Origin of the sequence: Onishia taeanensis (genome assembly GCF_013349955.1) — a bacterium.
Lineage (GTDB): Bacteria > Pseudomonadota > Gammaproteobacteria > Pseudomonadales > Halomonadaceae > Onishia > Onishia taeanensis_B.
The window spans coordinates 171,763-286,244 of record NZ_JABVXC010000001.1; the positions used below are offsets into that span (position 1 = coordinate 171,763).

General features: G+C 63.3%; 103 protein-coding genes, 9 tRNA genes and 1 pseudogene (2 of these 113 only partly in view). 42 read left to right on the top strand and 71 right to left on the bottom strand.

The window, feature by feature from the left end; translation table 11 throughout:
• The 4 genes from HUS66_RS00765 to HUS66_RS00780 all read right to left on the bottom strand — a co-directional run.
• Nucleotides 1-664 carry the 5' portion of a sarcosine oxidase subunit beta family protein gene (locus HUS66_RS00765; RefSeq protein ID WP_175069088.1) on the bottom strand. It extends 587 nt beyond the left edge of the window, so 664 of the gene's 1,251 nt are visible here — the first part of the coding sequence; the start codon lies at nt 662-664; its stop codon lies off the left edge, out of view.
• 56 nt (nt 665-720) lie between these two features.
• Nucleotides 721-2,010, bottom strand: coding sequence for a serine hydroxymethyltransferase (glyA, locus tag HUS66_RS00770; protein WP_175069089.1), 1,290 nt, complete (start codon nt 2,008-2,010; stop codon nt 721-723).
• Nucleotides 2,011-2,342: 332 nt separating this feature from the next.
• The gene (locus tag HUS66_RS00775) at nt 2,343-3,383 is read right to left on the bottom strand and encodes a GlxA family transcriptional regulator (protein ID WP_175069090.1); all 1,041 of its coding nucleotides are present in this window, start codon (nt 3,381-3,383) and stop codon (nt 2,343-2,345) included.
• Between the two features lie 144 nt (nt 3,384-3,527).
• Complete coding sequence (locus HUS66_RS00780; RefSeq protein ID WP_175069091.1) at nt 3,528-4,634, bottom strand: hybrid-cluster NAD(P)-dependent oxidoreductase; 1,107 nt, start codon at nt 4,632-4,634, stop codon at nt 3,528-3,530.
• Between the two features lie 305 nt (nt 4,635-4,939).
• Here HUS66_RS00780 and HUS66_RS00785 point away from each other — a divergent pair, with 305 nt between their 5' ends.
• Entirely contained in the window at nt 4,940-6,226 is a 1,287-nt protein-coding gene (locus tag HUS66_RS00785) for an aromatic ring-hydroxylating oxygenase subunit alpha (RefSeq protein WP_175069092.1), read from the top strand.
• Nucleotides 6,227-6,479: 253 nt separating this feature from the next.
• Here HUS66_RS00785 and fdhA read toward each other — a convergent pair whose 3' ends face one another.
• Nucleotides 6,480-7,673, bottom strand: a complete 1,194-nt coding sequence (gene fdhA, locus HUS66_RS00790; protein ID WP_175069093.1) for a formaldehyde dehydrogenase, glutathione-independent — start codon at nt 7,671-7,673, stop codon at nt 6,480-6,482.
• 244 nt (nt 7,674-7,917) lie between these two features.
• On the opposite strand from fdhA, the gene HUS66_RS00795 reads away from it, so the two are divergent.
• Together HUS66_RS00795 and HUS66_RS00800 are read left to right on the top strand one after the other, a co-directional pair.
• A complete protein-coding gene (locus tag HUS66_RS00795; RefSeq protein ID WP_175069094.1) occupies nt 7,918-9,492 on the top strand; it encodes a BCCT family transporter in 1,575 nt (524 codons plus the stop codon).
• A 248-nt stretch (nt 9,493-9,740) separates the two neighbouring features.
• On the top strand, nt 9,741-10,274 hold the full coding sequence (locus tag HUS66_RS00800; protein WP_175069095.1) for an invasion associated locus B family protein: 534 nt from the start codon (nt 9,741-9,743) through the stop codon (nt 10,272-10,274).
• Nucleotides 10,275-10,470: 196 nt separating this feature from the next.
• On the opposite strand, the gene HUS66_RS00805 is transcribed toward HUS66_RS00800, so the two are convergent.
• From HUS66_RS00805 to HUS66_RS00850, 10 genes are all read right to left on the bottom strand, one after another.
• Nucleotides 10,471-11,274, bottom strand: coding sequence for an electron transfer flavoprotein subunit beta (locus tag HUS66_RS00805; protein ID WP_175069096.1), 804 nt, complete (start codon nt 11,272-11,274; stop codon nt 10,471-10,473).
• Nucleotides 11,264-12,544: an electron transfer flavoprotein subunit alpha/FixB family protein gene (locus HUS66_RS00810; protein WP_175069097.1), complete on the bottom strand. Its 1,281-nt coding sequence runs from the start codon at nt 12,542-12,544 to the stop codon at nt 11,264-11,266. Before HUS66_RS00810 ends, HUS66_RS00805 begins: the two co-directional genes overlap by 11 nt.
• Complete coding sequence (locus HUS66_RS00815; RefSeq protein WP_175069098.1) at nt 12,544-14,550, bottom strand: (Fe-S)-binding protein; 2,007 nt, start codon at nt 14,548-14,550, stop codon at nt 12,544-12,546. The genes HUS66_RS00810 and HUS66_RS00815 overlap by 1 nt, the downstream gene beginning before the upstream one ends.
• A gap of 108 nt (nt 14,551-14,658) precedes the next feature.
• The gene (gene dgcA, locus HUS66_RS00820; RefSeq protein WP_175069099.1) at nt 14,659-16,743 is read right to left on the bottom strand and encodes a dimethylglycine demethylation protein DgcA; all 2,085 of its coding nucleotides are present in this window, start codon (nt 16,741-16,743) and stop codon (nt 14,659-14,661) included.
• A 12-nt stretch (nt 16,744-16,755) separates the two neighbouring features.
• Nucleotides 16,756-17,313, bottom strand: coding sequence for a DUF5943 domain-containing protein (locus HUS66_RS00825; RefSeq protein ID WP_175069100.1), 558 nt, complete (start codon nt 17,311-17,313; stop codon nt 16,756-16,758).
• Between the two features lie 236 nt (nt 17,314-17,549).
• A complete protein-coding gene (locus tag HUS66_RS00830; RefSeq protein ID WP_175069101.1) occupies nt 17,550-18,527 on the bottom strand; it encodes a dipeptidase in 978 nt (325 codons plus the stop codon).
• Nucleotides 18,528-18,667: 140 nt separating this feature from the next.
• The gene (gene mtgA / locus HUS66_RS00835; protein WP_175069102.1) at nt 18,668-19,369 is read right to left on the bottom strand and encodes a monofunctional biosynthetic peptidoglycan transglycosylase; all 702 of its coding nucleotides are present in this window, start codon (nt 19,367-19,369) and stop codon (nt 18,668-18,670) included.
• Nucleotides 19,370-19,379: 10 nt separating this feature from the next.
• Complete coding sequence (locus tag HUS66_RS00840; protein WP_175069103.1) at nt 19,380-20,519, bottom strand: GlxA family transcriptional regulator; 1,140 nt, start codon at nt 20,517-20,519, stop codon at nt 19,380-19,382.
• Between the two features lie 284 nt (nt 20,520-20,803).
• Entirely contained in the window at nt 20,804-21,661 is an 858-nt protein-coding gene (fghA, locus tag HUS66_RS00845) for an S-formylglutathione hydrolase (protein ID WP_175069104.1), read from the bottom strand.
• Between the two features lie 17 nt (nt 21,662-21,678).
• Complete coding sequence (locus HUS66_RS00850; RefSeq protein WP_175069105.1) at nt 21,679-22,788, bottom strand: S-(hydroxymethyl)glutathione dehydrogenase/class III alcohol dehydrogenase; 1,110 nt, start codon at nt 22,786-22,788, stop codon at nt 21,679-21,681.
• A 164-nt stretch (nt 22,789-22,952) separates the two neighbouring features.
• Here HUS66_RS00850 and HUS66_RS00855 point away from each other — a divergent pair, with 164 nt between their 5' ends.
• Entirely contained in the window at nt 22,953-23,843 is an 891-nt protein-coding gene (locus tag HUS66_RS00855; RefSeq protein WP_175069106.1) for a LysR family transcriptional regulator, read from the top strand.
• Nucleotides 23,844-23,954: 111 nt separating this feature from the next.
• Here HUS66_RS00855 and HUS66_RS00860 read toward each other — a convergent pair whose 3' ends face one another.
• Nucleotides 23,955-25,334 (bottom strand): L-serine ammonia-lyase, encoded by a 1,380-nt coding sequence (locus tag HUS66_RS00860; RefSeq protein ID WP_175069107.1) that lies wholly within the window; start codon nt 25,332-25,334, stop codon nt 23,955-23,957.
• A gap of 161 nt (nt 25,335-25,495) precedes the next feature.
• On the opposite strand from HUS66_RS00860, the gene HUS66_RS00865 reads away from it, so the two are divergent.
• Nucleotides 25,496-26,419: a LysR substrate-binding domain-containing protein gene (locus HUS66_RS00865; protein ID WP_175069108.1), complete on the top strand. Its 924-nt coding sequence runs from the start codon at nt 25,496-25,498 to the stop codon at nt 26,417-26,419.
• Between the two features lie 100 nt (nt 26,420-26,519).
• The gene (locus HUS66_RS00870) at nt 26,520-27,164 is read left to right on the top strand and encodes a hypothetical protein (protein WP_175069109.1); all 645 of its coding nucleotides are present in this window, start codon (nt 26,520-26,522) and stop codon (nt 27,162-27,164) included.
• A gap of 121 nt (nt 27,165-27,285) precedes the next feature.
• Here the strand turns inward: HUS66_RS00870 and rpoD are convergent, their stop codons facing one another.
• The 3 genes from rpoD to rpsU all read right to left on the bottom strand — a co-directional run bounded on the left by rpoD (nt 27,286) and on the right by rpsU (nt 31,559).
• Nucleotides 27,286-29,130 (bottom strand): RNA polymerase sigma factor RpoD, encoded by a 1,845-nt coding sequence (gene rpoD / locus HUS66_RS00875; RefSeq protein ID WP_175069110.1) that lies wholly within the window; start codon nt 29,128-29,130, stop codon nt 27,286-27,288.
• A 234-nt stretch (nt 29,131-29,364) separates the two neighbouring features.
• A complete protein-coding gene (dnaG, locus tag HUS66_RS00880) occupies nt 29,365-31,209 on the bottom strand; it encodes a DNA primase (protein WP_254628638.1) in 1,845 nt (614 codons plus the stop codon).
• 134 nt (nt 31,210-31,343) lie between these two features.
• Nucleotides 31,344-31,559 carry a 30S ribosomal protein S21 gene (rpsU, locus tag HUS66_RS00885; protein WP_016416934.1) on the bottom strand — a complete coding sequence of 72 codons (216 nt, stop codon included), beginning with the start codon at nt 31,557-31,559 and terminating at the stop codon, nt 31,344-31,346.
• Between the two features lie 295 nt (nt 31,560-31,854).
• Here rpsU and tsaD point away from each other — a divergent pair, with 295 nt between their 5' ends.
• Nucleotides 31,855-32,886 carry a tRNA (adenosine(37)-N6)-threonylcarbamoyltransferase complex transferase subunit TsaD gene (gene tsaD, locus HUS66_RS00890; protein WP_175069111.1) on the top strand — a complete coding sequence of 344 codons (1,032 nt, stop codon included), beginning with the start codon at nt 31,855-31,857 and terminating at the stop codon, nt 32,884-32,886.
• A 417-nt stretch (nt 32,887-33,303) separates the two neighbouring features.
• On the opposite strand, the gene plsY is transcribed toward tsaD, so the two are convergent.
• Nucleotides 33,304-33,924: a glycerol-3-phosphate 1-O-acyltransferase PlsY gene (gene plsY / locus HUS66_RS00895; protein ID WP_175069112.1), complete on the bottom strand. Its 621-nt coding sequence runs from the start codon at nt 33,922-33,924 to the stop codon at nt 33,304-33,306.
• A 103-nt stretch (nt 33,925-34,027) separates the two neighbouring features.
• On the opposite strand from plsY, the gene folB reads away from it, so the two are divergent.
• Together folB and folK are read left to right on the top strand one after the other, a co-directional pair.
• Nucleotides 34,028-34,384, top strand: coding sequence for a dihydroneopterin aldolase (gene folB, locus HUS66_RS00900; RefSeq protein ID WP_175069113.1), 357 nt, complete (start codon nt 34,028-34,030; stop codon nt 34,382-34,384).
• Nucleotides 34,381-34,902 carry a 2-amino-4-hydroxy-6-hydroxymethyldihydropteridine diphosphokinase gene (folK, locus tag HUS66_RS00905; RefSeq protein ID WP_175069114.1) on the top strand — a complete coding sequence of 174 codons (522 nt, stop codon included), beginning with the start codon at nt 34,381-34,383 and terminating at the stop codon, nt 34,900-34,902. The genes folB and folK overlap by 4 nt, the downstream gene beginning before the upstream one ends.
• A gap of 89 nt (nt 34,903-34,991) precedes the next feature.
• On the opposite strand, the gene HUS66_RS00910 is transcribed toward folK, so the two are convergent.
• From HUS66_RS00910 to HUS66_RS00945, 8 genes are all read right to left on the bottom strand, one after another.
• Nucleotides 34,992-36,176 carry a polynucleotide adenylyltransferase gene (locus HUS66_RS00910; protein ID WP_175069115.1) on the bottom strand — a complete coding sequence of 395 codons (1,185 nt, stop codon included), beginning with the start codon at nt 36,174-36,176 and terminating at the stop codon, nt 34,992-34,994.
• A complete protein-coding gene (glpE, locus tag HUS66_RS00915; protein WP_175069116.1) occupies nt 36,173-36,511 on the bottom strand; it encodes a thiosulfate sulfurtransferase GlpE in 339 nt (112 codons plus the stop codon). The genes HUS66_RS00910 and glpE overlap by 4 nt, the downstream gene beginning before the upstream one ends.
• A 55-nt stretch (nt 36,512-36,566) precedes the next feature.
• Nucleotides 36,567-37,388, bottom strand: a complete 822-nt coding sequence (locus HUS66_RS00920) for a symmetrical bis(5'-nucleosyl)-tetraphosphatase (protein ID WP_175069117.1) — start codon at nt 37,386-37,388, stop codon at nt 36,567-36,569.
• A 47-nt stretch (nt 37,389-37,435) separates the two neighbouring features.
• On the bottom strand, nt 37,436-37,834 hold the full coding sequence (gene apaG, locus HUS66_RS00925; RefSeq protein ID WP_425340061.1) for a Co2+/Mg2+ efflux protein ApaG: 399 nt from the start codon (nt 37,832-37,834) through the stop codon (nt 37,436-37,438).
• A complete protein-coding gene (gene rsmA / locus HUS66_RS00930) occupies nt 37,831-38,637 on the bottom strand; it encodes a 16S rRNA (adenine(1518)-N(6)/adenine(1519)-N(6))-dimethyltransferase RsmA (protein WP_175069118.1) in 807 nt (268 codons plus the stop codon). Before rsmA ends, apaG begins: the two co-directional genes overlap by 4 nt.
• A 116-nt stretch (nt 38,638-38,753) precedes the next feature.
• A complete protein-coding gene (gene pdxA / locus HUS66_RS00935; protein ID WP_175069119.1) occupies nt 38,754-39,821 on the bottom strand; it encodes a 4-hydroxythreonine-4-phosphate dehydrogenase PdxA in 1,068 nt (355 codons plus the stop codon).
• Nucleotides 39,818-40,810 carry a peptidylprolyl isomerase gene (locus HUS66_RS00940; RefSeq protein ID WP_175069120.1) on the bottom strand — a complete coding sequence of 331 codons (993 nt, stop codon included), beginning with the start codon at nt 40,808-40,810 and terminating at the stop codon, nt 39,818-39,820. Before HUS66_RS00940 ends, pdxA begins: the two co-directional genes overlap by 4 nt.
• A 50-nt stretch (nt 40,811-40,860) precedes the next feature.
• Nucleotides 40,861-43,308 carry an LPS-assembly protein LptD gene (locus HUS66_RS00945; protein ID WP_175069121.1) on the bottom strand — a complete coding sequence of 816 codons (2,448 nt, stop codon included), beginning with the start codon at nt 43,306-43,308 and terminating at the stop codon, nt 40,861-40,863.
• A gap of 124 nt (nt 43,309-43,432) precedes the next feature.
• Here HUS66_RS00945 and HUS66_RS00950 point away from each other — a divergent pair, with 124 nt between their 5' ends.
• The 4 genes from HUS66_RS00950 to speD all read left to right on the top strand — a co-directional run bounded on the left by HUS66_RS00950 (nt 43,433) and on the right by speD (nt 46,748).
• Complete coding sequence (locus HUS66_RS00950; protein ID WP_340162721.1) at nt 43,433-44,557, top strand: aminoglycoside phosphotransferase family protein; 1,125 nt, start codon at nt 43,433-43,435, stop codon at nt 44,555-44,557.
• A complete protein-coding gene (gene murU, locus HUS66_RS00955; RefSeq protein WP_175069123.1) occupies nt 44,554-45,225 on the top strand; it encodes an N-acetylmuramate alpha-1-phosphate uridylyltransferase MurU in 672 nt (223 codons plus the stop codon). The genes HUS66_RS00950 and murU overlap by 4 nt, the downstream gene beginning before the upstream one ends.
• A 130-nt stretch (nt 45,226-45,355) precedes the next feature.
• Complete coding sequence (locus HUS66_RS00960) at nt 45,356-45,775, top strand: OsmC family protein (RefSeq protein WP_175069124.1); 420 nt, start codon at nt 45,356-45,358, stop codon at nt 45,773-45,775.
• A gap of 178 nt (nt 45,776-45,953) precedes the next feature.
• Nucleotides 45,954-46,748, top strand: a complete 795-nt coding sequence (speD, locus tag HUS66_RS00965) for an adenosylmethionine decarboxylase (RefSeq protein WP_175069125.1) — start codon at nt 45,954-45,956, stop codon at nt 46,746-46,748.
• A 123-nt stretch (nt 46,749-46,871) separates the two neighbouring features.
• Here the strand turns inward: speD and coq7 are convergent, their stop codons facing one another.
• The 6 genes from coq7 to phaR all read right to left on the bottom strand — a co-directional run bounded on the left by coq7 (nt 46,872) and on the right by phaR (nt 51,432).
• Nucleotides 46,872-47,513, bottom strand: a complete 642-nt coding sequence (coq7, locus tag HUS66_RS00970; protein WP_175069126.1) for a 2-polyprenyl-3-methyl-6-methoxy-1,4-benzoquinone monooxygenase — start codon at nt 47,511-47,513, stop codon at nt 46,872-46,874.
• 193 nt (nt 47,514-47,706) lie between these two features.
• Nucleotides 47,707-48,048 (bottom strand): histidine triad nucleotide-binding protein, encoded by a 342-nt coding sequence (locus HUS66_RS00975; RefSeq protein WP_175069127.1) that lies wholly within the window; start codon nt 48,046-48,048, stop codon nt 47,707-47,709.
• Nucleotides 48,049-48,113: 65 nt separating this feature from the next.
• Nucleotides 48,114-48,986, bottom strand: coding sequence for a phosphoribulokinase (locus HUS66_RS00980; protein WP_175069128.1), 873 nt, complete (start codon nt 48,984-48,986; stop codon nt 48,114-48,116).
• Nucleotides 48,986-49,444 (bottom strand): acyl-CoA thioesterase, encoded by a 459-nt coding sequence (locus HUS66_RS00985; RefSeq protein WP_175069129.1) that lies wholly within the window; start codon nt 49,442-49,444, stop codon nt 48,986-48,988. The genes HUS66_RS00980 and HUS66_RS00985 overlap by 1 nt, the downstream gene beginning before the upstream one ends.
• A 134-nt stretch (nt 49,445-49,578) precedes the next feature.
• A complete protein-coding gene (gene purD / locus HUS66_RS00990) occupies nt 49,579-50,865 on the bottom strand; it encodes a phosphoribosylamine--glycine ligase (protein WP_175069130.1) in 1,287 nt (428 codons plus the stop codon).
• A gap of 87 nt (nt 50,866-50,952) precedes the next feature.
• Nucleotides 50,953-51,432: a polyhydroxyalkanoate synthesis repressor PhaR gene (gene phaR / locus HUS66_RS00995; RefSeq protein WP_175069131.1), complete on the bottom strand. Its 480-nt coding sequence runs from the start codon at nt 51,430-51,432 to the stop codon at nt 50,953-50,955.
• 103 nt (nt 51,433-51,535) lie between these two features.
• Between phaR and HUS66_RS01000 the strand changes: the two genes are divergently transcribed.
• Nucleotides 51,536-52,249, top strand: coding sequence for a 16S rRNA (uracil(1498)-N(3))-methyltransferase (locus tag HUS66_RS01000; protein WP_175069132.1), 714 nt, complete (start codon nt 51,536-51,538; stop codon nt 52,247-52,249).
• A 6-nt stretch (nt 52,250-52,255) separates the two neighbouring features.
• On the opposite strand, the gene HUS66_RS01005 is transcribed toward HUS66_RS01000, so the two are convergent.
• The 11 genes from HUS66_RS01005 to HUS66_RS01055 form a co-directional block, all read right to left on the bottom strand.
• Complete coding sequence (locus HUS66_RS01005) at nt 52,256-53,548, bottom strand: lytic murein transglycosylase (protein ID WP_175069133.1); 1,293 nt, start codon at nt 53,546-53,548, stop codon at nt 52,256-52,258.
• Nucleotides 53,549-53,653: 105 nt separating this feature from the next.
• Complete coding sequence (locus HUS66_RS01010; RefSeq protein WP_175069134.1) at nt 53,654-54,112, bottom strand: DUF3429 domain-containing protein; 459 nt, start codon at nt 54,110-54,112, stop codon at nt 53,654-53,656.
• Nucleotides 54,112-55,581: a DASH family cryptochrome gene (locus HUS66_RS01015; RefSeq protein WP_175069135.1), complete on the bottom strand. Its 1,470-nt coding sequence runs from the start codon at nt 55,579-55,581 to the stop codon at nt 54,112-54,114. The genes HUS66_RS01010 and HUS66_RS01015 overlap by 1 nt, the downstream gene beginning before the upstream one ends.
• Complete coding sequence (locus HUS66_RS01020) at nt 55,578-55,730, bottom strand: DUF2256 domain-containing protein (RefSeq protein WP_175069136.1); 153 nt, start codon at nt 55,728-55,730, stop codon at nt 55,578-55,580. Before HUS66_RS01020 ends, HUS66_RS01015 begins: the two co-directional genes overlap by 4 nt.
• Before the next feature lie 159 nt (nt 55,731-55,889).
• Entirely contained in the window at nt 55,890-56,297 is a 408-nt protein-coding gene (gene mnhG / locus HUS66_RS01025) for a monovalent cation/H(+) antiporter subunit G (RefSeq protein ID WP_175069137.1), read from the bottom strand.
• On the bottom strand, nt 56,290-56,559 hold the full coding sequence (locus tag HUS66_RS01030; RefSeq protein WP_136253585.1) for a monovalent cation/H+ antiporter complex subunit F: 270 nt from the start codon (nt 56,557-56,559) through the stop codon (nt 56,290-56,292). Before HUS66_RS01030 ends, mnhG begins: the two co-directional genes overlap by 8 nt.
• A gap of 18 nt (nt 56,560-56,577) precedes the next feature.
• A complete protein-coding gene (locus tag HUS66_RS01035) occupies nt 56,578-57,051 on the bottom strand; it encodes a Na+/H+ antiporter subunit E (protein ID WP_175069138.1) in 474 nt (157 codons plus the stop codon).
• A complete protein-coding gene (locus HUS66_RS01040; protein ID WP_175069139.1) occupies nt 57,048-58,565 on the bottom strand; it encodes a Na+/H+ antiporter subunit D in 1,518 nt (505 codons plus the stop codon). Before HUS66_RS01040 ends, HUS66_RS01035 begins: the two co-directional genes overlap by 4 nt.
• Complete coding sequence (locus HUS66_RS01045; RefSeq protein ID WP_168016279.1) at nt 58,562-58,909, bottom strand: Na+/H+ antiporter subunit C; 348 nt, start codon at nt 58,907-58,909, stop codon at nt 58,562-58,564. Before HUS66_RS01045 ends, HUS66_RS01040 begins: the two co-directional genes overlap by 4 nt.
• Nucleotides 58,910-58,918: 9 nt before the next feature.
• Entirely contained in the window at nt 58,919-59,398 is a 480-nt protein-coding gene (locus tag HUS66_RS01050; protein ID WP_175069140.1) for a Na+/H+ antiporter subunit B, read from the bottom strand.
• Entirely contained in the window at nt 59,391-61,736 is a 2,346-nt protein-coding gene (locus HUS66_RS01055; RefSeq protein WP_175069141.1) for a putative monovalent cation/H+ antiporter subunit A, read from the bottom strand. The genes HUS66_RS01050 and HUS66_RS01055 overlap by 8 nt, the downstream gene beginning before the upstream one ends.
• 243 nt (nt 61,737-61,979) lie before the next feature.
• Here HUS66_RS01055 and HUS66_RS01060 point away from each other — a divergent pair, with 243 nt between their 5' ends.
• The 6 genes from HUS66_RS01060 to HUS66_RS01085 are packed head-to-tail and all read left to right on the top strand — an operon-like array spanning nt 61,980 to nt 67,830.
• Nucleotides 61,980-64,793 carry a monovalent cation/H+ antiporter subunit A gene (locus HUS66_RS01060; protein ID WP_175069142.1) on the top strand — a complete coding sequence of 938 codons (2,814 nt, stop codon included), beginning with the start codon at nt 61,980-61,982 and terminating at the stop codon, nt 64,791-64,793.
• Nucleotides 64,793-65,140, top strand: a complete 348-nt coding sequence (locus HUS66_RS01065) for a Na+/H+ antiporter subunit C (protein WP_175069143.1) — start codon at nt 64,793-64,795, stop codon at nt 65,138-65,140. Before HUS66_RS01060 ends, HUS66_RS01065 begins: the two co-directional genes overlap by 1 nt.
• Nucleotides 65,140-66,666 carry a monovalent cation/H+ antiporter subunit D gene (locus tag HUS66_RS01070; RefSeq protein ID WP_175069144.1) on the top strand — a complete coding sequence of 509 codons (1,527 nt, stop codon included), beginning with the start codon at nt 65,140-65,142 and terminating at the stop codon, nt 66,664-66,666. Before HUS66_RS01065 ends, HUS66_RS01070 begins: the two co-directional genes overlap by 1 nt.
• Entirely contained in the window at nt 66,663-67,160 is a 498-nt protein-coding gene (locus HUS66_RS01075; RefSeq protein WP_175069145.1) for a Na+/H+ antiporter subunit E, read from the top strand. Before HUS66_RS01070 ends, HUS66_RS01075 begins: the two co-directional genes overlap by 4 nt.
• The gene (locus HUS66_RS01080) at nt 67,154-67,423 is read left to right on the top strand and encodes a K+/H+ antiporter subunit F (protein ID WP_175069146.1); all 270 of its coding nucleotides are present in this window, start codon (nt 67,154-67,156) and stop codon (nt 67,421-67,423) included. The genes HUS66_RS01075 and HUS66_RS01080 overlap by 7 nt, the downstream gene beginning before the upstream one ends.
• A gap of 14 nt (nt 67,424-67,437) precedes the next feature.
• Nucleotides 67,438-67,830: a Na+/H+ antiporter subunit G gene (locus HUS66_RS01085; protein ID WP_175069147.1), complete on the top strand. Its 393-nt coding sequence runs from the start codon at nt 67,438-67,440 to the stop codon at nt 67,828-67,830.
• 98 nt (nt 67,831-67,928) lie between these two features.
• On the opposite strand, the gene hemH is transcribed toward HUS66_RS01085, so the two are convergent.
• Nucleotides 67,929-69,026 carry a ferrochelatase gene (hemH, locus tag HUS66_RS01090; RefSeq protein WP_175069148.1) on the bottom strand — a complete coding sequence of 366 codons (1,098 nt, stop codon included), beginning with the start codon at nt 69,024-69,026 and terminating at the stop codon, nt 67,929-67,931.
• Between the two features lie 113 nt (nt 69,027-69,139).
• Here hemH and HUS66_RS01095 point away from each other — a divergent pair, with 113 nt between their 5' ends.
• On the top strand, nt 69,140-70,759 hold the full coding sequence (locus HUS66_RS01095) for a cryptochrome/photolyase family protein (protein WP_175069149.1): 1,620 nt from the start codon (nt 69,140-69,142) through the stop codon (nt 70,757-70,759).
• Nucleotides 70,759-71,172 carry a thiol-disulfide oxidoreductase DCC family protein gene (locus tag HUS66_RS01100; protein WP_175069150.1) on the top strand — a complete coding sequence of 138 codons (414 nt, stop codon included), beginning with the start codon at nt 70,759-70,761 and terminating at the stop codon, nt 71,170-71,172. The genes HUS66_RS01095 and HUS66_RS01100 overlap by 1 nt, the downstream gene beginning before the upstream one ends.
• Nucleotides 71,173-71,515: 343 nt before the next feature.
• Here the strand turns inward: HUS66_RS01100 and HUS66_RS01105 are convergent, their stop codons facing one another.
• The 10 genes from HUS66_RS01105 to rnr all read right to left on the bottom strand — a co-directional run bounded on the left by HUS66_RS01105 (nt 71,516) and on the right by rnr (nt 81,344).
• Complete coding sequence (locus tag HUS66_RS01105) at nt 71,516-71,818, bottom strand: DUF6482 family protein (protein ID WP_175069151.1); 303 nt, start codon at nt 71,816-71,818, stop codon at nt 71,516-71,518.
• Between the two features lie 229 nt (nt 71,819-72,047).
• On the bottom strand, nt 72,048-72,341 hold the full coding sequence (locus HUS66_RS01110; protein WP_175069152.1) for a hypothetical protein: 294 nt from the start codon (nt 72,339-72,341) through the stop codon (nt 72,048-72,050).
• A 114-nt stretch (nt 72,342-72,455) separates the two neighbouring features.
• On the bottom strand, nt 72,456-73,844 hold the full coding sequence (gene dnaB, locus HUS66_RS01115; protein WP_112053718.1) for a replicative DNA helicase: 1,389 nt from the start codon (nt 73,842-73,844) through the stop codon (nt 72,456-72,458).
• Between the two features lie 209 nt (nt 73,845-74,053).
• The gene (locus tag HUS66_RS01120) at nt 74,054-75,532 is read right to left on the bottom strand and encodes a carbohydrate porin (protein ID WP_175069153.1); all 1,479 of its coding nucleotides are present in this window, start codon (nt 75,530-75,532) and stop codon (nt 74,054-74,056) included.
• Nucleotides 75,533-75,946: 414 nt separating this feature from the next.
• Nucleotides 75,947-76,393, bottom strand: coding sequence for a 50S ribosomal protein L9 (rplI, locus tag HUS66_RS01125; RefSeq protein ID WP_112053720.1), 447 nt, complete (start codon nt 76,391-76,393; stop codon nt 75,947-75,949).
• Nucleotides 76,394-76,408: 15 nt separating this feature from the next.
• Nucleotides 76,409-77,260, bottom strand: a complete 852-nt coding sequence (locus tag HUS66_RS01130; protein ID WP_175069428.1) for a hypothetical protein — start codon at nt 77,258-77,260, stop codon at nt 76,409-76,411.
• A gap of 12 nt (nt 77,261-77,272) precedes the next feature.
• Complete coding sequence (gene rpsR, locus HUS66_RS01135; protein ID WP_092523331.1) at nt 77,273-77,500, bottom strand: 30S ribosomal protein S18; 228 nt, start codon at nt 77,498-77,500, stop codon at nt 77,273-77,275.
• A gap of 25 nt (nt 77,501-77,525) precedes the next feature.
• Nucleotides 77,526-77,909, bottom strand: coding sequence for a 30S ribosomal protein S6 (gene rpsF, locus HUS66_RS01140; RefSeq protein WP_092523329.1), 384 nt, complete (start codon nt 77,907-77,909; stop codon nt 77,526-77,528).
• A gap of 142 nt (nt 77,910-78,051) precedes the next feature.
• Nucleotides 78,052-78,840, bottom strand: a complete 789-nt coding sequence (gene rlmB / locus HUS66_RS01145; protein WP_175069154.1) for a 23S rRNA (guanosine(2251)-2'-O)-methyltransferase RlmB — start codon at nt 78,838-78,840, stop codon at nt 78,052-78,054.
• 107 nt (nt 78,841-78,947) lie between these two features.
• Nucleotides 78,948-81,344 (bottom strand): ribonuclease R, encoded by a 2,397-nt coding sequence (gene rnr, locus HUS66_RS01150; RefSeq protein WP_175069155.1) that lies wholly within the window; start codon nt 81,342-81,344, stop codon nt 78,948-78,950.
• A gap of 237 nt (nt 81,345-81,581) precedes the next feature.
• On the opposite strand from rnr, the gene HUS66_RS01155 reads away from it, so the two are divergent.
• The 4 genes from HUS66_RS01155 (at nt 81,582) to HUS66_RS01170 (ending at nt 82,164) form a co-directional block, all read left to right on the top strand.
• A tRNA-Leu gene (locus tag HUS66_RS01155) sits at nt 81,582-81,668 on the top strand.
• A gap of 120 nt (nt 81,669-81,788) precedes the next feature.
• A tRNA-Leu gene (locus HUS66_RS01160) sits at nt 81,789-81,875 on the top strand.
• A gap of 62 nt (nt 81,876-81,937) precedes the next feature.
• Nucleotides 81,938-82,024: transfer RNA gene (locus HUS66_RS01165), tRNA-Leu, on the top strand.
• Nucleotides 82,025-82,077: 53 nt separating this feature from the next.
• Nucleotides 82,078-82,164 (top strand) — tRNA-Leu (locus HUS66_RS01170).
• A gap of 198 nt (nt 82,165-82,362) precedes the next feature.
• Here HUS66_RS01170 and HUS66_RS01175 read toward each other — a convergent pair.
• Complete coding sequence (locus tag HUS66_RS01175) at nt 82,363-83,220, bottom strand: DNA/RNA non-specific endonuclease (RefSeq protein WP_175069156.1); 858 nt, start codon at nt 83,218-83,220, stop codon at nt 82,363-82,365.
• 449 nt (nt 83,221-83,669) lie between these two features.
• Between HUS66_RS01175 and HUS66_RS01180 the strand changes: the two genes are divergently transcribed.
• Nucleotides 83,670-83,981, top strand: coding sequence for a high-potential iron-sulfur protein (locus HUS66_RS01180; RefSeq protein ID WP_175069157.1), 312 nt, complete (start codon nt 83,670-83,672; stop codon nt 83,979-83,981).
• Nucleotides 83,982-84,246: 265 nt separating this feature from the next.
• Here HUS66_RS01180 and HUS66_RS01185 read toward each other — a convergent pair whose 3' ends face one another.
• The 11 genes from HUS66_RS01185 to HUS66_RS01235 form a co-directional block, all read right to left on the bottom strand.
• Nucleotides 84,247-85,797, bottom strand: a complete 1,551-nt coding sequence (locus HUS66_RS01185) for a SpoVR family protein (RefSeq protein WP_175069158.1) — start codon at nt 85,795-85,797, stop codon at nt 84,247-84,249.
• Between the two features lie 18 nt (nt 85,798-85,815).
• Nucleotides 85,816-87,096: a YeaH/YhbH family protein gene (locus HUS66_RS01190; protein ID WP_175069159.1), complete on the bottom strand. Its 1,281-nt coding sequence runs from the start codon at nt 87,094-87,096 to the stop codon at nt 85,816-85,818.
• A 129-nt stretch (nt 87,097-87,225) separates the two neighbouring features.
• Nucleotides 87,226-89,148, bottom strand: coding sequence for a PrkA family serine protein kinase (locus HUS66_RS01195; protein ID WP_175069160.1), 1,923 nt, complete (start codon nt 89,146-89,148; stop codon nt 87,226-87,228).
• A gap of 268 nt (nt 89,149-89,416) precedes the next feature.
• Nucleotides 89,417-90,466 (bottom strand): threonine aldolase family protein, encoded by a 1,050-nt coding sequence (locus tag HUS66_RS01200; RefSeq protein WP_175069161.1) that lies wholly within the window; start codon nt 90,464-90,466, stop codon nt 89,417-89,419.
• Between the two features lie 161 nt (nt 90,467-90,627).
• Nucleotides 90,628-92,664 (bottom strand): NADPH-dependent 2,4-dienoyl-CoA reductase, encoded by a 2,037-nt coding sequence (locus HUS66_RS01205; protein ID WP_282847769.1) that lies wholly within the window; start codon nt 92,662-92,664, stop codon nt 90,628-90,630.
• A gap of 236 nt (nt 92,665-92,900) precedes the next feature.
• A tRNA-Asp gene (locus HUS66_RS01210) sits at nt 92,901-92,977 on the bottom strand.
• A gap of 3 nt (nt 92,978-92,980) precedes the next feature.
• A tRNA-Val gene (locus HUS66_RS01215) sits at nt 92,981-93,057 on the bottom strand.
• 36 nt (nt 93,058-93,093) lie between these two features.
• Nucleotides 93,094-93,170: transfer RNA gene (locus HUS66_RS01220), tRNA-Asp, on the bottom strand.
• A gap of 70 nt (nt 93,171-93,240) precedes the next feature.
• A tRNA-Asp gene (locus tag HUS66_RS01225) sits at nt 93,241-93,317 on the bottom strand.
• A gap of 38 nt (nt 93,318-93,355) precedes the next feature.
• A tRNA-Val gene (locus HUS66_RS01230) sits at nt 93,356-93,431 on the bottom strand.
• Between the two features lie 284 nt (nt 93,432-93,715).
• Nucleotides 93,716-94,495: an alpha/beta family hydrolase gene (locus HUS66_RS01235; RefSeq protein WP_282847771.1), complete on the bottom strand. Its 780-nt coding sequence runs from the start codon at nt 94,493-94,495 to the stop codon at nt 93,716-93,718.
• A 185-nt stretch (nt 94,496-94,680) separates the two neighbouring features.
• Between HUS66_RS01235 and ccoN the strand changes: the two genes are divergently transcribed.
• The 11 genes and pseudogenes from ccoN (at nt 94,681) to fnr (ending at nt 105,941) form a co-directional block, all read left to right on the top strand.
• Entirely contained in the window at nt 94,681-96,105 is a 1,425-nt protein-coding gene (ccoN, locus tag HUS66_RS01240; RefSeq protein WP_175069162.1) for a cytochrome-c oxidase, cbb3-type subunit I, read from the top strand.
• 13 nt (nt 96,106-96,118) lie between these two features.
• Nucleotides 96,119-96,727 (top strand): cytochrome-c oxidase, cbb3-type subunit II, encoded by a 609-nt coding sequence (gene ccoO, locus HUS66_RS01245; protein WP_175069163.1) that lies wholly within the window; start codon nt 96,119-96,121, stop codon nt 96,725-96,727.
• Nucleotides 96,728-96,729: 2 nt separating this feature from the next.
• Complete coding sequence (locus HUS66_RS01250; RefSeq protein WP_175069164.1) at nt 96,730-96,942, top strand: cbb3-type cytochrome oxidase subunit 3; 213 nt, start codon at nt 96,730-96,732, stop codon at nt 96,940-96,942.
• The gene (gene ccoP, locus HUS66_RS01255) at nt 96,939-97,862 is read left to right on the top strand and encodes a cytochrome-c oxidase, cbb3-type subunit III (protein WP_175069165.1); all 924 of its coding nucleotides are present in this window, start codon (nt 96,939-96,941) and stop codon (nt 97,860-97,862) included. Before HUS66_RS01250 ends, ccoP begins: the two co-directional genes overlap by 4 nt.
• A gap of 120 nt (nt 97,863-97,982) precedes the next feature.
• Nucleotides 97,983-99,416: a cytochrome c oxidase accessory protein CcoG gene (ccoG, locus tag HUS66_RS01260; protein ID WP_254628640.1), complete on the top strand. Its 1,434-nt coding sequence runs from the start codon at nt 97,983-97,985 to the stop codon at nt 99,414-99,416.
• Between the two features lie 2 nt (nt 99,417-99,418).
• On the top strand, nt 99,419-99,937 hold the full coding sequence (locus HUS66_RS01265; protein WP_175069166.1) for a FixH family protein: 519 nt from the start codon (nt 99,419-99,421) through the stop codon (nt 99,935-99,937).
• Nucleotides 99,938-99,995: 58 nt separating this feature from the next.
• The gene (locus tag HUS66_RS01270; protein ID WP_175069167.1) at nt 99,996-102,479 is read left to right on the top strand and encodes a heavy metal translocating P-type ATPase; all 2,484 of its coding nucleotides are present in this window, start codon (nt 99,996-99,998) and stop codon (nt 102,477-102,479) included.
• A pseudogene (gene ccoS / locus HUS66_RS01275) lies at nt 102,476-102,673 on the top strand (cbb3-type cytochrome oxidase assembly protein CcoS); the annotation flags it as partial. The gene HUS66_RS01270 and the pseudogene ccoS, both read left to right, overlap by 4 nt.
• Before the next feature lie 161 nt (nt 102,674-102,834).
• Entirely contained in the window at nt 102,835-103,527 is a 693-nt protein-coding gene (locus HUS66_RS01280; RefSeq protein WP_175069168.1) for a sulfite exporter TauE/SafE family protein, read from the top strand.
• A gap of 102 nt (nt 103,528-103,629) precedes the next feature.
• The gene (gene hemN / locus HUS66_RS01285) at nt 103,630-105,033 is read left to right on the top strand and encodes an oxygen-independent coproporphyrinogen III oxidase (RefSeq protein ID WP_175069432.1); all 1,404 of its coding nucleotides are present in this window, start codon (nt 103,630-103,632) and stop codon (nt 105,031-105,033) included.
• 131 nt (nt 105,034-105,164) lie between these two features.
• Nucleotides 105,165-105,941: a fumarate/nitrate reduction transcriptional regulator Fnr gene (gene fnr, locus HUS66_RS01290; protein ID WP_425340062.1), complete on the top strand. Its 777-nt coding sequence runs from the start codon at nt 105,165-105,167 to the stop codon at nt 105,939-105,941.
• Between the two features lie 130 nt (nt 105,942-106,071).
• Here fnr and ttcA read toward each other — a convergent pair whose 3' ends face one another.
• The 3 genes from ttcA to HUS66_RS01305 form a co-directional block, all read right to left on the bottom strand.
• Nucleotides 106,072-106,968, bottom strand: a complete 897-nt coding sequence (gene ttcA / locus HUS66_RS01295; protein ID WP_340162726.1) for a tRNA 2-thiocytidine(32) synthetase TtcA — start codon at nt 106,966-106,968, stop codon at nt 106,072-106,074.
• Nucleotides 106,969-107,128: 160 nt separating this feature from the next.
• On the bottom strand, nt 107,129-107,746 hold the full coding sequence (locus HUS66_RS01300; RefSeq protein ID WP_175069169.1) for a 3'-5' exonuclease: 618 nt from the start codon (nt 107,744-107,746) through the stop codon (nt 107,129-107,131).
• Between the two features lie 14 nt (nt 107,747-107,760).
• The gene (locus HUS66_RS01305) at nt 107,761-109,578 is read right to left on the bottom strand and encodes a putative nucleotidyltransferase substrate binding domain-containing protein (RefSeq protein WP_175069170.1); all 1,818 of its coding nucleotides are present in this window, start codon (nt 109,576-109,578) and stop codon (nt 107,761-107,763) included.
• A 669-nt stretch (nt 109,579-110,247) separates the two neighbouring features.
• Here HUS66_RS01305 and HUS66_RS01310 point away from each other — a divergent pair.
• The 4 genes from HUS66_RS01310 to HUS66_RS01325 all read left to right on the top strand — a co-directional run.
• Entirely contained in the window at nt 110,248-110,508 is a 261-nt protein-coding gene (locus tag HUS66_RS01310) for a DUF4212 domain-containing protein (protein WP_092523282.1), read from the top strand.
• 4 nt (nt 110,509-110,512) lie between these two features.
• Nucleotides 110,513-112,309, top strand: coding sequence for a sodium:solute symporter family protein (locus tag HUS66_RS01315; protein ID WP_175069171.1), 1,797 nt, complete (start codon nt 110,513-110,515; stop codon nt 112,307-112,309).
• Between the two features lie 94 nt (nt 112,310-112,403).
• Entirely contained in the window at nt 112,404-112,919 is a 516-nt protein-coding gene (locus HUS66_RS01320) for a hypothetical protein (protein WP_175069172.1), read from the top strand.
• Nucleotides 112,920-113,164: 245 nt separating this feature from the next.
• A protein-coding gene (locus HUS66_RS01325) for a hybrid sensor histidine kinase/response regulator (protein WP_175069173.1) crosses the window boundary here: on the top strand, nt 113,165-114,482 show its beginning. The gene runs 2,627 nt beyond the window's last position; the window shows 1,318 of its 3,945 coding nt (coding positions 1-1,318); the start codon lies at nt 113,165-113,167; the stop codon falls past the right edge of the window.

Consider the following 114,482-nt stretch of genomic DNA (forward strand, 5'->3'; position numbering starts at 1 on the left):
GCACCCCATAGACTTGGCCATCGCGAATCTTGAAGCCGGTGACCTCGGTGTTCTGTAAAAGATCGACCCCCAGGGCATCGGCGGCACGCGCATAGCCCCAGGCCACGGCGTCATGGCGGGCCACGCCAGCCCGCGGCTGCCAGGAGGCACCCATGACCGGATAGCGCGCATTCTTGGAGCAGTCCATGATCGGCACCAGCTCCTGCACGCCCTTGGCGTCGAGCACCTCGCCGTCGATGCCGTTGAGTCGGTTGGCGTTGACCCGACGCTGGATGTCACGCATGTCTTGCAGGGTGTGGCCCACGTTCAACACGCCACGCTGGGAGAACATCACGTTGTAGTTGATGTCCTGGGAGAGCCCTTCCCAGAGCTTCATGGCGTGCTCATAGAGCGCCGCCGACTCGTCCCACAGGTAGTTGGAGCGCACGATGGTGGTGTTACGGGCCGTATTGCCGCCACCCAGCCAGCCTTTCTCGATCACCGCGACGTTGGTAACGCCGAATTCCTTGGCCAGGTAGTAGGCAGTGGCCAGCCCGTGACCACCGCCACCGACGATGATGACGTCATACGCCTTCTTGGGCGTGGGGTTTCGCCACTGGCGTTCCCAGTTCTCGTGGTGGCTCAGCGCGTGCTTGACCAGCCCGAAGCCTGAATATCGTTGCATGCAATCTTCTCCTCAAAGGGGCCCCGCCGCTAAAGCGGCGGGAATCGGGCTCACGCTTAAGCGGTTTCGGCTGCGTCGACGGCTTGACCATAGACCGGGTGGCGAGCGCAAAGCTCGGCCACCTTGCCACGAACCTCGGACTCGGCCTCGGTGGTATCGTCTCCTTCGGCCAGGGCGTCGAGCAGATCGCAAATCCAGCCGGCCAGGGCTTCGCAGTCGGTCTGGTCGAAGCCGCGGGTGGTCACCGCCGGGGTGCCGATGCGCAGGCCCGAGGTCACGAAGGGACTCTGGGGGTCATTGGGTACGACGTTCTTGTTGACCGTGATGTGGGCGCGGCCCAGCGCGGCATCCGCGTCCTTGCCCGTCACCCCCTGCTTGATCAGCGACACCAGGAAGAGGTGATCGTCGGTGCCGCCGGAGACCACGTCGAAGCCGCGCTCGACGAAGACCTTGGCCATGGCCCGGGCGTTGTCGATCACCTGTGCCTGGTAGCGCACGAAGTCCTGGCTCATGGCCTCGCGGAAGGCCACCGCCTTGGCGGCGATGACATGCATCAGCGGACCGCCCTGCTGGCCCGGGAAGACTGCCCCGTTGAGCTTCTTGTAGAGCGTCTCGTCGCCGCTGGCGGAGAGAATCAGGCCACCGCGCGGACCGCGCAGGGTCTTGTGGGTGGTGGTGGTCACCACATGGGCATGCGGCAGCGGGCTCGGGTAGTGGCCGGCGGCCACCAGGCCGGCGACATGGGCCATGTCGACCATCAACCAGGCACCCACGGCGTCGGCGATGCTGCGGAAACGACGCCAGTTGATCACCCGGGAGTACGCCGAAAAGCCGGCGATGATCAGTTTGGGCCGATACTCGTGGGCGAGACGCTCTACCTCGTCGTAGTCGATCTCGCCGGTGTCCGGGTTCAGGCCGTACTGGACGGCGTTATAGTACTTACCGGAGAAGTTCGGCGCCGCACCGTGGGTCAGGTGCCCACCGTGGGCCAGGCTCATGCCCAGCACGGTGTCGCCAGGCGATACCAGGGCCATGAAGGCCGCCGCATTGGCCTGAGCGCCGGAGTGGGGCTGGACGTTGGCATAGTTGGCGCTGAACAGCGCGCAGGCACGCTCGATGGCCAGACGCTCGACCACGTCGACGTGCTCGCAGCCGCCATAGTAGCGCTTGCCAGGGTAGCCCTCGGCATATTTGTTGGTCAGCTGGCTCCCCTGGGCCTCCATGACCTGTGGACTCGCGTAGTTCTCCGAGGCGATCAGCTCGATATGGGCTTCCTGGCGAACCACTTCATCGGCAATGGCGGCGGCGATTTGGGGATCGGTCGTTGTAAGGTTATTGGCGTTCATCTCGTCACCCTGGGGATTGGCTTCACAACGTTAAAAAAAAGTAGAACGCGCGGCATTCTGGAAACGACACTGACATCGTCGCGACAGACAAGCCCTCGAAGCGCTGACTCGTCCTAGACGCCGTGTTCTCACTCTGGCTGTCATTGATAGCCAATCACGTGCTCGAAAGATTGAACGTTTGCGACATCTTTCCCATGATGTTCGCGACAAATAATCATAAATAATTGTTTATAAACATGTTTAGTTTAACGGGCCATTTGTATATTCCTCGGCATGTGCGCATAAAAAAGCCGACGCTCCGGCGTCGGCCCATGCTCCTTCGGCTTCGTTGCCTAAGGGGGCGTCGTCCGCGACTCGATATGCAGGAAGAAGGGATCGACCACGGCACCATTGCCCTCTCCTGCGGCCTTGCGCGCCGCCGACGGCGTAACACCAAAAGCCTCACGGAAGTGCCGCGAGAAGTGGGCGCTATCGGAGAACCCGCAGCGTTCGCCGATGTCGGTGACACTTTTCGCCGTATAGTGCAGCAGCCACAGGCCGTAGCGCAGGCGCAGGTCCCGGGCGAACTTGCGGGGGCCTACGCCCAGCGCCTCGCGGAAGCGCCGTTCCAGGTTGCGGCGCGAGGTGCCCAGCCGCTCGGCCAGCGCATCCACACCTAGCGGCTCGCCGAGGTGCTGCTCGAGAATGGCAATGGCGCGACGTACCAGCCGATCCTCGACCTTATCGAAGACCACCGGCTGGGGCTGGGGATGCTCGCCGCGGCGGGCCTCGTCAATGAGCATGATATGCAGGCTCTTCATGGCCCAGGCCTTGCCCAAGTGACGTTCCACCAGGTAGGCGGCAAGATCGGCGGAGGCGATGCCCCCGGCACAGGTGAGTAGGCAGCCGTCATCGATGAACAGGCGGTCGGCGACCGGCTCGATGTCGGGGAATCGCCGCGTCAGATCGCCATGGTGATACCAGCTGACGCAACAGCGCCGGCCGTTCATCAGCCCGGCCTGGATCAGCGCAAAGACGCCCGTGCAGACACCCACCAGCGGCACACCCGCCTTGGCCGTGCGCTGCAGGTAGGCAATCGCCGTCTCATCGATGACGTCATGCTCATCCTGGACCCCGCCGATGACCACGATATAGTCGAACTCCGCCGGATCGCGAAAGGCCGTGCAGGGCGTGACGGCCGCCCCGCAGCTGGAGATGGCATCTTGCCCGGCGCTGGTCATGAAGACCCAGTGACAGCGCAGTTGACGACTGCGATCGCCCTCATCGGCGGCCAGACGCAGGCAATCGACGAAGGCCGCGAAGGGCAGCATGGTAAAGCGGCGCAGCAGGACGAAGCCGACGGACAGCGGCTCGCCAGCGTGGGAAAGGCTCATGGAAGCGGTGCTCTTCACTAGCGGTGACGTGGGGATTAGGGTTTGTACGCAAAGCCTTGGTCGTGAGGATACACTTGATCGCCATGCCATACCGATCACCGAGAAAGTGATGCGCACCGCGGGCTAGGGCGGTAGCCGCCCGTATCAGTATTCGACCACCACATCGCCCACCGGCTTGCTGCAGCAGGAGAGAATATATCCCTCGGCGACGTCTTCGTCGGTGATGCCGCCGTTATGGTCCATTTCGACCTCACCAGAACTGAGCGGCACCCGGCAGGTGCCGCAGATGCCCATACCGCACGCCTTGGGAATGTGCAGCCCCAGCTTGGCGGCGGCCGAATGGACCGTCTCACCGGGCTGAATACGCACGCTCTTGCCGGTGGTGCTGAACTCGACGCTGAGCATGTCGGCGGCATCGAGCTCCTCGGCCTCGGCTTCGGCCATCTCGACGTTCTCGATCACATCTTCCTGGACGTCCAGCGGCGTGGCACCGAATGACTCCTCATGATAGTGATTCATGTCGAAGCCGTTTTCCTGCAGCAGACGCTTCACCGCATTCATGTAGGGGGTCGGGCCGCAGCAGAAGATCTCGCGATCCATGAAGTCCGGGGCCATCAGCTCGAGCATCGGCTGACTCAGGTAGCCACGGAAGCCTGCCCAGGCGTCGCCCAGCTCATCACTGCGCTCGCAGACGATATGCAGTTTGAACTCGGGGATCCGCGAGAAGATATGCTCAAGCTCACGATGATAGATGACATCACGTGGTGTGCGGGAACTATGCACGAATTGCAGGTCCACGGAGGCATTGGTGTCAAACAGCCAGCGCACCATGGACATCAGAGGGGTGATACCCACGCCACCGGAGAGCATCAGCACCTTGTCGGCCGGGTAGTCGATGATATTGAAGTTGCCAACCGGACCGTGCACCGCCAGCTCGTCATTGACCTTGAGGTTGTCATGCAGCCAGTTGGAGACGACGCCACCCGGCATGCGCTTGACGGTGATGGAGAAACTGTAGGGAACCGACGGTGAACTCGAGATGGTGTAAGAGCGCATGACGGGCTGATCATCGATCTCAAGCTCCAGGGTCACGAACTGTCCCGGCTTGAAGAAGAACATCACCGGCTGCTCGGCCATAAAGCAGAATGTTCGCGTGTCCCAGGTTTCCTGAATCACCTTGACGCAGCGCACCGCATGGCGGCCATTGGTCCAGGTCTGGGTAGTGACTGGGTTGAGAAAGGACATAGTCATTGTTGTGTCGCCTAGGCTGCAGCATGAAGGTCTCCGACCGCGGTGCCACCGCCTGCCGTTGCACGAATTCTGCGCAGCGCCGACCGGCTCGACTTGCCTGTCTACGACATGGGCATGCTCATGGCATCCAGCACTACCCATTTTCGTTTCACCCCGCGTCGCCGTCGCATCACATCACGTCGCCGGCAGACAACTGCCCCCCGCAGCACTGATCCACACTCGCTTCAGCCCACAACAGCCCGCCCGGCCCCTATTCCTAACAATCTCAAAGCCGCCCTAGCGGCCCTGCAAGAGGATGTATATTCATGGATCCTAGGTTTCACGCTCGTCTGGATGACCCCCTGGCCCCGGCCCGCGAGGCTACCGTAGAGATGCTGCAGCAGCGACGTGCCCAGTACTCGCTGCCGCAACCGTTCTACAACGACGCGCGACTGTTCCAACTGGACATGCAGGAAATCTTCGAGAAGGAATGGCTATTTGCGGGCATGACCTGCGAAATTCCCAGCAAGGGTAACTACATGACCCTTGAAGTCGGCGACAACCCGGTCGTGATCGTGCGTGGCAACAACGGGGAAGTGCACGCCTTCCACAACGTCTGCCGTCACCGTGGTTCGCGCCTGTGCGTCACCAGCAAGGGCAAGGTAGCAAAGCTGGTCTGTCCCTATCATCAGTGGACCTACGAGCTCGATGGCCGTCTGCTGTTCGCCGGCAGCGACATGGGCAAGGACTTTGACCTCACCGCCCACGGCCTGAAGCCGGTTCACGTGCGCACCGGTGGTGGTTACATCTTCATCAGCCTGGCCGACGACGCACCGGAGATCGATGGCTTCCTCGAGAGTCTCGATCACTACCTGGCTCCCTACGACATGGAGAACCTCAAGGTCGCCGTGGAGTCCAGCATCATTGAAGCGTGCAACTGGAAGCTGGTGATCGAGAACAACCGCGAGTGCTACCACTGCAATGGCGCGCACCCGGAACTGCTCAATTCCTTGCAGGAGTTCGACGACACCGACGACCCCCGCGCCACACAGGCTTACAAGGACCTGGTCGCACGCAAGCAGGCCGACTGGGAAGCCCAGGGCGTGCCTTACAAGCTCACCCGACTCGGTCGTCGTAACCGCTTGACCCGTACACCGCTGCTCAATGGTGTCGAATCAATGACCATGAACGGCAAGCGGGCCAGCAAGAAGCTGATGGGTAATCTGCAGAGCGCCGATCTGGGATCGCTGCGCATCCTGCACCTGCCCAACTCCTGGAATCACTTCATGGGTGATCACGCCGTCGTTTTCCGCGTCCTGCCACTGGGCCCGCAGCAAACCCTCGTCACCACCAAATGGCTGGTACACAAGGATGCCGCAGAAGGCATCGACTACGATCCGGCCGAGATGCGTCGCGTATGGGATGCCACCAACGATCAGGACCGCAGGCTCGCCGAGGAAAACCAGCGAGGCATCAACTCCAAGAGCTATGAGCCGGGCCCCTACTCCGAGACATTCGAGTTTGGCGTGATCGACTTCGTCGATTGGTACAGCGAGCGCATGCTCGACAACCTGGACCATAGCGCCTCTCATCTGCGTCTGGCCCAGAGCTAAGCTTTCGCCCTTGCCACGAACGTCCTGGCGAAGGCCCCGCTACCGGCCGGGCCTTCGCATTGGGACGTCAATTGGTGGACCAGGCGATTGTCGCGAACGTCCTGCCTCCCTTCCTGCACCAACGGCACCCTAGCCGCTTCGCCAACAACCTTGTCAGCGAAGCACCAGCTTGTCATCGAAGAACCAGGGCACAAAAAACGACGGCGCCCCGCGGAGCGCCGTCGTCGTTGGGCTGGCTAACCGGCTAGCGTGCTCAGGCAGCAACGCTGCCATGGGGGTCGATAACGAATTTCTTCGCCGCGCCGCCATCGAAGTCGGCGTAGCCCTTGGGCGCCTCGTCCAGCGTGATCACCTGAACATTGATCGCATCCGCGATGTTGACCTTGCCGAACAGGATCGCCTGCATCAGCGGACGGTGATACTTCATCACCGGACACTGGCCGGTGTGGAAACTGTGCGACTTGGCCCAACCAAGGCCAAAGCGCATGCTCAGGGAGCCCTGCTTGGCGGCCTCGTCTTCGGCACCCGGATCCTCGGTGACGTACAGACCCGGAATGCCGATTTCACCGCCGGCACGGGTCAGCGACATGGCCGAGTTAAGCACGGTCGCCGGGGCTTCCTTGCCGTGGTTGCAGCCACAGGCATGGGCCTCGAAACCGACACAGTCGACGAAGGCATCGACTTCACGCTCGCCCAGAATGACTTCGACCTTGTCGGCCATATCGCCGTCCTGGGTCAGATCGATGGTCTCGCAGCCAAAGCTGCGTGCCTGGGCCAGGCGATCCTCGATCATGTCGCCGACGATGACGCATGCCGCACCCAGCAGCTGGGCAGACACGGCCGCCGCCAGACCCACCGGACCTGCGCCGGCGATATAGACGGTAGAGCCAGGACCAACACCCGCGGTCACACAGCCGTGGAAGCCCGTCGGGAAGATGTCGGACAACAGGGTCAGGTCCCTGATCTTCTCCATCGCCTGATCGGCGTCCGGGAACTTCAGCAGGTTGAAGTCGGCATAGGGCACCATGACGTATTCCGTCTGGCCACCGACCCAACCGCCCATGTCGACGTAGCCATAGGCCGCGCCCGGACGTGCCGGATTGACGTTCAGGCAGATGCCGGTCTTGCCGGACTTGCAGTTACGGCAACGGCCACAGGCGATATTGAACGGTACCGAGACCAGGTCGCCCTGATTGATGAATTCGACGTCCCGGCCGCACTCGACCACGATGCCGGTGATCTCGTGACCCAACACCAGGCCCGGCGCGGCGGTGGTGCGGCCCCGCACCATATGCTGGTCGCTGCCGCAGATATTGGTGGTGACGACCTTGAGGATAACGCCGTGCTCGCACTTGCGATTGCCAAGAGCAAGCTCCGGGTAGGCGATGGATTCGACGGCGACTTCACCCGGGCCCTTATAGACGACTCCGCGGTTGGCTGCACTCATGGCTGGCTTCCTTCAACGTTATTTTTAATTGAAGCGGCGATACCGCCGCTACTCGACGATAGCCCCTTCACTCGGCCGGAATGTTCCCAGCGAGTCACTGCCATGCCTATTCGAGACATCTCGGCCAACGAAGTGGCCATGCCATATCTCGAGGTCGTTTTCGCGACAATCCCCCGTGCCAGTCATGCCAAGAATGTTCGCCGTCGCCGCTGGGCGATGTGACAACAACAATAGAGGACCTCGCATGACGCATGACGACGACCCCATCCTGACCCCCGGGCAGGACAACAAGCAGCTACTTGGGCTGGATTTCCACAACCCCGTCTTTCCCGTTTCCGCTCTGGCCATCCTGGCCTTTATTCTCTATGCCTTGATCTACCCCGATCAGTCCAACAGCCAAATGACAGCGGCCCGCGGCTTTGCCATCGAGCACTTCGACTGGCTATTCATGATCGCCGGCAATGTCTTCGTGATCCTGTGCCTGGCACTGATCGTCATGCCCCTCGGGCGTATCCGCCTGGGTGGCCCATCCGCCCGTCCCGAGCATTCCACGATCTCCTGGTTCAGCATGCTGTTCGCCGCGGGTATGGGCATCGGCCTGATGTTCTGGAGCGTGGCCGAACCGGTGGCCTACTACACCGACTGGTACGGCACACCGCTGAATGCCGCCCCAGGCACCCCGCAAGGGGCCAGTGCCGCCATGGGCGCCACCATGTTCCACTGGGGCCTGCATCCCTGGGCGATCTATGCGGTGGTCGGCCTGTCGCTGGCTTTCTTCGCCTACAACCGGGGACTGCCGCTGACCCTGCGCTCGGCCTTCACCCCCTTGTTGGGCCAGCATGTGCGTGGATGGCTCGGCCACGTGATCGACATTGTCGCGGTGCTGTCGACCATCTTCGGCCTGGCCACCTCGCTGGGCTTCGGCGCTACCCAAGCCGCTGGCGGCCTCAACTACCTGTTCGACATCCCCAACACGCTAGGCACGCAGCTCGCCATCATCGTCGGTGTCACCGCCGTGGCGCTGTACTCGGTATGGCGCGGGATCGACGGCGGAGTGAAGCTGTTCTCCAACATCAACATGGTGATCGCGCTAGTGCTGTTGCTATTCGTGATCTTCACCGGTTCCACGCTGCTGTTCGTCAACGGCCTGTGGGACACCAGCGTGGCCTACCTGACGCATATCCTTCCGCTGTCCAACTGGGTGGGCCGCGATGACCAGACCTGGTTCCACGGCTGGACGGTGTTCTACTGGGCCTGGTGGATCTCCTGGTCACCCTTCGTCGGCATGTTCATTGCCCGGGTCTCTCGGGGACGCACCGTGCGCGAGTTCCTGATGGCGGTGCTGCTGGTGCCGACACTGGTCACCGGCGTCTGGATGACCGCCTTCGGCGGCAACGCCCTCGCCCAGTCCGCGAATGGCGTCGGAGAGTTGGCCAACGGCATCGGCGAGGTCTCACTGGCGATGTTCCAGATGCTCGAGCAGCTGCCGCTGACGACCCTTACCTCGACCATGGCCATCATTCTGGTACTGGTGTTCTTCATCACCTCGTCCGACTCCGGATCGCTGGTGATCGACAGCATCACCGCCGGGGGCAAGATCGACGCGCCGCGCAGCCAGCGAGTCTTCTGGGCCACCCTGGAAGGGGTCATTGCCGGCATCCTGCTCTACGGCGGTGGTGACAAGGCCCTGGGCGCCCTTCAGGCCGGCGCCGTGACCACCGGCCTTCCCTTTACCTTCATCCTGCTGGTGATGTGTGTGGGCCTGGTCAAGAGCCTGAGAGAAGAGCATCGCAGCCTGTCGCGCGCAGCCACCGCCTGACCCTCGTCTCGCCCAGTGACATGCTGCCCCCGGCCGGTGCCGGGGGCAGCGTCGCTTTCTCCATTTCCCCGCGGTGTGGCGGCTGAATGTCAGGGAAAATACGTCAGGGACTCGACCTCAAAGGACCAACTGGGCATGGTGGTAAGCACAGCGCCGAGCGCAAACTCGGTTAGCCGCCGAACACGTCGGACGCCGCTAGCTGCTAAATACTCATCCTCATGATCACCGACACCAAGGAGGTACCCCCCATGTCGTCCTTTTTCACCCGCCGCCTGTGCATGACAGGCCTGCTGTCGCTTCTGGCCCTGGCGCCCAACGCTTTCGCCCAGCAAACGTCATCGAACCAAGCCCGCACCGATATCACCACCGAGCAATTCAATGACTGGGAGGTGGTATGTCCTAGCGACAGCAGCCAGGGCAATTGCACCATGAACCAGGTGATCAGTAATGCGGATAGCAGCCAGCCCTTGATGCGCGTCGTGGTCGCTTACCCGCCGCAGCTCGAGGGCAGCCCAGCGATGACCTTTCTGACGCCGCTAGGCGTGCGCCTGGCTCCCGGCCTACAGTTGAGTGCGGGAAGCAGCCAACCCGCCAAGTTCCCCTACCAGGTGTGCCTGGAGCAGGGCTGCCGCGCCGACCTACCGCTCGAACCGGCGATGTTCCAGGCGCTGCGCTCCGGCAGCAGCGCGACCCTGAGCCTGGTCGGCCCCCGCGGTAACCGCATGGACCTGGATATTTCCCTGATGGGCTTCACCGATGCCAGCCAACGCATCGCCCCCTGACGGCCGGTCGCCTCCAGCAGCAAGCAAAAACCCCGGCACACAAGGCCGGGGCTTAGACACAGTGACGCCTTGAGAAAACGTCGCTACAGGATGGAACCTTCGCCCGCTCATGTGGCGAAGGCGGCACCGGCGGTCGTGTGACGTCTGCCAGCGCCTGCCCGCTGCGCATAGGGTGCGGCTAGACAGAGGCGCCTACCTAGCGCAGCACGCCTTCTTCCTTCAGCAGCTTATAGACCGCCTCGGCGCCCTGCTCCGCGGTGACGTCGGTGAGTACCTGGCCACCACCTCCTTCGGCCTTGGCGGCGGCGGCCTTGAAGCGGTCGCGGGCCGAGGCGGCCTTGACGATCTTCAACCGCTTGGGCCGCTTGCGAGCGGGATTGAACTGCCACTCGGCCAACTCGACGTCGGCCGCTACCGGCGCCTCGTTAACCTCCAGTCGGCCCCGTTGCGCGGGACCAAAGGCGCTCTGGCGCGGCGCCGGTGCGGCGGCATCGACGGTCAGGATAGCCGGCAGGCGCACCTTGAGACGCCGGCGCTGGCCTCTCGGCAGCGCCTGCAACACCGTGGCGACGCCAGCTGAGACGTCTTCGACGGCCGCCAGGCCACTGACCAACGGCCAGCCCAGGCGCTCGGCCAGCAAGTAAGGCAAGAGACCCGAACCCTCGCCCTGCTCGGCCCGCTCACCAGTGATCACCAACTGCGGCGGTGCTGCCTTCAGGGCCTCGGCCAAGGCAGGCAGTGCATCGCTGTTCTCGGGCTGCTCGATCAGGGTCAGGGCATCGAAGCCCATGCCGAGATAGCCGCGCAGCGCTGCCTCGTTGCCTGCATCCAGCCTGCCGGCGTGGAGCAATCCGATATCGGCACCGGGCAAGCTACGCGCCAACTCTACCCCACGGGCATCCTGGTCGGCGCGCCGGCTTCGGCCGGTCACCGGATGGCGCCCCACGGAGACCAGTACGGTTACCGCGAGCCCCTCTATTGCGTGAGTATCAGGCTGCATTGCGCTTCTCCTCCCTTGCCTGCTCCACCAGCGCCACCAGGGCTTCGAGCACCTTCGCCGAGTCGCCGATGACCGCCAGATCGGCGCGCTTGATCATATCGCAGCCGGGATCCATGTTGATGGCCACCACCTTGTCGCAGCTCTGAATGCCCTGGAGATGCTGAATGGCCCCGCTGATGCCCACCGCCACGTAGACCCGCGCGGTGACCCAGGTGCCGGTGGCGCCGACCTGGCGGTTGCGGGCCATGAAGCCGTCGTCCACCGCCACCCGGGAAGCCCCTTCGGTGGCGCCCAGCACCTCGGCGGCATGATGGAAACCGTCCCAGTCACGCACGCCGTTGCCGGCCGAGAGAATAAACTCGGCCTCGGACAGCGCCACACCCGCCGGATCCACCGCCACCTGGCCAAGATCCTCGATGCGCGAAAGCCGGGCAGGCAGCGCCTGGGGCAGTGTCAGCTCGCTGGCCGCATGGCGCGTGTCGCTGACCGGCTCGGCACACTCGGCCAGTGCCAGCGCGAAGCGCGGCAGCGGTCGCTGAATGTCCAGACTGCCGGCTGCGCCCCGGGCGGTACAGCTCCAGCCGAGATCGGCCTCGTCGCTGGCCTCTAACTGCCACACGCCTGTGGCCGGACGCTCGCCAAGGCGTGCCGCCAGACGGCGCCCCAGATCGGCACCACCCAGTTTGGAATCCGGTATCAGCCAGTGGCGCGGGGTCCAGGCGTTCTCCACGGCGACCAGGGCGCCGAGCCGAGCCTCCGGGGCAAAGCCTTCGACCTCGGGACCGTCCAGATGCAGCAGGCGGTCGATGCCCGCCTCGGCGAAGCCGTCTTCCTTGTGATCACCAAAGATCACCGCCAGCACCGCACCGGGGGCGGCCGGATCGGCATCGGCCAGCTGACGAGCCAGGCCCAACAAGTCTCGGTCATGCCCGGTCAGGCGTCCGCCGGCCATATCCGGCACCACCGTCACCAGGAAGGCCGGCGACTCGATCTCGACCAGCGGCTTGCTCTGGGCGGCCGCCTTGGCGGCCCGGCCGCCACCGGCGCCCTGCTGGACGCCGCTGCGGTCGATGCGCTTGAGGCCATTGGGGCCCATGAAACCCACGACATGAGGATTCCTGCGCACCAGGCCATGGGGGCCGACCCACTCGCTGGCCGCTCCTTGGCCGGCACTTCTGCCCAGTTCAGCCAGCACTTCGAGGTGCTGCGGATGCAGCCGGTTACGGGCAATCCATTCCTTGCGGGGGTCTCGACGCAATATCTCGCTCATCACAACACCTCCGCGGCCTGAGCCTCTTGTGTCTGGGAGCGCTCGCCGGTGCTCGCCGGCGCCGCGATCAGCGCATCGGCCACGAGCTCAGCGATATCGCGGACCTCGGCGCTGGCGTCAACCACGCCTTCGAGCATGGCGGTACATTGCGGGCAACCCACCGCCACCAGCTCGGCCCCCGTCTCGCGGACGTCGCCCATGCGCATATCGGGAATCCGCTGCTTGCCGGGAATGTCGGTGATCGGCGCCCCGCCGCCACCGCCGCAGCAGCGCGAGCGGAATCCGGAGCGCTCCATCTCGGCGACCTCGATGCCCAAGGCGCGCAGCACGTTGCGCGGCGCTTCGAACTCGCCGTTGTAGCGGCCGAGATAGCAGGGATCATGATAGGTCACGCTACCGCCCTTCCAGGGCTTGAAGTGCAGACGACCGGCATCGTACAGCTCGGCGATATAGGTGCTGTGGTGACATACCGCATAGTGCCCGCCCAACTCACCGTACTCGTTGCCGAGCACGTGGAAGCTGTGCGGGTCGCAGGTCAGGATGCGCTGGAAGCGGTACTGCGACAGGGTAGCGATGTTGCGCTTGGCCAGGCTCTGGAAGGTGGCTTCGTCGCCCAGGCGACGGGCCACATCGCCGCTATCGCGCTCCTCGTTGCCGAGCACCGCGAAGTCGACGTCGGCGGCGCGCAGCACCTTGACCAAGGCGCGCAGGGTGCGCTGGTTGCGCATGTCATAGGCACCGTCGCCCAGCCAAAGCAGCACGTCTGCCTGCTGGCGGTCCCGCATCAACGGCAATTCCAGATCGGCGGCCCAATGCATCCGTGCGCCAGGGTCGAAGCCGCCGGGATTGTCGGTGGCGATCAGGTTATCGAGCACCTCGGCCCCCTTGTTGGGGGTATTGCCATGCTCCAGCGTCAAGAAGCGGCGCATATCGACGATGGCATCGACATGCTCGATCATCATCGGGCACTCCTCGACACAGGCGCGACAGGTGGTGCAGGACCACAGGGTGTCGGCATCCACCAGGGCCTTGCCCTCGCGAGCCACGATGGGCCCATCGGGACTGCCGCGATGCTCGCCCACCGGCTTGCCCCCAAGCGCTTGTGAGGGGTGGGGGCTGCCGGCATAGTGGGCGTCGCTGCCGCCGGCCATGCCGACGACCATGTCCTGAATCAGCTTCTTGGGATTGAGCGGCTGGCCAGCGGCGAAGGCAGGACACACGGCTTCGCAGCGACCGCACTGCACGCAGGCATCGAAGCCGAGCAGCTGATTCCAGGTGAAATCGCTAGGCGTTTCCACCCCGAGCGGGGCCTGCCGATCATCGAGGTTCAAGGCCTTGAGCCCGGTGGACCGATTGCCTTCGCCGCCTTTCGTGGAAAACCGTTCGGGGCGGCGGTGGAAGGCCAGATGCAGAGCCCCGGCGAAGGCATGCTTCATCGGCCCGCCCCAGGTCATGCCGAACACCATCTCACCCAGGCCCCAGACCAGCACGGCGCAGAGCGCCAGCGCCAGGACCCAGCTACCGCTCCCTTCGACAAAGCCGTCAGGCAGCAGCCCCACGGCGGGCAGGGTAATGGCGAAGATGCTCAGCGAGAAGGCCATCAGGCTCTTGGGCAGGCGCATCCACGGACCCTTGGAGAGCCGGGCCGGCGGATTGCGACGGCGGCGAGCCACGAAGCAGCTGCCAACGAACATGGTGGCACTGGCGGCGAGCAGCACCCAGCCGAGCACGCCTTCGGCCAGGCCAAGCCCGTGTACCAGCACCATCAGCACGGCGGCGGCGACGAAGCCGCCGGCGGTGGCCACGTGAGTGTTAGACATCACCTTGTCGCGGGCGACCACATGGTGAAGATCCACCAGATAGCGCCGCGGCATGGCGGCGAGTCCCTTGAGCAGGTCGACCGGGGCGGAGCGCCCCTGGCGCCACAGACGCACACGCCGCCAGGCGCCAATCACCGCCAGCGCCAGGGAGGCGAAGATCAGGATCGGAAGTAAGGTATCGAGCATCTCGCTCACCTCATCGGCGAGCTGGAAGCTGAAAGCCGGAAGCTGGAAGAAAGGGCGAAAAGCGCGGGTTTTCCTTCCAGCTTCAAGCTTCAGGCTTCCAGCTAGGGGTTAAAAGTCCTTGCAGAGACGTAGCGCGTCGTAGATCGCCGCATGGGTGTTACGCGGTGCGGTGCAGTCACCGAGCCGGAACAGCAGCGGCCCCTCACCTTGCTGAGCGTTATCTTCAATCAGGCAAGGCTGCGGCTTGATGGCGTAGAGGGCCTCGAGATCCACCTGCCCCTTGTTGCGGGACCGATCCTTGAGCGCGTAGTAGAGCGCCTCGTCGGGGCGTACGCCGTTCTCGACCACCACCTGGTCGACCACGCGCTCCTCCTGGGTGCCGGTGTACTCGTTCTCGAGCACCGCAACCAGCGAATCGCCCTCCCGGTAGACCTTGTGGAGCATCATGTCGGAGGTCATGATCACCTCCTTCTGATAGAGGCTGCGGTAATAGGTCGGGAAGGTGGTACCGCCCACCGCCGCTCCGGGTTTGATGTCGTCGGTGACGATCTCGACCTTGGCCCCTTTATCGGCCAGGTAGTCCGCCGCCGACATGCCCGAAAACTCGCACAGCGCATCGTAAATCAACACGTTCTTGCCCGGCTCGACCTTGCCGTTGAGGATGTCCCAGGTGCTGACCACCAGGCTCTCCTCGGCGTTTTCCGCATAGCCCCACTCCTCGTGCTGTTCGAGGTAGGGCCGCCCTCCCGTGGCCAGCACCACGATGTCGGGACGCAAATCGAGGATAGTCGCCTCGTCGGCACGGGTGCCCAGGCGCTGATCGACCTTGAGACGGTCCAACTCGAGCTGGAACCAGCGAGTGATGCCGGCAATCTGGTCGCGCTGGGGCGCCTTGGAAGCGATGGTGATCTGCCCGCCAAGCTGATCTGCCGCCTCGAACAGGATCACCTCATGGCCCCGCTCGGCGGCTACACGGGCCGCTTCCATGCCGCCGGGGCCACCGCCGACCACCACGACCTTGCGCTGCTTGCCTTCGGTCTGCTCGATGATATGCGGCAGCCCCAGGTACTCGCGCGAGGTGGCAGCGTTCTGGATGCACAGCACGTCGAGCCCCTGATACTGACGATCGATGCAGTAGTTGGCGCCGACGCACTGCTTGATCTGATCGACCTGGTCCATCTTGATCTTGGCGATCAGGTGCGGATCGGCGATATGGGCTCGGGTCATGCCGACCAGGTCCACATAGCCGCCCTCGAGGATACGCTCGGCCTGGTTGGGATCCTTGATGTTCTGGGCGTGGATGACCGGCGCCTTGACCACTTCCTTGATGCCCGCTGCCAGGTGCAGGAAGGGCTCCGGCGGATAGGCCATGTTGGGGATGACGTTGGCCAGGGTGTCGTGGGTATCGCAGCCCGACCCCACCACGCCGAAGAAGTCCACCTTGCCGGTGGCATCGTAGTAGGCGGCGATCTGCTTCATGTCGTCATGCGACAGGCCGTCCGGGTGAAACTCGTCGCCGCAGATACGCATGCCGACCACGAAGTCGTCGCCGACTTCGGCGCGCACGGCCTTGAGCACTTCCATACCGAAGCGCATACGGTTCTCGAAGCTGCCACCCCACTGGTCGGTCCGCTTGTTGACGCGCGGGCTCCAGAACTGGTCGATCAGGTGCTGGTGCACGGCAGACAGCTCGACGCCATCCAGGCCGCCTGCCTTCGCCCGGCGCGCGGCCTGGGCGAAGTCGCCGATGATGCGCCAGATTTCCTCTTCCTCGATGGTCTTGCAGGTCGAGCGGTGGACGGGCTCGCGAATGCCGGAGGGTGAGACCAGGGTCGGCCAGTCGAAGCCGTCCCAGCGCGAGCGGCGGCCCATATGGGTAATCTGGATCATGATCTTGCCGCCGTGCTTGTGCACCGCGTCGGCGAGATTCTGGAAGTGCGGGATGATCCGGTCGGTGGACAGGTTCACCGAACTCCACCAGCCCTGGGGGCTGTCGATGGAAACCACCGAGGAGCCGCCACAGATACACAGGCCGCAACCACCCTTGGCCTTTTCCTCGTAGTACTTGACGTAGCGGTCGGTGGTCATGCCGCCATCGGTGGCATGCACCTCGGCGTGGGCGGTGCTGACCACGCGGTTGCGGATGGTCAGGTTGCCGATCTGGATCGGTTGGAAGATCGCGTCGAATGCCATGGGAGAACCTCCTCAGCCCTGCGGATTGTCGTCGAGAGAGTCGAGCGGACGGGTCACGAAGATCCCGACGTCGCATCCTTCCTCGGCGCCGCTCTGGGTTTGTTCGGCGACGGTGCGCAAGTCGCTGCCACGCGCGGCAAGAATCTGATCCATGGCACCGGCGAACCAGCCGGTGAACATGTATTCGATCTTCCGGCCGACCTTGCCCATCTGGTAAACGAAGGCGCTGTGCTCCAGGCGAACGCGGCAGGTACCGGCGTCGAGGTCGATGGCATCCACGATGAAGAGTCCCCAGCCACGCTGAGAGAGGCGCTTCATGTAGTGTTCGAAGACGTCCACACCCTCGAGACCGTGGCACTCGGCCTCTTTCTCGCACCAGTGCCAGGCGCTCTTGTAGCCGGCAGCGTAAAGAATCTCGGCGTACTTCTCCGCGCCCAGCGCCTCTTCCACGGCGATGTGGTTGTTGATAAAGAAGTGACGCGGCACATACAGCATGGGCAAAGCGTCGGTGGTCCAGACACCGGTGTCGGCATCCACTTCAATGGGCAGTGCGGGGGCCATCTTGGTCACGATCGTATTCCTAGAATCTTGTTGATTGTTATGGGGCTTCGGGCTTCGGGCTTCGGGCTTCGGGCTTCGGGCTTCGGGCTTCGGGCTTCGGGCTTCGGGCTTCGGGCTGCGGGCTGCGGGCTGCGGGCTGCGGGCTGCGGGCTGCGGGCTGCGGGCTGCGGGCTGCGGGCTGCGGGCTGCGGGCTGCGGGCGGCATAATGGCTCGCAGCGCTTAGCCCACGGCTCGTAGCTGGCCGTCAGGCGCCCCAGACGTCCTTGAGGGTGCGCACCCAGTTCTCGCCCATGATCTTGCGCACCTGATGCTCGCTCATGCCGCGCCGCAAAAGCGCCTCAGTGAGGTTCGGGAACTCGCCGATGGTGCGGATACCCTCGGGATTGATGATCTTGCCGAAGCGAGTCAGGCGACGGGCATAGCCCTTGTCGTGGGTCAGCCACTCGAAGAAGTCGTGACCCTGGCCCTGGGTGAAGTCGGTGCCGATGCCGATGGCATCTTCGCCGACGATGTTCATCACGTACTCGATGGCCTCGACATAGTCGTCGACGGTGGCGTCGACGCCGGCACGCAGGAAGGGAGTAAACATGGTCACGCCGACGAAACCGCCGTGCTCGGCGATGAAGCGCAGTTCGGCGTCAGACTTGTTGCGCGGGTGCTCCTTGAGCCCCGACGGCAGGCAATGCGAGTAGCAGACCGGCTTTTCAGAGGCCTCGATGACTTCGCGGGAGGTGTTCTCGCCGACGTGAGAAAGGTCGCACATGATGCCGACCCGATTCATCTCGGCGACCACCTCGCGGCCGAAGCCGGACAGGCCACCATCGCGCTCGTAGCAGCCGGTACCCACCAGGTTCTGGGTGTTGTAGCACATCTGCACGATGCCGACGCCGAGCTGCTTGAAGATCTCGACATAGCCAAGCTGGTCCTCGAAGGCATGGGCGTTCTGGAAGCCATAGATGACGCCGGTCTTGCCTTCCTCCTTGGCCCGTGCGATGTCGGCGGTAGTGCGTACCGGAAGCACCAGATCCGAGCACTCGGCCATCAGGGCATTGGACTTGACGATGTTATCGACGGTGGCCTGGAAGCCTTCCCAAACGGACACGGTGCAGTTGGCCGCGGTGAGTCCGCCCTTGCGCATGTCCTCGAACAGCTCACGGTTCCATTTGGCGATAACGAGACCATCGATGACGATGGCGTCCTGATGCAGCTCTTGGGGGGTCATGACGAGGCTCCGGAATAATGCGTGAACTTGCCGGCAGCATATCCCCCGGCACACCGGGTTCGGCGCCTGGAAGCGACCGAGAAAATTCCAAAAGCGTCATGACCGTCGCGATCGCGACATGGCAGGAAATTGGCGTCGACTCAAAGCCGATCGAGGTAGGCGGAACCGCCAAGGTTGCGCATCTGACCACGAATCCAGGCGCTGCGGCGCTGGGTGTGGGGGCCAGGGCGCGAGGCGCTCCACTCGCGGGGATTGGGGAGGATCGCCGCCAGGCGGCTGGCCTGATCGACATTCAGTCGAGCGGCGCTGACGCCGAAGTAGTGCTGGGCGGCGGCCTCCAGACCGAAGACCCCCCGATCCCACTCGACGATGTTGAGATAGACCTCGAGAATGCGCTGTTTGGGCCACAGCGTCTCGATGAGCAAGGTAAACCAAGCCTCTAGCCCCTTGCGAAGCCAGTTGCGGCCGGTCCACAGAAAGAGGTTCTTGGCGGTCTGCTGGCTGATGGTGCTGGCACCACGCAGCCCGCCCCCGTTGAGGCTGGACTCGATGGCTTGGCGGATCTGATGGAAATCGAAACCGTGATGCTCAGGAAAACGTTGGTCCTCGGCGGCTATCACCGCGACCTTGGCGTTGTCGGAGAGTTCCGCCCAGGGACGCCATTGCTGGTCGATATCGATCGGCTCACCGCTGACCCAGGACTCCAGCTTGCGCTCGACCATCACCATGGAGCCGAACACCGGCACCACCCGGAACAACAGCACCAGCAGGATCGACAAGCCGACCCAGCCCAGCAGCGCAAACCCCAGAACCCGCGCTGTGCGACGCACCCACTCAGGCATCAGGCCTCACTCATGATTTTAAGCGCACGCTGGCATAAGTGGGCTCGCCCTGAGCCTGGGCCAAGGCGCCCATGGCCGCCGACGGCGGCTCGAGAGACCGCTCCTCATAGGTAGCCGACTGCAGCAGGGCCGCCGGCTCCTTACCCAGGGTCACCGGCAACATCTCTACGCTATTCTTCTCCAGGCGCTCGTCCCGAGGCGGAATGCCGAAGTATTCCCGATAGCATTTGGAGAAGTGCGGAGTGGAGACAAAGCCACAGGCCGACGCCACCTCGATGATCGACATCGGTGTCTGCTTGAGCAGCTGACGGGCCCGCGTCAGGCGCAGCTTGAGATAGTAGCGCGAGGGTGAGCAGTGAAGGTTCTTCTGGAAAAGACGCTCGAGCTGGCGGCGTGACACATCCACGTAGTTGGCCAGCTCATCAAGGGTGATCGGCTCCTCGAGGTTGGACTCCATCAGCGCCACGATCTCCAAGAGCTTCGGCTGGGTGGTGCCCAACACATGCTTGAGCGGCACCCGCTGCAGATCCTGCTCATTACGGACCCGGTCGTAAATGAACATCTCGGAAATACCCGCCGCCAGTTCGCGACCGTGGTCGCGGCCGATCAGGGTCAGCATCATGTCCATGGGCGCGGTGCCACCGGAGGAGGTGGCACGGTCGCGGTCGATAGAGAACAAGCGCGTGGAGAGCGCGACCTTGGGAAAGGCTTCTTGCATGGCCGCCAAGCACTCCCAGTGGGTGCTGGTTTCGTAGCCGTCGAGCAGGCCCGCCTTGGCCAGCGCCCAGCTACCGGTGCAGACCGCCGCCAGGCGCCGCGACAGCCGTGCCTGGGCTTGCAGCCAGCTCAGGTGCTCGCGTTTGACCGCCCGTTGAGGACCTACCCCGCCGCATACGATCACCGTATCCAGCGTCAGCGCCGTTTGGGTGCCCACATCAGGCGTCACACATAGACCGTCGCTAGCCTTGACCACTGCCCCATCCAGACTAATGGTGTACCAACGGTAAAGCTCACGTCCGGCCAGTTGGTTAGCCATGCGTAAGGGCTCGATGGCAGATGCCAGCGAGATCAGGGTGAAATTGTCCAGCAACAAAAAGCCGATAGCTTGAGAAGTAGCGGCAGTGCGTGAGGCCTCGGGAGCGGTTGTCATTGGGTACTCCGGCGCTTGTGTCTTGAACCCTGACTGTCTTGTCTTTGCTTGTGTGATTCAGGGCGTCGAGCATGCCGGGAGAACAGACAAAGCGTCGTTATCCGGCATGCACATTACAAATGTACCCCGCGTGTCGTTTTCTGGCATGTCAAATTTAGCTATCGCGCGACATCTACCGGTGCAGTGCAATAATCGGGTCGTTCATGAGTATATGCATGCCACTCCGCCCTTACTTGCAAAGAACCCACGCCGCCTAGGTGACGGCGTGGTCGGTCGCCTCAGGCTCAGCGTTTCTTGTAAAGCCGCTCGGCGTGATAGCGCAGGTGATCCTCGATAAAGCTGGCGATGAAGTAGTAGCTGTGATCATAGCCAGCATGCCGACGCAGGGTCAGCGGGTGGTCGCGCTTTTCGCACGCCGCCTCCAACCGCTCGGGCATCAGCTGTTCCTCGAGGAAGTTGTCGGCCTCGCCCTGGTCGATGAACAACGGCTGCCGAGAAGCCCCCTTGGCGACCAGTTCGCAGGCGTCATACTGGGTCCAGGCGCGCTTGTCCTCGCCCAGATAGTGGCTAAAGGCCTTTTGCCCCCAGGAACATTCGATAGGATTGACCACCGGCGCGAATGCCGACACGGCCGCGTACTGACCGGGGCGACGCAGCGCCAACACCAGGGCCCCGTGGCCGCCCATGGAGTGCCCGCTGATCGACTCGCGGCCGTTGACCGGGAAGTGCTGACGCACCACCGACGGCAGTTCCTCGGCCACGTAGTCGTACATGCGATAGTGCTTGGCCCAGGGCTCCTGGGTAGCGTTCACGTAGAAGCCGGCGCCGCTGCCGAAGTCGTAGCTGTCATGCTCGCCGGGCAGATCCAGCCCCCTCGGGCTGGTATCCGGGCAGACGATGGCGATGCCGAGCTCAGCGGCGAAACGCTGAGCGCCGGCCTTCTGCATGAAGTTCTCGTCGGTACAGGTCAGCCCCGACAGCCACCACATCAAGGGCACCCGCTCGCTCTCGGCCTGAGGCGGCAGGTAGATGGAAAACACCATCTCGCAGTCCAAGGCCCGCGCGTGATGCTTGTAGCGCTTTAGCCAGCCGCCGAAGCTCTTGGTGGCCGATACCAGTTCCAGGGATTCGGACATGCTCATGAGTGCGTCTCCTTCGCTCAATAGTGCAGAACGCTGCGAATGCTCTTGCCGGCATGCAGCAGCTCGAAGGCCTCATTGATCTTCTCGAACGGCATGTCCTGGGTGATGAACTCGTCGATCTTGAGCTCCCCCTTCATGTAACGGTCGACATAGCCCGGCAGCTCGCTGCGGCCCTTGACGCCGCCGAACGCGGAACCTTTCCAGACCCGCCCAGTGACCAACTGGAACGGCCGAGTGGAGATCTCTTCCCCAGCCCCGGCGACACCGATGATGATCGACTCGCCCCACCCCTTGTGGCAGCACTCCAGCGCCGAGCGCATGACGTTGACGTTACCGATACACTCGAAGGAGTAGTCGACGCCGCCATCGGTCAGCTCGACGATGACCTGCTGGATGGAATCGCTGTAGTCCTTCGGGTTGATGAACTCGGTCGCGCCGAACTGGCGTGCCAGCTCGAACTTGTCCGGGTTGATGTCGATGGCGATGATCCGGCTGGCCTTGGCCATCTGAGCGCCCTGGATAACCGCGAGGCCGATGGCGCCGAGGCCAAACACGGCGATGGTGGACCCCGGTTCGACCTTGGCGGTGTTTATGACCGCACCGATGCCGGTGGTCACGCCACAGCCCAGCAGACAAATCTTGTCCAGCGGGGCTTCCTTGGACACCTTCGCCAGCGAGACCTCGGGCACCACGGTGTACTCGGAAAAGGTCGAGCAGCCCATGTAATGATGCAGGGACTTGCCGTCCACGGAGAAGCGCGAGGTACCGTCCGGCATCAGGCCCTTGCCCTGGGTGGCACGCACCGAACTGCACAGGTTGGTCTTGCCGGAGAGGCAGAACTTGCACTTGCCGCACTCGGCGGTATAGAGCGGAATGACGTGGTCGCCCGGCGCAAGGCCCGTCACGCCCTCACCGACTTCCTCGACGATACCCGCCCCTTCATGACCGAGCACCGAAGGAAAGAGCCCTTCCGGGTCGGCGCCGGACAGCGTATAGGCATCGGTGTGGCAGACGCTGGTAGCGACCATGCGCACCAGCACCTCGCCGGCCTTCGGACCTTCGACGTCGATTTCGGTGAGTTCCAGCGGCTTGCCGGCTTCCAGTGCGATAGCGGCACGAGATTTCATGGCGACTCCTGACGGTAGGATGTAGGAAGATTCGACGGCCGGGCAGAAAACGCCTGCCCGAGGAGATTGGCACCAGTCTAGGCGACAGCACCGCTGGCGATAAACGGGGTAAGCCGCATAAGATTGTTGTCACACAGCAATGATCAGGGAGCGCCGTTTACCACATGCAACGCTGGGATCGCATCGAAGCCTTCGTCGAGGTAGTTCGCCTGGGCAGTTTTTCCGCCGCGGCGCGAGCGCTCAAGGTGTCGACCTCGCACGTCAGTCGGTTGGTCGGCCAGCTCGAGAATCAGCTCGGCACCACCCTGCTCTATCGCACCACACGACAACTGCACCTGACCGATGCGGGAACCCTCTACTTCGAGCACTGCCGCCACCTGTTCGACGGCTTTCAGGAAGCCGAAGCGGCGGTGCATGACTTTCACGCCCGCCCCAAGGGCGTGCTCAAGCTGACCTCATCGACCACCTTTGGCGAGCGTTTCATCGCCCCGTTGGTCAACGACTTTCAGCGTCAGCACCCGCAGCTCGAAGTGAACCTCCACTTCACCAATCGCCGGGTCGAGCTGATCGATGAGGGCTTTGACGTAGCGATTCGCATGGGCGTGCTCAAGGACTCGACGCTGATCGCGAGACGCCTGTGCGAGCGCCGCGAGTATGTGGTCGGCTCGCGGGATTACTTCGCCCAGGTCTCCCGGCCGCACTCATTGGCCGAGCTTGCCAATCATGCCTGCCTGCTCGGCTCCCGGGACCAATGGCTGTTCGAGGTCGACGGCGTCCGCCGCGAGGTCCGCGTCGGCGGCCGCTGGCAGGCCAATTCAGGACCTGCCCTGCTCGATGCCAGCCTCAAGGGCTTGGGGCTTGCTCAACTGCCGGACTACTACGTCGACAAGCACCTCGCCAGCGGTACGCTGGTCTCGGTACTCGACCACTTTCGTCATAGCGACACCGCCGTGTGGGCGGTCTATCCGCGCCATCGTCACCTTTCACCCAAGGTACGCCAGTTCGTCGACTACCTGGTCGCGCATATCCATGAGGTGATGCCGGTGCGCCGCTGAGCGGAGCACTGGTGGCAAGCTGGCCGAGAAAACGCGCGGGCAGCAACACAAAAAAAGGCGCCCCACCGGGCGCCCAAAGGGTTGATCGTCAGCGGGCAAAGCCCGCCGGCTTCAGCATTCGATGGCGTTGACGGCCAAGCCGCCGCGTGAGGTTTCCTTGTACTTGTCCTGCATGTCGCGGCCGGTGTCGCGCATGGTGCGGATCGCCTTGTCCAGCGAGATGAAGTGCTCGCCGTCGCCGCGCAAGGCCATCTGGGCGGCGTTGATGGCCTTCACCGAGGCGATGGCGTTGCGCTCGATGCAGGGTACCTGCACCAAGCCGCCGACCGGGTCGCAGGTCAGTCCCAGGTTGTGCTCGAGGCCGATCTCGGCGGCGTTTTCCACCTGGCCGATGCTGCCGCCCATGACCTCGGCGAGCCCCGCAGCGGCCATCGCACAGGCCGAGCCGACCTCGCCCTGACAGCCCACCTCGGCGCCGGAAATCGAGGCATTCTTCTTGCACAGAATGCCCACGGCACCGGCGACCAGCAGGAAATCGACCACGTCGCGTTCGCAGGCGTCGGGCTGAAACTTCATGTAGTAGTGCAGTACCGCCGGAATGATGCCCGCAGCCCCGTTGGTGGGTGCGGTCACCATGCGCCCGCCGGCGGCGTTCTCCTCGTTGACCGCCAGGGCGAAAACGTTGACCCAGTCCATCGCCGAGAAGGTCGAGGTGATCAGGCTGTGACTGCCCTCCATGGCCACCAGACGACGATGCAACGAGGCGGCCCGCCGCTTGACGTTGAGCCCACCGGGCAATACGCCTTCGTTGGCGAAGCCGGTCTCCACGCACTCGCACATCGCCTGCCAGATCGTCCATAGGCCATCGCGGATATCCTGCTCACTGCGCCAGGCCTTCTCGTTCTCGAGCATCAACTCCGAGATGCGCATGTCATGCATGCGACACAGCGCCAGCAGTTCACCGGCACTATTAAAATCGTAGGGCAGCGGCGTGATATCGGTGTCCAGCGAACCACCCTGAGCCTGGGCCTCGTCGATCACGAAGCCGCCGCCCACCGAGTAGTAAGTATTGCAGTACAGCTCGTCGCTGTGGCCGTAAGCGATCAGGCGCATGGCGTTGGGGTGATGCGGCAGGCATTCATCCAATAGCTGCATGTCGCGGCCCCACAGGAAGGGGATGGCCAAGCGGTTGTCGAGCAGCAGGGTATGAGATTCCAGCAGCTCTTCGATGCAGGGGCCGATAATCGTCGTGTCAATCTTACTCGGCAGCTCCCCCATCAGCCCCATGATCACCGCCCGATCGGTGCCGTGACCGATGCCGGTGGCCGACAGCGAGCCGTACAAGCGTACTTCGATACGCGCCACCCGCTCCAGCAGGTCATGGGCCCGCAGTTCCTCGACGAAATCATGAGCGGCCTGCATCGGACCCACGGTGTGGGAGCTCGACGGCCCGATGCCGATCTTGAACAGGTCGAAGACGCTGATGGACATGGTTTACCTCATCGCAGTGGAACATGGCGCGGGGCCGGAGCCCTGTTAGGATCAATATGGCTAAAGCCGATTCCCGGCCTGACCAGATGAACCTATAGTGGGCCGGCGCAGACCCCGATACAATCCAGAAATACTCGCCACGACTTTAGAATAACTAAACCATGAGCCGCTCACTCAACTCGCAGACCCATGCCTGGCTGAAGGTCTTTTCGGTCAGCGCCCGTCACCTGTCTTTCACCCGTGCCGCCGAGGAACTGCACGTCACCACCGGCGCGGTCAGCCAGCAGATCAAGCAGCTCGAAGAACGGCTCGGCTTCAAGCTGTTCCGGCGCCTGCCGCGACGCCTGGAACTCACCGACGAGGGCCTGCGACTGTCACTGGTGGTCGACGACGCCTATCAGGCCGTGGGGCTCGAGGTCCGCCGACTGCGCAGCGGCGTGATGAGCGGCATTCTCAGGCTGCGTTCGGTGCCATCTTTCCTCGCCAAGTGGTTGATGCCACGACTGCCGCGACTGCAGGCCCGCTTTCCGGACATCGAACTTCAGGTGGTCGCCGAGGACAGCAACATCTCGCTGCGCGAGGGCGACTTCGACCTGGCGCTGGACCTCAACGACGGCCAGTATCCCGGCCTCGCCATCACGCCGCTGATGGACGAGGTGATCTTCCCCGTCTGCGCACCGAGCCTGTTGCGCGGCAAGCCCCCGCTACGCAAGCCGGACGACCTGGCCTGGTACCCGCTGCTGCATGACGTCACCGCCTGGCGCGGCAGCAGCGACTATGCGGAATGGGAGCATTTCCTGCGTGAGATCGACGCCCCCCACGTCAGCGTGCGGCGGGGCTACACTTTCAACCGCAACCAGTTGACCATGGATGCGGCCATCGCCGGCATGGGGGTCGCCATCGCCCGCCAGACCCTGATCACCAACGAATTGAAGACCGGCGCACTGATCGCCCCCTTCGCCCAACGGGTGGCCACCGGCAAGCGCTACGGCATCGTCCATGTTCCCGGAGCCCTGGATGACCGGCGGGTAAAAGCGGTACACGACTGGCTGGTCGAGGAGGCGCAGCGGCCGACAGCCCACTAGGACGCAGATCGAGTGGTCACGACAGTATTGTGTGAGATAAAATAGCGAACTAACTAAATCGCTGTATTTCCGTACCGCCTACAAAGGATCGGCTGCTCGCATGACCCCTGATACCATCGGCTTCGGCGCCACCTGCCTTCGCGCATTGCTCTATATCCTACTGACCGCCGCCCTTGTGCAGGGGGTCTATCTGGAAGTCCTTTATCTGCCGGATATCCGGCTCTCCGAGCAAGGCTTCACCGAATATGCCCAATCGGCCCTCCTCGCCACCAGCGTCGCCTTGCTGGCCTACGTCCGTCTCGGGCGGCGCCAGCTGCCGACCGTCAGCCTGCTGATGATGGCCTTTCTCGGCGCCTCACTGGTCCGCGAGCAGGATGCCCTGCTCGATACCCACGTCTTCGATGGCGCCTGGCAGGTGATCGTCAGCCTGATCGTAGTGCCCAGCCTGTTCGTGGTGATCCGCCGCCGAGCAGCCTTCCTCGTCGAGTTCGAAGGCTATGCCAATAGCTTCTCGTTCGGCCTGTTTGCCGCCGGTTTCCTGGTCACCTATGTGTTCTCGCGCCTCTATGGCCGCAGCGAGATGTGGATGGCGATCCTTGGCGACGCCTATACGCGGCATTTCAAGGATGCCGCGGAGGAAATCACCGAACTGCTCGGCTATGCACTGCTGCTGTTTGCGGTGATCGAACTCGTCCTACTGGTACGGCGTCGAGTGCTGGCCGCACAGGACTGCAACGCCGACTGACCGGGCGCGGACAAGGACGGGATCACGTCCAGCTAGACACGCAAAAGCGCCCGCAAGCGAGGCTTGCGGGCGCTTTCATGTCCAGCAGCGAGATGGCCGCCTGCGGCGTCCAGCCCGGGTCTTACTCGTCGAGGAAGGAGCGCAGCGACTCGGAGCGCGAGGGGTGGCGCAGCTTGCGCAGCGCCTTGGCCTCGATCTGACGGATACGCTCACGGGTCACATCGAACTGCTTGCCGACCTCCTCGAGGGTGTGGTCGGTGTTCATGTCGATGCCGAAGCGCATACGCAGTACCTTGGCCTCGCGAGCGGTCAAACCACCCAGCACGTTGCGGGTTGCCTCGATCAGCCCCTCGCCGGTGGCCAAGTCGATGGGCAGCAGCATGGTGCCGTCCTCGATGAAGTCACCCAGGTGCGAATCGTCATCGTCACCGATCGGCGTCTCCATGGAGATCGGTTCCTTGGCGATCTTGAGCACCTTGCGGACCTTGTCCTCGGGCATCTCCAGGCGTTCGCCAAGCTCTTCCGGCGTCGGTTCGCGGCCCATCTCCTGCAGCATCTGCCGCGATACGCGGTTGAGCTTGTTGATGGTCTCGATCATGTGCACCGGAATACGGATGGTTCGCGCCTGATCAGCGATCGAACGAGTGATCGCCTGACGAATCCACCAGGTGGCGTAGGTCGAGAACTTGTAACCGCGACGATATTCGAACTTGTCGACCGCCTTCATCAGGCCGATGTTGCCTTCCTGAATCAAGTCGAGGAACTGCAGGCCACGATTGGTATACTTCTTGGCAATCGAGATCACCAGACGCAGGTTGGCCTCGACCATTTCCTTCTTGGCCCGGCGTGCCTTGGCCTCACCGATCGACAGGCGACGATTGACCTCTTTCAGTTCCGGCACCTGCAGCTGGACCATGTCCTCTTCGAAGGCGATCTTGCGCTGCGCGCGGGCGACGTCGCCCCGGAACGGTTCAAGACGATCCTTGAAGCGCGCATTGGCCTCGAAGAACTCATCTAGCCATTCGCTGCGCGACTCATTGCCGGGGAATGACTTGATGAAGGTCTTGCGCGGCACCTTACCCTTCTTGACGAAGAGCTGCAGGATTGCCTTCTCCTGATTACGGACCTGCTCGACGCTGATCCGCACCTGACCGACCAGGCGCTCGAAATGCTTGGGCACCAGCTTGATCGGCGAGAACAGCTCGGCGAGACGCGCCTGTTCGGCATTGGCCTGCTTGGAGCCACGGCCGTGTTTCTCGAGGGCTGCCTGAACGGCCGCGTTCTGCTCACGAATCTGCTCGAAGCGTGCCTTGGCTTCCTCGGGATCGGGACCGCTGGTGGTCTCCTCTTCCTCGGCGTCCTCATCATCTTCGTCGCCGTCGCCGTCGGCGGAATCGCTCACCGGCTCCTCGACGACTTCCGCTTCGGCAACGCCCGGGATGCCCTCATCGGGATCGATGAAGCCGGAGAACAGGTCTGATAGGCGACCGGGCGCCTCTTCGTCCTGCGTGCCGTCATAGACCTCGAGGACGGACTCGACCGCACCCGGCAAGTAGGCCAGGGCCGACATCACCTCACGAGTGCCTTCCTCGATGCGCTTGGCGATCTTGATCTCGCCTTCGCGGGTCAGCAGTTCGACAGTGCCCATCTCGCGCATGTACATGCGCACGGGGTCGGTGGTGCGGCCGACATCGCTTTCCACTGCCGCCAATGCCGCCACTGCCTCTTCGGCCGCGTGCTCATCGGTGGAGTGGTCCGCCATCATCAAAGTGTCTTCATCGGGGGCTTCTTCAACGACATTGATACCCATGTCGTTGATCATGCCGATGATGTCTTCCACTTGATCCGGGTCGGCGATATCCTCAGGAAGGTGGTCGTTGACCTCGGCATAGGTCAGGTAACCCTGTTCCTTGCCGCGCGCGATCAACTCCTTCAGACGTGACTGCTGCTGCGCATTTCCAGCCATAGAAACCCTATCTCGACGAAGAAGAATGAAGCACCCGAACGATCAGGCATGAAAAAATCCATAAAGCCGATCAGTATAGCGGTAAGATGGGCTATTCCGCCAGTATTGCGTTTGCGGTGCCGTTCAGGTGTGTTAGGTTGTTGGGTTGTGCTCGGGATTGAGCATTGCGATACAGCCTTAGATGGTGTTGGTACGCAACAATTCAACCCCGCCCCACATTTGTGTCGACGCTCGTCAGCGGTTGAGTGACATAAGCAACTCCATCAGGCGCTGCTTCTCTTCCCGCGACAGCCGCTGCCCGCCCTTTTCCTTGGCCAACAAGGCCGCGTACTCGCTTTCCGGCGTCTGACGCGACTGGGCCCGACAAAAGTGCTGCACCAGTCCATCCAGCTCGGTCGCCCGCGCCGCCGGCGGCATCAAGAGCTCGCGCCGCGCCAGTTGCGCCAGGCGCTCGCCCTCCTGAGTGCCATGAAAGTGCGCCAGTAGCACTTGCACGCTGCGATAGCGCCCGGCTCGCAGCAGCTTGACCAACGCCTTGAGCAACGCCCCATCGCCGTCTTCCTCGGGACACCAATCCAGTGACTCAGGCAGTCTGTCGACCAGGGTCGGTTCATGCACCAAGAGCTGCAGCGCCCGGGCTATCAGGCTCATGGCGCCGCTGCGCTTTGCAGCGACGGGCGCGCGCCCTCGGGCTACCTGCCCATCGGAGCTGTTCCAGGCGTCGGCGGGCATATCGTCCTGCGCCTCCAGGCCATTGGGCTCTGCCGGCGCCTTGGCGGCCAGCAGCGCCGTAAAGCGCGCCTGGTCGACGCCGGTGCGCGAGGACAGTTCGCTTAACATCAGCGACTTCAGCACACCCTCCGGCAGCTGTTCGATGGCCCTGAGCACCTGACTGGCATAACGCTCACGATCCTCGACGCTTGCCAGGTCGCGTCCGCGGCCGGCCTGTTCGAACAGGAACTCCGACAGCGGGCTGGCGCAGGTCACTCTATCCTGAAAAGCGTCGGGGCCTTCCCGGCGCACCAGACTATCCGGATCCTCGCCCTCGGGCAGGAACAGGAATCGAGCCTGACGCCCATCGATCATCAACGGCAGCACAGTGGCCAGCGCTCGGCTGGCGGCCTGGCGACCGGCCTGGTCACCATCGAAGCAGAACACCACTTCGCCGACCATGCGAAACAGCCGTGTCAGGTGCTCCTCACTGGTCGAGGTGCCAAGCGTGGCCACGGCGTTGCGAATGCCGAACTGGGCAAGCGCCACCACGTCCATATAGCCTTCGACGATCAGCACCCGCTCAAGGTTGCGATTCGCCTGGCGGGCTTCATAAAGCCCGTAGAGCTCGCGGCCCTTGTGAAACACCGGGCTTTCCGGCGAGTTCAGATACTTGGGCTTGGCGTCGCCGAGCACCCGGCCGCCAAAGGCAATGGTACGCCCCTTGAAATCGCGAATCGGGAACACGACCCGATCACGAAAGCGATCATAAGTGCGGCCGCTATCCTCGCGATGAACGAGCAGACCATACTCGACCTGCACCGCCTCCGAGACACCCTGGCTGGAGAGGTGCCGCTTGAGCGCCTCCCAGTCATCGGGGGCATAGCCGATGGCGAACTCCGCCTGCACTTCGGGCGATAAGTCGCGCCTTTCCAGATATCCCCTGGCCTGCTCGGCCTCGGGCATCTTCAGCCGCTCACGGAAGAAACTCGCCGCCAGCTCCAGAAGATTGACGCCTTCCTTGCGCTTCTGTTCCCGAGCCTGAGCACGAGGGTCGTCGGCACCTTCCCGAGGCACCTCCAACCCCTGGCGCGCGGCCAACTGCTCGACGGCCTCGGGAAAGCGCAGGTTGTCGTACTCCATCAGGAAGCGCAGCGCGTTGCCGTGCGCCCCGCAGCCGAAGCAGTGATAGAACTGCTTATCCTGGCTGACGGTGAAAGAGGGTGACTTTTCCTGATGGAAGGGACATAACCCCGCGTGGTTGCGCCCATTCTTCTTGAGCGTTACCCGCTCACCAACGACCTCGACCACGTCCACACGGGCGAGCAGGTCATCGATGAAGCGTTGCGGGATCTGGCCCATGGCCATCGCGAGTCATCCTGAAAAACGACGATAAGTGCCCGCGACGGGGCGTCCCGAAGCGACCACTAGAAAAACAAACGGCCACCGTATGGCGGCCGCTTGGCATCCCTCTAGGACGGCATGGCCGCCCTTAGTACGGATTAATACAGCCGTTCGAAACGCTTGCGCTCGCGCTGGAGCTTCTTGGCGTGACGCTTGACGGCGGCAGCAGCCTTGCGCTTGCGCTCGGCGGTCGGCTTCTCGTAGTGCTCGCGACGACGCACTTCGGACAGAACACCGGCTTTTTCGCAGGAACGCTTGAAGCGACGCAGCGCGACGTCGAACGGCTCGTTATCACGTACTTTGACAGAAGGCATTAAGCACTCACCTACCTTGGAATCATGAGTTCGGTTTGAACGCACGCCTCGAGCCTCATCGCATCGCTTGAAACATAACGTCCGAGCCGCCTTGGGGCGACGCAGGGAATCATGAGGAAGAAGCAAGATGCGGGGTGGAACCCGGGCGCACGACCCAGTCATACAGCGCACAGTATTCTAGTCGTGGCCAGACGACATTGCAAACCTTGATGCCCAGCCAGTGCCCGATGCCGCCCAAAGCACGTATAATGCGTGGTTTACTGTTAGCCAGATACCATGAGCCTGGGGCCTTACCATGCGCGTATTAGGGATCGAGACATCCTGCGACGAGACCGGCGTTGCCCTCTTTGACACCGAGCGCGGCCTGGTCGCCGACGCTCTCTACAGCCAGATCGCCATGCACGCCGATTACGGCGGCGTGGTGCCGGAACTCGCCTCCCGCGACCACACCCGCAAGCTGCTGCCGCTGATCGAGGACGTCCTGAACGACGCCGGCATGACGCGTGCCGAGCTCGACGGCATCGCCTATACCGCGGGCCCGGGACTGGTTGGCGCCCTGATGGTCGGTGCCTCCACGGCCCATGGCCTGGCCCGGGCACTGAATATCCCGGTGCTCGGCGTACATCATATGGAAGGCCACCTGCTGGCCCCCATGCTCGAAGATGAGCCGCCGGCGTTTCCCTTCGTTGCTCTGCTGGTGTCGGGCGGCCACACCCAACTGGTCGAGGTGCGCGGACTCGGCGACTATAAACTACTGGGCGAATCGGTGGACGATGCCGCCGGCGAAGCCTTCGACAAGGCCGCCAAGATGCTGGACCTCGAGTACCCCGGCGGACCCAACGTGGCGCGCCTGGCCGAACTGGGTGACCCGACGCGCTTTCGCTTTCCGCGCCCGATGACCGATCGGCCGGGACTCGACTTCAGCTTCTCCGGGCTCAAGACCCATACCCTGACCGCGATTCGCTCGCTCAGGGAAGCCGACCAGCTCGATGATCAGGCCCGCGCCGATGTCGCCCGAGCCTTCGAGGAGGCCGTGGTCGATACACTGGTGATCAAGTGCCGACGCGCTCTGGATGCCACCGGCTTGAAGCGCCTGGTGGTCGCGGGGGGCGTCAGCGCCAACACTCGGCTTCGCGAGCGCCTGGCCGTGGAGACCGACAAGCGCGGCGCCAAGGCCTTCTATCCCCGCGGGCGCTTCTGCACCGATAACGGCGCGATGATTGCTTATGTGGGCGCCCAACGGCTGCTGGCCGGTGAACGGGACGACCGTGCCATGCGTGCCGTGCCGCGCTGGCCGCTGGATCAGTTGATGCCGGCCGGGCACTGACCACGATTCAGCTCCATGATTGCGCTCTTAACGGTTCCGGCGCCCAACGGCTGCTGGCCGGTGAACGGGACGACCGTGCCATGCGCGCCGTGCCGCGCTGGCCGCTGGATCAGTTGATGCCGGCCGGGCACTGACCACGATTCAGCTCCATGATTGCGCTCTTAACGGTTCCGGCGCGCAACGGCTGCTGGCCGGCGAGCGAGACGACAGCGCCATGCGGGCGGTGCCACGCTGGCCGCTGGATCAGTTGACGCCAGCCGGGCACTGATCACGGCTCACAGCCATGATCGCGCTCTCTAAGGTTCCAGCGCTCAACGGCTGTTGGCCGGTGAACGGGACGACAGCGCCATGCGCGCCGTGCCGCGCTGGCCGCTGGATCAGTTGATGCCGGCCGGGCACACCCCAGCCTGACCGGCTCTAATCCTCGTCACGGGCGCTATCCGCCGATAGCGCCTGTTCACCGCCACGACCAAGGCGCTGAATATTCCACACGTGACGCACCAGCACCAGCAGCGCGAAGACGACGATCACACCGCCATACTCCGGCGCCAGCCACAGGCTGACCAGCGGTGCGAGGGTCGCACTGGCCAGCGACGCCACCGAGGCGGTACGCCCCCGCCAGGCAAGCAGTACCCAGCAGACGGCACTGACCAATGCCACTCCGGGCGCCAGCACCAGCAACACCCCAAAGGCGCTGGCCACCGCCTTGCCGCCGCGAAAGTGGTGCCAGGGCGGATAGCTGTGGCCCAGCAGCACGGCAAGCCCCACCATGCCCTGGGCCCAGGGCGTTAGTCCCAGCGCCTGGGCGGCGAACAGCACCGGCATGCCCTTGGCGGCATCCAGCATCAATGTCGCCAGCGCCAGCCGGGGTCCATAGAGACGCAAGACATTGGAAAACCCCGGGTTGCGCGAGCCGGCCAGGCGCGGGTCGCGCAACCCGGCCAGCCGGCATACGGCCAGCGCGCCCAAGGCGCTGCCGCTAAGATAGCCCAGCGCCAGCAGCGGTCCCAGCACAAGGGCCAGATGACTTGGCGACATGTGGGTCCTCCTGAAGGTCGCGGTCAGTCATGATTCTGCCCGCGGACTCACGTACAATCGAGCGCCGGCAATTCTTACAGACCGACAGGTGGGGGATGCATTGATGGATTGCGTGCTGATCGAGGCGCTCGAAGTAGACACCGTGATCGGAGTCTACGACTGGGAGCGCGACATACTCCAGCGCCTGGTCCTCGACCTGGAGCTGGCTACCGACATTCGCCCTGCCGCGGCCGATGACGATATCGCCAAGACACTCGACTATGCGGCCATCAGCGAGCGCATCGCGACCTTCGCCGGCGAGCATGACTTCGCCCTGGTGGAGACCTTTGCCGAGCGCCTGGCCGCCACCCTGCGGGAAGAATTCGACATCGCCTGGCTGACCCTCACGGTGCGCAAGCCCGGCGCCGTGGCCAATGCCAGCGCCGTTGGCGTGCGCATCACCCGGGGCGAGGCGTCATGAACCGCGTTACGGTCAGTATCGGCAGCAATATCGAGCGCGAGCAGCATGTCCGGGTCTGCCTCGACGCCCTTCACGCCTCCTTCGGTGAGCTTGCCGTGTCGCGGGTCTTCGAAAGCGAGCCGGTGGGTTTCGAAGACGGGCGCAACTTCTACAACCTGGTGGCGGCCTTTGACAGCAACGCCTCGGTGGGCGAGCTGCAGGCCTGGTGCAAGCGCCTGGAATTCGCCAATGGCCGAGTGAAGAACAGCGCCAAGTTCAGCCCACGCACCCTCGATATCGACCTGCTGACGGTGGGCACACTCACCGGCGAGCATGACGGCATCGAACTGCCTCGCGACGAAATCACCGAGCATGCCTTCGTTCTCAAGCCGCTGGCCGAACTGCTGCCCGAGGCCACCCACCCGCTCAACGGCGAGCGCTATGACCGCCTGTGGCAAGCCTTCGATGCCGGCGACCAGCGCCTGTGGCCGGTGGATTTCCACTGGCGACAGCAGTGGATCTCCCGCGCCGACGACTGACCCCTTATCTCGGCCTGCCACGAGCGCGGCCTCACCCGCCGCCCTCTCACTTCCCTTGCCTTTATCCAGGGGCTGCCCCCAGCCCCCGGTCAGGTACCGGCGGCCAGCACCTCGGCGATCGCCGCCTGGCGCCGCCGATCGAGCTCCTCGCCCAACGCCTTGCCCTTGAAGCCTTCCTCGAGCAACACCTTGGGTGCAATCGCCTGGGCTGCCCGATAGGCCGCGCCCAGCGTGCGGGCGAGCCTGGGCGCGTCCAGCGCCAACAAGGCCAACTGGGGAGCCAGACGCTCGCCGCGCCGCCAGGCATCGATACTGTCATACCAGCCCAGCACCCGGCGCGCAGTGAGCGGGGCGGCCTCACTGTCCAGGCGCAGCGCTCGGGTGCGGGCAGCCTGGCGTGCCAGGTCAGCGTAGGCCTTGGGCAACTTGAGCCGCTCGGCGAGCGCGGCCCTGGCGTCGTCGTCGAGGTGCTCGAGGAGCCGCGCCCAGCGCCAGCGGCGCCGGCCGACCGTCATGCTGTCAGCATCACCTTCGGCCTCGGTCGTCCCATCAGCCTGTGGCGACGGCAGGCAATGCAGCCGCTCCAGGGCGGCGGCCATTGCCTCACGGTCTTCGACCAGCTCCGGCATCAGCACCGCCAGTGCCCCGCAGTCATCGAGGGACGTGAAGTAGGCCTCGGGGGATGGCTCGCCCAGCGCCTTTTCGGTTTCGGTCCAGACCCGCTCGGCAACCAAGTGGCCAAGCTCACCGCTATGGGCGAGTTCGCGCATCAGCGCCAGTGTATCCTCGGCGATCTCGAAGCCTAGACCCCGATAGCGGGCCAGAAAACGTGCAGTGCGCAGCACCCTCAGCGGGTCCTCGACGAAGGCCGGCGAGACGTGACGCAGCCGCCTGGCGGCGAGGTCCCGCTGGCCGTGATAAGGATCAACCAGGGTGCCGTCGACCGACTCGGCCATGGCGTTGATGGTCAGATCACGCCGCGCCAGATCCTCCTCGAGACTGACATCGGGGCTCGCGTGCACCACGAAGCCGGTATAGCCGTGGCCGCGCTTGCGCTCGGTGCGCGCCAGCGCGTATTCCTCGTGGGTGACGGGGTGCAGGAAGACCGGAAAGTCGCGCCCCACTGGCGTGAAACCGCGCCGGGTCATGTCCTCGACACTTGCGCCCACTACCACCCAATCATGGTCATAGACCGGCCACCCCAGGCGCTCATCGCGCACCGCTCCCCCCACGCAATAGACCTCTAGACCGTCAAGGAAACGATCGTCGCTCATGCCGGCGCCGTGGCCACGCGGGTGGGATGCTGGCCGGCCCAGGCGGTAAAGCCGCCGTCCAGGCTGTAGACCTGGGAATAGCCCTGACCGGCGAGCCAGGTAGCCGCCTGCTGGCTGGAATGCCCGTGGTAGCAGACCACCACCAGGGCGGCGTCCTTGGGCGTCTCGTCAAGCAGAGCCCCAACGCTGGTGTTGTCCAGGTGTCGGCTCGCCGGGATATGGCCGCGGGCAAAGCTCATCGGATCACGAATATCGACCAGCGTCAGCGGCTCACCCTCGTCCAGCCAGGCTTTCAGGGTGGCAATGTCCAGGTGCTCGAAGGGCGTCGCGCTCATGGTAACTCCAGGGGAATAGAGGATAAAAACGGCAAGAAGGAAGAACGCGGGGCAGTCAGCCCCGGGCCAGGCTCATTTGACGGATACGCTTGCCAGTGGTTAGGTCCAGCGCGGTCAGGCTGCCCCCCCACACGCATCCGGTATCCAGTGCCTCGGCGCGCACTCGACTGCCCGGGGTCGCCCCTTCCAGGGCCGCCCAATGGCCGAACAGGATATGGGGGTCGTCCTCGCGGGCATAGCTGAACCAGGGGGCGAAGCCATCAGGCGCCGAGTCGAGCCCCTCCTTGGCCGAGAAGTCGAGATGCCCGCCGGGGTCGACAAAGCGCATGCGGGTGAAGGCGTTGACGATGAAGCGCGCACGCTCGATACCGTCGAGATCATCCTGCCAGCGGTTGGGGCGATTGCCATACATCTGGGCAAGGAAGTCGCCAGCGTCGGCGGCGAGCCGGGCCTCGACCTCGGCGGCGAGCGCCTGGGCCTTGGCGGCCGACCATTCGGGGAGCAGCCCGGCATGGCACATCACCCTGTCGCCATCCTGGCGCGGCTCACGCACCATCAGCGGCTGCTGCTGCAACCAGTCGAGCAGCACCTCCCGGTCCGGCGCCTCGAGAATCGGTGCCAGGGTGTCTGAGCGCTTGGTAGAGGCTCCCCCCCGGGCAACCGCCAGCAAATGCAGGTCATGATTGCCGAGTACCACCTGTACCGAATCCCCAAGCGCCATCACCTCGCGCAGGCATTCCAACGAACCTGGTCCACGGTTGACCAGATCGCCGGCCAGCCACAGCCGATCGCGGCCCGGCGCGAAGTCGAGCCGCTCGAGCAGCGCCACGAACTCCCGGTGGCAGCCCTGCAGATCGCCGATCGCATAGGTGGTCATGGCATCTCCTGGTTAGGTAGCGAATAAAACGAGTAATAACGCCGCGTTCAATGCACCTGATGGGGGCCGGCGAGGCGAAAGGGGGCGATGGGCACCTCGATATGCTGCTGAGTCGCGGCATCGACGCAGGTATAGTCACCTTCCATAACGCCCACAGGCCCATCCAGCACCGCGCGGCTGGTATAGGAAAAGGTCTGGCCGGGGCCGATCATGGGCTGCCTGCCCACCACCCCCTTGCCACGCACTTCCTGCACCTTGCCGCTGCTCTGGGTGATTTTCCAATGCCGTGCCAGCAGCTGAACGCTGTGGGACGAGTGGTTATGCACGGTAACGGTGTAACTGAACACGTAGCGGGACTCGGCTTCGTCGGATTCCTCGGCGCGAAAGGCCGGCTCGACATCGACGGAGAGCGCCGCCATCGTCGCCTTGAGGGAACTGTCAGTCATGCGACTTCCTCGGCCAGGTGGTCGGCGATGCGAACGAACTCCTCGACGGAGAGGGTCTGCGGGCGCCGGGTCGGATCGATGCCCAGGGCTTCCAGGGCCTCGGCGGAGACGCGTCCCTTGAGGTTGTTGCGCAGGGTCTTGCGGCGCTGACCAAAGGCCTCGCGGACCAAATCGAACAGCAGGGCCGAATCCTTGGCCGGATGCGGCAAGGTCCCGTGAGGTGTCAGCCGCACGATGGCCGACTCGACCTTGGGCTGCGGCACGAAGGCCTCCGGCGGCACCACGAACAGCGATTCGACCTGACAATGGTATTGCGCCAGCACCGACAGCCGTCCCCAGTGAGTGCTGCCAGGCTCGGCGGCCAGTCGCTCGACCACTTCCTTCTGCAGCATGAAGTGCATGTCGGCAACCGCCCCAGTGGCCTCGAGCAGGTGCACGATCAGCGGCGTGGATATGTTGTAGGGCAGATTGCCCACCACTCGCAACGCCGGGCCGTCGCCGCGCAGGTCGGCGAAGTCGAAGGCCAGGGCATCGCCCTCATGAATCACGAAATCAGGATACTGGAAGAACTGCACACGCAGGCCGGGAATCAAGTCGCGATCGAGCTCGATGACCTCCAGGACGCCGCCGGCAGCCTCGATCAGCGGCTCGGTCAGCGCCCCCTGGCCGGGGCCGATTTCGACCAGGCGCTCGCCGGCACGCGGGTCGATGGCCCGCACGATGCGCGAGATGATGCCCGTATCGCGCAGGAAGTTCTGGCCGAAGCGCTTGCGGGCCCGGTGCATGGGTGGGCGTGAAGACATGCGATGGATGATCCTTTGGTTCTGACAGGAGTTGGCGCTTACCGACAGCGAGTCCAACACCGATTTTCGATGGCAGCCCAGCACGCTTGCGGGAATAAACGCTCGGTTAAGGCCGGCTAGGACAGGGTACCGCAGGCGGCCATCTCGGCCGCCAGATTCAAGGCGACGCGCAGGCTGCCGGCATCCGCGATGCCACGCCCGGCAAGATCCAGGGCGGTGCCGTGGTCCACCGAGGTGCGTACCAGAGGCAGCCCCAGCGTAATGTTAGCGGCACGCCCGAAGCCTGCGTACTTGAGCACGGCGAGTCCCTGGTCATGATACATCGCCAGCACCGCATCGGCGTCATCGAGATGGCGCGGAGTGAAGAGGGTATCGGCGGGATAGGGACCACGCACGTCGAGCCCTTCGGCTGCCAGGCGCTCAAGCGTCGGGGTGATGGTCTCGAGTTCCTCGCGGCCGAGATGACCATCCTCGCCGGCATGGGGATTCAACCCACAGACCTTGAGCCGCGGCGCGGCGAGGCCGAAATAGCGTTTCAGGTCGGCATCGAGAATGCGCAGCACCCGGCTCAGCCCCTCGGCGGTAATGGCATCGGCGACCTCGCGCAGTGGCAGGTGCGTCGTAGCCAGTGCTACCCGCAGGGGGCAACGCACCGGACCACCGAGCTGCCCGTGGAGCGCCTGGTCGGTGGCGAGCATCATCACCACCTCCTCGACCCCGCAGGCATCGCGCAGGTACTCGGTATGGCCGGTAAAGCCGGTCTGGCCACCCTCGATGATCACGCCCTTGTGCAGAGGCGCGGTCACCATGCCCTGGGCCTTTCCCTCGCGACAGGCGGCGACGGCCAGGTCCAGCGTTTCGAGTACATAGGCGCCGTTGGCAGGATCGAGCTCGCCGACACGGCACGGCGCCTTGAGGGCCACCGGCCACACCGGTAGCACGCCGGTGTGCGGCGCCGGCAGCGACTCGCCAGGCTCCAGCACCTTGACGGTTACGCCAAGCCCCAGCTTGCGCGCTCGCTCCTGGAGCAGCGAGGGATCCCCCACCGCCACGACGCTGAAACCTGAGGCATCGCCGGCGCCTGGTGCGCCCATCGCGACGCCCTCGGCGGCCAGCATCAGCGCCAGTTCGGGGCCGACCCCGGCGGGCTCGCCGGTGGTCAGCGCCAGTACCGGCGGATTCATGATGCGCCGGACTCATTCAAGCGATTATCGATGTAGGCACCGGCGCGAATCTCCTGCAGCCAGACCTCCATCTCATCATTGGCCTTGCGCTGGAAGAGGGTCTGGCGGACCTGGTCGCGCTGGGTCAGATTGCGGCCCTGGCCGCCTTCGCGGTCGGCAAGTTTGACCAGGTGGAAGCCGCTGGGGCTTCTGATCGGCGCTGAGACCTCGCCCACATCCAGAGACGGCACCGCATCGGTGAAGATGCTGGGTATCTCGGCAGCCGCACGCCAACCCAGATCGCCGCCGTCGAGCGCCTGGCCGCCGTCGGACTCGGCGGCCGCCAGACTGGCGAAATCGGCGCCATTCTCGAGCTGGCGATGCAAGTCCTCAATCTTGGCGCGAGCGTCGTCGATCTGCGCCTGGCTGGGCGACTGGGGCAGCGCGACCATGATGTGCGACAGGCGATAGCGCACGTCGTCGTTGCCGCCCTGCTGCTCCAGATAGCGGTCCACCTCGCGCTCGCTGACGGTGACCCGACTGGCCACCCGGCGCTGCTGAAGCTGGCGCATCAGGAGCTCACGGCGCACGTCCTCGCGCACCGCAGCCAACGTCAAGCCATCGGCCTCGAGGGTATCGGCGAACTGCTCGAGGCTCATGCCGTTATTCTCGGCGATACCGCGAACCGTGCGATTGAGTTCGGTGTCGTCGACGCTCAGGTTGGCATCACGGGCCATCTGCAGCTGGATTTCCTCGACGATCATGCGATCCAGCACCTGCTGCTCGAGCGCCGCATCGCTTGGCGGTGTAACACCGCGCTGGGAGAGCTGATCACGTGCCCGGGCGACTCGGCTCTCGAGCTCGCTATACATGATCGCGCCCTCGTTGACGACCGCCACGATATGATCGAGCGGTTTTAACTGCTGGGCCGTTGCCGTCAGCGGGGCCACGCCCAAGGGCAGGGCCATCATCAGGGCCATGGCCAGCGGGGCGATCAGTCGACTACGCATATATACCTCATTGACTCGTCTCATGTGTCGATGCCTTCGCGCCGAGGCGCTCAAAAGGCGGTGGAGCGATAGCCTGGAATGGCCTGCTCGAAGTAACTGTCGGCTTCCTGGCCCACTCCGCCGAGGCCCTTGAAGATGAAGCGCAGGAAGATGCCGCGATCGGTGTAGTCGTCGGCGATGGTGTTGGCGGTGTCGTTGTCCTCGACCCAGTCGCGCCATACCAGCTGCAGACCATAGCAGCAGTCGTTCCATTGCACACCCGCCAGGCGCTCCAGTGAGCGGCCATTGGTGTTGTCATACAGATAGCGGCCGATCAGGTCGACTTGATTGCTGGCTCGCAGCGCAAAGGACACATCGAACTCTTCGCGGTTGTAACCGAGCCTATCCTCGGGGTCGTCGGCAGAGGGGTCAAAGCCCTGCAGCTCCCAGCGATACCCGAGGTTCAGCACATGGCCGCGGGGATCCCGGTAGGCCAGGTCGATCCCGTTGCGTTCGGTCACTTCCCGCTCGGTGTCATAGAGCCAGGCGTAGCGAGTGCTCCAGTGATCGCTGATCTGCCAGTCGATCTTCGTCACCAGCGGGGTGCGATCGCGGGTCGCGCGATACCAGGCCGCGTAGTTGGTGTCGCGATTCGGCAGCGTATCCGGATCGCCGTTCATGTCGATGTAGCGATCTTCGAAGTAAAAGCCCTGGCCGACACCGATATCGAGGCGTTGGCGGCCGCTGTCATCCTCGAGGAACCGGGAGCTGAGACCGGCCGACAGGCGGTTGAGATCGCCCACCCGGTCCACCCCGGAGAAGCGATAGGGCGACCACAGCTGCCCCCAGGAGAAGGCCTGCTCGTTGGTATCGAAGTCCGGGAAGTCCTGCTGATCCTCCGCTGGTACATAGGCGTAGTTGAGGCGCGGCTCCAGGGTCTGTCGGTAGTCATCACCGAAGGCCGAGAGATCACGCTCGAAGACCAGGCCGCCATCCAGCGAACTGACCGGCACGGTACGCGATAGGGTAGTGTCGCGATCGGTGTTCAGGTTGCCGTAGTCGAGCTCGTAGGCGGTATGCAGCAGCTCCACCTTGGGCTCCAGGAAGCCCCAGCTGGGATCGGCTCGCCACCCCAGCGCCGGCGCCAGATGCACACGGCTACCGGTCGCGGCCTCGCGCAACGGCACTTGCTGCTCGATGACATCACGCCAGAAGTAGGTCGCGTTGGAGCGCCACTGCTGATAGAAGCCGCTGTCCTGATCCCAGCGAGCATTGGCGGTCAGGCTCGGCAACCGGTAGAACGGCTTGTCACGCTCGGCCAGCGGGTAGTCGAGCCGCTGATACCCCTGGGCACGGGCCTCGAGCTGCCAGGTCTCGCCGCTGTAGTCGAACAGTGCCAGTCGCGGCAAATAGGCGGTATCGGATTCGCCAAAATCGCGACCGAAATCATCGAAGTAACGCCCGTCGCTGGCGGCACCATAGGCGAGCCGGTAATCCATGCGCTGGTTCAACCGGCCTTGATGGCGATAGTCCACATACCAGCGATCCTCGCCCTCGAAGGCATCGGGCGGATCATTGGGGTTGGATGAACTCTTACCCTGATCATTGGCCAGATAGGCGCCCTCGATCGTGCCGGCATAGCCCTGTTGCGAAGGGCCCTGCTGCAAATAGCGGAACTCGCCGCCCAGCAGCAAGCCACGATCACTGATAAAGCGCGGCGTCAGGGTCGCGTCGTAATTCGGCGCCAGGTTGAAGTAATAGGGCTGGGCATAGTCGAGGCCATCGCCGGAGGCACTGAGCACCGGCCACAGGAAGCCACTCTGGCGTCGGTCATCGATCGGGAAGCGTACCCAGGGCCAGTAGAAGACCGGTACATCTTGGACCTCGAGGCGAGCATGGGTGGCGGTCCCGAACCCTGCCTCGCGATCCAGCAGGATATCGCTGCCCACCAGCCGCCACGCCTGACTGCCCGGCTCACAGGTCGTGAAACTGGCATCGGTCAGCTGATAGCGGCCATCCTCGAGACGGGCCAACCGCTGGGCGTCGCCACGCAGGCGCGCCTCGTGGGCCACATAGTGAGCGACATCCACCGAGGCCGCATCGCTTTGCAGTGCCACCTCGGCGGAATCGCCGCGCACCAGCAGCCCCTGATCACGCAGGGCCAGCGGCCCCGTTACCTGGGCTCGCTCCCGCGCGGGTCCAACCCGCACCTCGGGCGCCTCGACCTGGCTGTTATCGCGGCGCAGCAGCACCTCGCCGGCCAGACTCACCGAGCCGTCTTCGCCATAGCGGGCTCGGTCCGAGGAAGAACGGACGTCACCGGGAGTATCGGCGGCGGGCAGCCGGTAGGCCGGCATCACGTAGCGGCCGCGGCACAGCGCATCTGACGGCGCATCATCGCCCCAGGGTTGCCAGTCGAGCTGTTCCGCTGGCAGGGGCGCCGGCGGCGCTGCCAGGGCATTACCGCCGGCAACGGCGGTAATGCCGGCCAGGGCAGTCCAGTAGAGTCGCTTGCCCATCTTCCTCGCTGTCCTTGACGGGTGAAATCGGTATTATACAGGCCGAGTCCCGGCTGTCTGCCACCGCTCGGCCGGCGCCGCTTGTCTATCGATGATCCGGCCATTGACGAGCACGGATTTCAGCATGCGTTGCGCCCCGATGAGCGTCAACAACAACGCCGCGACACGCATCACCACAGGAGAGCCCATGACCTCGGCAGACCCCGCGCGCCTTGGCCGCCTCACCGACTGGGCGGCCGAACAATACGGCCTTGCCCCCGACGCGCTCAAGCTGACCCTGGCCGCCGGCGACGCCAGCTTTCGCCGCTATTATCGTCTGACGCTGCCCGATGGCGCCACCCGCATCCTGATGGACGCCCCACCGGCACAGGAAGACAGCCGGCCTTTTCTGGCCATCGCCAGCGACTGGCTGGCCGCTGGGCTGCCGGTACCGCGAGTGCATCACGCGGATCTGGACCTGGGCTTTCTGATGCTCGATGACCTAGGCGACACCCCGCTACAGAATAGCTTCACCTCGCACGAGGCCACTATCGACGGCTTCGACAAGGCCATCGCCCTGATCCACGAGCTCCAGGCCAAGGCCCCTCGTGATGCCCTGCCACTCTATGATGCGGCGCTGCTCACCCGCGAGCTCGACCTGTTTCCCGAGTGGTGCCTGGAGGGCCTTCTAGGCATCGCCCCGCCGCCCGGCTGGGCGGAGCTGGTCACCCAACTCGTCGACAGCGCCCTCGAGCAGCCTCGCTTCGTCGTGCATCGCGACTTCGATGCCATGAACCTGATGCGCGAAGATAACGCCCTGGTGATGATCGACTTTCAGGACGCCGTGGCAGGCCCCCTGAGCTATGATCTGATCTCTCTGACACGCGGGCGCTATCGGCGCTTCGACGCTGCGACCCTTCGCCACTGGCAGGCGGCCTTTCGCGAGCGTGCCATCGCCGACGGCCGCCTGGATCCAGCCATCGACGCCGAACGTTTCCACTTCTGGTGCGATGCCATGGCGGCCCAGCGCAGCCTCAAGGTACTCGGCATCTTCTGTCGCCTGACCCTGCGCGACGGCAAGAACGGCTATCTCGCGCGGCTGCCCCACTTTTTGTCGCACCTGGATGACAGTCTGGCTCCCTGGCCCGCCTTCGCCGACCTGCGCCACTGGCTGCATGCGACCTTCACCCCGGCACTCGAGGAAACCTTGGCGGCGCAAGGTATCGAGACGCCGGCAAGCGAGGTGATGACGCGGGAGACGACGGCATGAAGGCGATGATCCTGGCGGCCGGGCTCGGCAAGCGCATGCGCCCGCTGACCGACCACTGCCCCAAACCGCTGCTGCCGGTGGCCGGCAAACCGCTGATCGTTCACCACCTGGAGCGCCTTGCCGCCGCCGGCATCAGCGAGGTGGTGATCAACGTAAGCTACCGGGCCGAGCAGATCATCGCGGCGCTGGGTGATGGAGCGGCTCACGGTGTCAGCATCGCCTGGAGCCGTGAAGATAGCCCGCTGGAGACCGGTGGCGGCATACAGAAGGCGCTGCCGCTGCTTGGCGAAGCGCCCTTTCTGCTGGTCAACGGCGACGTTTGGTGCACGCCGGATCTCACCAGGCTGCCTAACCTGGACGGGGACCTCGCCCATCTGTGGCTGGTCGACAATCCCCACCAGCACCCGGACGGCGACTTCCACCTGGACGAGGCGGGTCGGGTAGATGCCAGCGGCACGCCGCGCCTGACCTTCGCCGGCCTCAGTCTGATCGACCCGGCGCTGCTGGCCAACCAGGCACCCGGCGCCTTCGCCCTGGCGCCGCTGTTGCGGGACGCCATGGCCGAGGGACGGGTGTCGGGCCATCACCATCGCGGCCCCTGGGTCGATGTAGGCACGCCTGAGCGCCTAGCCGAACTGGATACCCGGCTGCGTGCCATGGCAGAGTGAATGCCTCGTTTTTCTTGTGTAGCGCAAGACGCAGCGCCGAACGCCTCGTTAGCGCCAATGACCGCGCACCACCCCATGGGTGACGTGTTCATCCCCTCTTTATATCGATGCCAGACGGAGAAGATGCCTCATGAAAGCCAGCGTCAAGTGGACCGACGGTCGTCAGTTCGTCGCCGAATCGGGCAGCGGCCATAGCGTGGTGATCGATGGTCCCCCCGACCACGGCGGCCGCGACACCGGCCCCCGCCCCATGGAGATGATGCTGATGGGGCTCGGCGCCTGCACGTCCTTCGATGTGCTGCAGATTCTCGAGAAGTCACGCGCCCCGGTCAGCGACTGCGTGGCCAGCGTCGAGGCCGAACGCGCCGACAGCGTGCCCAGCGTCTTCACCAAGATCCATGTGCATTTCACGGTGACCGGCAAAGGCCTCAAGGAAAAGCAGGTCGAGCGGGCAGTGGCGCTATCGGCGGAAAAATACTGCAGCGCCTCCATCATGCTCACCAACGGCGGCGTCGAAGTGACACACTCCGTGACTATCGTAGAAGCGTGACCCAGCAGAAAACTCCCCGGAGCGGGTGCGCCCGTGCCCCGGGGTGTGCATAATACGCGCCTTTCATGCAGCCCCGGCCTAGGCTCTGTTCGAAAACCACCTGCGCTCGCTGACTTTTCGCGCACCCCCTAGACCGACAGGCATACCACGCACTCAAGCACCTGAGGGAGGCTCGGACGTGAGCAACAATCTCCGACTCCACGGCTTCAACAACCTGACCAGTTCGTTGAGCTTCAACATCTACGACATCTGCTACGCCAAGACCGAAGAGCAGCGTCGGGCCTACATCGACTACATCGATGAGCTCTACAACGCCGAACGGCTGACGCAGATCCTCAAGGATGTCACCAACATCATCGGCGCCCATGTGCTCAACATCTCGCGTCAGGACTACGAGCCCCACGGTGCCAGCGTGACCATCCTGATCGCCGAGCACGAGCTCGAGGACCCCGCGCCGGAGCAGACCGCACCGGGCCCGGGCCCGCTACCCGAAACCGTGGTCGGTCACCTGGACAAGAGTCACGTCACGGTGCACAGCTATCCGGAATCCCATCCGGACAACGGCATCAGCACCTTCCGTCTGGACATCGACGTCTCGACCTGCGGCATGATCAGCCCGCTCAAGGCGCTGAACTACCTGATCCACAGCTTCGATTCCGACATCGTCACCATGGACTACCGGGTGCGCGGTTTCACCCGCGACGTCGACGGCAAGAAGCTGTTCATCGACCACGATATCACCTCGATCCAGGACTACCTGGCCGAGGACACCAAGAACGCCTATCAGATGGTCGACGTCAACGTCTATCAGGAAAACATGTTCCACACCAAGATGTTGCTGAAGGACTTCGAGCTCGACAACTATCTGTTCGGCACCTCACGCCGCGACCTGACCTTCGAGGAGGCCCGCAACATCGAGAGTCGCCTGCGCAAGGAGATGCTCGAGATCTTCTACTCGCGCAATATGGACTGACCCGCGCGCAGCGCGGGAGCCTTGAGCGGTAAGCCTGAAGCGGGAAGACAACGCGAACCCCACCTTGGCAAGACCGAGGTGGGGTTCGCTTTGTGGGGTTGCTTCAAGCTTTCGGCTTCGAGTTCAAAGCTTGTAGACGGATTTGGTCATCAGCTTGGACATCAACCGCATGCCGGCCTTGACCGGCGCCGGAAACTGGGCGCCGCCGGCTTCGAGCGCCCAGCGTTCGTGGTGGGCCTCGTCTTCGCGCATCTTCTCGAGCACCGCCCGTGAACGGCGGTCGCCCGGCGGCAATGCCTCGAGATGCTCGTCCAGATGCTTGCCGACCTGCTCCTCGGTGGCGGCGACGAAGCCCAGGCTGACCCGGTCGCCCACCGCGCCGGCCACCGCACCGAGGCCGAAGGACGCCCCATAGAAGAGCGGGTTGAGCAGGCTGGTGCGACCATCGAGCTCCTCGAGGCGGGCATCGCACCAGGCTAGGTGATCGATCTCTTCCTGAGCGGCCTGCTCCATCTGGCTGCGGATATCGGGCAGCTTGGCGGTCAGCCCCTGCCCCTGATAAAGCGCCTGTGCGCAGACCTCGCCGGTGTGATTGATGCGCATCAAACCCACGGCGTGGGTGCGCTCGACCTCATCGAGCTCGCCGTCCTGTACGCCGGCGGACGGGCTAGGCCGCGACGGCTGGGCGACATGTGGCACCAGGGTGCGCAGAATGGTGTCGAACTGCTGGATCAAGTGGTCATTGCGGGAAAACTGGCGATTCATGAGGCCCCCGTGGATGTTATCTCTAGTCTACCCGAGCCGCGACGCATCCAGAAACTGTGGCGACATTCTGACGCGCCAGCTTCCTCACACGGCCAGAACCCCGCGGCCTATCAAGCAGCTAGCGGTGCCAAGGGGCACTGGCGGGGATGCAGGCGGGGGATATAAGGGTGTTCAGCTCGATGCCCTGAGGCGATTACCCCGCCGGCCAAGTGAAGTCGCGACCGCCCATCAGGTGCATGTGGACATGATAAACCGTCTGCCCACCCCGCTCATTGCAATTCATCACCACCCGGTAGCCCTCATCGGCGAAGCCCGCCTGCCTGGTCAGGGTCGCCGCGGTATACTGCAACCGACCGATCAGCGCCAGGTCCTGCTCGGCAATGTCGTTGAGGGTCGGGATATGGCGTTTGGGAATCACCAACTGGTGGGTCGGTGCCTGGGGGTTGATATCATTGAAGGCCAGCACGTCATCATCCTCATAGACGATGTCGGCGGGAATCTCGCGGTTGATGATCTTGCAGAACAGGCAATCCATGGCGCCTCTCCCTAGATAACGGTCGGTATGGGTCAATCGGTGATGGTCGCAGCGACAGGCGCAGGCTAGCGGAAACGGCGCTGGGCCAACAGGTGGCGAACCAGCGGGCCCAGAATCAACTCCATGGCCAGCGGCATACGCGCCCCGGGCACCACCAGGGTATGGGGGCGGCTCATGAAGGCATCCTGAATCATCGCCAGCAGATACGGGAAGTCCACCGTGGAGGGGTCGCGAAAGCGAATCACCACGAAGGACTCGGCGTCGGTGGGGATATCCTGCACCTCGAAGGGGTTGGAGGTATCCACCGTCGGCACCCGCTGGAAGTTGATATGGGTGCGCGAAAACTGCGGCTGGATATAGCGAACGTAGTCGTGCATGCGGCCAAGGATGGTGTCGATCACCGCTTCCTGGGAGTAGCCACGCAGCTTGGTGTCGCGGTCGATCTTCTGTATCCACTCGAGGTTCATGGTCGGCGCCACGCCCACCAGCAGATCGACATGGCGAGCGATGTCGTGCTCGGCGGTGACCAGGCCGCCATGCAGCCCTTCATAGAACAGCAGGTCGGTACCGCTAGGCAGCGGCTGCCAGTCGGTGAAGGTGCCGACCTGGTGGCCGAGCTCGATCATCCGCTTGTCTTCGGCGTGGATGTAGTGACGGAAGGTGCCGGACCCCTGATCACCATATTCCTGGAACAGCGCCTCGAGATGCTCGAGCAGGTTGGCTTCCACCGCGAAGTGGGACAGCTCGTCGGTGCGCTCGGGCTCTTCGCGGAAGATCCGCGCCAGCTCGTCCTTGGTGTAGCGATGGAAGGCATCGCCATCCACAGTCGCGGCATGCACGTCTTCGCGGGCGAACATGCGCTCGAAGGTACGCCGCACCGTGGTGGTTCCCGCGCCGCTGGAACCGGTCACGGCGATGATCGGATACTCCCGGGACATCAGGCGCCACCCTCTTGATGAGAGGCCACTGCGGGCAATAGAGCGTCCTGCACGCCAGCGGGCACCGGCACCGGCTTGCCCGAGGCGGGGTCAAGCAATACCAGGTTGAGCCGGGCAGTGGCCACAGGCCGCTGGTCATGCTCACGCACCACTCGCTGATAGGCGCACAGCGACTTGCCGTCGACGGGGGGGATCGCGGTCTCGACGATCAGCATGTCGGGCCAGGCGGCCTCGCCCTGATACCGGATAGCGAGGTCCGCGACCACGCTGGGATAGCCACCGAGATCCCACTCCCTGAGCCCGCGGGAGGCCAAAGCCTCGGTTCTCGCTTCATGCAGCAGCGACACCAGGGCATCGTGGCCCAGGTGGCGGCCGTAGTTCATGTCGGTGATACGTACCGACAGGGAGTGGCGGTGCAGAATGGCATCCGTCGGAAATTCCAAGCGTACTCGTGACATATCAACTCCCCGTCGTATCCCGTCCCTGCGCCACGATTCAGGGCCTGCCCCTGATCACGCCGGTTCAAAGGTTTGGCCGCTAGCGCGTGGCACTGGGGCAATCAAGACAATCCATGAGGCAGCGCGCTCGACAATCAGCTCTCCCGGGCGATGGCGCGAAAGCCGATATCGCGACGGTAGCTCATGTCCTGCCAGTCGATGGCGGCCACCCCTTCGTAGGCCAGGGCCTGGGCGTTGGCCACCGTGTCTCCCAAGGCGGTTACACATAACACGCGACCACCGCTGGTCGCGACACGACCTTGGTCATCCTGGGTGGTACCGGCATGAAACACCCGACAGCCGGTGTCCTCAGCGGCTTCGATACCATCGATCACGTCGCCCTTGCGGTAGCTGCCGGGATAGCCGCCAGCGGCCAGGACCACGCCGACCGCCGGTCGCTTGTCCCATTCGATGGTCTCACGGTCGAGTGTGCCCTGGCTGCCGGCCAGGCACAGGGCGGCGAGATCGGACTCGAGACGCATCATGATCGGCTGGGTTTCCGGGTCGCCAAAACGGCAGTTGTATTCGATTACCTTGGGCGCGCCGCTCTTGTCGATCATCAGGCCCGCGTAGAGGAAACCGGTATAGGGATGCCCCTCGGCCGCCATGCCCTTGACCGTTGGCAGGATCACCTCGTCCATGATGCGCTGATAGACGACATCAGTAACCACCGGCGCTGGCGAATAGGCGCCCATACCGCCGGTATTGGGACCGGTATCGCCGTCTCCCGCGCGCTTATGGTCCTGACTGGTGGCCATGGGCAGCACGTGCTCGCCGTCGACCATAACGATGAAGCTGGCTTCCTCGCCGTCGAGGAATTCCTCGATCACCACCCGTGCGCCGGCATCACCGAAGGCGTTGGCCTCGAGCATGTCGCGGATCGCCGCCTCGGCCTCCGCTGCGGTCATGGCCACGATCACCCCCTTGCCGGCGGCCAGGCCGTCGGCCTTGATGACGATCGGTGCGCCCTTCTCGGCCAGGTAGGCAAGCGCTGGCTCCACGTCGGTAAAGGTCTGGTAGTCCGCGCTGGGAATCGCGTGGCGGGCCAGAAAGTCCTTGGTGAAGGATTTCGAGCCTTCGAGCTGGGCGGCAGCCTGGGTCGGCCCGAAGATCGCAAGCCCTGCGGCCTGGAAGCGATCGACAACGCCCTCGACCAGCGGCGCCTCGGGGCCGACGATGGTCAGGTCAATCGCATGGTCACGGGCGAAGGCTTCGAGGGCCGCCAGGTCGGTAGCCGCGATGTCGACGTTGGAGACCTTCGGCTCGACCAGCGTGCCGGCGTTGCCGGGCGCCACGTAGATCGTCTCGACCTGAGGAGACTGAGCGACCTTCCAGGCCAGGGCATGTTCGCGGCCGCCGCCGCCGATGATCAAAACCTTCATCTGCAACCTTGCTCGACTATTGGGTAAGGGGGAATGCGCAATTGGGCGCGCATTATGCCAGAAAGCCGACGGCCGTGTCGGGAGGGCTCAGTCCTTGTCGCGACTTTTGTCGCCGCCCATGTCGTCTTTTTGGCTGTCACCGGGGCCCTGTTGAAAGGTCTTCTGCCAGAAGCGCATGTTCTCTTCGGCCATCTCGCGCATCATTTCCATTGGCGTGTGCCGCATGGCTTCCTTCCACTGGTCCTGCATGCGCTGCTGCTGCTCCATCATCAGCTGGGTGCCCTGCTCGAGGTAGCGGGCTAGCGGCAACGGCTGGGCCATATCATAGACACGAATGAACTGGGCCAGCAGATCGTTGGAGAAGACCTCTGAGTCACCGCCGGACTGCTCCTGTTCGATGATGATCGACAGCAGGATGGTGCGCGTCAGGTCTTCTCCGGACTTGGCATCCTCGACGCGAAACGGCACTTCCTCGAGAATCAGGCTGCGCAGGTCTTCGAGCGTCACATAGCGGCTCTGTTCGGTATCATAGAGCCTGCGGTTGGCATACTTGCGAATCACGCGCACGGACGGTGCTCCTATTATCGGCTTTGCTGGTATTGTGCACCGCGTCTGGCGTTCTAGCCACCGTCGCCGTCCCCTGTCATCCGTTGCGCGCCGCCGAGGCCTCATGAACCTGATCCTGCTCGACCCTGCCGACCTCACCGACGACCACCACGCCTGGGTGCGTGATCCAAGGCGACTGCGCCATCTGCGAGAGGTGCACCGGGCTCGCCCCGGCGATGAACTGACGCTTGGCGTGAGAGGCGGGGCCATCGGTCGCGGCCAGCTGGTAAGCCTCGACGACGATGGCGCCCGCTTCGCCCTCGATGCCCTCGACCAGGCCCCGCCACCAGCCTTGGATATCGAACTCGTGCTGGCCCTGCCGCGACCGCGCATGCTGGCGCGCTCCCTGGAGCACGTCACGGCCCTGGGGGTGAAGCGCATCACCCTGCTGCACACCCGGCGCGTCGAGAAAAGCTACTGGCAATCCCCCGAGCTATCCGCCGAGAAGATTCACCAGCACCTGGTGCTGGGCCTGGAGCAGGCCCGCGACACCGTGATGCCGGACGTGGAACTGGAAACCCACTTCAAGCCCTTCGTCGAGGACCGCCTAGCGGGAAGGCTCAGGGAGCGCAGCGGGCTGCTGGCCCACCCGGGCATGCAAGCCGCCTGCCCTCGCGGCCTTGACGCCCCGGCGACCCTGGTGGTGGGCCCCGAGGGCGGGTTCATTCCCTATGAGGTAGAGGCGCTATTGGCGGCCGGCTGCCAGGGGATTCACCTGGGCAGCCGAATCCTGCGGGTCGAAACAGCCGTCATCGCTCTGCTGGCGCGACTCGGCTAGCCGACCTCACTGCTGCAAACGCTCGAGCAAGGATACCGTGGCGAAACCGTCGGGCGTCAGCCCCTGAGCCGCCTGATAGGCCCGCAGCCCGGCGCGGGTGTTGGGGCCCATGATACCGTCCGGGGTCCCCGTGGCGAAGCCCCGAGCGTTGAGCGCGCGCTGCAACTCTCGGACCTGCGACCTGGAGAGCGGCGTTTCCTGGCGCGGCCAGTCGGCGCTAATGCCAGGCTCTCCCGCCACCCGGCGCGCCAAGGTGCCAACGGCCAGCGCATAGCTGGTGGCATTGTTGTAGCGAAGGATGGCGCGATAGTTGCCGCCGACCAGAAAGGCGGGACCACGCGCACCGGCGGGGGCGAGCACCGATGCCTTGGCAAGTGCCGGCAGCACCTCGCCATCCGCCGCACGAACGCCCTGTGCCGCCCAGGCCTCGCTCGAGCGCCGAGTGGCCAGTTCTGTCTGGGAATAATCGAAATCCGCAGGCAGCGTCACCTCGACGCCCCAGGGCTCGCCGGCCTGCCAACCGGCTCGCGCCAGGTAGTTGGCAGTGGACGCCATCACGTCGGGGATGCTGCCCCAGATATCGCGACGGCCATCACCATCGCCGTCTTCGGCATAAGCAAGGAAGCTCGACGGCAGGAACTGGGTGTGCCCCATGGCGCCGGCCCAACTGCCGATCATGCGGTCCGGGGCAATATCGCCATCCTGGATGATCTTGAGCGCAGCGATCAGCTCGTCATGGGCGAAGTCGCGACGACGGCCATCGAAGGCCAGGGTCGCCAGGGAGTCCAGCGTCGAAAAACTGCCGAAGTTGCTGCCGTAGTTGCTTTCCACCCCCCAGATCGCCACCAGCACCTCCGCCGGCACACCATAGCGATTGGCCATGCGCTCCGCCGTGACACGGTGCTCGGCCAGGCGCTGGCGGCCATTGGTCACACGGCTCGATGATACGGCCGTATCCAGATACTGCCAGATGGGGCGCACGAACTCGGGCTGGGAACGATCGTACTCGAGAACCTTGGGTTGGTAGCGCACATCGGCCAGGGCCCGTTCGAGTGTCGACTCGGCAATGCCCTTGGCCCGTGCCTCGCGGCGGAAACCAGCGAGCCAGGCCTCGAAAGATGCCGGCGACTCGGCCTGCGCGTTGACGTCCTGTCCGGTATCGGCGGCTGGCGCCGTTGCCCGATCACTCGCCTGGGACGAGGGTTGTGCCGGATCTTGAGGCTGGGCCTTGCTGACCTGGCTGCTCTGGCAGCCGACCAGGGTGCTCAACAACAGCGAGCATATGAGGATCCTGCGCATGGCGGGGTGATACTCCATCATCACGGATAAAGGCAAGCATCATCGCGCAGATCGACCCACGCCACCAGCCTTGCCGTCCAACCAGCCTTGGTAGCACTAGAACAGCTACCAAAGCCGCACGATCACCGCCAGGTGGCAGGCCACCACCACCACGGTCAGGATGTTGCGCAGCCCACGATACCAGTCGGGCAGCCCGGCCATTCCCGTTGCACTAGCCTCATAGCCGCGCACCGCGATGAAACCTAACATCAGCAACAAAGCCCCCGGCGCCCCGCCCCATAGCAATGCCGGCCAGGCCATCAGGCTGGGCGCCATGCTCAGCAGAACCCGCCCGCGAAATGCCGGGCTCTTTGGCGCATCACGGCCCATGGCGAACCCCCAGTGGATGCCGCCAAGAAAGGACAGTATCACCGCGCTGTAATAAATGAAGGCATCCAGCGCGAAGGCCTGCCAGGCCGGTGGCGTCCACCAGACGCCCAGGGCCGCGGCCAAAAAGGGAAGCAGGCCGGCCAGCCCCAGCAGAAAGGGCAAACGACGATCATCAGCAAGGGACAGTAAGGGCATCACACCTCCTTGGTGGGATCGACATGAGGGGAGTCGACAGCGGAGGAATCAACGAGCGGCGAGTCGTCAGTCGCGGATGGCAGCGACATCAAGATGTCGTCCCAGGCGTCGGGGCTGACGCAAGGTATGGGGAAGGCGTCGGGGGCCGCACGCCAGGGCTGATGGCGAGCATCGCCTTCGGCCAAATACTCAAGCTCGGGTAGCCAGTGGCTGACATAGTCGCCGGCCGGATCGTAGTGCTGCGCCTGCCAGAGCACATTGAAATAACGCCCGCGTCTCGCCTCTCGACCGACGCCAGCCACATACCCCCAATTGCCCCAGTTGCTGGCGACGTCGAAATCGATCAGGCAGTGCTCGAACCAAGCCGCCCCCAGACGCCAGTCGACGCCCAGGTCATGTACCAGGAAACTGGCCACATTCTGGCGCACCCGATTGGACTGCCAGCCGGTGGCCGCGAGTTCGCGCATGCCGGCATCGATGAAGGGCACGCCGGTCTCGCCGCGACACCAGTCGTGGAAGGCGGGCGGCGGTTCGGGCAACGCCCGGAGGCCAAAGAGAGCCCCCTTTTCCTTTCGAGCGACCCAGTGAAAGTACTCGCGCCACATGAGTTCGAAGATCACCCAGTAGCTCGACTCACAGGCGCCATGGTCCAGCTCCCAGGATCGCACTTGGTCGTGGACCTGGCGTGCCGACAGACAGCCGGTCGCCAGCCAGGGCGACAGCCGAGTCGAGAACTCGGCGCCCAGCAGACCATTCCGTGTCTTTTTATAGCGAGCGATGGCGCCGCTGTGCCAGAGATAGTGATCGAGTCGCATCTGAGCGGCTTCTTCACCGCCCTGAAAACGGAAGTCACCGCCCGCACCGGGGCGCCAAGCGGCAGCCTCATCGCAGACGTGCTTGAGAGGCGGCAGACCTCTAGGCGCTTTCTCCGGCCATAGCGGTAGCGTAATCGGCGCGGGCTGCGCTGGCGGTACGCTGCCTTGGGCTTCCATGCGCCGTCGAAAGGCCGAGAAACTGCCCGGCAACTCCTCCAAGGCAAAGGGCAGCGCCTGCTCGTCGAACAGGGTGCCGCCCTGGTAGCGGCGCAGTTTGCAGCTTGCGGGCAGTTCTTCGATGAGCCTTGCCAAATCGTCCGCTTCATCGTGCCCTGCGGTATCGCGCACGTGAACACACAAGACGCCCACTGACGCCACAAGTTCGGCGATCACCTCTGGCGGGTCACCGACACGCACCAGTAGATCCCCTCCCCTTTTCAGCAGCTCGCCACGTAGAGCGATCAAGCTCTGCCACAGAAAGCACAGCCGAGCCGCACCGATGCGCCGCGACGACACACCCGACGCAAGGGGCGAAAGCCAACGTTCGTCGAGCACGTAGACGCACATCAGGGAAGCGGGCGGCGAGGAAAAGTGGAACAGCGGGTTATCGGCCAGGCGCAGGTCGTCACGCAACCACACCAATTCAGGATTCATGCCGACCGCCTGGCGCGACGCGCCTCTCGGCGGCAGCGCTCGCTGCAATGTTGCACCTCATCCCAGCAGCGGGCCCACTTGCGCCGCCAGCGAAAGGGACGTTCACACTGGCGACAGGTCTTGACGGGAAGCGCAGCTTTGCGTCGCATGCCATTACCTTGTCCTTGCCCGGCGACAGGCCCTAAGAGTTAGACAAAAAAATTAACAAGTAAAGATATTGTACATGATAATCGCCCGGCAGAAAGGCATTACCAAGAAGGCCGCCCGAGGGCGGCCTTCATCAGGGCAGGATGCAATAAGAAACCGTCTCAGCCGGCTTTATCGGACTCGCCGGAGGCAGGAGCAGCATTGGCCTCAGTCTCCCGATGGCTGCTGAGCCGATGCGTGACCGAGTCATAATTGGGCCTGAGCTCATCCTTGACCGTACCGCTCCATAGACGCGTGCCGACGAAGTAGCCTGCCCGCCCGATCACATGGGCGGCCACCGGCGCGGTCAGCAGGATGAAGAGAATGACGCCGAAGGCTCTGGCCACCACAGCCTCGACGGCAAAATGCAGTGCCACCGCCAGCATGATCAGCGAGACGCCAAGGGTTGCGGCCTTGGTGGTGGCGTGCATGCGGGTCAGCAGGTCGGGCAGTCGCAATACCCCGAGGGCGGCTACCAGCATGAAAGCGGACCCGGCCAGGATCAGAATGCTCTTGAGCAGCTCAATCATCTCGCGGCCCTCCTCGCTCCAGGAAACGGGCGAAGCCGATGGTAGCCATGAAGGCCATCAGTGCCATGACGATGGCAACATCGAGCAGGCTCGGGACGTCAGTGGCGATAGCGATCAGACCGATCATGCCGACCAGGATCGCCGAGAAGAGTTCCAGCGCCACCACCCGGTCAGGCAGACTGGGGCCGCGATAGAGACGGGCGAAGGCCAAGCAAAGCGCCAGCGCCATCATGGCAAGACTCACAAGGATGATGCTCGACAAGGGACTCTCCTCCCGTCGCTAGTGAAACAGGGCTAGGGTGCGGCGCTCCAGCTCGGCCAGACTGCGCCGAAGTGCCGGCTCATCGTCCAGGAACATGGCATGGATATAGAGCACTTGCCGATCGTCGGACACGTCCAGGCTCAGAGTCCCCGGTGTCAGCGAAATCAGGTTGGCGACGAAGGCAATCTCGAACTCGGTCTTGGCTTTCAGGGGCATGGCGATCACTCCCGGCGTCATGTACCAGGGCGGCGTCACGATGTCGTAGGCAACCTTGAGGTTGGCGACCACCAGTTCCTTGAGGAAAAACCCGATAAAACGGATCAGGCGTGGCAGCCGCTGAGCATAGCCGGCCAGCGCCGGCACCTGGGGCTGGATAAGCGCCAGCGCCAGATAGCCAAAGACCAGACCGGCCAGCAGACTGCCCCCGCTGAAGTCGCCGGTCAGCACCACCCAGGCTAGGCCGAGCAGCAGGTTCCAGGCGGCTCCCGTCATGGCATTTCCTCCCCGTTCGTGCCGAGCACGGCCTGAATATAGCGCTCGGGCGCCAGCAGCTGCCCGGCAGAGGCCTCAGCCAGATTATAGAGAGGCTCGGCGTTGAGGCCGATGAACAGCGTACAGAGCGCCAGTCCCACCACCGGCGTGGCCATCAACCACATCTCCCGCTGGCTGACCGCCTTGGGGGCGCCATCGCCCTCTTCGTCGGGTGGGGCCTTCCAGAACACCTCGGCCCAGATCTTGATCATCGAATACAGCGTGAGAAGTCCCACGAGCAGTGCGATGAAGGTGACACCATAGGCCTCGGCTTCGATGCCGGCCCGGATAACGATGAACTTGGCAAAGAAACCGGACAGGGGCGGCATACCGGCAAGCGACAGTGCCGGAATCAGAAACAGCACGGCCAACCAGGGATGGCTGCGATAGAAGCCGCCGAGTGCCGCGAGCTGATAGCTTCCGCTCACTCGGTGAACAATGCCACTGATCAGGAAGAGCGTTGTTTTCACGATGATGTGATGGACGATGTAGAACACCCCCCCGATGATGGCCAGAGGCGTGAATAGGGCCAGACCCAGGAGCATGTAGCCGATCTGGCTGACGATATGGAACGACAGGATGCGCCGAAATTCGAACTGCGCCGCCGCCCCCAGCACGCCTGACAGCATGGTCAGGCCGGCGCCCCACAGCAGAATCTCGTGGGTATAGCCCGGGCTGTGATGAAAGATCAGGGTGAAGACCCGAAATAGCGCATAGACCCCTACCTTGGTCAGCAGGGCGGCAAACAGCGCCGAGACGGCCACCGGCGGGGTATGGTAGGAAGCCGGCAGCCAGAAAAACAGGGGAAAGGCAGCGGCCTTGATGCCAAAAGCCACCATGAACATCATCGCCAGAACATCGGCCATGCCGTCGTCCTCGAGGGTCGCGAGCCGGCGGGCGATGTCGGCCATGTTGAGCGTCCCCACCATACCGTAGAGCAGGCCCACTGCGACCAGGAAGATCACAGAAGACACCAGGTTAAGCGTGACGTACTTGATCGCCCCTTCCATCTGCGCCTTCTCGCTACCGAGAATCAGCAACGCAAAGGACGCGACCAGCATCACTTCAAACCAGACATAGAGGTTGAAGATATCACCGGTGAGAAAGGCACCGGCCACACCGGCCAGCAGCAAATGCAATAGAGGAAAGTAGCCATAGGCCTCGTGACCGCGGCCGATCGTTGCCAGCGAAAAGAGCGCCACCGCGAAACCGATGATGCCGGTAAGCACGACCATGATCGCGCCCAGCAGGTCGGCCACCAGGCTGATACCGAAGGGAGCCGCCCAGCCGCCCATGTGCATAACCTGGATGTCGTCGCCTCGCACTGTGGCCAGCAACCACAGGCTGGTGACCAGCAGGCCAGCCGTTCCAGCCACTGCGATGAATCGCTGCATGCTGCGGGAGCGCCAGAACACCAGTGACACGGCGCCCGCGAACAGCGGAATGAGAATGGGCAGTGCGACCTGGGGCATCATGTGTCCGTATCCTTCATCTGATCCAGATCATCGGCGCCCACGATTTCCCAGGCACGACGCACCAGCACCACAGCGAAGGACAGCACTCCGAAGGCGATGACAATCGCCGTGAGCACCAGCGCCTGAGGCAAGGGGTCGGCCACCGCCGCTTCGGGGGCGGTCATTCCTTTCGGTACCAGGGGCGGAGCGCCCCGCACCATTCCCGCCGTAGCGAAGATCAAGAGGTTGGCCGCATTCGAGAGCAGGATCAGCCCGATCACCAGTTTGACGATCGAGCGTCGCAGCATCATGTAGATGGCAGCGGCAAACAGGATGCCGATGGTAATGGCCATCAAGGGTTCCATGGGGTCTCCTTAAACGTCCTGATGGGGCTGGTCGTGGTCGGTCTTACTGTGACCGGTCGGGTCATGTTCGGTCTGGTCGGTATCGACCAGCGCGGTAATGGCGGTCAATACCGACCCCACCACCACCAGGTAGACGCCAATATCGAAGATCAGGGGCGTCGAGGCCTTGAAGTCGATGATCGGAATCGTCCACCACTGGGCGGTGAAGAAGGGTTCACCAGCCCACCAGCCCGGCAGCGTCGAGACCACACCGAATAAGAGCCCCATGCCGATCAGGTCCCGGGGCGACACCTTCAGCATTTCCCCCAACGCATGCCGTCCCTGGGAAAAGAGGTAGAGCGCGAAGGCGCCCGATGCCACCAGCCCGGCGATGAAGCCACCCCCCGGCTCGTCGTGTCCCCGCAGCAGCAGAAACACCGAAAACAGCAGTTGCAGCGGCAGCAGCAAGCGTGCCGCCGCATTGAGGATCAGGGTGCCCGATCTAACCATGGTCGTCCTCCGTCGACGCAAGATTGCGTCGTCCCTCACGGTCAACGCCTTCGCCCGGCGCGGCATGGAAACGCAGCATCGCAAAGACCCCGATGGCGGCCAGGGCCAGCACAAACATCTCCCCCAGCGTATCCAGCGCCCGGAAATCCACCAGAATGACGTTGACGATATTGTGACCATGCCCCAGCGGCTGGCTATTGGCGACCATGTAATCCGAGATCCGTGGCAGTCGCTCGCCGGAGAGCACCGCAAGCATCAGCAGCGTGATCAGTCCCCCGGTGAGGCTCGCCACTACCAGGTCGCGCAGACGCTCGATCGGCGTGGACAGGGTGGCGAAACGTGGCAGGCGAAACAGCACCAGCACCAGCAGGATCACCGTCAGCGTCTCGACCAGCAGCTGAGTAATGGCCAGATCCGGCGCGCTGAAGAGCACGAAGGTCAGGGCAATGGAGAACCCCATGACGCCGAGCGCAGCCACCGCCGCCAGGCGCGAGCGCATCACGCAGGCGGCCAAGGCACCGGCGATCATAAGGCCGGCAGTGACGGCCTCGTGAAAGTAGACCGACAGCGCCACATCGGGAGCAAGGCCGTGCCGAAAGAACAGCGCATGCCCGACCAGCCCCACCAGCACCAGAAGGGTCATCACCAGGTAGTTGCGGATATAGCCGTTCTGCAGAAAGCGGGTCTGGCCGTCCGCCAGGGCCACCAGACCCGCCATCAACGCGTCGTATCCAGCTTCGGGACCGCGGCGTGTCAGAGGCGCGAGGCGGGCCAGCCCACCGCGCAACCGGTCCCAGAAGCGATAGGCTGTAAGCCCCAGCGCGAGGCTTGCCAGCGATAGCGCAAGCGGCAGATTGAGACCGTGCCATAGCGCCAGATGAACCTTGGCCTCCGGCGCGCCGATGCCTGCCACGACAGCCCCCACCACCGGATCGAGCAGCCCCGGCGCCAGACCGAACAGTAGCGACAAGGCGGCCAGCAGACCGGGGCCTGCCAGCATGACACGAGAGGGATCATGAGGGGGGCGGGGGGTCTCTTGCCGCTTGCCGAAGAAGGGCCGCAGAACAATGATCGCCGCCACCGCCAGAGTCAGGAAAGCCGCCGTGAAGGCCAGCAGCAGAATCAGGAGACGCCAAGAAGGCGCCTCAAGCACCGACGTCAGCATCAGCTCCTTGCCCACAAAGCCCAACAGGGGCGGCAGGCCGGCCAACGATAGCCCGGCGACCCCGGCAACGATGGCGGTCACTGGCATGAGGTGGCGCAGCCCGCCCATTGCTGTGACGTCCTTGGTGCCGGTCTCGTGATCGAGGATACCGGCCACCATGAACAGCGCCCCCTTGTAGAGCGAGTGCGCCAGCAAGAAGACCGCGAAGGCCACCAGAGCTTTCTCGGTACCGATGCCGAGCAGCATGGTCAGGGTGCCAAGCCCCATCACGGTGGAGTAGGCCAAAAGCTTCTTCACGTTGGTGTGCTGCATCGCCAGGAAGGCGCCCGTGACCATGGTCACAGCCCCGACCAGCGACAGCGTGATCACCCAGCCCTCCGTGCCCCCCAGGGCCGGGTGCAACCGGGCGAGCAGGTAGACCCCCGCCTTGACCATGGTTGCCGAGTGCAGGTAGGCGGAGACCGGCGTGGGTGCCGCCATGGCATTCGGTAGCCAGAAGTGGAAGGGAAACTGTGCCGACTTGGTGAAGGCGCCCAGCAGCACGCAGATCAGCAGAGGGGTATAGAGGTCGTGGCCACGCAGGAGATCGCCGCGCTGGGCGAGTTCGTGCAACGACCAGCTGTCGCCGGCCAGGGCTAACAGCACGAAGCCGGCGAGCAGCGCCAAACCACCGCCGACGGTGACGAGCAGTCCCTGAAGAGCGGCTTTGCGCGCGGCGAGGTCGGTGTGATTAAAGCCGATCAACAGGTAGGAGGTAACGCTGGTGAGTTCCCAGAACACGAAGAGCGTGATCAGGTTGTCGGCCAGCACCAAGCCAAGCATCGACATCATGAAGGCGGTGATCACTACCAGGAAGCGCGGCAGATCCCGGTGGCCGCGCAGATACTCCCCCGAATAGACCAACACCAGGGCGCCGATAACCGTGATCAACATGGCAAACAACCAGGCGAGGCCATCGATCAGGAAGGTCAGAGAAATATCGAGGCCGGGCACCCAGGCCCATTCAAGCAATAAGACCTCGCCCGCAGCGATCACGGGCCATTGACCGATCAGCCAGGCCGCCAGAAAGGCAGGCAACAGGGCCATCACCATGGGCGTCCGAGCGCCAAACCAGCGATGAAGCAGCGGGGCCATGGCCGCCACCGCGAAACCTCCCAGCACAGCCAGTTGCATGCAGGTCCACCTCCTTCGCCCATGGCGGAATCCGGCGTGATAGACCCACCGGTTCGCTCGGCTGAGTCTATAGAGGTAACACACTGAAAGGCAAGGAGGCAGCGAGCGAGCTTGCTTTGAGGTAGAGTGGCACCCTAGCCATGGGACGGCATTCGCCCCGGGGCGGCCATGATCACGGATCACGGGCGTCACTTGGGCGCGCATGTCGCTCCTATCTCACGTCCCGTGCAGGAAGACCGATCGATGACATTGCTGTGGATAGCCCTGTTGCCCCTGCTGGGGGTGCTGGTGCCCGCGCTCACCGAGCGACGCGGCCGACGTTTCTGCTCCTTGGCGACGGGGCTGTTACCCGCCCTCGCCCTGTGGTTAACCCTGAGCCATCTGCCTGCACTGGCGGATGGCGAGACGCTGCGCTTCGCCGTTGACTGGATTCCCGCCCTGGGGCTCGACCTCGCCTTTCGGCTGGATGGCCTGTCGGTGCTGTTCAACCTGCTGATCCTGGGGATCGGGCTGCTGATCCTGCTCTATGCCCACTACTATCTGTCGCCAGACGAGCCCTTTGGGCGCTTCTATGCCTACCTGATCCTATTCATGGCCTCCATGGTCGGGATCGTGATGGCCGACAACCTGCTGCTGCTGTGGCTGTTCTGGGAAATGACCAGCCTCTCGTCCTTCCTGCTGATCGGTTTCTGGTCACGGCAAAGCGACGCCCGCAAGGGGGCGCGCATGGCGCTGACCGTTACCGGCGCAGGTGGCCTGGCGCTGCTCGCGGGTCTGCTGCTGCTCGGCGACATGGTCGGCAGTTTCGACATGAATGTGGTGCTTGATAGCGCCGATGTGATCCTCGCCGACCCGCGCTATCCGGTCATGCTTGGTCTGGTACTGATCGGTGCCTTCACTAAGTCGGCGCAGCTCCCCTTCCAATTCTGGCTGCCCCACGCCATGGCCGCACCAACGCCGGTCTCCGCCTACCTGCACTCGGCGACCATGGTCAAGGCCGGCATCTTCTTGATGGCCCGCCTGCACCCGGCCATCGCCGGCAGTGAGATGTGGTCGGTGACTGTCACGCTGGTCGGCATGGCCACCATGATCTACGGCGCCTGGTTCGCCCTGCTCAAGACAGATCTAAAGGGCATCCTGGCGTTTTCGACCGTCAGCCACCTGGGACTGATCACTGCGCTGCTGGGCATCGGCAGCCCCATGGCGATCCTCGCCGCGCTCTTCCATATCATTAATCACGCCACCTTCAAGGGGGCGCTATTCATGAGCGCAGGGATCATCGATCACGAGACGGGCACACGAGAGCTGGACAAGCTCGGCGGGCTGCGTCGGGCCATGCCGGTCACCGCCCTGCTGATGACCCTGGCCGCGGCCTCGATGGCCGGGGTGCCGCTGCTCAACGGCTTCCTCTCCAAGGAGATGTTCTTCACCGAGACGCTGGAGACCGGCCTATTTGGCGGTCTGGGCTGGCTACTGCCGCTGCTCGCGACTCTCGGCGGGGTGCTCTCGGTGGCCTACTCGCTGCGACTGGTGCACGCCGTCTTCTTCAAACCGGCGAAGGCCGCCCCTCCCAAGCATCCCCATGAGCCGCCGCGACTGATGCGCGCGCCGGTGGAACTCTTGGTCGCGCTCTGCGTGGCCGTGGGGCTGTTTCCCGCGGTGCTGGCCACTGGCCTCATGGATCTCGCCACCCGGGCGGTGCTGGGCGAATCACTCGATTTCCACCTGGCTATCTGGCATGGCGTCAACGCTCCCCTGCTGATGAGCATGTTCGCGCTGGCGGCCGGTATCACGCTCTATATGTTCCACGCACCGGTCCGGCGCTTCGTCCGTCAGTTTGGCACCACCGATGCGCGACTGATCTTCGAGGGCAGCGTCCAGCGTCTGGTGGCGCGCAGCCAAGCGCTCACCGGCCGCCTGGAGAACGGTTCGCTACAACGCTACATGGGCCTGCTGCTCGGCTCGGCGCTGGTGCTGGCCACTCTGGGCCTGATCGAACTGCCACAGCTGGCCGGCAGCCGACCCGAGGCTGAACTGGACGGGGTGCTGATCTTCGGGGCGGCGCTGCTGATCTTCGGCGCCGTCGGTACCGTGGTGACACACCGCTATCGCCTGATCTCGCTGCTGATGCTGTCGGTGGTGGGCCTGGTGGTCTCATTGACCTTTGCCCGCTTCTCGGCCCCCGATCTGGCGCTGACCCAGCTCTCGGTCGAGGTGGTCACCATGATCCTGCTGATGCTGGCGCTGTTCTTCCTGCCCCAGAAGACGCCCAGAGAGTCCTCTGCCCACCGCACCATTCGCGACATCGCTCTGGCCGGTGCCCTGGGCATGGTGGTGGCGAGCCTCAACTACGCCGTACTGACCCGCGAGACCGAGAGCATCTCGCGCTTTTTCCTCGACAATAGCGTGCCCGGCGGCGGCGGCCACAATGTGGTCAACGTCATCCTGGTCGACTTCCGTGGTTTCGATACCCTGGGCGAAATCACCGTGCTGGCGATCGCGGGCCTTGCCATCTTCAAGCTGCTCAATCGCCTGCGACTGTTCATGCCGCACAGCGACGGTGAGGGCCGGATCTGGTCACCGGACCGCTACCCAATGATCCTGACCAGCGTTTCCCAGTGGCTGTTGCCGCTGGCACTGCTGGTCTCGGTCTTCATCTTCCTGCGCGGCCACAACCAGCCCGGCGGCGGCTTCATCGCCGGCCTGGTGACCGCGGTGGCACTGATCCTGGTCTATATGGCCCGAGGCGTGGAGTGGACCCAGAATCGACTGGACTTCCCCTACCAGCCGGTGGCCATCGGCGGTGTCGCCGTGGCGACCCTCACCGGGCTTGGCAGCTGGCTGTTCGGCCGCCCCTTCCTGACCTCGGCCTTTGGCCACTTCAAGCTGCCGCTGATTGGCGAGTTCGAACTGGCCACCGCCATGCTGTTCGACCTCGGCGTCTATCTGGCCGTGGTCGGTGCGACCCTGATGATACTGGCCAACCTGGGCAAGGTGACGACCCCCCATCGCCCTAGCAAGGATACCCAGCCCGCCCCCAGCAAGGAGAAAAGCTGATGGAAAGCCTATATGCCATTACCACCGGTATCCTGGCCGCCTGCGGCCTGTTCCTGACGCTGCGCGGGCGCAGTTTCCCGGTGGTGGTCGGCCTGACGCTGCTGTCCTACGCGGTTAACCTGTTCCTGTTCTCGATGGGCGGGCTGACCAGCAATGGCGCGGTCATCCTCGATGGCAACGGCAGCTATGCCGACCCGCTACCCCAGGCCCTGGTGCTAACGGCCATCGTCATCGGCTTCGCCATGACCGCCTTCGCGGTCATTCTGGCCATGCGGGCACGCGGTGACATGGGCAACGACCATGTGGACGGCCGTCAGATGGACGAGTCGCGAGAGGAGCGCCGCTGATGCTGGATCACCTGATCGTACTGCCCGTCGTCCTGCCGCTGATCAGCGGCATCCTGCTGCTGATCAGCCGCCACGGCAGCACCTTCGCCAAGCGTCTGCTGGGCGTCGGCAGCACCGTATTGCTGCTGCTCGTCGCTATTGCCCTGCTTGGTCAGGCAGCCGGTGGCGAGGTGGCCTACTATGCTCTGGGGGACTGGCAGCCACCCTTCGGCATCGTCATGGTGCTCGATCGCCTCTCGGCGCTGATGATTCTGCTCACCGCAGTGCTGGCGCTGGGCTGCGTGGTCTTTGCCAGCGCCGGCGATGACGAGCAGGGCAGCAATTTCCATGGCCTCTTCCAGCTACAGCTGATGGGCATCAACGGCGCCTTTCTGACCGGCGACCTGTTCAACCTCTTCGTGTTCTTTGAAGTCCTGCTGCTGGCCTCCTACGCCCTGCTGATGCACGGCGGCGGCAAGGCGCGCATTCAGGCAGGCCTGCACTATGTGGTGCTCAATCTGGCCGGCTCGGCGCTGTTCCTGATCGCGGTGGGCGTGCTCTATGGCGCTACCGGCACCCTCAACATGACCCACATGTCGGTGCGCCTGGCCGAGCTCGAAAGCGAACGCGCGGGGCTGGTCAGCGCCGGCGCCCTCTTGCTGCTGGTAGTCTTCGGCCTCAAGGCCGCCATCCTGCCACTTTATTTCTGGCTGCCGCGGGCCTATGCCTCGGCGCCAGCGCCGGTAGCCGCGCTATTCGCGATCATGACCAAGGTCGGTATCTACGCGATTCTTCGCGTCTACTCGCTGATTTTCGGCGATCAGGCCGGCCCCTTGATGGCCCTCGAACAGCCCTGGGTATGGTGGCTGGCACTGGGCACCCTGGCGGTCTCCGCGGTCGGCGTGCTGGCTGCCCGTGATCTGCGCCTGCTGGTGGCCTACCTGGTGCTAGTCTCGGTCGGCACCTTGCTGGCGGGCATCGGCATGGGCACCCCCGAGGCCACCAGCGCCCTGCTCTTCTACCTAATCCATACCACGCTCGTCACCGGCGGTCTCTTCCTGCTCGCCGAGCTGATCGGGCTGCAACGCGGCAAGGCCGGCACCCGCCTGGTCAAGGGCCGTCCGCTGCGCAACGGTGGACTGCTGGCCATCCTGTTTCTGGTCGGTGCTGCCGCCGTGGCCGGACTCCCGCCGCTGTCCGGTGGCATCGGCAAGGCCTTCTTGATGGTCGCCGCCACCCCGGCCCAGCAGCCCTGGTTATGGCCGCTGCTGCTGATCGCCGGGCTCTGCTCGCTGGTGGCCCTGTCTCGGGCCGGCTCGACCCTGTTCTGGCGTAGCCACGAGGGCGAGCCCAGTGATCTGCCACTAGGTCGGCGCCAGCTGTTCGGCGTGACTTGGCTGCTGGGGGCTTCCCCACTGCTGGTGCTCCTGGCGGGGCCGGTCAGTGACTACACTCAGGCCACCGCCGAGCAGCTGAGCTCACCCGCGCCACAGATCCGGGCGCTACTGCCCGACCATGCCGCTCATGCCAATGGAGGTGACGCATGATCACGCCCCGCTCCTGGCTGCCCACGCCGCTGCTGTCGCTCCTGCTGCTGGTGGTCTGGCTACTGCTGGTGACCAGCATCTCCTTCGGCCATGTGCTGCTGGGGGGCGTGCTGGCCATCGTCATTCCGCTGATCAGTCAGCGTTTCTGGGATGTGCAGCCCAACGTCAAGAAGCCCGGGATGTTGCTGCGCTATGCTCTACGCGTGCTGGGCGACATCATCCGCGCCAACCTTGAAGTGTCCTGGCTGATCCTCAATCCGCGGCGGCGCATGCGTCCGACGTTCATCGAATATCCGCTGATGCTCGAAGAGCGCTTCACCATCACCCTACTCGCCAACACCATCACCCTGACCCCGGGCACGGTATCGGCCAATCTGCGCATGGACGGTCGCTCCCTGCTGATCCACGCCCTGGATGTCGGCGACGAACAGGCACTGATCGACGAGATACGCGAGCGCTACGAACAGCCGCTCAAGGAGATCTACGAATGCTAGATACCGCGCTGTGGATCAGTCAGGCGCTGATCCTGATGGCCCTGTCCCTCAACGTCTATCGCATGATCGTGGGCCCCTCAATGCCCGACCGGCTGTTGGCGCTGGACACCATGTATGTCAACTCCATCGCCCTGATCGTGATGATGGGGCTTTGGTTAAACACCAAGACCTACTTCGAGGCGGCGCTGCTGATCGCTATGCTCGGTTTCATCAGCACCGTGGCGGTATGCAAGTACTTGCTGCGCGGCGACATCATCGAATAGGCAAGGAGAACCCCATGAACTGGTACGTGTTTCTGGAGGGCGTGATCTCGGTGCTGCTGATCGCCGGTGGCGCCTTCGCCTTCATCGGCTCGCTGGGTATGGCCCACCTGCGAGACTTCTATATGCGCCTGCATGGCCCGACCAAGGCCACCACCCTGGGTATCGGCTGTATCCTCATCGCCTCGATGCTCTATTTCGGGGTCACGGCGGGCCAGCCGGTAGTGCAGGAGATGCTGATCACCTTGTTCCTGTTCATTACCGCCCCGGTGTCGGCCCACCTGTTGGCCAAGACCGGTCTGCACCTGAAGCTCAAGCATGTCGAGAAGACCCGCGGCAAGCCGGTGGAACTCTACCGAGAGGAAGTCGGCGAGAAACCGGTACCGCACCCGGACAGGGGGCACGACTAGCACCGCCAGCCGACCAGCAACGAACAGGCCCTGGGCGAACGTCCGGGGCCTGTTCGTGTGCGGCGAGATCATGCGGCACAGCGTCGTTAGCGAAATGCCTAGAGCCAGCCGCCGAGTTCCTGCTTGACGATCGCCGTCAGCACATCGATATGCGCCTCGTCGGCGTTCAGGCAGGGCACATAGGTGAAGGTTTCACCGCCAGCAGCGAGGAAGGCCTCGCGGATTTCCTGCTGCACCTCCTCGAGGGTCTCGACGCAGTCCGAGGCGAAGGCCGGGGAGATTACCGCGATGTGCTTCTTGCCCGCCCGGGCAAGCTCAGCCACCTTGTCCACGGTCGCCGGTCCCACCCATTTCTCAGGGCCGAACTTGGACTGGAAGGCAGTCACTATCTCATCGTCTGCCATCTCCAGATGCTCCTTTACCAGCCGCGTCGTCTTGTGGCATTGGCAATGGTAGGGATCGCCATCGAGCAGGTAGCGCTCGGGCACCCCATGATAGGACGCCACCAGCACCTCAGGGCGGCCGCCCTGATCGGCCTGGGCCCGGTCATAGGCCACCTGGATCGAGCCACTCAGGGCCGCAATGTAATCCGGGCGATCGAAGTAGGCCGGCACGGTTCGCAGCGCCGGCTGCCACTTCAGCGTCATCAGGGTACGAAAGACCTCATCGTTGGCCGTGGCGGTCGTCGGCGAGCCGTATTGCGGGTAAAGCGGAAAGAACAGCAACCGCTCGCAGCCCTGCTCACGCAGCCGGCGAATCACGCTGTCGGTCGAGGGATTGCCATAACGCATGCAGAAGTCGACCACCACCTCATCGCCGAAGGCCGCCTCGAGGCGCGTCGCGACCTTTTCGGTCTGTTCGCGGGTGATGGTCAACAGCGGGCTCTCGTCACGCTCGGTGTTCCAGATGCTTCGATAGGCTTTGCCGGAAATAAAGGGACGGCGAGTCAGGATGACGCCCTGCAGCAGCGGCTGCCATAGCCAACGCGAATAATCGACTACCCGCTGATCGGAGAGAAACTCCGACAGATAGCGGCGCATCGACCAGTAGTCGGTGGCATCCGGGGTGCCCAGGTTGGCCAATACCACGCCCACTTTCTTGCGCGGCACCGGCGGATGATCGGCACCGGCATGAGCGAGACGCCCTTCGCCGGGCTGCTCGAGGGTGGCGGACGAACGGGGACTGGCTGCGGACATCATGGAATCCTTGTGACCTAACCGACTGATGGATCGACAGCTTATCAAAGGGATGCCATCGAGAAGAATGCAGTTATACTATCATCCATATTTGTATAACTTCAGGTCAATTTATGTCGAAGCCGTTGATCCTGGTGCTGGGTGATCAGCTCAGTTTATCGCTGGCAAGCCTTCAAGACCTGCCAGAAGGCGCCGTGGTGGCGCTTTGCGAGGTCGATGAAGAAGGCCGCTACGTGCCCCACCACCCGCAGAAGATCGCGATGATGTTCGCTGCCATGCGTCACTTCGCCCGCGAACTCGAGGCATCCGGCTATTCGGTGCATTACAGCCGCCTCGACGATGACGACAACCGTCAGCAACTGCTCAAAGAGGCCGAACGCCTGGCCCGGCTGCATGACTGCGACGAAATTCGCGTGGTTCGCCCCGGGGAGTGGCGGCTCTACGAGGCAATCAAGGCGCGCACGGCTGGCGCCGAGAACGCAGCCCTGCCCTGGCGACTCGTCGAAGACGATCGCTTCTTTACCACTCCGGACGACTTCGCCGCCTGGGCCAAGGGCCGCAAGACCTATCGTCTCGAACACTTCTACCGGCATCTTCGCAAGCGCAGCGGGCTCTTGATGGACGACGGCCAGCCGGTCGGCGGCCAGTGGAACTTCGATCACGATAACCGCGAGCCACTGCCCGATCATCTTGCCTTCCCCACGCCGCCGACCCACGAGCAGGATGCCACCACCAAGGCGGCACTGGCGCTGGTGGCGTCCCGGTTCGGGGAGCATTTCGGCTCACTCGAGGCCTTTCACTGGCCGGTGACCCGGACACAGGCGCTTGTCGAGCTCGAGCATTTTCTCGGCAACTGTCTGCCGGACTTCGGCCGCTACCAGGACGCGCTGAGTGATCAGTCACCTTTTCTCTTTCACTCGCGCCTGTCGGCGGCGCTAAACCTGGGCCTGCTGTCGCCCCTCGAGGTCTGTGAGGCCGCCGAAGAGGCGTATCGCAAGGGTCGTGCGCCTCTTAACTCGGTGGAGGGCTTCATCCGCCAGATCCTTGGTTGGCGGGAATACGTGCGCGGGCTGTACTGGACCCGCATGCCCGGCTACAAGCGTGGCAACGGCCTTTCCGCCACGCGAGATCTGCCGGCATTCTTCTGGACCGGCGACACCGAAATGCGCTGCCTCAAGCGGGCCATCGAGATGACCCGCGATCACGCCTATGCCCACCATATCCAGCGACTGATGGTCACGGGTAACTTCGCCCTGCTGTGCGGCGTCAAGCCAGAAGCCCTCTGCGACTGGTATCTGGCGGTCTATGCCGATGCCTGCGAGTGGGTCGAGCTGCCCAATACCCTGGGCATGGTGCTGCATGCCGACGGCGGGCTGATGGGCTCCAAACCCTACTGCGCCTCGGGAAAGTACATCGACCGCATGGGCGATCACTGCAAGCACTGTCGCTATGACCCCAAGCAGGTCACCGGTACTCATGCCTGCCCCTTCAATAGCCTTTACTGGCACTTCATCGAAGAACACCGCGACGTACTGGCCGACAACCCGCGCATGAAGCTGATCTATGGCTCGCTTGACCGCATGAAAGACGACAAGCGGGAGGCCATGCGCCAGCAGGCCGACGCCTTCCTGGCGCGCCTGGACACGGCGCCGGCCTATGGGCAAGGCCAGCACCTGACAGGCTATCGTGATACCGGCAGCTGGCCCCTCACCTCCTCCCAGGAGTCTTCCTGATGTCTCCGACCGCTACGTCACCACGGCATGCCGCTTCCCCCGTGACGCTCTTTCACGACGGCCACTGCCCCTTCTGCCAACGCGAAGTCGCCTGGCTCGAGCAGCATCCGCGCCGCGAGCGTATCAGGCTGGTCGATATACAAGCCGATGACTTCGATGCCGCCGCCTGGGGGTGCTCGTTCGAGGCCATGATGGGCCGCCTGCATCTCGCGGATGCCAAGGGTGCCTGGTTCGTGGGTATGGATGCCAGTCGGGCGCTGTATGCCGTGCTGGGCTATCGACGGCTGGTGGGTCTGACGATGTTGCCGGGCCTGGCCTGGTGCTTCGACCAGAGCTACGCCTGCTTCGCCCGCCATCGAGTCAGGCTGGGGAATTGGTGGCAAGCAAGGCAACGCCGGCACACCAGAAACTGACTCAATCAAGGCTTGAGATCAGAGGCTTGAAGTCAGGGGCTTGAAGTCAGGGGCTTGAAGTCAGGGGCTTGAAGTCAGGGGCTCGAGAGCGAGCGGGTTATGAGCGCATGACAAGAGGGAAAGTCCAGCCCTGTCGGTGAGGCTGGCGAGTGCGGGATAACCCACCACCGTTGGCATAAGCGCTCTTTCAGGAAGCGAGGTGGTAAGTTAATAGCAGGGTAAGTCAGTGAAACCGGCAATATGCCGGAAGTGCTGATTGAGGCGAAAAATGAAGCGCGCGATGCGAAGCTCACGGTATGAAGCGGCAGGTCCGCAAAGATGATGCGGAGCCTATCTCTGCCGCCTAGAAGACCAGCGGCATACGCGAGCTGAGCGCATCATGGTAGTGGGCGTCGCGGCCGATCACCTCGTCGTGGGCCACATACTGCACCAGGTAGGCCCGATGGATGCCGACCCGCTTGAGCTCGAGATAGATATCATCGAGGGCACGAAAGAGCATCGGCTTGCCGGACTGGGTCAATAGATGGCGTGCGCCCTCGATATCTTCCAGTTCCACTTGGTAGAAACGGCTGCCGGCGTGGCTGATGACGCGAATTTCGAAATTGTCGTGTCGCTTGGCAAAGGCCTTGAAGTCTTGCAGTTCCATGCCGTCCTCCTGGATAGCGGGATAGTGGCCGAACGCGTGGCAGCTTGCCATGACGTTCGGTCATTGCGGTTGTCGATATATCAGCGCCCGATAGGCGTGCTCCAGATATACCTGGGGCACAGCTTGGCTGTGCCCCATGACGACAATATGACATGTCGCCCTCACCGCTATGACCCTGGCCGCTACGCCATGTTCCGTGCAGACAGCACGTCAAAAAGCGCCGACGCCATCACTGATAGTCGGCGGGATCGATGGCCTTGCCAAGGGAGTTGCGGTCGACCCAGTTGCCGGCCTTGGTTTCCTTGTAGCGGAAAACCACCTTATCGCCGACCGCCACTGGAATCTCGGAGTCCTCGGTCTGATAGCTGTAAGTCTCGCCGTCCACCACCAACCGGTAGCGATAGAGGTCGGGCATGCCGAGCCACTCCTTGAAGGGCCCCTCGCGCTCGACTTCTTGAAGTTCGCCACGCCCCTCGAGTTTTGGGGTCCGCTTGCGGTTGCCGCGTCGAAATCCGCCTGCCATAAGCTATCCTCGTTCACCTGACTGATTCATCTGACTGCTTCACTAAACTAAGCCGCGCATTATACGGGGGGCCATTGCAGTCTCAACCATGACTCCGCGCCTGGACCGGGGCGATCACTCGCCGAAATGCTGACCGTAGCTGTCCGGCGCCAGATCTTCGAAGCGGGTGTACTTGCCGATGAAGGCCATGTGCACCGTGCCGATAGGGCCGTTACGCTGCTTGCCGATGATCAGCTCGGCAAGCCCCTGGTTATCGGGATTATCTGGATTGTAGACCTCGTCACGATAGACGAAGGCAATGACGTCGGCGTCCTGCTCGATGGCGCCGGACTCGCGTAGATCCGACATCACCGGGCGTTTGTTGGGACGCTGCTCCAGGGAGCGGTTGAGCTGCGACAGCGACACCACCGGGCAACCGAATTCCTTGGCGAGCCCCTTCAGGGAGCGAGAAATCTCGGAAATCTCGCCGGTACGGTTCTCGGAAAAACCGGGAATCTGCATCAACTGAAGGTAGTCGATCATCACCAGGCCGATATTGCCGTGCTCACGCACCACCCGGCGAATCCGCGAACGCATCTCGTTGGGCGACAGCGCGGCGGTATCGTCAATAAAAAGCTGCTTGTCCTTCAGTAGGTTGACGGCCGATGTCAGACGCGGCCAGTCCTCGTCCTCGAGCTGACCGGTGCGCACCCGAGTCTGGTCGATGCGGCCAAGCGACGACAGCATACGCAGCATCAGCGCCTCGGCGGGCATCTCCATGGAGAACACCATCACCGGCTTGTCGCTCGAGATCACCGCATGTTCAACCAGGTTCATGGCAAAGGTGGTCTTACCCATCGAGGGGCGCCCGGCAATGATCACCAGATCCGAGGGCTGCAGGCCCGAGGTCATGTCGTCGAGATCGCGAAAACCGGTCGACAGCCCGGTCATCTCGCCTTCCATGTTGAACATCTCGTCGATGCGATCCACTGCCTTGGCCAGCAGGTCGCTCATGCCGATGGGGCCACCGGTCTTGGGCCGATCCTCGCTGATCTGGAAGACCAGTCGCTCGGCCTCGTTGACCAGCTCATCGGCCGGCCGTCCCTGGGGCGCGAAGGCACTCTCGGCGACCTGACTGGCGGCCTGGATCAGTTTGCGCAGCGTGGCCCGCTCGCGCACGATCTCGGCGTAAGCGCGGATATTGCTCGCCGACGGGGTGTTGCGGGCAAGCTCGGCCAGATAGGCAAGCCCGCCCACGGTATCCAACTGGTCGCGGTTCTCCAACGCCTCGGAGAGCGTCACCACATCCAACGGGTGCGACCCTTCGGCCAGACCCGCCATGGCATTGAAGATCAGCCGGTGCTCGTAGCGGTAGAAGTCGCCGGCCACCAGCTGCTCGGAGACCGCATCCCAAGCCGAATTGTCCAGCATCAGACCGCCCAGCACGGACTGCTCGGCTTCCAGCGAATGGGGCGGCACCTTGAGCGCAGCAGTTTCCTGATCGAGCTCGACGGGTTCGTTCATGGAGTCGGGCACCTTCGGTGATTCGGTAAGCGGCGCTCATTCTACCCCATCCCTGCGGCGCACCCCATTCTTGACCAGGCTTACCGACAATGAAAAAACCCGCAGGCCGTTAGGCATGCGGGAAAGGATCGAGACACCGAGCTTAAGACCAGGGCGGGCGTCGCGACACGCCCGCCCTGCCGTTAGATGCAGTATGGGTGAGTTTTAGATTAGAACCAGACTTCTGTTTGCACGCCGAAGCTCCACTGACCGCCGGTAAAGCCGTCATCGCCGAAGGCATCGTCGCTCGAATAGTCGTTCAGTTCTTCGTCCCAGTCGGTGTAGGAGGTAAACACGCGAATCTCGGGACGCTGCCAGAAACCGCCCACCTGAGGCTTGAAGGTCGGCGCGATGGTGTACTTGGTGTAGTTGCCGTCGGCGGCATTACCCGTCGGCCCCTGATCAAGGTCCATATACTGGTAGCTGGCCTCGTACTGCATCTCGAAGTTTTCGGTCAACTCATTAGCGAGACGCACATTAAGTCCAGCCCACTGATACTCGTCACCGTCATCGTATCGGTCTTGACTGGTCTCCGCGAACACCGAGGGCGCGATGCGCCACTTGGGCGCCAGGTAGGTGGTGCCATAGACGGCGAGGCGCGTTGCGGTTGCATCCTCGGTTAAATCGCCGTCGGAACCCAGCCCCTTGACCTCGGCGCCCAAGCCCTGGCCGTGCAGTAACGCCGCCTTGAAACTGCCCTCGCCAAGGCCGAAGAAGCTGTCGCCGTGGTAGGCCAGCATGGTGTGAACACCGCTGTCGGCGGCGGTAGAGCCATTGCCGAGATCACGGGTGTCATTGTCGGCCGCGCTCAGGCCGTTGACCATCCACTGCAGATTGCCGAAGTAGTTGTTGACCGTATAGATGAAGCTGTCGGTGTCGTTATCATTGGGATCCACCTCGGATACGACATTGAAGTCCGTGTAACTGCGGCCATAGACCGAGAAGTTGGCCTTCCAGTCGTCGGCGAGCTGGACATCATAGATACCGCCGCCGGTGCCGGCGAGAAAGATGAAATCCGAGTCCAGCCAATGGATGTCGAAGTTGTCGCGATCGAAGCGCTTACCGGCCCAGATCGAGGCATTCTCGAAGGCACCGGTAAAGCTTGGCAGGTCACTGAGCTCGACGAAGACCTGGCGCACATTGAGATCGGATTCATCGGCGGTCCAGTCGTTGCTGGTGGTCACGCCATCGGCAAGCATGGTGCGGTAGAGGGCCTTGGTACCGTTGTCGTAGGTCTGGCGGTAGTTAAGCACCGTCTCGACATAGGTATCCGGCTCATTGCCCAACCGGCCCACGGCCCCACCCAGCCCACCGGCGGGTGTGATATAGGGGCCACCCGAAATGCTTTTGCCGTCATCACCGATCAACAGACCAGAGCGCGCGTAGGCGTTGAAGGATAAGCCTTCCTCACCGCTGGCTTGGCGGGCCACCTTATCCAGGCGCTCCTGGCCAGCATCAACGCTCTCTTCGACCGACGCGGCACGTGCTTCGGCGGCATCGGCGCGGGCCTCGGCGGCGGCAACGCGGGCTTCGAGGTCGGCCAGGCGCTGTTCGATATCACTTTGCTGGGCGCTGGCCAGGCCGCTCATGGTGAAGCTGGCGACGGCAACGGCGGCAACGAGCGGGGTTCTCAGCATGGCTGCATTCATGGGGGCGAGTCCTTTTATGCTTGTTGTGTAAAACACCGGGGCTTGTGATCTTTATCGTTTAAGATGGTCGGCGTGAACGGATATTGCCGATACCATCGAATAGCCCCTGAACGACCCCTTCCGCAAAACAGGAATCATCGTTCAAGGCAGAACTTAATCGTTTAAGCCCAGCCTCGCAAAAGGAAATCGACCCTTTTCCGACCAATGTCTAAACAAGATAAGGGAGATTCACCCGCCTCACCGTCATCTGCGTGGGCACTGCCATCAGGCGGCGGACTGCCATAGCAAGAAGGCCGAGGGTCAACGAGCGCGCAAAAAAAAGACACACGGGGAAATCCCCGTGTGTCTCTGCGTGTCCTTCGTCACGTCATGCGCGCACCATCGAAGATGCGGGCTGACGCGCTAGGCGACGACTTACTCGGCGACGATGACGACGCGCACGCTGGATGCCACTTCGGCATGCAGTTGCAGGTCGATATCGTATTCGCCAGTCCGACGCAGCGGACCTTCCGGCATGCGAACTTCGCTCTTGGCGAGGTCGATGCCGGCCTGGGCGATAGCTTCGGCCAGATCGCGCGGACCGATGGAACCGAACAGCTTGCCGTCTTCGCCAGACTTGGCGACCAGCGACAGCTCGATTTCGGCCAGCTGTGCAGCGCGGGCTTCGGCTTCGGCCTTGCGCTCGGCGGCCTGAGCTTCGAGCTCGGCACGCTGGGCTTGGAAGGCTTCCAGGTTTTCTTTGGTTGCCGGAACGGCCAGGCCGTAAGGCATCAGGTAGTTACGGCCGTAACCAGGCTTGACGGTGACCTTGTCACCCAGGCCGCCCAGCTTGCCAATGTTGTCGAGCAGAATGACTTCCATCTCGTGAACCTCTTGTCAGACGCTGCGGGCCAGACGCGTGCGGAAGTCCGCAAACGTATCGATCAGAGCCAACAGCAGCACAATCAGAATCGTGGGCCAAGTCGTGATCAGCAGTACGTAGAAGATCACCAACCAGAGCCCCTTCATCCCCTTGAGACCAATAATTCCGTGAATCAGCGCAATGCCCGCGATCAGCAGGGGTACCCAAGCGAGAATCGCCAGTCCCGGCAATGCCAGCAGCGAGCCGAGGATCCCCAACACCACCAGGGTCACCAGCTCCCGCGGCGCCAACCGCAAAGAGTGAAACTCTTCGCGAAAGCCGCCGGGATTATAGAGCCCGGCTTGCCAGCCACGCGCCAAGGCCAGGCAGGCCACGGCGAGCAGCAGCACGATGATGCCGCTGACACCACCGACGACGAGGGTCGCGAGTGCCTCGGTGGAGATGCCCTGTTGGGTCAAATCCTCCAGGATTCGCTGAGCCTCCGTTGAACTCTCGCGGAGCTGGTCGAGCAGTGCCTGACTGCCACCTGGTGGCAGAAAGACGCCTAGCTGGACCATGGCGGCTCCGGCCAGCGAACCGCTGATCAGCGCCTCTGACCAACGCAGGCGCTCTCTGAGCACCACGCCCATCAGGGTCACCAGCAACAGGGTTGCCAGCGGGATCACGTCCCCCTGAACCCACCACCAGCCGGCGGGCAAGCCCGCCGCCAGGATCACCGGCAGCGCCGAGGCCATGCCCTGGCGCAGAGTCACCAAGCCAGCGATGGCGGCGCTCATCCAGAACAGCCAAGGTACCAGCCCTGCAATCGCCGCCCCTCCGGCAGCGTAGGGCAACCCCCGCATCATCCAGCGGGCAATCGTAAGCATCACGCGAACGGCTTACTGGTGGCTATCGGAGTACGGCAGCAGAGCCAGGTAGCGCGCGCGCTTGATAGCGCTGGACAGCTGGCGCTGGTAGCGTGCCTTGGTACCGGTGATGCGGCTCGGAACGATCTTGCCGGTCTCGGTGACGTAGGCCTTGAGAGTGTCCAGATCTTTATAGTCGATCTGCTTCACGCCTTCGGCGGTAAAACGGCAAAACTTGCGGCGACGGAAAAAGCGTGCCATGTAAAAATCCTCCTGGCGGTGCGTATCAGTTAGCTTCAGCGGTTTCGGTACGTTCGCGCGGCTTGTCTTCGCGACGCGGACGCTTTTCTTCCGCCGGCTTCATCATCGGTGAAGCTTCGGTGATGGCTTCCTTGCAACGCACGACCAGGCTACGGATGATCGCATCGTTGAAGCGGAAGATATTCTCGATTTCTTCGAGGGTCTCGCCGCTGCACTCGACGTTCATCAGCACGTAGTGAGCCTTGTGGATCTTGTTGATCGGATACGCCAGGTGACGACGGCCCCAATCTTCCAGACGATGAACGCTGCCGCCGCTCTCGGTAACGAGGCTGGTGTAACGTTCGACCATCGCCGGAACCTGTTCGCTCTGGTCCGGGTGGACCATGAACACGATTTCGTAATGACGCATAGTGTCTCCTTTCGGTTTGACAGCTTCCATAGGGCATGTCGAAGGAAAGCCTTCGCAGCACCAGGGGAAGCAAGGAGTGATTTAACGGGTGTGTTGTCTGGCCGCAGTCCGACCAAGCCGGACAATTGTAGTGACCGCCCGGCTAGCTTGCAAGCTGACGCTGTCGCAGCGCCTCGAACAGGCAGATACCAGTGGCCACCGAGACGTTGAGACTCGATACACTGCCCACCATCGGCAACTTGACCAGGTTATCGCAGGCTTCGCGGGTCAGCCGCCGCATGCCCTTGCCTTCGGCGCCCATCACCAGCGCGCAAGGACCGCTGAAATCGCCGTCGAAGACGCTGGCCTCGGCCTCGCCGGCGGTGCCGGTGATCCATACGCCGTGATCCTTCAGCTTGCCCATGGCCCGCGCCAGGTTGGTGACCTGATAGACGGGCACGCTCTCAGCGGCCCCGCAGGCCACCTTGCGCACGGTGGCGTTGAGCGGCGCGGCTTTATCCTTGGGTACGATGACGCCATCCACGCCGGCGGCATCGGCGCTGCGCAGGCAGGCACCGAAGTTGTGCACGTCGGTGACACCATCGAGGATCAGCAGTAGCGGCGGCGTATCCTTGGTCCAGCCATTGAGTCGAAGCCACAGAGACTCTTCGCCCTCGGCCGACAGCGGCGGACAGAACGCCACGATGCCCTGGTGCGCCGCACCCTGGGCCAGTGCATCGAGGGCATCGCGGGGCTGAAGCTGGACGCGAGTACCGAGGCGGCGAGCCTCGTCGAGCAGATCGGCCAGGCGAGCCCCCGCACTGCCGTCCTGCACCCAGAGTTCGCGCGGGGCTTCGCCCCTCGCCAGCAGGGCGCGCACCGCATGCACACCATATACCGCATCGAGGCCAGCGGGGGCCTTGGGCCCACGCTGGCCGGGACGTCGTTTCATGATCGGCTTTTCCTGATAGTTCGTAGCATGCCCGCGCCAAGTGTCTGGCCAAGGTGCATAGTGTAAGCACCTAGCCTGGTTTTAAGCGCCTAGCCTTACGCCTAAGCTCAGCGCTTACCGCCGCCGCCCCGCGGCTTGCGCGGCCCGCGGCGACGACCCGACTTGGGCTTGTCGCTCTTGGGCTTTTCAGACTGCGACTTGTCGCTGCCTGCCTGTGGCTCGGTGCCCGGCTTGCGACGCGGCGCACGCTTTTGACGCGGCTTGTCATCGACCAGATCGAAGTCGATCTTGCGGTCGTCGAGATCGACCCTTGCGACCTGCACGGTGACACCATCGCCCAGCCGATAGCTGACGCCGGAGCGCTCGCCCTTGAGGCGATGCTTCTCGGCCTCGTAGTGATAGTAGTCGGAAGGCAGCGAGGTAACGTGTACCAGCCCTTCGACATAGACATCATCGAGGCGCACGAAGATACCGAACTGGGTCACCGAGGCGATGGTGCCCTCGAAGACATCGCCGACCTTGTCGGACATGAACTCACACTTGAGCCAGTCTTCGACGTCGCGGGTGGCGTCGTCGGCGCGCCGCTCGGTCATCGAGCAGTGCTCACCGAAGTGCACCATCTGCTCGAAGGAGTAAGGCGCCCAGCGGCTGGGTGGCTCCACCGAGGCGCCATCGGCCCGCAGCACGGTCGTGGTCTGGCGCGGCCCACGGATGACCGAGCGAATGGCCCGGTGCACCAGCAGGTCCGGATAGCGACGGATCGGCGAAGTGAAGTGAGCATAGGCCGGATAGGCCAGGCCGAAGTGCCCCTCGTTCTGGGGCGAATACACGGCCTGGTTCATCGAACGCAGCATCACCGTCTGGATGATATCGGCATCCGGGCGATCCTTGATGACTTCGCGCAGCGCCTGGTAGTCCTGCGGCGTCGGCTCGTCGCCGCCCCCCAGGGAAAGGCCCAGCTCGTTGAGGAACAGGCGCAGGCGATCCAGGCGCTCAGGCGTCGGCGGCTGGTGAATGCGATACAACGCCGGAAGATCGTGCTTGTCGAGGAAGCGCGCGGTGGCGACGTTGGCCGCCAGCATACACTCTTCGACTATCTTGTGAGCGTCGTTGCGCGAGCGCGGCACGATGGAGTCGATCTTGCGCTCTTCGTTGAAGATGATCGCCGTCTCGGTGGTCTCGAAGTCGATGGCCCCGCGCTCGCTGCGCGCAGTGCGCAACAGCCGATAGAGTTCGTGCAGTTGCTCGATCGACGGCACCAGGGAGGCGTACTCCTCGCGCAGCGCCTGACCTTCGGGGCTATTGGGCTCCTGCAGCATCTTGCCGACCTTATTGTAGGTCAGCCGCGCATGAGACTGGAAGACCGCCTCGTAGAAGCGATAGCGGCTGATCGCACCGGTCTTGGAGATATTCATCTCGCAGACCAGGGCCAGCCGATCGACTGCCGGGTTCAACGAGCACAGGCCGTTGGAAAGCAACTCGGGCAGCATCGGCACGACCTGGCCCGGGAAGTACACCGAGTTGCCGCGCACCAGCGCCTCTTCATCCAGCGCACTGCCCGGCCGCACATAGTGCGAGACGTCGGCGATGGCGACGAGCAGTTTCCAGCTACCGGACTTGGTCTGGTAGGCACAAATGGCGTCGTCGAAGTCCTTGGCGCTTTCATCATCGATGGTCACCAGCGGCAGGTGACGCAGGTCGATACGATGCGCCTTGTCGTCTTCGGCCACCTCGGCGGACATCGAGCCGATCTGCTCATCCACCGCAGGCGGGAACTCGTCCGGGATGTTGTAGCTGCGGATGGCAATGCCGATCTCCATGCCCGGATCCATCCGCTCGCCGAGCACCTCGATGACTTCGCCCACCGGCTGCTTGCGGGTTTCGGGCTGTTGGACGATCCGCGCCGAGACGACCTGTCCATCCTGAGCGCCACCGCTGGCGCTATGGGGAATCAGCACTTCCTGAGAGATGCGGCTGTTCTCGGGGATCAGCACCGCGAACTCGTCGTTGTTCTGACGATAGATACCCACCACGGTCTGGGTGTTACGGGCGATGACTTCGGCGATGGTCGCCTCGTCACGGCCGCGCCGGTCACGGCCGCTGACGCGCACCAGCACGTGATCACCGTGGAAGACACGGCGCATCTGGCGCGGCGGCAACACCAGGTCGGGCTTTTTACCGTCGTCGCGGAGAATGAAGCCGAAGCCGTCGCGGTGTCCAAGCACCTTGCCCTTGATCAGATCGAGCTTGTCGATCAGCGCATAGGCGCCGCGGCGGTTGCGCAGCACCTGGCCATCGCGCTCCATGGCCGCCAGGCGGCGGCGCACGGCTTCCTGCTGGTCGTCGTCCTCGAGGCCCAGCAGCCGGCTCATGTTCTCGTGAGTCAGGGGCTTGCCGGCCTCTTCGAGGCGGCGCAGGAGGTATTCGCGGCTGGGTACCGGATTGTCGTACTTGTGGGCTTCACGTTCCGCGTGGGGATCGTCGCTGAGCGTCCACTGAGTCATACGCAAGGCGTCCTTGATAAGGGAATAACGATGCACCACGGGCGTGAGGCAAGAATTCGTGTGTTCATTAACATGGCGCCAGTATAGCGTTGCAGCGAGCCCGACCCAACCATAACCGTGACGGCGCCTCAAGCATTCGGCGGCCAGGTACCGGCTGGCCCTGCGCAGAAAAATCTTCCTGGCGCCCCGGCCCACGTCTTGCATTGTCACATGGAATCGGTATTATACCGCCCACTTGCCCGGGTGGCGGAATTGGTAGACGCGCTAGCTTCAGGTGCTAGTGTCCGTATGGACGTGGAGGTTCAAGTCCTCTCCCGGGCACCATCGATGATCTCAAGGCTCAGGCTCGATCATCACGGGATGAAAATCCCACCGGCAGTAATGGCAGTTAGCAGTATCGGCATGACCCGTTGATCATTCAACGGCACAACATGGCTTGTGTTCGCCCAGGTGGCGGAATTGGTAGACGCGCTAGCTTCAGGTGCTAGTGTCCGTATGGACGTGGAGGTTCAAGTCCTCTCCTGGGCACCATCCTGATCACTCTTGACGAGGATCTCGATGCCCAGACACGCGAACACCGGCCAGCATGATGCGCCCGGGTGGCGGAATTGGTAGACGCGCTAGCTTCAGGTGCTAGTGTCCTTATGGACGTGGAGGTTCAAGTCCTCTCCCGGGCACCAATTCGCATCATGCAGTAACACCTTCCCGAAACGCCGGTCCCGGCGACCCCGCTGCCCAGATGGCGGAATTGGTAGACGCGCTAGCTTCAGGTGCTAGTATCCTTACGGATGTGGAGGTTCAAGTCCTCTTCTGGGCACCAACTAATCATCCCCCTCTAGTTTTATCTCGCCGTCCTCGCAACGGCCTGCTTGCGCCTCGCTTGTGTCACCCCCGTATTGGCTATCCCGCTCCCCTTGCCACACGCCTTGCGTTCTGCTTGTGCCCGGCATCTGTCACTAGATATCGCCTATCGGATGCGTATTCGCACGCCTACACCTTGCATGCACCCAGATAATGTTTACTGAAAGCGCCCGGGACGACGCGCGACCGCCTGTAGCGCCCAGCCACGCTGGTTGACGCCGCCCTCGAGGCGCGTCTGTGCTGCCTGAGGCAGGTTCGGGAAGAAGTCCAGGCCGGTGCGGGCCTCTATCTCATCGACGCTGACCAGGAAGCGGTCCAGCGGCTCATTGCCGCTGACCTCCTGAGGCATGATGAAGGCCAGCACACGAGGCGTCTCGGAGGGCACTACCAGGATCTTGTAAAAGGCCTCAGGGACCTGCGTGAAGCCTACCCGACGAAAAGCACCATCGAGAAAATCTTGAGGATAGATGGGCCCGGTAATCACCTGCAGGGTACCGAAGCGCGGCACGAAATCATCCATCACCACCTCTTCCAGCCGCTGCCAAAGCTGACGATTGAGGCGCGGCCGCTGGGGCGACATATTGCTCATCAGAAAGGTCTGGCGTTGGGCCTCGCGACCGTAGACACTGGCAATGGCATAGTTGGGGGCCAGATGCCCCCGATCATAGCCGCTGCCGCGATAGCTATCGGCGCTCACCGGCCAGAGGGTTCGCCAGTCACGCTGAAAGTCGGGACGCTCGCCGATTCGCGATGCCCCTGCATCATTCAACCAGTAGCTGACCCACAGCGGGTTGACCCTCAGGTCGGACCAGCCCACCAGATACCCATCGTTGCGCAGCACGCGGTGCAGGCTCAGTGGCGTGGGAGTCTCCCAGGTCGTGACCCCCTTCCAGCTCAGGCTGTCGCGATATTCGGCCTCCTGGCTATACCAGAGCCCAGTGGCCACCGCCACGAACAGCCCCGCGATCAGCAGACGACGTAGTCCGGCACGCCCCATCGACAACAACATCCCCATTCACGTCCCCGGCTGTGGTTTCCGCATTAGCGGGGAGTATACCAGCGCCACCTGATGCGCACAGGCAGCATCAGGCAGCCTAGAGGGGCCCAGGGCCGGTATCGCACGCCGCAGGCTCCCTGCTTCCAGCGTCATGCACTAAACTACGTTGACCGAAATGGCCAGACGCAACGCCGCATAGGCCATACTGCGCAGTAGGCGGCATACACTGCATTGCATTGGCAGGAACGCTGCCGTTCGAAACGATAACGAGACCGCGCGGCAATGAGGTGCAATAGTCGACAGGTGCCGCGCTAACGAGGCACCGGAAGAAGCAAGAGGCAGGAAGCGAGGCCAGGCAGCCTCGCCTAAATCAGAGGCGGCCCGAGCCGCCCCTATGACCGTGAAGCGGGTCCCGCCCCTGGCAAGGCATCCAAGGACCCGGAAAAGACCAACTCCAAGGAGACACCATGGCTAATCAGAGTCGTCGCGACTTTATGCGTAACAGCCTGCTGGGCCTTGCCGCCCTGCCATTGGGTGCGGGTATCCTGTCACGCCAGGCCCTGGCTCAGGACCTTCCCCCTCTGGATCCCGACAACCCGCAAGCAAAGGCACTGAACTACGTCACCCAAGCAAGCGATGCCAGCGATCATCCGGTCTATGCCGATGGCGAGAAGTGTTCCAACTGCATGTTCTATAACGCCGACACCCAAGGCTGTCAGCTGTTCCCGCAGAACAGCGTGGCGGCGGACGGCTGGTGCCAATCCTGGACCACCGCCTAAGGCCCATATCCTGAGATCCAGGATCCGGCTTACAGCCTCGCTATAGCGCCAAAGCACGACGACAAGACCCGCCAATTGGCGGGTCTTGTCGGTTCAGTCCGAGCGCCATTCTGGCTGACGTCTATTCTGGTGTGCTCGATGCTGGCTTTCCTGAAAACGGGCTTTTCTCGATCGGGGCTTATCCGAATGCTTTTCCCAATCGTCGCTTGGCTAGCAGCTTGAACATCCGCCCGCCTCTTCGCTCTTACCTCTTCGCTCTTGCCTCTTACTCCTGCCCGCCTTCGTTGGGCAGCGGCCATTGATAGCGACGCACCACTTCATCGTCTTCGACCGATTCGAGCCGGACCGTGAAGCCCCACAGCTGGTGCAAGTGGCGCATCACCGGATAGACGCTCTTGGCCAACGGCCGACGACGATCCTGGACGTGACGCAGCGTCAAGGAGCGATCGCCGCGAATGTCGGCGGCATAGATCTGGATATTCGGCTCCCGCACCGACAGCGCGTACTGCACCGACAGTGCCTCGCGTAGCCGTCGATAGCCACGCTCATCGTGGATCGCCGCCACCGTGAGCATTTCATCTTGATCGTCGTCGATGACATTGAACAGCTTGAGGTCACGAATCACCTTGGGCGACAGGAACTGCTGGATAAACGACTCATCCTTGAAGTTGCGCATCGCAAAATGCAGCGTCTCGAGCCAGTTGCTGCCGGCGATGTCGGGGAACCATTCGCGATCCTCGTCGGTTGGCGCCTCGCAAATGCGGCGAATGTCGGTAAACATCGCAAACCCCAGCGCGTAAGGGTTGATGCCGTTGTAGTAAGGACTATCGAAAGGCTGCTGATGAACGACGGCGGTGTGCGACTGCAGGAACTCGAGGATCAGCCCCTCATCGACCAGCCCTTCGTCGAACATTCGGTTCATCAGGGTGTAGTGCCAGAAGGTTGCCCAACCCTCGTTCATCACCTGCGTCTGGCGTTGCGGGTAGAAATACTGCGCCAGCTTGCGCACGATGCGCACGATCTCCCGCTGCCAGGGCGCCAGCAAGGGGGCGTTCTTCTCAATGAAATACAAAAGGTTCTCCTGGGGCTCGGGCGGATAGCGACCGGCCTGGTGCAGCCCTAGCGGGTCATCGCCATAGTCCTGCGCGTTCTCCTCCAGGTCCTGGCCAGCCTGGGGAATGGTGCGCCACAGCGTATTCACCTGCGCCTGCAGGTATTCCTCGCGCTCTGCTTGCCGCAGCGCCTCTTCCTCGGCGGAGATCGGCGAAGGACGCTTATAGCGATCCACGCCGTAGTTCTGCAGCGCATGACAGGCATCCAGCAACTGCTCGACCGCTACCACTCCATAACGCTCTTCACACTCGGCGACGTATTTCCGCGCGAATACCAGGTAATCGATGATCGAGCCGGCGTCGGTCCAGGTGCGAAACAGGTAGTTGCCCTTGAAGAAGGAGTTATGGCCATAGCAGGCGTGAGCCATGACCAATACCTGCATCATCAGGGTGTTTTCTTCCATCAAATAGGCAATGCAGGGGTCCGAGTTGATGACGAGCTCGTAGGCCAGCCCCATCTGACCGCGGCGATAGGCCTGCTCGACGGACAGAAACTGCTTGCCGAAGGACCAGTGATGGTAACCCACCGGCATGCCGACGCTGGCGTAGGCATCCATCATCTGCTCGGAGGTGATCACCTCGATCTGATTGGGGTAGGTATCGAGGCGGTATTCATCGGCGAGCCGGGCAATCTCGCGCTCGAACTCGGCAAGCACCTCGAAATTCCAGTCCGAGCCGGTGGCGATGGGGGTCTGTCGGGTCATGCTGCCTCCTGGAGCCGCTCAGGCCTCGACTTTACGAAACAGCTCGCGAAACACCGGGTAGATATCCCCCGGCTCGATAATCTGGCGCATGGCGAAGCGTGAGGGGAAATCCGCCTCGACGGCCTCGTATTCCTCCCAAAGCGCCTGGTGGGCATGGGGCGTAATCTCGACATAGGTGAAATAGGCGAGTTTTCGCATCAGCGACTTCGACAGCACTTCACGGCAGGTCGTGGAATCGTCGTCCCAGTTGTCACCGTCGGAGGCTTGGGCAACGTAGAGGTTCCAATCGGCGGGTGGGTAACGATCACTGATGATCTCGTCGACCAGGGTCAGGGCGCTGGACACGATGGTGCCGCCGGTCTCCCTCGAATAGAAGAACTCTTCCTCGTCGACTTCCTTGGCGGCAGTATGGTGGCGCACAAAGACCAGCTCGACCTTCTCGTAGTTTCGCTCGAGGAACAGGTACAGCAGCAGAAAGAAGCGCTTGGCGATGTCCTTGTGGGATTGGGTCATCGAGCCTGAGACGTCCATCACACAGAACATCACCGCCTTGTTGGAAGGCGTGGGCTGGTTGACCAGATTATTGTAGCGAAGGTCATAGGTATCGATGAAGGGCACCGCCTCCAGACGCTTTTCTAACCGCTCGATCTCGGCCTTGAGCTCCTGGACGCGTGACGGGTTGCGCAGCACCGGGTCCTTGCGTTCCTCCTCTTCGAGGGCGTCCATGGCCTCACGCAAAGCGCGCCGGATAGGCGCACGCATGGCAATGCGCCGGGCCTGAGCCTCGCGCATCGAGCGCACGATGTTGATCCGCGACGGCACCCCGTCACGGGTGATGCCGGACCGCACCGGCTTGACCTCTTCGAGATCCATCAGCTGCTTGCGCTCGAGATGCGGTAACTCCAGGCCATCGAAGACGAAATCGAGAAACTCGTCGCGCGTCAGACTGAAGGCGAATTCATCCATGCCCTCGCCCTGATTGGACGCCCCACCCTCGCCGCTACCATCCCCGCCACCGCCACCGCTGGGGCGACGCAGCCTATCGCCCTCATCGAATTCGCGGTTGCCTGGGCTGACGATGGAGCGATGCCCGCCCTGACCGTGCTGAAAGACCGGTTCGGAGATATCCCGCGTCGGGATAGAGACCTTTTCGCCGTGCTGCATGTCGGTGATTGAACGGCGATTGACGGCTTCCTCCACCGAGCGCTTGATATGAGTGCGATAGCGATCGAGGAAACGCTGCCGATTGACCGCGCTCTTGTGCTTGGCATTGGCCCGTCGATCGATGAAATAACTCATGCTGCCCTCCCGGCGCCTCGCGCCGCTGACCGGGCCGGTTACCCGGCCCGGTGATGCGCCTCACGGCGCCCCCATCCAGGCCTCAGTCGCACGCATCTGAGGCCTGGAGTGTCACTGGGACCTGAAGCATCACTGGGACTTGCGCACGCGCAGGTACCATTCCGACAACAGCCGCACCTGCTTCTCGGTGTAACCGCGGTCGACCATCCGCGCGACGAAGTCTTCGTGCTTTCTCTGATCCGACTGGGACGCCTTGGCATTGAAGGAGATGACCGGCAGCAGCTCCTCGGTGTTGGCAAACATCTTCTTCTCGATCACGCCGCGCAGCTTCTCGTAGGAGCCCCAGCTGGGGTTCATGCCGTTGTTCTGCGCCCTTGCCCGCAGCACGAAATTGACCACCTCATGACGGAAGTCCTTGGGATTGGAGATGCCCGCCGGCTTCTCGATCTTCTCGAGCTCCTCGTTGAGCGACTGGCGATTGAACAGCTCGCCGGTCTCCGGGTCGCGGTATTCCTGATCCTGAATCCAGAAATCCGCGTAGGTCACATAGCGATCGAAGATGTTCTGGCCATACTCGGAGTAGGATTCGAGATAGGCGGTCTGAATCTCCTTGCCAATGAAATCGACGTAGCGCGGCGCCAGGAACTCCTTGATGAAGCGCAGATAGCGCTCGAAGACTTCCTTGGGCAGTTGCTCCTGCTCCAGTCGCTGTTCCAGCACATAAAGCAGATGGACCGGATTGGCGGCGATCTCATGGGTATCGAAGTTGAACACCTTGGAGAGGATCTTGAAGGCAAAGCGGGTCGAGAGTCCGTTCATCCCCTCATCGACTCCGGCTCCGTCGCGGTACTCCTGAATCGACTTGGCCTTGGGGTCGGTGTCCTTGAGGTTCTTGCCGTCATACACCCGCATCTTCGAATAGATGCTGGAATTTTCAGGCTCCTTGAGCCGCGAGAGCACCGTGAACTGAGCCAGCATGCGCAGCGTATCCGGCGCGCAGGGCGCCTGAGCGAGCGATGAGTGCTCGAGCAGCTTCTGATAGATCTTGACCTCTTCGGTCACCCGCAGGCAGTAAGGCACCTTGACCATGTAGACCCGGTCGAGAAAGGCCTCGTTGTTGCGATTGTTACGGAAGGTCTGCCACTCGCTTTCGTTGGAGTGCGCCAGCACCACGCCATCGAAGGGAATAGCCCCCATGCCTTCAGTGGGGTTGTAATTTCCCTCCTGGGTGGCTGTCAGCAGTGGATGCAGCACCTTGATCGGCGCCTTGAACATCTCCACGAACTCCATCAGGCCCTGGTTGGCCTTGCACAGTCCGCCAGAGAAGCTGTAGGCATCCGGATCGTCCTGGGAATAAAGCTCGAGTTGGCGAATATCGACCTTGCCAACCAGCGAGGAAATGTCCTGATTGTTCTCGTCACCGGGCTCGGTCTTGGAGATAGCGATCTGATTGAGACGTGACGGGAAGAGACGCACCACCCGGAACTCTGAGATGTCACCGCCATACTCCTTGAGGCGCTTGGATGCCCAGGGCGACATCACGCTCTTCAGGCAGCGCCTGGGAATGCCGTACTCCTTCTCGAGCAGTTCACCATCCTCCTCTGGGGAGAACAGCCCCAAGGGCGACTCGAATACTGGCGAGCCCTTGATGGCATAGAAAGGCACACGCTCCATCAGCAGTTTCAGGCGTTCGGCCAGGGACGATTTACCGCCCCCCACCGGGCCCAGCAGATAGAGGATCTGCTTGCGCTCTTCCAGGCCCTGAGCGGCATGACGGAAGTAGGCGACGATCTGCTCGATCGCCTCCTCCATGCCGTAGAACTCGGAGAACGCAGGGTAGCGGCGGATCACCTTATTGGAAAAAATGCGCGATAGCCGGGAATCCTTGGCAGTATCGATCACCTCGGGCTCCCCGATCGCCACCAGCATGCGCTCGGCGGCCGAGGCGTAGGCAGTGGGATCGCTACGGCAAAGTTCCAGGTACTCCTTGAGGCTGAGTTCCTCCTGTTGAACGCGTTCGTAGCGATTCTGGACATGATCGAAGATGCTCATCGAAGCCTCCTTAAGCACGATTCCTCGACGATGACGGGAACTGTCAGTTCGAGGCGGGCACATCTATCAGCGTAGACAGATTCGGTTGCCAGGGGCTTGCTCGCACTTCAACGCAACGACTGTCTGACGCCACTGACCTATAAGAGCTCAGAAGCGCAAGGATCGTTCGTTGAAAGTCACCGAGATTTTGAACGCTAGGCGAAAAAGCCGCCGACCGCCAGTGAGTGGCGGCCGGCAGAGAGAAGGCCAGACGTACGGGGAAGGGGGCTCACGCCTGGCCCAGGGCGTCACGCATATCATCGAGCAGCGCATCGAGCAGCTCGGTGGTGGTGTTCCAGGAACACACGAAACGCACCCCGCCGGCGCCGATAAACGTATAGAAGGTCCAACCGCGGGCCTTGAGCGCCGTGATCGCCGTCGGCGGCAGGCTGACGAAGACGCTGTTGGCCTGGGTCGGGAACATCGCTTCGACGCCGGGCAACCCGGTCAGGCCATCGGCCAAATAACGGGCCATGGCATTGGCGTGTTCGGCGTTAGTGCGCCAGGCGCCGCTCTCCAGGAGCCCCAACCAAGGGGCGGCAATGAAGCGCATCTTCGAAGCCAACTGGCCGGCCTGCTTGCAGCGGTAAGCGAAATCCTCGGACAGCTCACGGTTGAAGAACAGAATCGCTTCGCCCATCGCCATGCCGTTCTTGGTGCCCGAAAAGCACAGCGCATCGATGCCGACCTGCCAGGTCAACTCGGCGGGCGACACATTCAACGCCGCACAGGCGTTGGCAAAGCGCGCGCCGTCCATGTGCAGACGCAGGTCATGCTTGTCGGCCATGGCGCGAATCGCCCGCAGCTCATCGAGGCTGTAGAGGGTCCCGACCTCGGTGGCCTGCGTCAGAGAGATCACGCGGGGCTTGGGATAGTGGATATCGCTGCGCTTGGTGACCAGCGCCTCTATGCCCTCTGGCGTCAGCTTGCCGTGCTCGCCCGGCGAGGTCAGCAGCTTGGCACCGTTGGAGAAGAATTCCGGCCCTCCGCATTCATCGGTCTCGATATGGGCGAGCTCGTGGCAGATCACGCTGTGATAGCTGCGGCCCATGGCGGCCAACGTCAACGAGTTGGCGGCCGTGCCATTGAAGACGAAGAAGACGTCGCAGTCGTAATCGAAGAGTTCACGGAAGCGGTCGGTCGCCCGCTCGGTCCAACTGTCGTTGCCATAGGCGAGATCATCGCAGCGATTGGCCTCGAGCAGGTATTCCATGGCCTCTGGACAGATCCCGGAGGTGTTGTCACTGGCCAAGTAGCGCGGAGTGCAGTCGGGTTCCATCTGAGGTGTCCTTACACACAGTGTTCACGAAGGCGCATTGCGACGGGTTCATCGCAACACCCTGACAGTCGGCGTGGATTACACGCTTAGACCAGTCTACCACCCTCGTGAGAGGCTGCACCTGCTTGCCCTCACCCTCCATTACACGGCGATCCGCAGTGCTATAAGCGCGCCGCCAGCCGTGTGCCTTGGTCGATGGCCCGCTTGGCGTCGAGCTCGGCGGCCTCATCGGCACCGCCGATCAGGTGCACCGCCACCCCGGCGCCCTCAAGCGGGGCGAAGAGTTCGCGCACCGGCTCCTGGCCGGCACAGACCACGATACTGTCGACCTCGAGCAGCCGCGCCTCCCCCGCCACGCGCAGATGTAGCCCGGCATCGTCGATAGACAGATACTCACAGCCGGCCAGCGTCTCGACGCCACGATGACGCAGCGAGGCCCGATGCACCCAGCCGGTGCTGGTGCCGAGCCCCTTGCCGGGCTTACTGGTCTTGCGCTGCAGCAGGGTCACGCGGCGCCTCACCCTTGGACGCTGGGCAGCGGTCAGCCCCGCGCCCTCACGGGCCGAAAGATCGACGCCCCACTCCCGACACCAGGCGTCCAGCGCCTGACCGTTGAGTGGTTGTCCCGGCGCGCCTTCCTGCCCTGGATGAGTCAGCAGCTCCGCCACATCGAAGCCGATGCCACCGGCACCGATGATCGCAACCCGAGAACCGACCCGCTCGGGGTGGCGAATCGCCTCTGGGTACCCAAGCACCTTGGGATGATCGCTGCCCGGGAGTTCGAGATGACGGGGGCGCACGCCACTGGCCAGCACCACGGCCGCGAAGCCCTTGAGGGTCTCCAGACTCGCCTGGGTGTTCAGGCGCACCTCGACAGCGTATTTTTCGAGCATCACCTTGTAGTAGCGCAGCGTCTCATTGAACTCCTCCTTGCCGGGAATTCGCCGGGCGTAGTTGAACTGCCCACCCACTTCGCCTTCGCGCTCGAAGAGCACCACCCGATGACCGCGGCCAGCGGCGGTGACCGCGGTCGCCAGCCCCGCCGGCCCGGCGCCGACCACGGCGATGTCCTGAGGCGATTCGGCCGGCGTGATTGAAAGTTCGGTCTCGTGACAGGCGCGCGGATTGACCAGACAGGAGGTCAGCTTGCCCTGAAAGGTATGATCGAGGCAGGCCTGGTTGCAGGCGATACAGGTGTTTATCTCGTCGCTGCGCCCCTCATGTGCCTTCGCCATCCACTCGGGGTCGGCGAGAAAGGGTCGCGCCATGGACACCAGGTCGGCGTGCCCCTCGGCCAGCACCCGTTCGGCGACCTCTGGCATATTGATGCGATTGGTGGTGATCAAGGGTACCGAGAGCTCGGCTTTCATGCGCCGCGTCACCTCGGTGAAGGCGGCCCGCGGCACGCTGGTGACGATGGTGGGCACCCGCGCTTCGTGCCAGCCGATCCCCGTATTGATCAGATCGACCCCGGCCTCCTCGAGGGCACGACCCAGGGCGACCACTTCCTGCCAGCTGCTGCCGTCATCGACCAGATCCAGCATCGACAGGCGAAAGATGATCAGGAAGTCCGGCCCCAGAGCGGCGCGAATGCGTCGCACGATCTCCACCGGAAAGCGCATGCGGGCAGCGAAGTCTCCGCCCCAGGCATCCTCGCGCTGGTTGGTGCGCCGGCACAGAAACTGGTTGATCAGATAACCCTCTGAGCCCATCACCTCGACGCCGTCATAGCCGGCCTCCAGGGCCAGGCGGGCGCAGCGTACATAGTCCTCGATCTGCTGCTCGACCTCATCGCTTTCCAGTGCGCGGGGCGTGAAGGCGTTGATCGGTGCGCGAATCGCCGAAGGCGCCACCAGCTCCGGCGAGTAGGCGTAGCGACCGGCATGCAGAATCTGCAGGCAGATGCGCCCGCCCTCGCCGTGCACCGCCTCGCTGACTGGACGGTGGGCGACAGCCTCCTGGTCGTCGGTGAGCTTGGCGGCGCCTTGGAAAACGGCGCCTTCCGGGTTGGGGGCGATGCCGCCGGTCACGATCAGGCCCACGCCGGCCCGGGCACGCTCGGCATAGAAGGCCGCCAGCCGGGCGAAACCGCCGGGGGCTTCCTCGAGGTTGGTGTGCATCGAGCCCATCAGCACGCGGTTGGGCAGGGTCAGATTACCCAGCGTCAGCGGCTGGAAGAGATGCGGGTAGGTCGTCACGGCGAGTCCTCGCACGGTGGCACGGCTTGGTTTCAAACAACCGTATGACAGACCGGCCGGGGCCGCAAGACGGCCAAGGTCGACCATCGACGCCGCGAGCCCCATGACACTGAAATCAGAAAGGGGGCATCAGCAAGAGCGGACACCAGGAAATCGCGAGGGGCGAGGAAAAACGCGAGGGCTAAAACGACAAAACCCCAAGCAGCAAGGCTCAGGGTTAATATCGGGTATCGAAATGGCGGACCGGACGGGACTCGAACCCGCGACCTCCGGCGTGACAGGCCGGCATTCTAACCAACTGAACTACCGGTCCGCGTGGTGGGTGATACTGGACTCGAACCAGTGACCCCCAGCATGTGAAGCTGGTGCTCTAACCAGCTGAGCTAATCACCCACATATTCGATAGGCGGCGTGTGTTTGGATGATCGATGGCGGACTGGACGGGACTCGAACCCGCGACCTCCGGCGTGACAGGCCGGCATTCTAACCAACTGAACTACCAGTCCATCGAACAACAAGACGACACTTGCCTGGGTACTGCTATTGCTACTGCAAATAGATACTGCATGAGAAAAGTGGCGGACTGGACGGGACTCGAACCCGCGACCTCCGGCGTGACAGGCCGGCATTCTAACCAACTGAACTACCAGTCCACATTTTTCCTCTACGCCTCCAGGGCATCTCTAAGAGATGGTGGGTGGTACTGGGCTCGAACCAGTGACCCCCAGCTTGTAAGGCTGGTGCTCTTCCAACTGAGCTAACCACCCTTGGGGACGTGGCGCTGCATTCTACAGGGCGACGGTTCAAAGTCAACGCCATTGACGCAAATAATTCGTCACAGAGCAGCACGAATTTCACAGGGCATTCATCAACTTGCGCTCTTAATGTGCGCAAAGCCGCGCCATGCGCGGGCGGTGGGCATTTCCGCGCCCATTCTGCCCGCCTTGCGCTATCGACAGATTCGCCTGATTCCGCCGACACCATCCAGCGAATTCGGCCCGAACGCACCAAGGATTTCACCTATCGGCAACTCGCCTAAAAATGAAGATGCTTATGCATTGGCTTTGGCGAGGGCCATGCGGGCGGCGATCATCGCTGCCGCCTCAGCGATCAGGTCAGACTGACGCAGCCCACTGCGGCGGGTCGGCGTCCAGTCATGATCTCCCGCCTCCAGAAAGTGAACCTCAGCGCAGTCGGGCAGCGCATAGCCTTCCACTTCCTCACGACGGCCGAAGGGATCACGAGTGCCTTGCAGCACCAGCGTCGGACAGGCAAGCGCCGGCCAATGCGCCAGGCGGGTTCGCTCGGGCTTGCCCGGCGGATGAAAGGGATAACCACACAGCGCCAGGCCCGCCACACCTGTCTGATTCACCCCCTCGCCCCCCGGAGCGGCCCGTGGCGCTTCACCCCGTACGGCGGCCAGTAGGCTGGCCACACGTCCGCCCATCGACTTGCCGCCCAGCCAGGGCGCGGGCAAACCAGCCTGCGACAAGAAGTCGCACCAACCGGCCAGCTCTTCTACCAGCCGCTCGACCTTGGGTGGCGGTCGCCGACGGCCTTCCTGTCGCATCTGCTGCAGGTAGGCAAACTCGATCGCCAGCACCTGCACCCCCTCCTGGACAAGTGCCTCGCGCAGCGCGACCAGAAAGGTCGATTCCTGGCCGGCGCCGGCCCCATGGGTCAACAGCAGTCGGCCATGAATCGCCTCGCCGCTGACCTCGATTGGCCCTCGCTCTGGAATCCACCAGGTGCCCGCCTGCCCCTGGGCGAGTCGCTGCCCGAGCTCAGCCGGAGTTTGCAGCGACTCGCTGGCGTCAATGAGGTATGCCACTTACTCTCCTATAAATAACCAAGAAGTAATAACGAACATGTGCATGAGCTTCTGGTGCGGGTACCGCGAGCGCTGGACTAGAATCGCTTCCAGACTCTTGATCTGCATCATTATGGCGGCGGCATGCCTCGGGCACACTCCGGTTTTGGACGTCTCCCCGACACCGCGTTCAATGGGAACCTGACATGAAAACAGCATTCGAGCACCCGGTCTACAACTACAAGGTAGTTCGGCAGTTCGCGATCATGACGGTGGTATGGGGCATCATCGGCATGCTCCTGGGGGTGATCATTGCCGCGCAGCTGGTCTGGCCGGAACTCAATCTGGGATTGCCGTGGACAAGCTTCGGCCGCCTGCGCCCACTGCACACCAACGCGGTGATCTTCGCTTTCGGCGGTTCTGCGCTGATGGCGACGTCTTACTATGTGGTGCAGCGCACCTGCCAGGTTCGCCTCATCTCCGACAAGCTCGCCGCCTTCACGTTCTGGGGCTGGCAGGCGGTGATCGTGTCGGCAGTCATCACCCTGCCGTTGGGCTTCACCACCTCCAAGGAATATGCCGAGCTCGAGTGGCCGATCAACATTCTGATCGCGGTGGTCTGGATCAGCTATGCCATCGTGTTCCTGGGCACGATCAAGCAGCGCAAGACTGCGCATATCTATGTGGCGAACTGGTTCTATGCCGCCTTCATCCTGACGGTGGCCGTGCTGCACATCGTCAACAACGCCGCCATCCCGGTCGGGGCCTTCAAGTCATACTCGATCTACCCCGGGGCCGTGGACGCCATGGTGCAGTGGTGGTGGGGCCACAACGCCGTGGGCTTCTTCCTGACGGCGGGCTTCCTCGGCATGATGTACTATTTCGTGCCCAAGCAGGCCGAGCGTCCGATCTATTCCTATCGTCTGTCGATCGTGCACTTCTGGGCGCTGATCACCACCTACATGTGGGCCGGCGCGCACCACCTGCACTACACTGCCCTGCCCGACTGGGCTCAGTCGCTGGGCATGATCATGTCGATCATCCTGCTGGCCCCCTCCTGGGGCGGCATGATCAACGGCATGATGACCCTGTCCGGTGCCTGGCATAAGCTGCGCACCGACCCGACCCTGCGATTCCTGGTGGTGGCGCTGTCGTTCTACGGCATGTCGACCTTCGAGGGGCCAATGATGGCGGTGAAGACCGTCAATGCGCTGTCCCACTACACCGACTGGACCATCGGTCACGTGCATTCGGGGGCGCTGGGCTGGGTGGCCATGATCACCATCGGCTCCATGTATCACCTGATCCCACGGCTTTACGGCGACACCGACATGTACTCGGTCAAACTCATCGCCGTGCATTTCTGGCTGGCCACCATCGGGACCGTGCTCTATATCGCCGCGATGTGGGTCAACGGCATCCTGCAGGGCCTGATGTGGCGAGCGGTCAACGCCGACGGCACCTTGATGTACACCTTCGTTGAAGCCTTAGAGGCCAGCCATCCCGGCTATGTGGTGCGCTGGATCGGCGGCCTGTTCTGGGTCACCGGCATGCTGCTCATGGCCTTGAACGTCTACATGACGGTCAAGCGCAGCAACGCTGAGCCTCAGCCGCTTCCTCAGACCGCCTAAGGGACCTGCACCGATGAGACACGAGATAGTCGAAAAGAACGTGGGGCTGCTCGCCGTGCTGATTCTGCTGGTGATCAGTTTCGGCGGCCTCGCCGAGATCGTCCCGCTGTTCTTCCAGAAGGAGACGACCCAGCCGGTGGCGGGCCTCGAACCACTGAGCCCGCTGGAGCTCGAGGGTCGCGATATCTACATCCGCGAAGGCTGTGTGGGCTGTCACTCGCAGATGATCCGCCCCTTCCGCGCCGAGACCGAGCGCTACGGGCACTACAGCGTGGCCGGCGAGTTCGTCTACGATCACCCCTTCCTGTGGGGATCCAAGCGTACCGGCCCGGACCTGGCGCGGGTCGGCGGTCGCTACTCGGACGACTGGCACCGGGCGCACCTGTACAACCCGCGGGACGTGGTGCCGGAATCCAAGATGCCCGCCTACCCCTGGCTATTCGACAACACCCTCGACGGCGAGGCCACCGAGACCAAGATGCGCGCCCTGCAAAGCATGGGCGTGCCCTACACCGATGAGCAGATCGCTGGCGCCGGGGACAGGATTCGTGGCGAACAGGAAATCACCGCGCTGGTCGCCTACCTGCAGCAGTTGGGTACCGTTCTCAAGGGTGCGCGTTGATCATGGACATGGGCACCTTTCGCGGCATCACCACCCTGCTGATCCTGATCGCCTTTCTCGGCATCGTGGCCTGGGCCTACTCGAAGCGTCGCCGCAAGGACTTCGATGAGGCAGCCAATCTGCCCTTCGCCGACGAACAGGACGACGCGGGGCATGACGACCGTGCCTCGCCGGACGTGGATGCCCGACAGGACAGGGGAGACAGGAACACATGAACAACCTATGGGGCGACTCCCTTTCAGGCTTCTGGAGTGGTTGGATCATCGTCATCACGCTGGGCACCATCGCCTTCTGCTGGTGGATCCTGTTCGCCAACCGCAAGACCGACAAGGTCCCGGACGCCGAGGGCAACGTGGGCACCACCGGCCACCAGGCCGATGGCATCGAGGAATATGATAACCCGCTGCCGCGCTGGTGGTTCATGCTGTTCGCCGGCACCATCATCTTCGCGCTCGGTTATCTCGCCCTCTATCCCGGGCTTGGCAACTATGGCGGCCTGCTCGGCTGGACTCAGGAAAGTCAGTGGGACCAGGAAGTGGCACGCGCCGAGGAGCGCTATGCGCCCATCTTCGCTCAGTACAACAGCGTACCGGTGCCCGAACTTGCCAAAGACAGCGAGGCCATGCGCGTCGGCGAGCGCATCTTCCTCAATAACTGCGCGGTCTGCCACGGCTCCAATGCCCAGGGCGGCTACGGCTTCCCCAATCTGACCGACGACGACTGGCTGTATGGCGGCGCGCCGGAGGACATCAAGACCACATTGCGCAACGGTCGCAACGGCCTGATGCCCGCTTGGCAGCAGCTCGGCGAGACCAACATCGACAATGTGGCCAACTACGTGATGTCGCTCTCCGGCGCCGAGCATGACGCCGACGCCGCAGCCCTTGGCCAGCCGATCTTCGCCGCCTCCTGCGTGGCCTGCCACGGGCCGCAAGCCAAGGGCAATCAGGCGCTGGGCGCACCCAATCTGACCGATGACATCTGGCTCTACCGACAGCCCGGCCAGCCACTGGGCGACGCCATCCGTCAGACCCTGCGCAATGGCCGTAACGGTCATATGCCCGCTCAGGCTCCCTACATCGGCGAAGACAAGGTGCACCTGGTCACCGCTTACGTTTACAGCCTCTCGCACTGAGTCATCGCTGGCCGGGTGCGTCTCGCCGTCGCACCCGACCGCCTGCCAGTTAACCGACCGCTACAATAGCGATGTGCCCGACATCCGCCGGGCCTCCAAGAGCCCCGACGCGGTGATGTCATGTCCGACAGGATTCCCACTCAAGACGTAACGACAGACGCAAGCGTCGGCCATCATGATCCGGCGCCAGCGACGTCCACCGCCATGTACCAAAGCCGGCGTCATATCTACGTGCGCGAGATCAAGGGCGTCTTCCAGCGCCTGAGACGCGCCGCCAACTGGGTGCTGATGGGCCTGTTCTTCGGTCTGCCCTGGCTTTCCTGGGGCGGTCGACCACTGATTCTGTTCGACCTGCCCGCCCGCCAGTTCCACATCTTCGGCGGCACCTTCTATCCCCAGGAGTTCATGCTGGTGTCCTGGCTATTGATCATCTGCGCCTTCGGACTCTTCTTCATCACCGTTTTCGCCGGGCGAGTGTGGTGCGGCTATACCTGCCCGCAGAGCGTCTGGACCTGGCTCTACATCTGGGTCGAAAAAGTCACCGAAGGCCGCCGCAACCGACGCATCAAGCTCGACCGGCAGCCCATGAGCCTCGACAAGGCCTGGCGCAAGGGGGCCAAGCACCTGCTGTGGCTCGTCATCGCCCTGGCCACCGGACTGGCCTTCGTCGGCTACTTCACACCCATCGAAGGGTTGATCGCCGATCTCGTCCACTTCGAGCTGGGCGGCTGGGCGCTGTTCTGGACTGGGTTCTTCACGGTATTCACCTACTTGAACGCCGGCTGGCTGCGCGAACAGGTGTGCATTTACATGTGCCCCTATGCCCGCTTCCAGTCGGTAATGTTCGATCAGGATACCCTTGTCGTGTCTTACGACAGCGCTCGCGGCGAGCCGCGTGGCGCCCGCAAGAAGTCCGCCGACCACCGCGCAGCCGGGCTCGGCGACTGCATCGACTGCGACCTGTGCGTGCAGGTATGTCCCACCGGCATCGATATCCGTGATGGCCTGCAGTACGAATGCATCAGCTGTGCGGCCTGTATCGATGCCTGCGATAGCGTAATGGACAAGATGGGCTATCCCCGTGGCCTGATTCGCTATACCACCGAGCATGCGCTGGAAGGCGGCACGACCCATATCCTGCGCCCACGGCTGATCGGCTACCTGGCGGCCCTGCTGGTGATGATCGGCCTGTTCGCCTGGGCGGTGAGCGACCGCGCCAGCCTGGCATTCGATATCGAGCGAGACCGTAACCAGCTCTACCAGATGACGTCGGACGGTCGCATCAGCAATGCCTACACCCTGACCATCCGCAACCTGGATGACCGCGAACATACCTACCGCATCAGCATGCAGGGCCTACCGGGCATCGAACTGATCGGCAGCGAAGCGGTCACCATTGGCGCGGGCGATAGCCGTCTAGTCACTCTGCAGGCCGTCGTCGACGCCGATGCCATCAGCCGCCCCAGTCACGAGCTGCAGGTAATTCTCGAGGCCAGCGATGACAACATCCGCCAGGCACATGAGACCCGCTTCATCGGACAGATCAGGAGATAACCTTGAACTCTCAGCCGACTAACCCCTGGTACAAGGAGTTCTGGCCCTGGATGATCCTGGCCGTGCTAGGCTCTTCGATCATCGCCGGCACCACCTTCCTGGTGCTGTCGATCACCAGCTACGACGGTATGGTCGAGGACAACTATTACAAGACGGGGCTGGCCATCAACCAGGTGATCGAGCAGGATCACCGCGCCACCGAGATGGGCATGGCCGCCAGGATCCGCGTCGATGACCTGACCGGTGACATCAATGTCGATCTCAGTGGCGAGGCCCGGCCCCAGCGACTGCTGCTGACGCTGATCTTTCCCACCCGCGACGATCGCGACCAGCAGCTGATCCTCGAGCACGTTCATGGCAGCCACTACGTCGGCCAGGCACCAAGTCAGCTCGAGTATCGCTGGTACCTGCAGCTGGAGCCCGACGTTCAGGCCCCCGAATGGCGCCTGCAGGGTGAAGCGACCTTCCCCAGTGCAGAGGCCTTCCGCCTGAAGGCTCGGGCGCCCGACGAAAGCCAGTGAGGTCCATGATCGATAAGCGCCCCTTTCAGATCACCCTTGAGATCAGGCTTGCCGTCCTATGAGTGTCGAGACGGCCTCGCAGGGTGTCGATAGCCGCTGCTATCACTGCGGCAACCCGGTGCCCAAAGGCGCTCCCTGGCAGTTAGTGGTAGATGACCGGCCCCACTCGCTGTGCTGTCCCGGCTGCGAGGCGGTAGCCCGCGCCATCATCGCGAGCGGACTCTCGAGCTACTACCGCTTTCGTACCGAACTGCCCGAAAGGCCCTCGAACGACGCCAACACCCGTCGCGCCCAGGCCGAGACCTGGCAGGTATTCGACGACCCGGCACTGCAAGGCGAATTCGTGCATGCCGACGGCGATAGCCTGACCGCTACCCTAGCGGTAGACGGCATCACCTGCGCGGCCTGCGCCTGGCTGATCGAACACCGCCTGAACGCCCTCGATGGCGTTACCTCGAGCGCAGTGAATCTGAGCCATCACCGGCTAAGCGTTAGCTGGGACCCGTCGCGCCTCAAGCTCTCTGCGCTGCTCGCCGAGCTCGCCGCCATCGGCTATCCCGCCCAACCCTACGCGCCCGACCAGGCACATCAGCGGCTCAAGCATGACGAGCGCATGGGCGTGCGGCGGCTGATCGTCGCCGCGGTGGCGATGATGCAGGTGATGATGTTCTCCGTGCCGATCTACTTGAGCGGCCCCGGCGAGATATCCGGGGACTTCCTGGCACTCTTCCACTGGCTGTCCTTCGCTCTGGCCACCCCGGTGGTGTTTTTTTCGGCGGTGCCCTTCTTCCAGAATGCTCTGCGCGATCTGCGCAACCGCACCCTGGGCATGGACGTGCCAGTCTCGCTGGCGATCGGCGGTGCCTATCTGGCCAGCGGCTACGCGGTGATCGTCGGTCATGGCGAGGTCTACTTCGACTCGGTGTCGATGTTCACCTTCTTTCTGCTGTTCGGGCGCTATGTAGAGATGCGCGCCCGACGCCGCAGCGGCCACAGCGGCAATGCGCTGGCCGGGGTGCTGCCCGCCTCGGCGACGCGTCTTGAGGCCGATGGCAGCGAGCGCGTACTACCCGCCAACCGCCTGGTGGCCGGCGACCGGGTGCTGGTGCGGCCCGGCCATGGCGTGCCCGCCGACGGGGTGATCGAAGACGGCACCGCGAGCCTGGATGAATCGATGCTCACCGGCGAGTCCCGCCCGGTCACCCGCTGCCCTGGAGACGCCGTGACCGGCGGCAGCCACAACGTCGACAGCCCGCTGGTGGTGCGCGTCACCCATGTCGGCCGCGAGGCGCGTGCGTCGGCGATTCTGGATCTTACCGATAGGGCCTTCGCCAAGCGCCCGCGCATCGCCGAACTGGCCAGCCGCTGGGCGCATGTCTTCGTGCTGCGCCTGCTGGTGGTCAGCCTCGGCGTGGCCATCGCCTGGGCCTACATCGACCCGTCTCGGGCGCTGTGGGTCACGCTCTCGGTGCTGGTGGTGACCTGCCCCTGCGCCCTGGCACTGGCCACGCCCACGGCGCTGACCGCCAGCCACGGCCGGCTGCGCCGCCGCGGATTCCTGATCACCCGCGCCCACGCCCTCGAGGGACTCGCCCAGGCCAGCCGGGTCATCTTCGACAAGACCGGCACCCTGACCACCGGCCAGATGACGCTGGTCGAGACACGGCCCATCGCCGGGATCGATCCGCAGCGGGCACGCGCCCTGGCCGCCGCCTTGGAAGCGCACTCCGAGCATCCCATCGCCCGGGCCTTCACCCCTCACCGGGATATCACCATCCACGCCGAGGCCGTCATCAACCGCCCCGGACAAGGACTGGAAGGCCGCCTCGAAGGGCGCTGCTGGCGGATTGGCAAACCGGCTTTCGCCGCCGGCAGCGACACCCCGGCACCCCCCGATCAAGGCCAATGGCTGCTGCTCGCCTGCGACGGCAAGCCGAGTGCCTGGTTCGCGCTCAAGGATGACCTGCGCGACGACGCCCCGGCCACCGTGTCGGCTCTCAAGCAGCTGGGGCTATCGGTCGAGCTGCTCTCCGGCGATCAGAGGGCATCGGTTGAGGACCTCGCTGAGCGGCTGGGCATTGATAACTGGAGCGCCAGCGCCAGCCCCGAGGACAAGCTTGCCCATGTCGAGGCCCTGCAGGCACAGGGAGAGTCGGTGGTGATGGTCGGCGACGGCATCAATGACGTGCCGGTGCTGGCCGGCGCCGAGGTGTCGATCGCCATGAACGGCGCCACCGACCTGGCCCGCACCCGTGCCGATGCCGTGCTGCTCAGCCCGCACCTGTCGCGTATCGTCGAAGCCATTGAGGTCAGCCGCTCAACTCGCCGCATCATTCGCCAGAACCTGGGCTGGGCGCTGTGCTACAACCTGACCGCGCTGCCACTGGCCGCCTGCGGCCTGGTACCCCCCTGGCTCGCCGCCATCGGCATGTCGGCAAGCTCGCTGGTGGTGGTCGGCAACGCCCTGCGGCTGAGCCGCCCCCATCGAAGCGCACTCACCGATGCCACACCGCGGCCTAACGCCCGAACAGAGCCCCTATGAGCATTCTCTACCTGCTGATCCCCTTGTCTCTGCTCCTGCTGTCGCTGGCCGTCTGGGCCTTCTTCTGGGCGGTCAAGAACGACCAGTTCGATGACCTCGAAGGTCCAGCGCATCGCATTCTCTTCGACGATGACGACAATGACCTCTCGCCGGCTGCCCGTCAGCGCCGCGAACAGGCGAAAACCTCGCCCACGAACGCGCGCCAAGCCCAACCCGGTGATGCCCGGTCTAATGAAGCGACGACCCCACAGGCCACAGAGGACGACAGTAGCGCCAAGCCAAAAGGGCAAGGAGAGAGGGAAGGCAACAGGCAAGAAGAGAGGAAAAAAGACGATGGTCGTGAAGGTGGGCCGCGATGAATCCGACCGGCCTCGACCTGCCGCCACTAGCTGCCGCCTTCGTCTTCGGCCTGCTGGGGGGTGCCCACTGCATCGGCATGTGCGGTGGCATCATGAGCGCGTTGAGTTTCGCCGTACCGCCCAGCATGCGCCATCCGGCAAGGCTCACCGGCCTGTTGCTCGGCTACAATCTGGGACGCATTGCCAGCTACATGCTCGCCGGCGCCCTGGTGGCCGGGCTCGGCACCCTGATCGGCGGGCTCGACAGCGGGGTGCGCCTGGCGCTGTCGACACTGTCCGCCGTCATGCTGATTCTGATGGCGCTGTATATCGCCAACTGGTGGAAGGGGCTGCTCAGGGTCGAGGCCGTGGGGCGGCGCCTGTGGCGCCACCTGGAACCGCTTGGCCGACGCCTGATGCCGGTGGTTACCCTGCCCCAGGCCGTCGCCCTGGGGGCCGTCTGGGGCTGGCTGCCCTGCGGGCTGGTGTATTCGATGTTGGCCTGGAGCCTGGCCACCGCCGAGCCGCTCGCGGGCACCGCCCTGATGGCGGCCTTCGGCCTCGGTACCCTGCCCGCCCTGCTGGCCACCGGTTTCGCAGCACGTTCGCTCGGCCAACTGATCCGCCACCCGGCGACGCGGACCCTGGCGGCCACGCTGATCATCGCCTTCGCACTCTGGCAGCTGGCCAGCGCCTGGCGGCTGATATAAGACTGGCGGGCCGTCATTTTCACGGGAATTGACCTGGCGCAAGGGGCCAGGCCCCTGGCGGCACTAGACTGGAGGCATTCGCATCCAAAGGAGTGTACCGTGATGTTCAGCCCCGTGCCCGCCCCCTCGTCTACCCATGCCTGGGATCCGGCGCTGCTCAAGCGTTATGACATCAGCGGGCCGCGCTACACGTCCTATCCAACCGCGCCTTCCTTTCACCAGGGCTTCGGCGCCGAGGACTTCGAGGCGGCGCTGGCGCGCAGCAACTCAAGGCCCCGTCCGCTGTCACTCTACGTGCATGTCCCCTTCTGTCGGCGCATCTGCTTCTACTGCGCCTGCAACAAGATTGCCACCAAGAACACCCGGCTGGCCGAGCCCTACCTGTCCCGGCTCGATCGCGAGATGGTGCTCACCAGCCGCCAGTTGGACACTTCCCGCGAGGTCTCCCAGCTGCACTGGGGCGGCGGCACCCCCACCTTCCTGACGCTTGGCCAGATGGGCGATCTATTCGATCGGCTGGATGCGCGCTTCGGCCTCAGCAACGCGCCCGATCGCGACTACTCCATCGAGATCGACCCTCGGGAGGCGAACGTACTGACCCTGCGCCACCTTCAGGCACTGGGCTTCAATCGGCTGAGCCTCGGCGTTCAGGACCTGGACCCCAAGGTTCAGCAGGCCATCAACCGGGTCCAGCCCCGGGTACTGACCGAAACGCTGATCGACGAAGCCCGCCGGCTGGGATTTCGTTCGCTGAATCTCGATCTGATCTATGGCCTGCCACACCAGACGCCGTCGAGCTTCGCTGCGACGCTCGCCCAGGTCATCGAAATGGCCCCGCCGCGGCTCTCGGTGTTCAACTACGCCCATCTGCCCAACCGGTTCGCCCCTCAGCGTCGCATTCGTGAGACCGACCTGCCGGACAGTGACGCCAAGCTCGCCATGCTGCAGACAAGCATCGAAATGCTCGAAGACGCGGGCTATGTGCACATCGGCATGGATCACTTCGCGCTCCCCGACGACAGCCTGGCCCGCGCTCAGCGCCAGGGCAACATGACCCGCAACTTTCAGGGGTATTCAACCCATGGCAGTAGCGATCTGGTGGGGCTGGGTGTTTCGGCCATTAGCCGGGTGGATGACTGCTATGCACAGAACCCCACGACGCTCGGCGACTACGAGGTGGCACTGGACGCCGGGAGGCTGGCCACTGCCAAGGGCATCCGACTGAGCCTCGACGATCGCCTGCGCCGCCGCGCCATCGAACGGCTGATGTGCGACATGGCGCTCGATCTTGAGACACTGGGGCAAGAATTCGACCTCGACGCGACACTCTGGCTCGGCGATGCGCTGACCCACCTGACGTCCGGCATCGAGGATGGCCTGATCGAGAAGCACGGCAGCCGGCTAACCGTGACGCCGCGCGGACGCCTGCTGATCCGGCAGCTTGCCATGGCCTTCGATGCACGGCTGCCCGGGCAGGCCAAGGAGCGCTATTCGCGCATCCTATGAGCCCAGATCCTCTAGACTCATGTCTATATCCCAGCAGCGGTGCTCACAGCGCCACTGCCCGAGTTCGAGGAGCAAGGAAACTTTGTCTCCTCCGCCCTCTCTTCCATAATGGGCCCCGCGGATGGACTAACATGTATCAGGATGCTGCCAAGGAGAAGGACATGCCCGCCAATGCGCTCGGTCACCGAGCCCGCCTCAACGAAACCCGCTGCCAGACTTGCAGTCTCAGTTCACTGTGCCTGCCGCTAGCGCTGGCAGTGGAGGACATGGATCGCTTCGATGCCATCATTCGTCGTCGCGCACCTCTCAAGAAGGGCGAGACGCTGGTCCGTCAGCAAGCGCCATTCTCAAGCGTATTCGCGGTACGCTCGGGCAGCCTCAAGCAGATCATCAGTGCCGGCAGCGGCGATGAACAACTGAGCAACTTCTATCTACCGAGCGAGCTGGTCGGCCTCGACGGCATCGACGAGGAGCGCTATCCGGGCACGGTGGTGGCGCTGGAGACCACCACCGTCTGCGAGATTCCTTTCGACCGGCTTGACGGGCTGTCGGAGCACCTGCCGGAATTGCGTGCCCAGCTCTACCGCAGCCTGAGCAAGGAACTGCGCGACGACCGGCGCATGCTGCGCCTGCTGTCACGCATGACCGCCGACGAGCGGCTGGCGAGCTTTTTGGTCAACCTATCATCGCGCTTTCGCCGCCGCGGTTACTCGGCCTACAGTTTCCGGCTATCGATGTCCCGCGCGGACATCGGCAACTACCTGGGGCTGGCCGTGGAAACCGTCAGCCGGATCCTGGGCCGCTTTCAGCAGCAGCAACTACTGGCCGTATCGGGTCGCGAGGTCAATATCCTCGATCTCAAGAACCTTTCCGAACTGGCCAATGATGGCTGCCCTTACGACGGCTAGCACGCCAGCGCATCGATGCAACGCAAAAACGCCAAGCCCTGAGGCTTGGCGTTTTTTATGGAGCTTTTCTGGCCAATTCATAAGGGCAATGCATCTGCACGGTGCGCTCAGTCGTGGCGAGCCGGCTGGCCTAGGCCTCACCGCCAAGATCCAGCGCATCGATACGATTCTGGCGGCGGCGTGCCTGCTCGGCTTCAAGCCCCTTGAAGTCGAAAAGTTCGCGATCCGCCAACTGCGACGGCGCCACATTGGTCACCGCCTTGAACATGCTCTCGAGGCGCCCGGGATGCTTGACCTCCCATTCGGCCAGCATCTCCTTGACCACCTGACGCTGCAGGTTGGGCTGCGAGCCGCAAAGATTGCAGGGAATGATCGGAAACGCCATGCGCTGGGAAAATTCCTCGATATCCGCCTCGCGACAGTAGGCCAGCGGACGAATCACGATGTTCTTGCCGTCATCGGAAAGCAGCTTCGGCGGCATCGACTTGAGGCTGCCGCCAAAGAACATGTTCAAAAACAGCGTCTCGAGGATGTCTTCGCGATGGTGACCAAGCGCCACCTTGGTAGCACCGATCTCTTCGGCGAAACCGTACAGCGAGCCGCGCCGCAAGCGCGAGCAAAGCGCACAGGTGGTCTTGCCCTCCGGGGTCTTCTCCTTGACCACCGAATAGGTATCGCGCTCGAGGATATGATAATCGACGCCGAGCTTGTCCAGGTATTCCGGCAGCACATGCTCGGGGAAGCCCGGCTGTTTCTGGTCCAGATTGACCGCTACCAACGAGAAACTCACTGGCGCATTGCGCTGAAGGCTCCTAAGGATCTCAAGCATGGTGTAGGAGTCCTTGCCCCCGGAGAGACAGACCATGACCTTGTCGCCCTCCTCGATCATGCCGTAATCGATGATGGCGTTGCCGACCTGGCGCCGCAGCCGCTTCTGCAACTTGTTGAAGTCGCGTTTGTCCTTGGCGGCAGCGTCGGATGCCGCAGCGTCGGCTGCCGCAGTATCGGCTGCATCGTTAGCAGAGATATCAGAAACGCTCGAAGGGGAAGTCACGGCAGTATCGGTCATGATCGCAACAAAAGGGGACGGAAATGAGGCACCATACTACCACTCGCGCCAGAGGCTAGCGACCGGCCCCTTGGGATGAGCATCCGCCACCGCGAACTGGCCTGCGCCGGCTACCTGATCAGGCCGTGATGCGGCGGGACTTGTTCAGACGCACGTACATCAAGGCCGTGGTAACGGCATCGCCGAGTGCCGTATGGCGGCCCATGACCGGCACGCCGAGTGACTCGGCCATGGTCTCGAAGCGCAGGCTAGGCTCGATTTCCGGGCTTGCGCGACGCACTGCCCGGGCATAGCGCTGGGCGATATCGACGGTGGCATTGGGCAAGTCGAAGCCGAAGCGAGGACGCAGCTGGCGGTTGAGCATGGCAATATCGAAGGCTATACACCAGCCAACCAGCGGCCGGTTGCCGACGAAATCGAGAAACTGCGCAAGGGCATCTTCGACGCTCGCGCCGCCCTCGAGGTCGACGCCCCGCAGGCCGTGGATGCAGATCGAGTCACCCGTCAGGCGGGCCGGACGCGACAAACGCAGGTCCAGCGATTCGCTGGTCAGCACTCGGTCGCCGCGCACCTTGACCGCAGCGATCGAGACCAATTCGTCACGACGCGTATCGAGGCCGGTGGTCTCGCAGTCGATGGCTACCATCTCGTCGCCGGTATAGGGATTGAACAGCCAACCATAATCGCCACCGGCCTGGCGGCGACGATCAGTCACACGGCGCCACGCTTTTAACATCCTGCCTCCTGCCGTCAATATTCCAGATGAAAACGCTGGGTCAGACGCTGTTTGAAGTCTTTGACGATATGCAGCGCCTCGCGCAGCAGGTCACGCTCCAGTGACGAGAGCTGTTGCACGACTACCCGATTGGCGTCGCGCTCGGCATTGATGCCGTCCAGGTGTTCGAGCTGCTGTTTGAGGCGCAGCTCGGTGAACAGCGACAGGGCTTCACCCAGGTCCTCTGCGAAGCGCGCCTCCAGGCGACCATCGGCTACCAGAGCATCCAGCCGCTCCAGCGTCGAGGTAGAACGAATGCCGCGCTCCAACGCCAGGGTGCGCACCCCATGCACGATAGGGAAGATGCCGCCCTTCTTGATATCAATGCCATGCTGGGGTTTCTTCAGGGTGCCAAACAGACTCAGCGGCGTGGAGAACTGTAGCGCCGCTCGCGCGAAATATGTCAGCAACAGCTCATTGCCCTCACAAGCCTCGAACAGCGCATCACGCACCTCGTCGAGCAGGGCCGTATTGCCGGCCACCGCATGGGCGTCGAGAAGGATCGCCAGCTTCATGAGGCTCTCGCCATCGCGCTTCTCGACCCAGCGGGTGATCCGTCTGCGCCAGTCCCTGACCCGCCCCACCCAGGCCGGGTTGGAGACCATGATGTCGCCCGGGCAACGCGGGTAGCCCAGCGCCACCAGGGTCTCGGTGAAGCTCGCCATCTCGACGCTGCAGTCGGGCCAGTCGGCGTCGTCGGCCAGGATCAGGCCATTGTCCTGATCCGTTTTGAGAATCTGCTCGCCACGTCCTTCGCTGCCCATCACCATCAGGCAGCTTTGATGCTGGTGTGTCTCGTCGACCCGAAATCCCCATGCTTTGTGCATGATGCGGCCGTTCAGCGCCGCCAACAGGTCCATGGCGAAACGCAGCTTGACGCCCTGCACCATCAGCGCCTTGACCAGCTCAGGGGTGCGAGCGCTGGCCGCTGCAAGCTCCTCAAGACTGTCCGCCTGCTCGACCTGCAGGCTGACCACATAGCTACGGCTCGAGAAGTAGCTCAGCACGTCGGTGAGCTCGACCACTCCCACCGCCTGAGTGCCCTCGATCACCACCACTCTTGCCACCTCGTGACGCGTCATGTTGACCAGCGCTTCGAACAGATACTGATCGGGACGGGCACTGACCAGCGAGAAATGGGCGATCTCGACTACCAGGCTCTGCTGATCTTCACCGTCGATCACCAGGGCATTGAGCAGGTCGGTCTTGGTCACTACCCCCAGGCGCGCCCCCTGGCGAACCAAAAGGCTGTCGGCACGGCTGTCGTTGAGGGTGCGCACTGCCGTGGCGATGCTGGTGTCGGCCTCGACGAGTAGCGGCGGTCGCATGCATTCGGCAATACGCGCCAGCATGAAACCGGCCATGCTCACGCCGCCCTCGGCACGTCGCTCGGTCATCAGCCGCGTCTTGTCGGAAAGGCGCTGGCGGAAGAACTCGGCGAACGCGGGGTAGCGCTCGCATAGTCGTTCGAAGAGCGTGCGCGGCAGCAGGTAGCAAAGGCATTCCTGTTCGGCCTTGAAGCGGTAGCGGCTCTTGCCATTGAGGATGCTGATTGCGCCGAACAGATCCCCCGCCGTGTAGTGGCCAATGCGGGCCGTAGCACTGGGTTCGGAGGTATCCAACTCCGCGACCTCGCCCTTGTGAATCAGGTAGACATATTCGCCGGCCTGGCCCGCATCGAGCAATACTTCGTCGCTTTCGTAATAAGCCAGATCCACGCCACGCCGCACCAGATCACGCCCGTCATCATCGAGCAGCGAGAAAGGCGGTTGGGAGAGATCGACATCGACCATGGCGATGACCTCATTGTGCGGCGGCCATGTCACCGCGGATAACGACTCAGCTCACCGGCCGCATGGCGCGACCTTCGTCTTATCTCTATCGAGAGAGGTTGCCAGCGCCTTTTCACGTCACGACAGTGATGGCTGACCTGGCGGCGCCCGCCAAACATCATTTAACTGTCAGGCAGCATAGCAACAGCTTCTCACGGACCGACACCTAGACCATCGTTCAACCTTTTCTCTTTTGTATGATGTCGGTCAAAACCGGGCTATACCATCGTCCTAACCATACGACTAAAAACAGCCAGGAAAAAATCGCAACCATACATAAAATATTGAATATAAAGGATTTTAGAAAACCCTTTCACAATGCCTACGAGCCTTGATACCAAAGTCTGGGATTGTTTTTCCAGGGTTATTGACCAGTATCAGGGCTGATGAATGCAGTGACATCAGCGCGCATTCCACCAAAGACAAAGAAACAATAAACCAACGTCTTATCGAGGCACCGAGAGAAAGCCGATGATGAGGCCGATTCTGATGACATCTCGATCTAAGGTCGCCATTTCATCAATGACTGGAAGCGCGACTCGTGATGATGCCCGAAGAATGATCGACCTGATACATCGCGCTTAATGTCGGTACAACAACTCAACCCTGGAACATCCGGAGAGCATGACTATGGCAGATGACAAATCCAATGCTGCTGCTTACTGGTCGGCCAACGTGCGCCTGATCACCGGCTGCCTGATCGTCTGGGCGCTGGTGTCCTATGGCTGCGCCATTCTGCTGCGCCCGCTGCTGGCGGGTATCCCCGTGGGGGGGACTGACCTGGGCTTCTGGTTCGCTCAGCAAGGATCGATCCTCACCTTCATTGGCATCATCTTCTTCTACTCATGGAAGATGAACCGCCTCGACAAAAAGTTCGGTCTCGGGGAGTAATCGCATGAGTCAATTTGCCATTAACCTGCTATTCGTGGGCGCCTCTTTCGCCCTGTATATCGGGATCGCGATCTGGGCCCGAGCGGGCTCCACCAAGGACTTCTACGTCGCCGGCGGTGGGGTACATCCGATCACCAACGGCATGGCCACGGCCGCCGACTGGATGTCGGCGGCATCCTTCATCTCAATGGCCGGCCTGCTGGCATCTGGCGGCTACGCCAACTCCACCTTCCTGATGGGCTGGACCGGCGGCTACGTCATCCTGGCGATGCTACTGGCCCCCTACCTGCGCAAGTTCGGCAAGTTCACCGTGCCGGACTTCATCGGTGACCGCTTCTACAGCAACACCGCGCGCCTGGTAGCGGTCATCTGCTTGATCGTGGCCTCAATCACCTACGTCATCGGCCAGATGACCGGTGCCGGTGTCGCCTTCTCGCGCTTCCTCGAGGTCAGCAACACCTGGGGCATCTGGATCGCCGCCTTCATCGTGTTCCTGTACGCGGTTTTCGGCGGCATGAAGGGCATAACCTATACCCAGGTGGCCCAGTACGTAGTGTTGATCATCGCCTACACCATCCCGGCGGTATTCATTGCGCTGGAGCTGACCGGCAACCCCATTCCGGGGCTCGGCATGTTCAGCACCCACACCGCATCCGGTGTGCCACTGCTCGAGAAGCTGGATGATGTGGTCAACGCGTTGGGCTTTCGCGACTACACCGCCGATGTCGACAACAAGCTGAACATGGTGCTGTTCACCATGTCGCTGATGGTCGGTACCGCTGGCCTACCCCACGTCATCATCCGCTTCTTCACCGTACCCAAGGTCGCTGACGCACGCTGGTCCGCCGGTTGGGCGCTGGTATTCATCGCCCTGCTCTACCTGACCGCGCCGGCCGTGGGCTCCATGGCACGCCTGAACCTGATGACGACCGTCTATCCGGACATGGCCGGCCAGGTCGAGAACTACGAGGAAGCCGCCAACAACCCGATCCGCTACGAGGAACGTCCCGAGTGGGTGCGGACCTGGGAAGAGACCGGCCTGATCCAGTACGAGGACAAGAACAACGACGGTCGTATCCAGGTCTACAACGACGGCAACGAGGCCTTCGCCGACACCGCCGAGCAGCGCGGCTGGAACGGCAGCGAACTCAACGTCAACAACGACATCCTGGTCCTCGCCAACCCCGAGATCGCCAACCTGCCAAGCTGGGTCATCGGCCTGATCGCCGCTGGCGGCATCGCAGCTGCGTTGTCTACCGCCGCCGGCCTACTGCTGGCCATCTCGTCGGCGGTCAGTCACGACTTGATCAAGACCATGATCAACCCGCGGATCACCGAGAAGGGCGAGATGCTGGCCGCGCGTATCTCGATGGCCGGTGCCATCCTGTTGGCCACTTACCTGGGCCTCAACCCGCCGGGCTTCGCCGCCCAGACGGTGGCTCTAGCCTTCGGCATCGCTGGTGCCTCGCTGTTCCCGGTGCTGATGATGGGCATCTTCTCCAAGCGGATGAACAACGTGGGTGCCGTGGCCGGCATGCTTTCGGGCTTGGTCGCCACCCTGCTGTACATCTTCACTTACCTCGGCTGGTTCTTCATTCCGGGCACCAATACCTTGGCCAACACGCCGGATAACTGGATCCTGGGCATCTCGCCGCTGTCTTTCGGTGCCGTTGGCGCGATGATCAACTTCGCCGTAGCCTTCAGCGTCTCCCGTGTCACCAAGGAGCCGCCGCAGGAAATCCAGGACCTGGTGGAAAGCGTCCGCTATCCCAAGGGTGCTGGCATGGCAGTGGATCACTAAGCCATAATACTCGCCTGACAGCGCCAACCGGCGCCACGGCATCACCCAATCGGGCTTCCAGCAGGAAGCCCGATTGCTTTGAGGAAACCCGAATATGATGTGGCACCTGATCGCGGCGGTCTTCGCCGGCCTCGGTGCGGCAGGCATCGCCCTGCTACTGAGAAAGCTCAGCGGCAAGCGGCTGCCGCGCTGGATCATCCCGGCCTTTGGCGGACTTGGCATGCTGGCCTATCAAATCCATGCCGAATACACCTGGTTCGAACACAAGCAGCAGCAGTTGCCGCCCTCGGCCCAGGTCGTCTCGAGCGAAAAGAGCGAGATGTTCTGGCGTCCCTGGACCTACCTCTTCCCAATGACGACCGCCTTCCAGGTCATCGATCGGGAGAATCTGATCAGCCGTGAGGCGGGCAATGACCGGCTCGTCGAGTACATTCGTTATCGCTTCGAGAAACAGGCCATTGACCATGTCACTACGCGGCCCTACCTGATGAACTGCACCACCCGCGAACGGCTACCGCTTGACGAGTCGACCGGCGAACCGAAGCTTGACGAGCTCGTACGCCTCGACGCCGGCGACCCGGTCTTCAAGGCGGTATGCAATGCGTCTTGAGCGCCCTACCGCCCGCCCACGCCATTCCATCGTTCAGGCCCCACCGGGGCCTTTGCTGCGCTGAGGGTCCGCCCCCCTCCCAAGGCCCCATATCTCGCGAGCTACCGGCCCGGAAAGTCTCATCATGACGTCTCCTGGATGGCGAACCTGGCCACTGGGCCATTGGCCTGATCCAATGCCCAGCACCGGCTGCCCTCTGCGGCAGCATTGCCCTAAAATGGGTCGACATTCGAGGGAGAGCAGGCATGTTCCACGGCTGGCTACTGATCGCCATATCGCTTCTGTATATCGTCGTCCTCTTCGCCATCGCCTGGCGGGGAGACCGTCATGCCCAGCAGCATGGGCCAAGCCAACGGCGCCCCATCATCTACAGTCTGGCGCTGGCCATCTACTGCACCTCCTGGACCTTCTATGGTGCAGTGGGCGAGGCCGCCACGTCGGGCTGGTCGTTCGCCAGCATCTTCGTCGGCCCGATCCTTACTTTCCTACTGTTCTGGCCGGTGCTGGCCAAGATGATCCGCGTCGCCAAGCATCAAAACGTCACCTCGATCGCCGACTTCATCGCCTCCCGTTACGGCAAGACCCAGTCGCTTGCCGCCTTCGCAAGCCTGGTGGCACTGATCGGCACCCTGCCCTATATCGCCCTGCAGCTGAAGGCGGTAGCCGCCGCCTTCCAGGTGCTCACGGACAGTACCGATGTGACCCGTGCACCGCTGTTCGCCGACACCGCCTTCTACGTGGCGGCGGTCATGGCGCTGTTCGCGATCCTCTTCGGCACCCGCCATACCGATGCCACCGAGCATCACGAGGGCCTCATCCAGGCCATTGCCTTCGAGTCACTGGTCAAGCTGGCGGCCTTCTTGATGCTCGGCGCCTATGTCACCTGGGGACTCTTTGACGGCTTAGGCGACCTGCTGGCACGGGCCGATGTCCAGCTCGAGCTGCAACGCCAGCTGGCCGAACAGGACTTTGGCAACGGCTTCTGGGCGCAAACCCTGCTGGCGATGCTGGCGGTGTTCTGCCTGCCACGCCAGTTCCACGTGGCCGTGGTCGAGAACACCCATCGCGACGATGCCCGGCGCGCCCGCTGGCTGTTCCCGCTCTACCTGGTCGCCTTCGGGATCTTCGTGCTGCCGCTAGCCGCCGCCGGCCTGACGATGTTCTCCGGCACCAACATCGAGCCCGACACCTATGTGCTGGCCATTCCCATGGCGGCCGACAATGTGCCGCTGACGCTTCTGACCTTCATCGGCGGGTTTTCGGCGGCCACCGGCATGGTGATCGTCGCCACCGTGGCCATCTCGATCATGATCTCCAATGAGATCGTCATTCCGCTGCTGTTCCGCCTGCGCTGGTTCGATACCAAGGCCCGGGACTATGGTCGCCTGGTGCTGCGTGCTCGCCGCGTCACCATCGTGATCATCCTGGGGCTTGCCTACGGTTTCTATCAGCTGACCGCCGAATTCAGCACCCTGGCCTCGACCGGCATGCTGTCGTTCGCCGCCGCCGCCCAGTTCGCCCCGGCCCTGCTCGGTGGCCTGTACTGGAAGCGCGGCAATCGTC

Coding starts and splice junctions, on each gene's coding strand:
- glyA (WP_175069089.1), bottom strand. CDS start 2,010: ATGAACGCCAATAACCTTACAACGACCGATCCCCAAATCGCCGCCGCC.
- HUS66_RS00775 (WP_175069090.1), bottom strand. CDS start 3,383: ATGAGCCTTTCCCACGCTGGCGAGCCGCTGTCCGTCGGCTTCGTCCTG.
- HUS66_RS00780 (WP_175069091.1), bottom strand. CDS start 4,634: ATGACTATGTCCTTTCTCAACCCAGTCACTACCCAGACCTGGACCAAT.
- HUS66_RS00785 (WP_175069092.1), top strand. CDS start 4,940: ATGGATCCTAGGTTTCACGCTCGTCTGGATGACCCCCTGGCCCCGGCC.
- fdhA (WP_175069093.1), bottom strand. CDS start 7,673: ATGAGTGCAGCCAACCGCGGAGTCGTCTATAAGGGCCCGGGTGAAGTC.
- HUS66_RS00795 (WP_175069094.1), top strand. CDS start 7,918: ATGACGCATGACGACGACCCCATCCTGACCCCCGGGCAGGACAACAAG.
- HUS66_RS00800 (WP_175069095.1), top strand. CDS start 9,741: ATGTCGTCCTTTTTCACCCGCCGCCTGTGCATGACAGGCCTGCTGTCG.
- HUS66_RS00805 (WP_175069096.1), bottom strand. CDS start 11,274: ATGCAGCCTGATACTCACGCAATAGAGGGGCTCGCGGTAACCGTACTG.
- HUS66_RS00810 (WP_175069097.1), bottom strand. CDS start 12,544: ATGAGCGAGATATTGCGTCGAGACCCCCGCAAGGAATGGATTGCCCGT.
- HUS66_RS00815 (WP_175069098.1), bottom strand. CDS start 14,550: ATGCTCGATACCTTACTTCCGATCCTGATCTTCGCCTCCCTGGCGCTG.
- dgcA (WP_175069099.1), bottom strand. CDS start 16,743: ATGGCATTCGACGCGATCTTCCAACCGATCCAGATCGGCAACCTGACC.
- HUS66_RS00830 (WP_175069101.1), bottom strand. CDS start 18,527: ATGACCCCCCAAGAGCTGCATCAGGACGCCATCGTCATCGATGGTCTC.
- mtgA (WP_175069102.1), bottom strand. CDS start 19,369: ATGCCTGAGTGGGTGCGTCGCACAGCGCGGGTTCTGGGGTTTGCGCTG.
- HUS66_RS00840 (WP_175069103.1), bottom strand. CDS start 20,519: ATGACAACCGCTCCCGAGGCCTCACGCACTGCCGCTACTTCTCAAGCT.
- fghA (WP_175069104.1), bottom strand. CDS start 21,661: ATGAGCATGTCCGAATCCCTGGAACTGGTATCGGCCACCAAGAGCTTC.
- HUS66_RS00850 (WP_175069105.1), bottom strand. CDS start 22,788: ATGAAATCTCGTGCCGCTATCGCACTGGAAGCCGGCAAGCCGCTGGAA.
- HUS66_RS00855 (WP_175069106.1), top strand. CDS start 22,953: ATGCAACGCTGGGATCGCATCGAAGCCTTCGTCGAGGTAGTTCGCCTG.
- HUS66_RS00860 (WP_175069107.1), bottom strand. CDS start 25,334: ATGTCCATCAGCGTCTTCGACCTGTTCAAGATCGGCATCGGGCCGTCG.
- HUS66_RS00865 (WP_175069108.1), top strand. CDS start 25,496: ATGAGCCGCTCACTCAACTCGCAGACCCATGCCTGGCTGAAGGTCTTT.
- HUS66_RS00870 (WP_175069109.1), top strand. CDS start 26,520: ATGACCCCTGATACCATCGGCTTCGGCGCCACCTGCCTTCGCGCATTG.
- rpoD (WP_175069110.1), bottom strand. CDS start 29,130: ATGGCTGGAAATGCGCAGCAGCAGTCACGTCTGAAGGAGTTGATCGCG.
- dnaG (WP_254628638.1), bottom strand. CDS start 31,209: ATGGCCATGGGCCAGATCCCGCAACGCTTCATCGATGACCTGCTCGCC.
- rpsU (WP_016416934.1), bottom strand. CDS start 31,559: ATGCCTTCTGTCAAAGTACGTGATAACGAGCCGTTCGACGTCGCGCTG.
- tsaD (WP_175069111.1), top strand. CDS start 31,855: ATGCGCGTATTAGGGATCGAGACATCCTGCGACGAGACCGGCGTTGCC.
- plsY (WP_175069112.1), bottom strand. CDS start 33,924: ATGTCGCCAAGTCATCTGGCCCTTGTGCTGGGACCGCTGCTGGCGCTG.
- folB (WP_175069113.1), top strand. CDS start 34,028: ATGGATTGCGTGCTGATCGAGGCGCTCGAAGTAGACACCGTGATCGGA.
- folK (WP_175069114.1), top strand. CDS start 34,381: ATGAACCGCGTTACGGTCAGTATCGGCAGCAATATCGAGCGCGAGCAG.
- HUS66_RS00910 (WP_175069115.1), bottom strand. CDS start 36,176: ATGAGCGACGATCGTTTCCTTGACGGTCTAGAGGTCTATTGCGTGGGG.
- glpE (WP_175069116.1), bottom strand. CDS start 36,511: ATGAGCGCGACGCCCTTCGAGCACCTGGACATTGCCACCCTGAAAGCC.
- HUS66_RS00920 (WP_175069117.1), bottom strand. CDS start 37,388: ATGACCACCTATGCGATCGGCGATCTGCAGGGCTGCCACCGGGAGTTC.
- apaG (WP_425340061.1), bottom strand. CDS start 37,834: ATGACTGACAGTTCCCTCAAGGCGACGATGGCGGCGCTCTCCGTCGAT.
- rsmA (WP_175069118.1), bottom strand. CDS start 38,637: ATGTCTTCACGCCCACCCATGCACCGGGCCCGCAAGCGCTTCGGCCAG.
- pdxA (WP_175069119.1), bottom strand. CDS start 39,821: ATGAATCCGCCGGTACTGGCGCTGACCACCGGCGAGCCCGCCGGGGTC.
- HUS66_RS00940 (WP_175069120.1), bottom strand. CDS start 40,810: ATGCGTAGTCGACTGATCGCCCCGCTGGCCATGGCCCTGATGATGGCC.
- HUS66_RS00945 (WP_175069121.1), bottom strand. CDS start 43,308: ATGGGCAAGCGACTCTACTGGACTGCCCTGGCCGGCATTACCGCCGTT.
- HUS66_RS00950 (WP_340162721.1), top strand. CDS start 43,433: ATGCGTTGCGCCCCGATGAGCGTCAACAACAACGCCGCGACACGCATC.
- murU (WP_175069123.1), top strand. CDS start 44,554: ATGAAGGCGATGATCCTGGCGGCCGGGCTCGGCAAGCGCATGCGCCCG.
- HUS66_RS00960 (WP_175069124.1), top strand. CDS start 45,356: ATGAAAGCCAGCGTCAAGTGGACCGACGGTCGTCAGTTCGTCGCCGAA.
- coq7 (WP_175069126.1), bottom strand. CDS start 47,513: ATGAATCGCCAGTTTTCCCGCAATGACCACTTGATCCAGCAGTTCGAC.
- HUS66_RS00975 (WP_175069127.1), bottom strand. CDS start 48,048: ATGGATTGCCTGTTCTGCAAGATCATCAACCGCGAGATTCCCGCCGAC.
- HUS66_RS00980 (WP_175069128.1), bottom strand. CDS start 48,986: ATGTCCCGGGAGTATCCGATCATCGCCGTGACCGGTTCCAGCGGCGCG.
- HUS66_RS00985 (WP_175069129.1), bottom strand. CDS start 49,444: ATGTCACGAGTACGCTTGGAATTTCCGACGGATGCCATTCTGCACCGC.
- purD (WP_175069130.1), bottom strand. CDS start 50,865: ATGAAGGTTTTGATCATCGGCGGCGGCGGCCGCGAACATGCCCTGGCC.
- HUS66_RS01000 (WP_175069132.1), top strand. CDS start 51,536: ATGAACCTGATCCTGCTCGACCCTGCCGACCTCACCGACGACCACCAC.
- HUS66_RS01005 (WP_175069133.1), bottom strand. CDS start 53,548: ATGCGCAGGATCCTCATATGCTCGCTGTTGTTGAGCACCCTGGTCGGC.
- HUS66_RS01010 (WP_175069134.1), bottom strand. CDS start 54,112: ATGCCCTTACTGTCCCTTGCTGATGATCGTCGTTTGCCCTTTCTGCTG.
- HUS66_RS01015 (WP_175069135.1), bottom strand. CDS start 55,581: ATGAATCCTGAATTGGTGTGGTTGCGTGACGACCTGCGCCTGGCCGAT.
- HUS66_RS01020 (WP_175069136.1), bottom strand. CDS start 55,730: ATGCGACGCAAAGCTGCGCTTCCCGTCAAGACCTGTCGCCAGTGTGAA.
- mnhG (WP_175069137.1), bottom strand. CDS start 56,297: ATGATTGAGCTGCTCAAGAGCATTCTGATCCTGGCCGGGTCCGCTTTC.
- HUS66_RS01035 (WP_175069138.1), bottom strand. CDS start 57,051: ATGACGGGAGCCGCCTGGAACCTGCTGCTCGGCCTAGCCTGGGTGGTG.
- HUS66_RS01040 (WP_175069139.1), bottom strand. CDS start 58,565: ATGATGCCCCAGGTCGCACTGCCCATTCTCATTCCGCTGTTCGCGGGC.
- HUS66_RS01045 (WP_168016279.1), bottom strand. CDS start 58,909: ATGGAACCCTTGATGGCCATTACCATCGGCATCCTGTTTGCCGCTGCC.
- HUS66_RS01050 (WP_175069140.1), bottom strand. CDS start 59,398: ATGGTTAGATCGGGCACCCTGATCCTCAATGCGGCGGCACGCTTGCTG.
- HUS66_RS01055 (WP_175069141.1), bottom strand. CDS start 61,736: ATGCAACTGGCTGTGCTGGGAGGTTTCGCGGTGGCGGCCATGGCCCCG.
- HUS66_RS01060 (WP_175069142.1), top strand. CDS start 61,980: ATGACATTGCTGTGGATAGCCCTGTTGCCCCTGCTGGGGGTGCTGGTG.
- HUS66_RS01065 (WP_175069143.1), top strand. CDS start 64,793: ATGGAAAGCCTATATGCCATTACCACCGGTATCCTGGCCGCCTGCGGC.
- HUS66_RS01070 (WP_175069144.1), top strand. CDS start 65,140: ATGCTGGATCACCTGATCGTACTGCCCGTCGTCCTGCCGCTGATCAGC.
- HUS66_RS01075 (WP_175069145.1), top strand. CDS start 66,663: ATGATCACGCCCCGCTCCTGGCTGCCCACGCCGCTGCTGTCGCTCCTG.
- HUS66_RS01080 (WP_175069146.1), top strand. CDS start 67,154: ATGCTAGATACCGCGCTGTGGATCAGTCAGGCGCTGATCCTGATGGCC.
- HUS66_RS01085 (WP_175069147.1), top strand. CDS start 67,438: ATGAACTGGTACGTGTTTCTGGAGGGCGTGATCTCGGTGCTGCTGATC.
- hemH (WP_175069148.1), bottom strand. CDS start 69,026: ATGTCCGCAGCCAGTCCCCGTTCGTCCGCCACCCTCGAGCAGCCCGGC.
- HUS66_RS01095 (WP_175069149.1), top strand. CDS start 69,140: ATGTCGAAGCCGTTGATCCTGGTGCTGGGTGATCAGCTCAGTTTATCG.
- HUS66_RS01100 (WP_175069150.1), top strand. CDS start 70,759: ATGTCTCCGACCGCTACGTCACCACGGCATGCCGCTTCCCCCGTGACG.
- HUS66_RS01105 (WP_175069151.1), bottom strand. CDS start 71,818: ATGGAACTGCAAGACTTCAAGGCCTTTGCCAAGCGACACGACAATTTC.
- HUS66_RS01110 (WP_175069152.1), bottom strand. CDS start 72,341: ATGGCAGGCGGATTTCGACGCGGCAACCGCAAGCGGACCCCAAAACTC.
- dnaB (WP_112053718.1), bottom strand. CDS start 73,844: ATGAACGAACCCGTCGAGCTCGATCAGGAAACTGCTGCGCTCAAGGTG.
- HUS66_RS01120 (WP_175069153.1), bottom strand. CDS start 75,532: ATGAATGCAGCCATGCTGAGAACCCCGCTCGTTGCCGCCGTTGCCGTC.
- rplI (WP_112053720.1), bottom strand. CDS start 76,393: ATGGAAGTCATTCTGCTCGACAACATTGGCAAGCTGGGCGGCCTGGGT.
- HUS66_RS01130 (WP_175069428.1), bottom strand. CDS start 77,260: ATGCTTACGATTGCCCGCTGGATGATGCGGGGGTTGCCCTACGCTGCC.
- rpsR (WP_092523331.1), bottom strand. CDS start 77,500: ATGGCACGCTTTTTCCGTCGCCGCAAGTTTTGCCGTTTTACCGCCGAA.
- rpsF (WP_092523329.1), bottom strand. CDS start 77,909: ATGCGTCATTACGAAATCGTGTTCATGGTCCACCCGGACCAGAGCGAA.
- rlmB (WP_175069154.1), bottom strand. CDS start 78,840: ATGAAACGACGTCCCGGCCAGCGTGGGCCCAAGGCCCCCGCTGGCCTC.
- rnr (WP_175069155.1), bottom strand. CDS start 81,344: ATGACTCAGTGGACGCTCAGCGACGATCCCCACGCGGAACGTGAAGCC.
- HUS66_RS01175 (WP_175069156.1), bottom strand. CDS start 83,220: ATGGGGATGTTGTTGTCGATGGGGCGTGCCGGACTACGTCGTCTGCTG.
- HUS66_RS01180 (WP_175069157.1), top strand. CDS start 83,670: ATGGCTAATCAGAGTCGTCGCGACTTTATGCGTAACAGCCTGCTGGGC.
- HUS66_RS01185 (WP_175069158.1), bottom strand. CDS start 85,797: ATGACCCGACAGACCCCCATCGCCACCGGCTCGGACTGGAATTTCGAG.
- HUS66_RS01190 (WP_175069159.1), bottom strand. CDS start 87,096: ATGAGTTATTTCATCGATCGACGGGCCAATGCCAAGCACAAGAGCGCG.
- HUS66_RS01195 (WP_175069160.1), bottom strand. CDS start 89,148: ATGAGCATCTTCGATCATGTCCAGAATCGCTACGAACGCGTTCAACAG.
- HUS66_RS01200 (WP_175069161.1), bottom strand. CDS start 90,466: ATGGAACCCGACTGCACTCCGCGCTACTTGGCCAGTGACAACACCTCC.
- ccoN (WP_175069162.1), top strand. CDS start 94,681: ATGAAAACAGCATTCGAGCACCCGGTCTACAACTACAAGGTAGTTCGG.
- ccoO (WP_175069163.1), top strand. CDS start 96,119: ATGAGACACGAGATAGTCGAAAAGAACGTGGGGCTGCTCGCCGTGCTG.
- HUS66_RS01250 (WP_175069164.1), top strand. CDS start 96,730: ATGGACATGGGCACCTTTCGCGGCATCACCACCCTGCTGATCCTGATC.
- ccoP (WP_175069165.1), top strand. CDS start 96,939: ATGAACAACCTATGGGGCGACTCCCTTTCAGGCTTCTGGAGTGGTTGG.
- ccoG (WP_254628640.1), top strand. CDS start 97,983: ATGTCCGACAGGATTCCCACTCAAGACGTAACGACAGACGCAAGCGTC.
- HUS66_RS01270 (WP_175069167.1), top strand. CDS start 99,996: ATGAGTGTCGAGACGGCCTCGCAGGGTGTCGATAGCCGCTGCTATCAC.
- HUS66_RS01280 (WP_175069168.1), top strand. CDS start 102,835: ATGAATCCGACCGGCCTCGACCTGCCGCCACTAGCTGCCGCCTTCGTC.
- hemN (WP_175069432.1), top strand. CDS start 103,630: ATGTTCAGCCCCGTGCCCGCCCCCTCGTCTACCCATGCCTGGGATCCG.
- fnr (WP_425340062.1), top strand. CDS start 105,165: ATGTATCAGGATGCTGCCAAGGAGAAGGACATGCCCGCCAATGCGCTC.
- HUS66_RS01300 (WP_175069169.1), bottom strand. CDS start 107,746: ATGTTAAAAGCGTGGCGCCGTGTGACTGATCGTCGCCGCCAGGCCGGT.
- HUS66_RS01305 (WP_175069170.1), bottom strand. CDS start 109,578: ATGGTCGATGTCGATCTCTCCCAACCGCCTTTCTCGCTGCTCGATGAT.
- HUS66_RS01310 (WP_092523282.1), top strand. CDS start 110,248: ATGGCAGATGACAAATCCAATGCTGCTGCTTACTGGTCGGCCAACGTG.
- HUS66_RS01315 (WP_175069171.1), top strand. CDS start 110,513: ATGAGTCAATTTGCCATTAACCTGCTATTCGTGGGCGCCTCTTTCGCC.
- HUS66_RS01320 (WP_175069172.1), top strand. CDS start 112,404: ATGATGTGGCACCTGATCGCGGCGGTCTTCGCCGGCCTCGGTGCGGCA.